Origin of the sequence: Priestia sp. Y58 (assembly GCF_029522095.1) — a bacterium.
In the GTDB taxonomy this organism is placed as follows: domain Bacteria; phylum Bacillota; class Bacilli; order Bacillales; family Bacillaceae_H; genus Priestia; species Priestia megaterium_E.
In genome coordinates, this window is the sequence record NZ_JAKWFL010000005.1 from 57,672 (window position 1) to 173,014 (window position 115,343).

A 115,343-nucleotide genomic window follows, 5' to 3' on the forward strand; every position below is an offset into this window, starting at 1 on the left:
TGGAATTGTGTGGGGCATCGCTCTTGCAGGAATTGTATTCAAAGCTTTTTTTGTGAAGAAATTCCTTTTTATTTCCACCATTCTTTACGTATTTATGGGATGGATGATTGTGTTTGCTTGGGATTCGTTAACTCAAAACATTGCCCATCAAGGAATTGTCCTTCTCGTAGTTGGAGGCGTGTTGTATACAATCGGGGCCGTTTTTTACGTATGGCGAGGATTTCGTTTTCATCATATGATTTGGCATATGTTTGTTCTTGGCGGAACCGTACTCCACTTTTTAGCAATCATTTTATATGTATTGCCTATAACCAATTAAAAAAGGGCCAGAAGGCCCTTTTTTAATTGGTTATAGAATTCCTTACCACAGTTTTGCCATTTGAGTCACAAGCGTATAGACTCCTAGTACAGCCATAATAACGACCACAAAACCGCCAAAAACGGTAAGCCAAGTCGGATGCTTGTAATCGCCTACTATCTTCTTTTTATACGCCGCTATAAGCATTGTTCCAAGTGTAATAGGTAAGATTAACCCATTTAATGCTCCAGCTAAAATAAGCAGAGTGACCGGCTGGCCAATCGTCAAGAAAACCAGGGTTGAAATCGTAATAAATGCAATGATAATCCAGTTTTCATATTTCTCAATCCTTTTGCTGAAGGATTTAATAAAGGAAACCGATGTATATGCTGAACCAATAACTGAAGTGATAGCCGCTGCTGCCATGACGACACCGAATAATTTATAGCCAATATCCCCTGCGGCTAACTGAAAAACAGAGGCTGGTGGATTATCAGGATTCAGTTTTAACCTTTGACTCAACACACCTAATGTCGCTAAAAATAGAAAAATTCGAATGATGGAAGCAATCGTAATACCGGATACTGCTCCCCTTGTTACTTCAGGAATCGCAGCTTTTCCTTTAATTCCTGCATCTAATAAACGATGACCTCCTGCAAATGTAATATATCCTCCTACCGTTCCTCCTACAAGAGTCACAATTGCCATTACGTCAATGTGATCCGGCCAAAATGTTTTAGATACCGCTTCTCCTACTGGGGGAGCGGACGAAATAGCCACATACACCATTAAAATAATTAATATTCCGCCCATTAATTGAGCAAATCGATCCATTAATTTTCCGGCTTCTTTGACTAAAAAGATTGCGATAGAAATGATGGCTGTAATGACTGCACCCGCTTTAGGAGAAATACCAAATAGCGCATTAAAGCCAAGACCCGCTCCTCCTACGTTTCCAATATTAAATGCTAAGCCTCCAATTACAATTAAAATAGCAATAAATAAGCCGAGACCTGGCAAAACACTGTTAGCGATATCCTGTGCTCTTTTTTCTGAAACGGCAATAATACGCCATACGTTTAGCTGAACGCCAATGTCTAATAAAATCGACAGTAAAATGACAAAACCGAAACTTGCGGCGAGAGCTTGTGTAAAGACCGTTGTTTGAGTTAAAAAACCTGGACCCACTGCTGAAGTAGCCATTAAAAATGCTGCGCCGAGCAGCACGCTCCAGTTGCGTTCTTTTTTCATGATGTCACCTCATTGTGGTTGAATAATGATTTGTTCTTCTTTTAGCTTGTCACAAATAGCTTTGGCAAATTCAACAGCATGTGCACCGTCTCCATGAATACAAACGGTATCTGCTTGAATGGAAATCTCTTCGTTTTGCACAGTGAATACTTTCTTTTCTTTGACCATTTTAATTACTTGAGCAATAGCCGCTTCTTCATCTTGAATCACGGCGTTTTCAACGTTTCTCGGCGTCAGCATGCCGTTCTGTTGATAGGTTCGATCTGCAAATACTTCCTGAGACGTACGCAAGCCCATTTCGTTTCCAGCTTTAATCAATTCACTTCCAGCCAAACCATATAGAATAGCTTCCTGACTAACATTATAAACAGCTTCAGCAATAGCTTTAGCTATGTCTCGATCCCCTGCAGCCATATTATATAAAGCGCCATGAGGTTTCACATGATGAAGGGTCCCTCCTTCTGCACGTATAAAAGCTGAAAGAGCCCCCATTTGATACACCATTAAATCATAAGCTTCTCGAGGCGTAATTTTCATATATCTACGTCCAAATCCAGCTAAATCTTGCAATCCGGGGTGCGCGCCAATCGCCACATTTTCACTCAAAGCCAGCTTTACTGTTTCTCTCATAACCGAAGGATCTCCGGCATGAAAGCCACAAGCAATGTTTGCTGACGTTACATAGCGTAAAATTTCTTTATCATTTCCTAATTTATAGTTCCCAAAGCTCTCCCCTAAGTCACAGTTCAAATCAACGGTAGCCATCTTCTTCTCTCCTTATATTTTCATTCGAAGTGCTCTTTTAATATGATTTATTTTCTTTTCCTGCTCCATATATAAATGCTGCGCTTCATCCAGTGAAATTACTTGAAAAGAAACCTTTTTCCCTGGAGAAATTTGCGCCAGCGCTGAAAAATCTGCAGTTGCTACCTGTCCGATTCTAGGATATCCCCCTGTTGTTTGATGATCTGCTAATAAAACAATAGGGTGTCCTTCTTTTGGTACTTGAATTGTACCGAACGTCACAGCGCTAGAAAGCAGCTCTTTTTCTTGACCAAGGACTAGTTTCTTCCCTTTTAGCCTATAGCCCATTCGGTCAGATTGCGGCGTAACGTCAAATTCTTGATTAAAGAAATGTTGTTGACTTTCTTTCGTAAACCAATCAAATTCCGCACCTTTCATCGTGCGGATAATAGGCGTTTCGTATGAAGGAAGAAGTTTAGGATGAATCGTCCAAAAAGCCTGCTGAAAAGAGCGGTCCGTTTGCTTTTTCACCAGTTTCTTTATAATTGCTTCCCCTATTTCTGTAGGAGGATGGCTTAATACTTCGTCTCCTGACTGTAATGCTTTACCGTGCAGCCCGCCTATCCGAGCGCGAAGTGAAGTAGATGTACTTCCCATAACTGCAGGAACATTAAAAGCACCGGAAACCGATAAATAAGAACGGCACCCTAAAGTCGGAACACCAAACTGCAGCACGCTCCCTTTTTTCACATATAAAGGCCGCCACATCTTTACGGCTTCATCATTAACAGTTGGCGATAAATCCCCTCCTGTCAGGGCAATCAAAGCATCTTGCTGAAATTCAATTTTGGGTCCCATTAACGTAATTTCAATAACCGGCTGGTTTTCTTGATTTCCTACTAATAAGTTGGCAATCCTTAAAGCAACTTTGTCCATTGCCCCGCTGACAATCATGCCGTCCTTTTGATATCCATGTCTGCCGATATCTTGAATCGTTGTTAATAAACCAGGACGTATCACTTTAATACTCATCTTCATCCACCTCCTTTTGTGCTTCATATTCCGTTTCAGAAATGGAAACAAATCGGATACGATCACCTGCTTGAAGTAAGCTTGGCGAGTCTTTTTCTGGGTTAAATAGTGTAAGAGGAGTACGCCCGATTAACTGCCATCCTCCAGGTGTTTCAATTGGGTACACGCCGGTTTGCATTCCTGCGATGCCAACTGACCCTTTTGGGATGCTGTTTCTCGGTGATTCTTTTCTTGGAGTCGCAATTTCTTCGCTCATCCCTCCCAAGTAAGGAAAACCAGGAGCAAAGCCTATCATATACACCAAATATTCTCCATTTGTATGAATAGAGATAACTTCATCAGGCGTTAATGAATGAAAAGCGGCTACTCTCTCTAAGTCCGGGCCGTACTTTCCTCCGTAACACACCGGAATTTCAATTTGTCTAGCGACCGCTTCAGGTTTTTCTTCCTGGCGGAAAAGCAGTTCTTCAATATATGTAGATATTGCTGTGTAAGGATTTCTTCTTCCTTTTTCACTCATTATCCAAGGATCATAATAGATTGTAACTGTTGCAAAAGCCGGCACATATTCAATCATTCCCTTACATAATGATTGCTCTAGCACCTCAGTAAATTGCTGAATACGTTTATGTATACCGAAATTAATTTCGTCTCCAAATGAAACGACAATGCCGCTGTCACCAAGAGGATAAAGTCGATAATCGTGACTCATTCCGTCTCCTCCTTTTTACTTAGTATTGTTTGAGCAGCTCCCTTTAATGCTGTAGTTAGATACATCCATTAGAATTACTAATGGAATTGTTGTTTTTAAATAACATTTTCTTATACATCTAATAAAAAAAGAACAATAAATCCCTATCCTGTATGGATAACATTATACAAATATAAAATAATCTTATGTTCTACTAAAACAAACTCCAAAGAAAAATTCAACTTTTTTAAAATTTTATCGTCAAAATGATCACGTTTTTCCATTTTTCCCATAAAAAAACTGCTTTGTTTTTTATACCAAAGCAGTTTTTTGTGAACATGTACAAAAAGGAAAAACTCATGGGCAGTGAACCATTATATACCTCTGCGAGCAAAATCCACAAAACGAAACTTATCAAGACGATGACGTGATTCCGTATATTGAAAAAGGCTTGCATCTTCTAAATACACATAGTTTCTTACTACCACAATATGTTCATAGTCTTTTAAATCTAAGTAACACTTATCTTCGTCCGTCAGCTCGTCAACGGAAATTTCTTTTTTGGCAAAGCTTATTTTCAGCCCAAGATCTTTTTCTAAGTATTCATAAATAGAGCCTTTGCATATGTCTTTTGTGAGGTGAGGAACATACTTTTTATGAAAAAAATCTTTATCTAAAATAATTTTTTCTCCATCGATTTCACGCGCTCGAACTACTTTCCATATGAGATCTTTTTTCGTCGCCCCAAGCTGTGTGCACAGATCTTGATCGGCCTTAATTAATTCAAACTCTTTTACAATAGTAGTCGATGTATGTCCTAGCTTTTCCGCTACTTCTTTGAAGCTAACAAGTCCTGATACTGGAAAATCAAAGCGTGATACGTCCAATACAAATGAGCCTTTTCCTTTCATTTTTTGAATGTACCCATTTTGTGAAAGTAAATTTAACGCTTTCCGTATCGTTTCACGAGACGTTTGATACTGTTCAACAAGCTCATTTTCAGAAGGAAGTTTTGTATTAGGACGCCAGTCACCACGTTTAATTTTATCGACTAGCTGTTCGTAAATGCTGATAAATTTATTTTCTTTCAATTGCCATCACCTATTTTACTTTCTATATATACCCAATTGTATAAAAAGAACGATAGATTGTCACCCATCGTTCTTTTTACTTTTTTCTCTATTTTTTTAAATGATACACGATCGATTCATACGGCCGAAGTAAGACTCGCTTGAATTCCTTTGATGAATCTTCGTAGTTAGACAGCAATATTTCACTATGATATGCTTCAAAATTCAGATTTTCTGGCAGTTCAAAAGTCGTTTCGCTGCCGTAGAAATTGTTTATAACCAACAGCTTTTCATCTGCTCCATTTCGGATATAAGCAAAAATCTGCTCGTCTTCTTCAAGAATCAATTCATAGTTTCCATAGGTGATAATCTCGTACTGCTTTCGCAGTGCAATAAGCTTTTGATAAAAATAAAAAATTGAATCTTCATCATCTAACGCTTTTTCTACATTAATTTCACGGTAGTTATCGGCCGGATTAATCCATGGCTTTCCTTTTGTAAAACCTGCATTTGGCTCATCGCTCCATTGCACCGGTGTACGGGAATTATCTCTTGATTTATGTTTTAAAATCTCCAAAATTTCAGTTTCGTTCGTTCCTTGTGCACGTTTTATCTCATACACATTTAATGACTCCACATCTCTATATTCATCAATAGAAGAAAACTTCGGGTTTGTCATACCTATTTCTTCCCCTTGATAAATATAAGGTGTTCCCTGCATCAGATGAATCGTTGCAGCGAGCATTTTGGCAGATTTATTATGATAGAGTTCATCGTTTCCATAGCGGGAAACAACGCGAGGCTGATCATGGTTGCACCAAAATAGTGCATTCCATCCCCCTCCTTTATTCATCTCCGTTTGCCAAGTTGATAGAATCTCTTTTAATTTAATAAAATCAAAATCTGCTAACGCCCACTTTTCTCCGTTTGGGTAATCGACTTTCAAATGATGAAAATTAAACGTCATGCTAAGCTCGCCCCGGTCCGGATGAGAATATTGAATACAGTGGTCAACAGTTGTCGACGACATTTCCCCAACGGTCATGCTGTCGTATTTTGAAAAAACTTCTTGATTCATTTCTCGCATATATTCGTGAACGCGAGGACCGTCGGTATAAAATTTCCGTCCATCTCCTGGCGCGATAGAACCATCATCATCTAAAAAGCGCTGATCTTTTGAAATTAAGTTAATCACGTCCAGACGAAATCCATCTACTCCTTTTTCAAACCAAAACGTCATCATATCATACACGCTGCGGCGCACACGCTCATTTTCCCAGTTCAAATCCGCTTGCGTAACATCAAACAAATGCAGATACGATTGTTCTGTGAGTTTATCATGCTCCCACGCGGATCCTCCGAATTTTGAAACCCAGTTCGTCGGAGCACTTCCATCTTCTTTTTGATCTTTCCAAATATAAAAATCTCTGTACGGGTTATCTTTCGATTTTTTAGCTTCTTGAAACCATTCATGTTCAGTTGACGTATGATTAACGACAATATCCATGATGATTTTAAGATCCCGCTTATGCGCTTCTGCTACTAAACGATCGAAGTCCTCCATTGTTCCGTATTCTTCTTGAATAACAAAATAATCACTTATATCATATCCATTATCCCGCTGCGGCGATTTATAAATTGGCGTTAGCCACACAACGTCTACCCCGAGCTTTTTCAAATAATCTAGCTTTTCAATAATGCCAGCTATATCACCCACGCCGTTGCCAGTCGTATCGTAAAAGCTTTTAGGATAAATTTGATAGACAACCGATTTTTTCCACCAAGGTTCTTGCATTTTTAACACCACCATTTAATTCTTTGGATTATGTTGAAACGATTCTGTAGCCGCGACAGTTGATGTAACGGTTGATTTTTTCTGAAGCTTTCCGAGCGTTAACGTTAAAAGAAACGGCACAACGATTACGATTACCATTCCAATAATAAAAGGCGGCCAGCTCTGTGGAACAATTGATAACGGAGCTGGTATACCCCCAATTCCCACCGACGCTGCTTTCACTCCGGCTACAGATATGACAACACCCGCAATAGCTGAACCAATCACTGCAGAAATAAAAGCAAATCTAAAACGCAAATTCACACCAAACATTGCAGGTTCCGTAATGCCAAGCCACGCTGAAACCCCTGACGTTAAAGATAATCCTTTTAATTTCTCATCATCTTTTGAAAGAACCATTATCGCGAAAGCCGCAGAGCCCTGTGCAATATTCGATAATGCTACCATTGGCCATAAGAACGTACTCCCTACGCTTCCAATCAGCTGTAAATCTACGGCCAAAAATGTATGGTGCATGCCTGTAATAACAAGAGGAGCGTATAAGCCTCCGTATACGAGCCCTCCAATAAATGGAGCCGTTTTAAACAGCCATACAACTGCACCTGTAATAACATTTCCTACTGCAAATGTAATCGGACCAATCACAATAAAAGCAAGAAACCCTGTTACTAAAAGAGCTACAGGCGCTACAATTAAAAGCTGAAAACCATCCGGTATTCGTTTTCTTAAGAATAATTCGATTTTTGCTAGTACAAACGAAGCAGCTAACACAGGTAAAACCTGTCCTTGATAGCCGACTTTCTCAACATGCAGGCCAAATAAATTCCACGTATCGATACTTCCTTTTTTTAATGCTTCTCCATAAGACCAAGCATTTAGCAAATCAGGGTGGACAAGCATGAGCCCAAGGACAATTCCAAATAAAGGGCTTCCTCCAAAACGCGTAACAGCTGACCACCCAATAAGAGCTGGCAAAAAGGCAAAAGCCGTATTGGCAATTAAATTAATCATGCTTGCGAAGTCTTTCCACTGTGTATGAACATCTACAATTGATTTATCATCGTAAAAAATTCCGGCTCCTGTTAGTACATTATTGATTCCCATCAATAAACCCGCGGTTACGATGGCCGGTAAAATGGGAATAAAAATGTCAGCTAATGTTTTTATTGCGCGCTGCAGCGGATTTAAGTTTTTAGCCGCTTCGTTTTTCACTTCCTCTTTTGACAGTTCACCTATCCCTGTAAGCGCCACCATTTCTTTATATACTTTATCAACTGTGCCTTGACCAATAACAACTTGAAACTGGCCGTTTGTAGAAAAAGATCCTTTTACCAATTCGTGCTCATCTAGCATACGTTGATTGACTTTACCTTCATCTTTTAAAACAAGTCGAAGACGCGTTACACAATGCGTTGCAGCAGAGATATTTTCTTTTCCGCCAACGGCTTCTACAATACGCTCCACAGATTCTCGATTCATGTCTTTTCCCCCTTGTTTCCGTTTTCATTTTATTCCTGTATTTCCTATCCCCCATATAAATCTCACCACAAACCTGTATATACAAGTTTTATGTTTTTATTCTAACCTGTATATACAGGTTCGTCAACAAAAATAAAATTACTTCTTTTTCATTTCATGATATAGTCAAAAAGCAAAGTGTATGGAAGGAGACATTACAATGCTGCAAGTAAGATTAATGGGAACACAAGAAGAAATTAATGAAGCAATCAAACAGTTTGAACAGAACTACCATATAGAACATCAGTCAAAAGAATATACGCGAAGCGCTAATCCAAAGTACGACCGCAAAAAAGATACTCGGGTGTATCTTTCCATGCATTTAAAGGATAAATAAAAAGCACAAGAGCATAGCATGCTCTTGTGCTTTTTATTTTACATCGAAACGATTTGATGGGAATGATAGTTCTCAGGATCCGTAACTTTTTTTGTTAACTGAATTATTTTTCGTAATTCATCAATTGGAACTTGCCCAGGAGCTGAGCTGCTTTTCCCTACAGCGAAAGTAACAGAAGATCCGTACATCCACCCGACAATCCGGCTAATAGCTCCTAGTCCTCCCATCGACATGGTAATGAGAGGAATGGTGAGCTCTTTTTCAGCCTCTCTTGTAGCTTCCAATAAAGTTAAAACATCTTGATTGTTCTGAGGCATGACAGCTGCTTTTGCTGCATCTGCTCCGTAAAATTCAGCTAAAAATAAGCTTTTAAAAATTTCCGCTTTAGGAGGCGTAAAAGAAAAACTATGATAAGAAAGCACAAGTTTCTTATTATTTTCCTTGGAAACTTCACGTAAATAGCGGATATGATCCGGCTGATTTGATACTTCAAAATCAATAATTGCTACATATGGATGCTTACATACCTCTGCAAGTATGGCTACTACTTCCTTTTCTGATAAGGAAATAGGCTGCCCCCCTTCTTTTTGAGAACGTACAGTAAGCAAAATAGGCGTGCGCTCACTATTTTCATATATATCTTTAGCTGCAGAAAGGACGCTGTTTATATCTTGAATTTCTTCGTAAAAATCTAAGCGCCATTCAATTATATCCGGTTTTTTTAATAAAATTTCCGCTAGCTCTGTTAAAAGCTCTTTGCGATCTTTGCCTACTAAAGGGGTACAAATAGCTGGAGAATGAGCTCCTTCTCCTCGTTCTAACATAGGAACAGCTCCTTTTTATCAAAGTTAAATGTTTCCGTTTTCAATTCAGCATTTGTTCGATACTTGTTAAACAGATACATGGTGTACTTTCTTATCCGGTGAGTAAATATCCATGATGTTCCAATGTCCTGATGTTGGTACAGGATTGTTTAACATCGCTACATCAATTACAACTGGTTTATTAGAAGCAACAGCTCTTTGAAGCGCCGGTTTAAACTCTTCAGCTGATTGAATTTTTATGCCTTCTACTCCATAAGCTTTAGCGATACTTGCAAAGTCAGGAGAATATACCTCTCCATCTTTTTCAAATACCGTGCCTAGAGTGGTTCCAAAGTGTGCTTTTTGCAGTCCCGCGATCGTACCAAACGCAAAGTTGTTCATAATGATCCAAACCACAGGAATATTCTCTTCGGCTGCCGTAGCAAGCACAGCTGGATTCTGGCCGAACCCCCCGTCTCCTACTAGAGAAACAACTATTTTATCAGGCTGAGCTACCTTTGCGCCTAAAGCTGCCGGCGCTCCAAAGCCCATTGTGGCAAAGCCTCCTGGAGTTAATATACTTCCAGCTTCATAGATTGGAAACTGCTGTCCTACCCCATTCTTATTCCAGCCTACATCAGTAGTAATATAGGCATCTTTTGGCAGGACTTCACGAACTTCATTTAAAATTCGCTGCGGCTGCATTGGGAATGAATTATCGTGAATATACTCTTCATTGCTAGCTTTAAACTCTTCACGATAAGAAGCAATCTCTTTGATTAATGCTTCATTTTTTACTCCTTCCGGAATAAGCTGTTTAGCTACGCGATTTAAGACTTTAAGAGCTTGTTTTAAATCAGCTACTGCACCAATTTCGGCAGGATAATTACGCCCTATCTCGCTAGGATCAATATCAATATGAATCAATTTTGTTTTTGAAAAATCAAACGTATATTCCGGCTCCCAGGAGCTAGAATCTGCTTCTGCAAATCTTGTTCCTAATGCTAAAATATAATCGGCAGTCCGACACTTTTCATTAATAAACTTCGTGCCCCAAAAACCAGTCATTCCTAGAGTCAAGTCATGATCATCTGGAAGTGCTCCTTTGCCCATCAAGGAGTGGGCTACCGGAATGTTCAAGTGATCCACAAGCTCTTTTAATTCATTTGCTGCATCTGCTAATAGGATACCTCCGCCTACATATAACACTGGATTTTTGGCATTAATTAATTTTTGTACGATACTCTTTGCCGTTTCATCATCGATAGAAGGTTTTTGCAAAGATTTCGTTTGGCGATGCAATCGATCAAATAAAGAAACATCGATCTTTTTTGAAAAGATATCCATAGGTACAGATACTAATACGGGGCCAGGATTTCCACTTTCCGCTAGTAAAAATGCTTTCTCTAATATTTCTGGAAATAAATCTGGACGGTCAACTCTCCATGCACGCTTAACGAATGGACGATAAATTTCATATTGCGAAGCATCAGCATGTAAATTTACCTCTTGATGCGGATGCTTTCCATAATAATGAGTAGGAACATCACCAGCGATGACAACCATTGGAATTGAATCTAACGCTGCATTAGCTACACCTGTAGCAGCATTTGTTAAGCCAGGACCTAAGTGACTTAATACTACTGCTGCTTTTTTCGTCACACGCGCATAGCCATCAGCTGCATGCGCTGCAATTTGTTCGTGTCGAACGTTGATAAATTTAATTTTGCTTTCTTCTAAGGCTGTTAGTACCGCTATGTTTGTATGACCACACAAACCAAAAATATGCTCGATGCCTCGTTCCTCAAGATAATTTACTAATTGATGTGATATTAATTTTTCCATTGTATATCCTCCTTTAAATTCACTATATATTTTTTCAGGTAATAAACTCAGCTACGATAGCTGCAGGACAATCATTTTTGTCTCTGTCATATCTTCAATCGCAAATCGAGGTCCTTCTCTACCAACGCCGCTGTCTTTTATTCCACCGTACGGCCAATGGTCGAGTCGAAAATTAGAGGTTCCATTAATCACAACTCCTCCTACTTCTAGAGATTCAGCAACACGGTAAGCTAAATCCATTTGATTTGTAAACAGCCCTGCTTGCAAACCGAATGATGAATCATTTGTTTCCCGAATAGCTTCTTCAATATTTTGATAAGGAATGATGCTGACCACAGGTCCAAACACTTCTTGACACACTACTTTGCTTTGTTTAGGAGGATTTAATAGAACAGTAGGTTCTATAGAAGCCCCTGTCTTTTTGCCGCCGCATATCAGTTTTGCACCTAGATCGACTGCTTCTTCAATCCAAGCCAAAACTCGGTTTGCTGCTTTTTCATCTACTAAACATCCAACATCCGTCTGCGGCAGCAGAGGATCACCAACTTTTAAAGACGTTACCTCATTCTTCAGAAGCTCTGTAAATTCAGAAACAACTGAGTCATGTACATAAATACGCTGAACTGAAATACAGCTTTGACCGGAGTTGCTAAACCCTGTTCTCCCACACATTTCAGCAGCTTTTTTAATATCAGCATCTTCATGAACAATTGTTGAAGCATTTCCTCCTAACTCTAGAAGGACTTTTTTCATTCCAGCCAGTTCACATATATTTCTGCTTGCCACTGTTCCACCAGTAAAAGAAATTATATTTACACGGTCATCTTTTACGATTTGCTGCCCTGTTTCTACTCCCCCTAAAACCATGTTAATAGCGCATTCAGGCATTCCAGCTTCTAATAATAGAGCTATAAACTCTGAAGCAACTAAAGTTGTTTGCGGAGCTGGTTTTAAAATAACACTGTTGCCAGCAGCAAAAGCTGGTCCAATTTTGTGGCATACTAAATTCAAAGGTGCATTAAAAGGAGTAATAGCGGCAACAACTCCGACAGGCACACGGAATGTGGAAGCTATCGCTTTTCCTCCTCGTTCGGAAGCATCTCCGGGGATCGTTTCACCGATAAGTCTTTTTGCTTCTTCCGCAGATTGCTCTAATGTTTCTACAGATCGAGATACTTCGTCCAACGTATTCTTCAGCGGTTTTCCTAACTCATTTGAGATGAGAGAAGCAAATTTTTCTTTTTGCTTTTCCAAAAGCCGTGCTGCTTCTTTTAAAATTTTGGCCCTTTCATAAGAAGACAGACTCGCAATTGTTTTTTTTGCTTCATAGGCGGCTGATAGCGCTCTTTCCACATCTTCTGGCGTTGCTATAATTTGCTCACCAATTACTTCCTGCGAATACGGACTTTGAATACTTACTGCTGATCGATTACCTTCAAGCCATTCTTTATTTACATAAGGCCTTGCTCGTCTAAAGCTCATTGAGATCTCTCCTTTTAACAATTGACCTGACTGCCTCTTTAGATCGATCTAATTTTATATTTAGATCGATCTAAAATTTGACACAGTGTTCTATAAATTCTATTGATTTAAAGTAATAACTCGTTTTGTAAACGTTATCATAATCCTACAACAGAAATTTTAATCTAGCAATAGAAAATTAAAGAATTTTCTAAAAATATTTATTGATTATGATTATAGTCTCTTAAGCAGCGTCACATTCACTTCCCTTTTTTTCTAACATACACTGTAGAAATATCAAAGATAGCAGTATTATCAATATAATAAAGGTTTATGATCATGATCGAGCTGAACTATTGCTTTTTTGTTTTACTCACAGCTGATCCCATCTGTTGACTAACAGAAATTTTATAAATGTAAGCTGATACTTGTTTCTTAGGACATAATATCCTTTCACGGTTTTTACAAACAGTAACATTTGTATTATAATTCTAATAACTCAAATACAAAATAATAAGTTTTTTATTGTTAAAAACAGAAAGAGGCTTTGAAAAATGACTTACAGCGAGATGTCTCTTAGAGAAAAAAGCATTGTATTTATTGGCTTTATGGGCGTAGGTAAAACAACAATCGGCGAACTAGTCGCTAAGAAATTATACAGAGATTTTGTCGATATAGACCAAGAAATCGAAAAAATGTTTCAAATGCCTACCTCACAAATCTTTAAAGAGTTTGGTGAAGAGTTTTTCCGAAATAAAGAAAAAGAAGTAATTAGCCAGTTATCTCAGCAGCGTTTAAAAATTATATCCGTTGGCGGAGGCGCATTTCTTCAAGAAGAAATTCAAAAAATATGCTTATCAAATTGTATTGTATTCTTTTTAGACCTTTCATGGGATTCATGGAAAGAGCGCATCAGCCTCATTATTGACAGTCGCCCTGTTTTACAAGGGAGAAGTCTAGAGGATATTGAAGAATTATTTTATACGCGACAAGCAATTTATTCCAACCACCACTCCAAAGTAGAAACTGACAATTTGGATATTGAAGAAGTAGCAAATTATATCGTTGATTCCTTGAAAATGGCTTGGGATATTTACGAACCGTCTAAATAATTCACAAGGAAAAGAAGCAGTTCATTAACTGCTTCTTTTTTTTGATGACGATTCTCGAACAACTAACTGAGGTGTTAAAATAATGCGATGATGATGTTCTTTTTTATCAACAATTTGGTTATGAAGACACCGTGCAGCATCTTTTCCTATTTGTCTTGCAAAAGAAGAGACGGTTGTTAGAGTAGGGTGACATACGGATGATTCCATGACATTATCAAATCCCACTACCGCTATATCTTCTCCGGGAACAATCCCTTTCTCTTTTAAGCCTTGCATAACACCAAATGCAACTAAGTCGCTAAAACAAAAAACTGCTGTTGGAGGCTCAGAAATGTTCAGTACTTGATGTGCAGCTTCTACACCGCCGCTTCTTGTCGGACCGCTCGGAATAACAAGCTCTTCATCAATAGAAATTCCTGCGTTCTTTAGTGCCGAGCGGTAACCTTCCATTCTTTCTTTCCACGTTGTAGAACCGGTTGTTCCTCCTAAAAAGGCAATTCTTTTGTGTCCCTGTTCAAGTAAGTGTTGAACCGCTTTTTGAACGCCTAAGCTATAATCTACCCCTACATAATCTGACTCCACCTCAGGCAATTCCCTTACTGCTAGTACTGAAGGAACATCTAAATGCTGAATTTTTCTTATCGTATCTTCCGATGTCCCCGCAACAGGACATAAAATAATGCCTCCTACCCGGTGCTCCAGCATTGTAGAAAGCAGCTGATCCTGTCGATTATCCGAATCAAACGTCGTACCTAAAAACACCGTATATCCGTCTTTCTCGAGCTCCTCGTGTACTCCAATTAACAATTCTGTAAAAAACGTATTAGATATATCCGTAATAATAACTCCGATTGTTGATGAAGTTTGAGATCTTAAATTTGCCGCAATTCGATCATACACGTATCCTAACTCTTTCATCGAAGCTAGAACTTTTTCCCTTGTTTTTTCAGAAACACTTGGACTATTTCGCACAATAAGCGAAGCAGTAGCTCGAGATACTCCCGCGTGTTCTGCCACTTGTTGTAAGGTTACACGTTTGCGTTTACTTTGTTTCAATTTATTCCACCAACCCTTTATAACGCACCTTTTATAATTATTTTACAATTATCTAAAATAAAAGAAAAGCTTCATTCTTTCACGATGTTCTCTGACAAGGACTCAGTAACAAAAAAAGACGCAGCTTGAGGCTACGTCTTTTCTTCCTAATGGGAACTCATATAAAAATTGATAAAAAAGGCAATGGTGATTACATACATCATCCAATGAATTTCGCGATGGCGTCCTGTAAACAGTTTAATCGCTGTGTATGAAATGAAGCCGAATGCTAACCCTTCTGCAATGCTGTAGGTTAACGGCATCATGACAATTGTTAAGAAAGCGGGAACAACTTCAGTGAAATCGTCGAAGTTAACGTTTCGAATGTCACTTAGCATAAGCGAACCAATAATAATGAGTGCTGGAGCAGTAGCAACGCTTGGGATAAATTGAATAAGCGGTGCAAAAAACAAGGTAAATATAAATAAGATGGCAACCGTTAATGCCTTTAAGCCGGTACGCCCTCCTTCTGCAATACCTGTTGCATTTTCAATATACGTATTTAACGCAGTGCTTCCAAAAATAGCACTCGCCATTGTACCAATTGAATCTGCTGCAAGCGCGCGATTTAAACCTGGAATTTTACCGTTTTTATCTACTAAGTTTGCTTTTTTAGATAGTCCAATCAATGTCGCTAGCGTATCAAATAATTCTACGATGGTGAAAGAAAATACAACTGAAAAAATGCCGTAGGCAACTGCACCCTTTAAATCCATTTGAAAGAATGTTTCTCCAACGCTTGGCGGCGTAGCTGAAAAGACGTCTTTCAGAGAATGAGGAACTGCTTGTACTCCTACAATCATTGCTAATATTGTCGTAGCAAAAATACTTATAATAAGAGCGCCTTTTACATTTTTAGCCATCAGTACAGCTGCTAATATCAGCCCAAAAATAGCAAGTAACGGGCCTTTATCCATGACATTTCCAAGCCCTACAAAAGTAGACTCGTTTGCCACAACTAATCCAGCGTTTTTCAAACCGATAAACGCAACAAAAAGACCAATTCCAACTGCTATTGAAGACTTTAGTACGTTCGGAATGGCATCAATAATCTTTCCGCGTATTCCTGTTACCGTTAAAACAAAAAACAACACGCCGGATATAAAAACTGCTCCAAGTGCCGTTTGCCATGACAAGCCTTGCCCTAATACGACTGAATACGTAAAAAACGCATTTAAACCCATCCCTGGACCGGTTACAATCGGGAAATTTGCCCATAGGGCCATCAGTAACGTACTAAATACAATGGCGTAAATGGTAGCTGCAAGAGCCGCTTCTCGGGGGATACCCGCGTCAGACATAATAATGGGGTTGACAATTACCATATAACTGACCGTCATAAAAGTTGTAAGTCCTGCTAGTATTTCTTGTTTTGGTGTTGTGTTGCGCTCTGATAGTTTAAACAAGCGCTCTAATATTCCGTTACGCTCCAACACGCGCGCCTCCCTACTTCTAAAAAAAATAAAAAATCCTACCTATTCAAATGTCCTAAAAAGGACACGACTTAGGAGGATTTTACGTTGCAAAGTAAAATCTTTTGTCCTATTATAGTCTTAATTTGTAGATATGCAAAGGCAGAAAACGCTATCATTATAAAAATTTTTATCTTCCGTTAGTTTGGAATTTTGAAAATTTATTTCTCTTATCTTTTTAGTCTGTTGCAAGAGTACTCTTTTTACTCATTTATACAAAAAAGAGATTGAGACATAACTAAATAAATCCATTCTAAAGACAAATAAATGGAATAACCGCAGGAGTCTACGTCTTGTCCTCCAATCAACAGCTAGAAGCAACTAAACAGATGAAGCCTACGTTCACCTTGACAACAAAAAACTCGAATTATTAATCAATAATTCGAGTTTTACTTCAACTAAAATACTTTTATCCCAGCCTCTTCTTTGTTTTACATCTTATGATTATGAAATTAAAAGCGGGATTCTTTTTAAAAGACGATCAATCGAATGATTTGCTTCTTTCAATACAATTCCCTGGTCAATTGTTTTCAGTACGCGATTTTCCATCACAATTTCTCCATCAACCATCGTTAGTTCTACATCTCCTCGCGTTGCTGAATACACAACTCTGGAAATAGGGTCTACGCCGTAAGACGGAAAGGTATGAAGCTGATTTAAATTTAAAATAGCAAGATCTGCTTTTTTTCCCACCTCTAAACTTCCAATTTCTTTTTCGAGCCCAACTGCTTTCGCTCCGCCGATTGTAGCCATTTCTAGCACGTGCTTTGCATTCATGGCCGTTGGTCCGTACGAGGGTTTATGAATCGTAGCGGCCAGCCTCATTTCATTGAACATATCCAAATTATTATTACAAGGAGCACCGTCAGCGCCAAGACTTAAAAATACACCTTGCTCTAATAAACCGGGCACATCTGCGATTCCCGATGCAAGTTTTAAGTTTGAGCCTGGGCAATGACTAACTTTTACTCCTTGATTCTTAATAATTTGCTTTTCTTGATCATTTAGCCACACACAGTGCGCTAAAATAAGGCGCTCATTGGCTAATCCTAAATGATCTAAGTACATGATATTTCTCATACCCGTTTCAGCTTCTACAATGCGAATTTCTTCTTGATTCTCAGAAGCATGAGTATGTACATGGACATTATATGCAGCTGATAAATGGCTCACTTCACGCAGCAAATCTTCCGTACACGACAGCACAAATCTTGGGGAGAATGCGTATCGAATACGACCGTTATTTGAATTATGCCATTTTTCAAGCAGCTCTACACTTTCTCTGATCGAGTCAGCTGTTGTCTCCTGCAGAGCTTTTGGCAGATCATCGCCTTTTTTATCCATCATTACTTTTCCTGCAAGAGCTCGAATCCCGCTTTGAGATATAGCTTGAAAAGCAGAGTCCGTATGATGAACAGTTTCCATATCTACAATTGTTGTAGTCCCGCTTTGAATGAGTTCGCCGATCCCTAACAGTGCTGAATAATAGATAGATTCTTCATCATGCGAAGCTTCAAGCGGCCATATTTTCTTTTTAAGCCAGTCTAGCAGCTCTAAATCATCTGCTTGCCCTCTAAAAAGCGTTTGACATAAATGAATATGAGTATGTATAAAGCCGGGCACAATCGTTTTATTTGCTGCGTCAATGACTTTATCTACCTTTTCCGGATGCAGGTTTTTCCCGATGGCTGCAATGCGATTTCCCACAATATAAAGGTCACCGTAAATAATATCATTCTTCTCATTCATCGTAATAATCTCTGCATTTTTAATTAATGTGTGCGTCATACCTTCTTTCCCCTCTTTCGTAACATCTATCTATTTCTAGCTCAAGCCGAACACTAAATCTTCAAGCAATCTTTCTTACACTGGTCTTAAATATATATGGTGCATGCTCTGAGTTGAATAAGTGTAGATAACCTCATACGCGATAGAGAGTTTGGGTAAAAAAAATTCCTAGCTGATTATACAGCTAGGAGGTTGGATTTATGATAAAATCCCAAGTCCCTTTTTCAAGAGGTTATACGAAATCGCAGGAGAATAATGTGATCTTGTATTTATAATATGGTGTTTTCAGTCTATATACCAGCTTTTTGTCAGAAGTTCTAACATTGTTTTTTTATTCTTTTTCATTATGTAACTTTTCTTAACACCCTTATTTTTCATGTTATGCAATTTATTTTCGTTTCTTCTATGTAATATTGCCTAAAAATAAAGAATCTATCTTCTGTTTCTATACAAAACAAAAAAGTTATTTTATGATTTGTATGATTAAAAAACTACAAATCTATACTTTAGAGGTGATTCGTTTGGAAAAAACAAATGTGGGCTGTCGGTTTACACTTTCCGTGATGAGTGATAATTTCATCGATATTATTTTAAGCGCCCTAAACGACGTGGACATGTCTAACGTTCAGCGAAAAACGGACCGTGTTAGCACGTTTATTGAAGGAACTGCCAAAGACGTATTTGAAGTTGTGGAAGCCGTTTATAAAAGTGCTGGAAAATCAGAAAAGCATATTGTTCTGAATGCCACGTTTTCAACAGGGCGCCACGAAGAATATTTTGAAGAAAGAAAAATAAAATCAAAAGAAAACATGTCTTCAAACCAACAGCTTTGTGCTTCGTTCCCTGTATCCACTCAATTTTCTTTGTATCCATTAGATACGCCGCATTATGTAGACATCATCAAAAGCGGAATTGGCGCAGTTAAACAACAGGGAGTATTTGCCGAAACCGTGCCTTTTGCAACAGCTTTAGAAGGAGATGTGGACAAAGTGTTCGCTTCTCTATACGAATGTTTTATGAAATCTGTACAGCAAGCTCGTGTCGTGATGACAGTTAATATGTCAGCACACAGCCCTTCTTCAAAACGATAAATTACTTCTTATCTATTTATAAAGATAGAATACTGGAAAGGATTTATATAAATATGGCTACAAAAAGAACATTTTTTTCTTTTTTCCTGATAAGCGCGTTTTTATGTCTATTGGTCGTGCCAAACTCTGTTATGGCTAGTGAAAAACCTGCACATTTAACGGTTGCTTCTTACACGCAGTTCTTGAAAGCGCAAAGTGATAAAAGCTCACTGTATGAATTTTCAAAACTGTCGCGTCAGCAAAAACAAAAAGTTGTACAATTACTAAAGGATCCATCTCTGTTAAAAATGGATATTGAAGAGACCAGCGGCACGGTCGAAGCTGCAAGTACAGCAGCATACGGAGCAAGAACGGCTTCACCTTTATTCAAAACAGCAGCTTATACAGCTTCTTATAAAGCGGCTGGATTTACAACAACAAAACTAACGGTGTATGTAGACTATTACACGAAAAACTCATCGGTGACTTCAGTCAAAAGTGTACGAGGCGTCGTCACGAAAAATGTAAATCCCCTTGTGTCTATTTCAAAAAAGAGTTCAAAATCTTGGGTGCAAAGTAATCGAGCCTACGGGCGAATTGACTGGCAGTGGAAAATTGCAGCTAAAAATGCCGGAATTAAAAGACAAACTGCTTACGGTACGGCTTCCGGCGCTTCAGGCGGATCAACAGCTATAGTTAATTGATAAAGAGGAATAAATAATGAAAAAAATGATGTGGTGGATTGTTGGTATTACAATTGGAGTACTTTTACTAGGAATTCTTGTAGGTTATTTATCATTTTACAGCATATAAAAACAGCAGGTAATTTCACCTGCTGTTTTTTATCTAAATGTCATCTTCTTGTCATAAAATTAAAACCTCCACTTACAGTGTCTAAGTGCCTGTAAGAAGAGGTTGGGATCACAATTGTTAGTAAGCCTGGTCTCTTCTTATCTTTCAAGCACTGCTTGTGGGAGTTAGCACGGTTCTATAAAGTCCGTTGCCGAGGTTTCAAAGGGCCTATCCCTCCACCTCTCTTGATAAGAAGTTTGTCGAATTTTGTTGATAATTGTTGATAAGATAAATATTATGTTACATGCTGCACAAACAGATGTCAACTACTTTTCAGAAAATTGTTTTCCCTCTAAAACTATGATATCGTTACCATTACTATGACAACTAGGTTACAAATATATAAATTTTTATATTTTTTTATCACGCTTTTACAGCTGACTTTTTCTCAAAAGAAGTAATAGCCTCATCTAGCATACGAATGCCGGCATCTATCTGTTCTTTTGTTACAGTAAGCGGAGGTACCATGCGAATAACTTCACTTGCATTTCCGCAAAAATAAAATAACACGCCTTTTTCTAAAGCTAAGTCCAGAATCTCAAATAAGGCGTCTCCATCGCCTTCTCCCGTATCCGGATTAACAATTTCAATTCCAATCATAAGTCCTAAACCGCGGATATCCCCAATAACTGAATGTTTGTCCTTTAAAAGATGCAGCTTTTCTAACGCATAAGCGCCCATTTTTCTTGTGTTATCCAGCAGTTGTTCTTCTTTCATCACTTCAAGAGTTGCAAGGGCTGCTGAACATCCAATAGGATTTCCTCCAAATGTTGTACTATGTGTGCCAAGGGGCCACTGCTTCATTAATTCTTGAGAAGCTACCGTTGCACTAAGCGGAATTCCAGAAGCAATTCCTTTTGCTATAGCCATAATATCTGGTACGACATCAAACGTTTGTCCAGCAAACCATTCGCCAGTACGGCCAAACCCTGTTTGCACTTCATCGAAAATAAGTAATATTCCGTGACGATCACAAACCTCTCTCAACTTCTTCATCCAACTTTTCGGAGGAATAATATAACCGCCTTCTCCTAATACTGGTTCCAAAATAACGGCCGCCACTTCTTCAGGGGTTACTTGGTGCTTAAAGAGTATTTCAAAATCTTTTTCAAGCTTTTCAGTAAAGTACACATCGCTGTCTAGCTCCGCAGGACACTCTTTTAGATTGGCATATGGAATTTGATACGTCAGTCCCGAAGGCTGCTGAAATTGTCTATATTTGCTTTTCGATGTTGTAACACTTAAAGCTCCCATCGAGCGGCCATGAAAACACCCTAAAAAAGAAATAACGTACGGACGCTTTGTAACATGCCTCGCTAATTTCAAGGCTCCTTCAATTGCTTCGGTGCCACTATTTCCAAAGAAAAAGCAGTCTAAATTGCCAGGCGTTACTTTTCCTAACTCATCGGCTAATTTTAATATCGATTCGTACATAATCACACCTGAAGGACCATGCAATAATTGATCTGCTCCGTCTTTAATTGCTTTTACTACTTTCGGATGTCTGTGTCCTACATTTGTCGTAGCGATTCCAGAAGTAAAATCGAGATATTCTTTACCATCCACTCCATAATAATAACATCCTTCTTCTTTCACAACGGGCAGATTCGGATGGTCTTTAGCCATCGTCGGTGCTAGCAATTCAGGCATTCTTTCAAATAAGTGACTCCAATCTTTTGACATACTGCATCCTCCTTGAAATTATCCAAATCAATTAATCTTATTCCGAAATATAGTTGCTTATTAAACAATATTAGGAAATCCAGTTATACTAAACGCTTTAATAGAATAGTAATAAAACTTATTTTACTATGCATTTTTATTAAAATCAATTGTATAAATATTTATATATGAAATTACTATATTGTCTTTTCATCTCTCCTACTTTTTGTTTAGTTATCATAAAACAGAGTTTGAGACATGACTAAATCAATGCACTTTAAAGATAAGCAATATGGATCACTTTTTACACCGCCGTTGATTTCCATGCAAGACTTCGCTTTCCGCGGGCCGTCGCCGTTGAGCCTCTGTTCCTGCAGGAGTCTTCATCTTGCCCTCTAACCAACATCTAGAAGCACTTACATATGTGAAACCTACGTTCACGTTCACCTTAACCTTAACCATAAAAAAAACCGAACGAGTTTGATTCTTGATTAAGAATCAAACTCGTTCGGATCTTCGTTCAGCTAAAATGCTACTGCCACAGCCTCTTTAAGTATATTTATTCAAGATGCTTGGCATCGTTGATCGTTTCAAGAAGCCATTTTCCACTTTCATAAGCAAAAGTTGTAATTGATGTATTTTGTAAAATAGTAGTCCCTGTTCCTTGTTCTCCGCTTGTTACATGATGAATGAATGTATTAATTGCCGCCCCGTGACTAACAACTGCTACTTTCTTTCCGATAGACTTCTTCATAATTTCCGTTAACCGCCGAACCATCCGTTCTTGAGCGGCTTCGAGTGTTTCGATATTATATAAAGGCTCTTCTCCCCAATTTGTCGCATAGTTTGGCACAAGCTCATGCAGAACTTCTACATTCTTTGATTCTAGTTCTCCAAAAGAGCGCTCGCGCAGCTGCTCACAAACTTCAATTTTTTCTACTTTAGCAGCTGCTGCAATTTCCCTAGCCGTCTCCTGCGCACGAAGCAGATCGCTTGTATAGATTACATCAATATGGATATCTCGAAAACGTTCCGCTACGCGTTTAGCTTGTTGCTTTCCCGCTTCGTTGAGCGGAATATCAGCATGCCCTTGAATAAGTTTGTTTTTATTCCAATCTGTTTGGCCGTGTCTAATTAAGTAAAGCATCGTAATCCTCCTTTAATCCCGTTTTAGAAATTGATAGACAGCTTTATCAACCTCTGAGCTTTCATGTAAATCTGAATGTGCTTCATGAAACGTTTGGAGATGAATGTGTTCGGTAAACTCTTGCAGTCCGTAAGCACTTTCTACTGTTACCACTCCATCTGTCTTATCTCCCACGTCTCCTGCTCCTGAAAAAACGTCGATTTCTTTTGAGAAATCTTGACGACTTTCGTACAGCTTGTTTAACGCTATAGAGTGGAAAGCTAAATCACGAGCACCCATAGATTCAATATGATTGCGTGCATGAGGGTACATCTCCATTAATTCCTGATAATCTAATCCTTGAATTGGCGATCCTAACGTAACTAACTTTTGAATATATTGAGGGTTAGACAAACTAACAGCTGCTGCTGTTACTCCTCCCATACTATGTCCAACTAAATCAACAGAAGATGCTTTATATGTATCACGTACATCTTGCATAATAGCTTCAATCCATTTTTGCTGCTGTGCAATACTGGCATCTGGCTTTTTAAAGACGATATGAATAAGCGGAAGTTTTCCCTCTTTTGCTTTCATAATATGCTTCCACTGAATAGCTCCATCTTTTTGAACAACGCAGTAACCTACTTTAGTTCCCCATCCGTTTTGTTCAAATCGTTTAATCATTTTCCCTAAGCTTTTTTGACTGCCTAAATAGCCATGAATAAATAAAACCGGCACATTTTTCGATTGGGCACCTCGTTTTATTTGCGGGGCAAAAATATAAAAACAAAGCGAAATAAATAGTATGATACTGATCAATAAAATTAACAGCCGCAAATTCTCACCCTCCGATCGTCTCGTCCATTACACTCATTAATAAAAAAATTTGGAGTAAATTTTATTCTGATACGTCCTGTAAGCTGCAGAACTTGTCATCTTTTTCTTGCCAACGAGCTGCTCAAAGCGCAAACGCTTTTCCGTAAGCATCTCCGTTAGCCTTTGTTCTTCATTAGCATCCGTGCATATAGAAATCAATTCTTCTATTGTAGTCATATCTCGTTTCAGCTCTTGTTCATCACTTATCATATTTGCATTTTTTAATATCCTATACGCTTGGCGCAGTTCTTCAGGTATATGTGACAAATCTTCTAACTTTAATGGTTTTCCTTCCCCAGGCAGCTTATCAAAGTCACCGTCTTTTATTGCTTGTCTAATTCTTTCTTCAGCAATTATATACGCAATATCCAAGGAAAGACCTCCTTTAAGCAAATATAAAATTCAATCTTACCTTCTATATAAAAGATGTATAACAAACACAGCTTTTATAACCGTATTTTTTATTATACTATGATTATAAAAATTGAACTACCTTCACTTCTAAGATAGACTATCCTCCCTTTGTGAAATGATCTCCAGAGCTTCACTCCTTTCACTATCAAACTTTCTTGAGCAGTTTCTTAACTAGCTGAAATTCAATAAACGATTCTGCATCAGGTTTTGTTATCTTATCTTACTATATTTATACAAAAAAGCCTCCTTACGCATGTAAGGAGGTGGAAAAAGGTAATTCTAAGGTCATCATGTTATGCCTACTTACTATAAAACCATAAATTGATAGCGTTTTCAACGTTTTTTTGTTACTTTACTAATTTTCTTTTCGTTTAATGAGGCTCCGTAAATATAGCGAAGCCTCACCAATTCTCTACTCTTCCTTATCTGATGGAATCATAATTTCTCCTTCATGCTCTTGCCTTTTCAAAAGCAGCTGGAGAATCGTTTTGGATAATTTACTAGGCTGATAAGGTTTAATCAGAAACTCACACACTCCAAGCTCTAACCCTTTGCTTCTTTCGTCTAAAGCAGATGAGATTAAGATAGGAATTTTTTCTGTCTCTGTATTTTCTTTGAGGTGTCTTAAAACATCCCACCCGTCTAACTTATTTTCTCCTAACATAATATCTAGAACAACCACTTCAGGCTTTTGCTGATGAATAGAGTTTAATGCGTCTTCTCCGTTGTTAAAATACCGAACGTGAAAACCGCTCTCTTTTAATTCTACCTGTAAAAGTGTCGCTAAGCTTTTATCATCTTCTACAATCACTACGCTTTTGCGGTTATCATCCGTATTTATCATCATTTCTTCATCGTACTGAACTTCATGAAGAAGCGGCAGAACGACTGTGAATGTGGTTCCTTTTTTCCATTCTGATTGTACAGTAACGTCTCCACCATGGGCCTTTACAATTTCTTTTACAATCGCTAACCCAAGACCCGTTCCGCCAATTTTGCGCATATCAGAATTATCTACTCTGTAGAATTTGGTAAACAATTGACCTAGCGCTTCACTTGGTATACCAATTCCTTCATCTTGAATATCAATATAAACAGCATGTTCCTTTTGATACAACTTAACAGTGACGTTCCCTCCATCAGGCGAATATTTAACTGCATTGCTAATTACATTATTAAACAATTGCAGCAGCTTATCTTTATCTCCCATTACTGTAAAATGCTCTTGATCAGAAATCATATCAAATTCATGCTTATTTGTTTGTATTTTCTGGACTTCAATCACCTGCTTAATAAGCGGCAGAATGTCTTGATACTTTTTATCGTAGGTTTGTTTCCCCGCTTCCATTCTTTGGACGTCCAGAAAATCGTTGATTAAAGACGTTAACCGCTGTGCTTCCTGATAAATAGTAGTTAAATACTTCTTCTGTCGTTCTTCTTTTAATGTTTTGTTTAGCATAAGCTCAGTGAACCCTAATACGCTTGCTAAAGGTGTGCGCAGCTCGTGACTGACGGTGCTTACAAATTCTGACTTCATCTGATCAACTTCAAACTCTTTCGTAATATCACGATGAACGAACAATACGCCAAACATCTGACGGTTTCGATATACGTATTCACTGTAAACTTTTATAACTTTTCGCTTACCTTCCGTGTGCAGGTAATAAACAAAAGACTTTTCTACTTGATCTCCCTTACAAATGCCTTCAACGTATTGCCTTAGCTGCTGTATATTTTCTACTTTTTCAGAAATAGCATCTAACCATTGATTACGAGAGAGCTGAAGAAGCCCACTTTGATGCTCATATTGAAACAATTCGCTAATTTTCGTATTTACTTGTAGAATCGTACCGCTTGTATCTACAAGCTGCATTCCTTCTTGAATCGAATTTAAAATATCTTGAGATAACAATCGGTCATGCTCAGACTCTTCGTAAATATAAATTTTTTCAAGAGCAATCGTAATTTGTTTGGCCAGTATTTCAAACGTCTGTAATTCATGTTCTGTGTATTCATCCGCGTAGCGGCTGTAAAACATATAGGCTAGCATATCTCCCTGTGAAGATATCACCGGGACGATAATGTCATACAAATAAAACGTTTGCTGATGATATAGGCGCTCATGTTCTATACACTCTCTTTTTACTACCATACATTTTTTCGTCTGTTGCACATGATTAACATAATTATTATGAAGATTTGCCACCATCTGTTGAACACTTGATGAAGATAGACCAAATGAAGCATATGTCTTTTCATCGGTTAGCATAATAAAGCCGTGATCAGCTTTCATCACCCGGCTCATGTTTGTGACAGCGCTCGTAAGAACTTCTTGCTTGTGAAGAGAATTTGTTAGTCCATGCACAAATAAATTGCGCAATTCTAACTCTCCTTCTCGTTCCTTTGTTAATTCTAATGCGTGCTGAAGTTCATCTTGCTGACTGTGCAATTCATCTTGCTGTGCAATCAGCTCCTCATTTTGAGCCGTTAACTCCTGTTCATTATTTTGCAAAGTCGATACCATTTTATAAAAAGCTTGAGATAGCATACCGATTTCATCTCTTCTATGTTCATCAAATGTCATAGGCATTTCTTTTCCGGCAGCAATTTCGCTTGCCGTATATGCTAGCTGACTCAGCGGCTTTACAAACTTATTTAGCAATACCCGTGTAAGCAATAATAAAATGACCACTGTAAACGCTAAAAATAAAATAAAGAACGTTTGACTTTTCTGCATGTCACTCGACGTGTCATCGTACTGTGTATTTAAGTCTTTAGTTAATTCATTTTGGTAGTCATCAAGTTCTTTTTGCATTTGTTCTATTGATTTAGAAGCAGCCTTCCGCTCAGGACTAGAGCGGACCCCTTCAATACCTTTTTTGTCGTAAATATCTTTAAAATAAGGAAGCGTTTGATTAAAATACGTGTTTAGCATCACCGTCGCTTCATTTACAAACGTACGTTCACGTCTATCTGCGGCTAGACCTGAAAGTCGATCAAGATTTTCTTCAATAATTTTTTGCTGACTTGCAGCCTCGTTATACATATCCTCTGAATCAAACGCAATAAACCCACGAGCCTGCAAAAAAGCCTTGTTCATTGATTTATCAATTGTAGATAGCAGCTGTGCCTTTTCCCGTACTTGTGCCCTGTACCGGGCATAATCAGCTGTAATTTCTTTTTGCCGTACAACAAGTACAGTTGAACCCGCCGCAAAAGCAAGTAAAAGGATACTTGCTAAGAGAATGAACTGAGTTGAAATACTTTTTCGTTTTAATTTATTGTTCATGTAGAATTTCCTCAACACGTTCGGCCAGTAAAAGCGGACTAAACGGCTTAGACATAAAATACGTAGCCCCCGCTTCTAACACTCTACTTTGATCAGCAGCTTGATTCTTAGCTGAAAGCATCAATACTTTTGTATGGCGCTTATCTTTCATTTCTTTCAGCTGCTGAATGACTTCAAGCCCGGTGAACACGGGCATCATATAATCCAAAATAATTAAGTCAAAATCACTTTCCTTAATGAATTTCAAAGCTTCTTCGCCATTTTCTGCTTCCGTCACATCATGTCCTTCATCTTCAAGCGTATCTACCACTAACATACGAAGCACTTCTTCATCTTCCGCTAATAAAATTTTTGCCATTGTTATTCCTCCGCTTGTAGTCGTCCATACGTTTTTTGCAATATGAAGTAGGACGGCTTTATTCGTTCGTGAAAAGTTGGATACTCCCAATTTTTCCACTTGTATAAGTAAAAATCTTTTAATAAAAGTTCGCCTTTTTTCTGAGTCGGAAACGTATCTTCTACGTCATTGCTCTTCTTATTAACAGCTACGACTCCCACTTGAATTCCTTTTATTTTCTCGCTGGATTCTAATCCTTTTTTGGACCAAATATCTCCCATTATTTCTTTTTGACTCGGGTCTTTTACATTTAAAAGCGCCCAAGGAATGCGAAGTTCAGCAATTCCATTTGATTCATTCACTTTAAAATCTGCTAGCGAATCAAATGAAGAAGAGTTAGGATCACTATTTCCTTCTTGGAGCTTCCCAGTTTCATAGGCGTCAAAAGGAATGGTTCTCTTGTTTTTCCCCTCTCCAATCGCTAACTCTTTGTTAAGGGCGAGCCTGATTGGATTAAACATGCCGTTGTCTTTCGTATCGGTTCCTTTTACGGCCGGAATCATTTTAAGCTGATGAGCATATGAAAAATAATACGTATCGTAATAGCTGTCTATCCATAAATGACTGTCTTCTTTCCCGTTTAATTCTGCTACAAAATCAATTCCTTTTGTTTTTAAGGAAGGAATTTGAGGAATCTTTGACTGTCCCTGATTGTTAATGGTATTAAACAAGAAATAAAGCTTTTGATCTTCCAGTTCTTTTGCACTCACGTGTAGATATAGATAACCTTCATCACTTGTAATGTTCAATGCTTTTAACTTCTTAGACGGCTTATATACCGACTTGCTGTTCAGCTTTTTCCAATCATCTGATTTACCGTCTACTTTCACTTTCAGCTTCGTTCCTGGATCAAAACTCAGCAGTCCAAAATGCTGCTCTCCCGTTTGCAAATTCGTCCAAAATGGCCTGCGATTCGGATTGTCGTACTCCATCGTATTCCACGTTCGCTTAAACCATTCATCTTGCCATGTAAAGACCATACCGCCAGCCATTTTTTCTTCGACAATGTCTTCATATAAGCGTGACAGAATCTTTCCTTGTTCTTGTTCCGTGTGAAAGCCTTGATCCCATCCGTATACGTTTCTATGGGTGAGTCCTCGCGAAGCCGGAATGCCAAATTCAGCAACAAGAACGGGCATATGATGAGCTTCTTTCATATTTTGCAAATAACCTGCATAGTTATTTTTCTCTCCTCGATGATCTCGATAAGCGAGATAACGAGGTTCATAGTTTAAAAAGTCAGGATAGTACGGATAAATATGATAAGAGGCAAATAAGCCAGGCTCAAATTTTTTAGTTGTGTGAATTAAATTAGGATTAACAGACACTTTATCTTCGTCTTCAGAAGGCTCATATGGATGAGTGAGCAAATCCGTCGTCACCCAGTTCGTAAAGCTCATGGGCCGCTGCCAATCATATTTATCCTGCTCATAGGAAATCGTTTTTTCCATAAGCTGAGCAAGCCAAATTTCAAAGGGATTGCCTTTTTCGGTATAGATGTACTGCCCTTTAAAATCTTTCATTCCTTTATGTTTTTCATTTGTCGAAAGAGCTACCGTGGGATCCCATTCAACTCCTATAATCCACCCCAACACATAAGGAGACACGTCTGCTGTATACGTTCCGCTTGCATGTCCTGTCCGTTTTGGCAGTGTTGCCTTTCCGTGAATAACGTTTACAATCCTTTTCATTTCGGCTTCAAATTCTTTTGTATTTTCCTTTGCAAAAGCATCTTGTGAATCATAGAAAACTTCTTCATTCACCCATACTCCATGAAAAAGATAAATGGGTTTCTTAGCTTTTTGGTTATACTCAGCAAGCGCTTCATAAAAGGCGGGAGGATGAATGGTGTATACGCGGATTGAGTTGGCATTCATCTTTCCAATTTCTTCAAACCAGCGCAAATATTCTTCTTTCGAAATAGCAGTCTCACCAGGGAAATGGCCTGGCTTACTAATGCCCATATTCACTCCTTTAATCAGCAAATCTTGCCACTTGCCGTTTTGATAAATTTGCAAATAATCTTTTCCTACTTTCCCTGCTACTTTAAGGTCAGCATCTTCATAGATTTCCATATTTTTATTAAAAGTAACAGAAGCAGGCTGTGATTCATTTTGCTGTTGATCTATGATCTTATTCATAAGAGGCAGGTAAACAGTCCAGTAAAAAGAAGACTCATCTTCTTTTCCGATTTTCTCTGTCCATTTCTTCCACACCGGGTAAAAAGAGGTTTGATAAATGGAAGGTACTTCTCCTTGATCTGCAAAATCTCCTGCAAAGTAATAGGTATCATATCGCTCTTTATTATGATGAACGACTGCTGGTATGGACAAAGGAATACCATTTTCCTTTAGCTTGTTTTTCCCTTCAGAATCTAAGTGAAAGACAAACTGAGCCTGCACATCACTTTTTTGCTGCGGTGTAATGACGTCAAACCAATATTGATAAGCAGATTCATCCTGTAAATTCAATGTTTTGTTTCCTTGTTTTGTGTATTGAAACCATACTGGATTTTCTTTTAATTCTTTTTCCGTTATAATAACGAGCTTATTGGATTCATTAACGAATAATAAGCCTTTTCCTGTAAGGCTCCACTCTTTGTTGTACTGCTTTTTGTAAGCACTTTTCACCCAAGCAGGAACTTCTTCACTGCCGAATTCCTCAAAATAGCGTCCAATCCAGCCGGACCACGTAACATTGTACAATTCATACAGTTCTTTGCGAACGTCTAAAGAAGTAGGGCTCCCAAATGTATTAAACTCTCCAATCAGCGTTTTTGTACGTCCATTCAACGCTTTCTTAACGTAGCTCACGTCTTCAGAAGTCATGCCGCCATACACCAATTGAGAGCGATCTCCTCTTTTAGCTTTTACGCCTAAATCTTCTTTGTATACGCCATACGTGTCCGTGATATAAATCATATCTGCAGACTTTGTTTTTGGCAGAGATTTAATGCTGTATGTTTTATCTCCATTCGGGTAAAACCCTGCATAATCTTTTGAGATTTTATAAGGCTTCCCTTCTTTTTGTACTTTCGCTTGATTCAGCATCCACATTAAACCTTGATGCTCTCGAAACGTTTGATCCGGCACTGTTTTATCAATGACAAGCATATCCAAATCAGTTGGTTTCTTTAGCTGCCAAAGAAGAAATGGAGAAGCCGTTACTGCCATAACCAAAATAATGCCTCCAATTAATAACCATTTTTTCATTGTGAAACTCCTTTTCGCTGCATGTCTCCCCAGCCTTTTTTATTGCGAATAACATCCAACAATCCATGACAGCGCCATATAACAGTTAGAGGTCGATACCAAAAGGATTCAGTCAGGGAAAAGACAAACAGTTTAGCAATATCGGATACTCTTGGATATTTGCGAAGGCTCCACTCTTCTAGCAAAACGGCCGCCATCGAATAAAGAGAACCATATACAACCATCAAGAGAAAAAGCAAATAAGCAAATTCTACATAAATCCCGCCTACAACTAGAGAAATAATAATAAACAAATAGCCTAACATTTCCATGACCGGCCCGATTAGTTCAATAAACACAAAATAAGGCATAGAAATCATTCCGATACTTCCGTATCTTGGATTAAACAGCATCTCTTTATGCTTCCAAAGACTATCAAATAAACCACGGTGCCAGCGGTTCCGCTGTCTTCGCAAATATTTGATTTCATCGGGTGCCTCTGTCCAGCATACGGGATCTGGAATATAAACAATTTGATTGTTGGTTTTTTTCTGTTTAATCAGTCGGTGCAGGCGAACAACGAGCTCCATGTCTTCGCCGACTGTATGAGAATAACCCCCAGCTTCAATCACCCAGCGTTTAGAAAATACGCCAAATGCTCCTGACACAATAAGTAATAAATTATGGCGACTGAGACCAATGCGCCCCATAAGAAAGGCACGTAAATATTCAATAATCTGCATCACAACAAGCGGCTGCGTATCAAGTCCAATCGATACGACCGCACCGTTTTCGATTTTACATCCGTTTGCAATTCGAATACTTCCCCCTGAAGCAATTACTTCTCCGTCTGAATCAATAATTGGCTTCATAACTTTTAAAAAAGCATCTCTTTCTAACACTGAATCGCCATCGATCGAACAAAAATAAGGATAGTTGGATAAATTAATTCCTGCATTTAACGCATCTGACTTTCCCCCATTTTGTTTATCGACTACATATAAATAATCGTATAATTTAGAACGATATACAGCTTTTACTTCTTTCGTCTCTACTTGCTTTCTCACAACTCGATTCATTTTCACAAGAGAAAACTCTTCGATAAGCTTTTCTAACGTATCATCTGAAGATCCATCATTTACCACGATTACTTCATATTCCGGATATTCAATTCCTAGCAGCGAACGTACGCTTCCAATAATCCCGACAGATTCGTTATAAGCGGGAACTAATATAGATAACGGCGTTGTATAGCTAACCGCAAGCAAATCTTCATAAGGTTCTTCATCATTTAATTGATATTGCTTTCGCAGTTGAAAAGCAGAGATGATAAACATCATAAAATAAAAACAAAGCACAAAAATCATATAAGCAAATACAGCCCATCCGCAAATAGACAATAAAAGATGCCAAACACTATTCCACAACCGTAACTCCTCCTTTTTCAAGCCATTCTGCTGCCATATCTTTCGAAAACTTGTCATCAGTCGTTTTGTATACATGAACTAAATATTCTTTACCCGTTGGGATTTTCATCATTGACTGAGCAGCATTCGAACGCACAAGAAAATGAGAATCTTTTAGCGACTGCTCGAGAAGTGACAATCCCTTCTCATCTCTCGTTTTGCCTATTAGTTTTGTAGCCATCATTCTTTCTTGCCACATATCTGATTGAAGATGTTTCGTGAGCTCCTCTATTCTTAATGGAAAAGATAAAGCATTAAGTGATTTCAACGAACGAATTCGCAGTTCTTCTGATGAACTTTTCATGTGCATTTTTAAGAAATCTATATACTCTAACTTATGATTGATACCTATCATATCGATAAGAGGCAGCTGAATTTCTTCTTGCAGGTCTTCAAATTTATTAATAAATTGCTGAAACTGTTCACTGTTCATAGTTCCAAACAAAGAGCGGTACATAAATTCAGACAGCGGTCTAGAAGCGTTCGTCATGTACACAACAAACTCAGGGCGATTCAGCTTAACTAAAATTTTTAAAATTTGATTTTTTTCAGCCGCTGTACTATTTTTTTTCTCATACATTTCTACTAATTGGTCTGTTAGCGTAGTTAGACCAAAGTCTTCAATAGCATAAAGGGCATTCATTCTGACACTCCACCTAGAATGATGCAGCTCTTTTTTATATTTGGGTGTAAAAACCTTCTCCGCATAGAGCGTGATGTTATTTAGAATTTCATCGCCTTGCACAGCTGCAGAAAAACCGCTCAATAGTTCCTCTACACCCGCCAGCTCTATTTTATTTTTAGGCTCTACCCGATGCTCTTCATCTTTTCTGTATAAATAAATAAAAAGAGATTCTTTCATACTATCTTTATAGGATTCTACTTTTGCTCGAAAAGCGTTTAAACGCGCTTTTTGAATAAGTAAATAACTCAGAAAACAGACTAAAAGCAATAGCAATCCGCCAAATAAGACATATACCACTTGAATGGACATCGCCATTTATTTCACCTTCTTCATTAAATGACGCACGCGCGCTTCAAGCTCCATTAACTTAAATGGCTTTGTCATGTAATCGTCTGCCCCGAGCTCTAATGCTCTTTGAATATCTTGTTCGCTGTTTCTTGATGTAAGCATAATAACCGTGTACTGATCGTGACGTTTATGCTGTCTTAATTTTTGTAGCACTTCCAAGCCATCCATCTTAGGCATCATTCCATCTAAAATAACAAAGTACTGATCGCTAGAGTGAATCCATTGGGACTCAAAAAATTCGATGCCGTCTTTAAACACTTCTATTTTCACTTCATAGCGATCTCCTACATCAATCTTGCTTAAAAGCTCTTTTAGCATCGTTCGAATGATAGAATCATCATCAATAATAGCCATACGAAGCGTTCGCTTTTTAACCAGCTTGCTTTGAGAAGAAGCTACAATTTTTTGACGTCCTGACTCCTTCGCTGTATATAATGCTTCATCAGCTTGATGAAGAGCTTTTTCTAACGTCCACTCATTATTATGAACTTCTACAACTCCGCCGGAAAAGCTGCAATAAAACGAATTGCTTTGATGTGTGAACATTTTTTTCACAAAGGAATCCAACAGTCTATTTAATACTGTTTCTGCCTCTTTTATATTGGTTTTTGGCAGTAAAAGAATAAATTCTTCGCCTCCATATCTAAAAATGTGATCTGTTGGACGAATTTCATGCTTCATATACTCTACAAATTCTTGCAGCACGCGGTCTCCCATAAGATGTCCATATTGATCATTTATTTTCTTAAAGAAATCTAAATCTAAAATCGCCAAACAAAAAGGATCTTTTAAGCGGTCGAAGCTCGACAGCTGCTGACTGTAGATTTCTTTTAAATACGTTCGGTTATAGGCTCCTGTTAATTCATCAAACATTAAATAGGAGTTAAACATCTGCTTTCGTTCAATATGGTGACCAATTCGAAGCAGACTTTCTTCCATATTAAGAGGTTTAACAAAAAAATCATCGGCTCCTAATTTAAAAGCCTTCAAACGCGTCTCTCTTTGATTATCAACGCTCATCATGACAATCGGGACGAACAGTTGCTTTGTTTTATCACGCAAAAATGAAAGAATGTCAAATCCCGTACCGTCTTTCATATGTACATCTACAACAAAACAATCCGGCTTTAATTCGTAAAAAGCCGTAATGGCTTTTTCTTTAGAGGCAGTTGCTAATACGTACCAGCCTTGTTTTTCAAACTGTTCTTTTAAATACATCAGCATTGAAAGATCATCATCCACAAGTAAAACATTAGCTGTTTGTTCACTAATTTCTATCGGTTTATTTATATCTTCTACCGATTGAATTTCATCTTGATAACAAATTTTAATAATATCTAATAAAAATGCATTTAACTCCGCGTAATTCCAGGTTTTTTTCTGATTTTTTTCAACAGCTTCCATTAACTCGCGGGAGCGGTCTCCTAAATAATGCAGTCCAATGGTTGCAGACGTTCCAGAAATTGAATGCAAAAAGCGGTACACCTCTTCATGAGGTATTTCTTCATTTTGATCAGTCCACTCTTGCAGCTGTTTGCGGACATTAGCTAATAATGCAATTTGATATTTATCCATCTTATACACCCTTTGTTCGATATAGTTAACACTTACCCCATATTACTCCATCCATTTTTCTATAATATTTTGTAAGTAAATGAAATATTTTCTTACTTTTATTTTAAGTATGTTTTTTCCAAATGAAAAGTAATTACTCTTTAACCATACTTTTCCTCCAATGATTTTACTTTAAAATGATTCTTTTTTCACTCATTATTTTTCCTTCCCAATAAGCAAAACGTCCTGTTACCTTCTTTATAAATAGACCTTCAAACTTATTGACAAAATTAATGAGTCTTTGTTACCCTTATACACGTTGTGAAAAATTTAAAAGTGAATGTTAAGGAAAGCAGCCGTTTTGATGAACGATCAATCAAATCAGGTTCTTTCCTTTTTATATTTTTACTAAGGTAGATACTTTATAAAGTTTCGCTTTATACACCGTGTTCTCTTTGTCATAGGCGCGTTTAGACCGAAAACAGACGGAAAGGAGTATAAAATGTTTACTCAGCTTACAGAAAAAAAACAAAATGCAGACGAACTAAAAGAAACACTTGATGATTTAGAGTTTCAGCTGTTTCGCATGCAGGATAATTTAAAAGAAATTGCTAAAAAGTATGAAGTTATTGGTGTCGATCAGCCTGAAGATAATCAGTTAGTTATTGTATCGGCACAAAATGACGGAAACGCATGTAAAATTATGCTAAACGAATGCACAAAAGCTTATAGAGGGTCTTGGGATTTTGCTATCGACGGCGTATATGAAGATAATCACACGATTTTTATCGGTGACATTAAAGGGCCTGCTAATAAAGGATATGGCTCTGTATGTATGAATTATTTAAAAGAAGTAGCGGTTGATCAAAATGTTCATGTCATTAAAGGCGATATCGCTGAGCGTGACTGGGATCATCTCGAAAGATTAATTCATTTTTATGAAAAACATAACTTTGAGGTAAATATTGATTATATGAATAAGTGCGGAGAGATTGAATGGACTCCAGCTTATCAATAAAGAAACGAACAGACGCTGTCTGTTCGTTTTTTATTTGATATATGCTAAGCTTTTTTTTATGCTGCTAAGAGGATTTTCTTTGCACTGATCTTGTTCAACAATCCACCATTTTACTCCTGCTCTATGTCCTTCTTGCATTACAGCCTTTACATCTACTCCTCCGGTACCAAGAGGAGCAAAAAATTGCTCGCCGTCTGTTGTCATATCTTTTAAATGGATAAAAGGCGTACGATTTCGATAGTGCTTCATCCACTCCACTGGATCTTCGCCTGCTTTAGTGAGCCAATAAATATCCAGCTCGACGTTTACCTCAGTTTCTTCTAAGATAGTGTGGAGAGCTGACTTTCCAGTTGACAATTTCTTCAGCTCAAAATCATGATGATGATAGCTAAATGACATGCCTTCTTTTTTACAATACGTATCAATATCATTTAAAGAATCAATAAGTTCGTAATACCCTTTTTCCGTTTGACGTTCAGGCATTAAATAAGGACAAACAATATGTGAATTTCCAACTTGCTGTTCAAAGTGAAGCACTTGCGCTAAATTAGATTCTAATTGTTCAAGCGGCACATGACTAGAAGCTGGATTTAGCTGTAAATCCGTTAACCAAGCTTTTACTTCTTGCGCTGTATGTCCTTCGTACCCTGCAAATTCTACCCCTTGATATCCTAAAGCAGCTACTTTTTGAAGCGTTCCTTTAAAATCTTTTTTCGTTTCTTCACGCAGCGTATAAAGCTGAACTCCTACAGGTATTTCTCCCATCTTCTCTCCCCCTGTTCATTAAGAAAGTGATTGAAATATAGCTAAATCAATCCAATCCAAAGACGAACAAGGTGAATAATTGAACTAGTATGAATTACTTGTTACACAGCTGTTGATTTCCGTTCAAGACTTCGCTTTCCGCGGGCGGCCGGTGAGCCTCCTCGTCGCTTCCGCGCCTGCGGGGTCTCACCTGTTCCGCTTTTCCCGCAGGAGTCTTCGTCCTGCCCTCCAATCAACAGCTAGAAGCAATTAACTACAATTAAACCTACGTTCATCCTAAGAATGAAAAATCCGAACGAATTTGATTCTCGATCAACAATTAAATTCGTTCGGACCCTCCTTTAAATAATATACTTTTATCTCAGCCTCTGCTGATTTTTATTTTACTGCACTTCCAAGCATTCCTGAAATAAAATGACGCTGAAGTGCCAGGAAGAATACAATGATTGGAATGGTTGCAATCGTTACTCCCATCATTACTTGACCGTAATCAATAATCGATAAGCCAATTAAGCTTGAAAGAGCAACTGGCAATGTAGCCATTTCGTTAGATGTAGTCGCAACTAGAGGCCACATAAAGTTATTCCACTGTGTCATAAATAAGAAAATAGCTGCTGCAGCCATAGCAGGCTTCATAGAAGGAAGCACAATAGTTAAAAAGATTCTCATCTCTCCAGCTCCGTCTAAACGAGCTGCTTCAATAAGTTCCGTTGGAAAAGCTAAAAAGTTCTGACGTAATAAAAAGATAGCAAACGGAAAGCACAGCTGCGGAACAATAAGAGCAAAATACGTATCAAGCAAATTAAAATTCGACATCAGCTGAAAAAGCGGAATGAGCGTTGCTTGATATGGAATCATCATAGACAATAAAAGCGTAGTGAAAATTGCGTTTCGGCCTTTGAATTCAAATTTAGATAGCGCATATGCAGCTGTGGAGCAGACCATTAAAGCTACAATCACATACACGACTGAAACAAATACTGAGTTAAAAAAGACGCGCCCTAAATCAATTGAAGCATTTAAATTTTGTAGATTTGTCATAAATTGATCGCCAGGCTTCAGCGTTGGAGGGTTTGTAAACATTTTTCCTGATTCATTCGTAGCGCCGATAATCATCCAGTAAAAAGGAAAAATAGAAATAATCGTGAACAGCCCAAGCATGCTGTATAATCCTATTTTGCGCATGATGTTACTTTTCTTTTTAACCTTAGGCACGGTAGCTACTGCGGTTGCTTCTACTCTCTCTAATACACTCATGATTTATCACCCGTAAATTTAAATTGGAAGAACGTTAAAATACCGACTAATAATACAACAACGTACGCAATGGCTGAAGCATATCCAAAATCAAAATATTTAAAGCCATTTTGATAAATATATAAGCCTAGCGTCATCGTGGAATCAGCAGGGCCGCCTTTTGTTAAGTTAAAAGGTTCGTCAAACAATTGAAGCGTGCCAATTGTTGATAAAATAGTAGCAAATAAGATAACGGGTTTTAATTGTGGAACCGTTACGTGGAAAAACTTTTGAATTCGGTTTGCCCCGTCTAAGTCAGCTGCTTCGTAAACTTCATGAGATAAACTTTGAAGAGCTGCTAGAAAAATAACCATGTTATAACCTGTCCATCTCCAAGTCATCGCAACGATGATTGAGACTTTAGCCCAGAATGGATCTCCCAGCCACTGAATGGCATCGATGCCAAAAAAACCTAAAATAGTATTCATTATTCCTTCATCTTGAAGAATGATTGAAAACAAAATAGAATAGGCAACTAGTGACGTTACTGCCGGCAAGAAAAATGAAACTCGGAAAAAACCTTTTAGTCTTAAAAGCTGACTGTTTAACGCGTTAGCTAGTACAAGTGCTAATAAAATCATTACGGGCACTTGAACGATTAAAATAATGCCGGTATTTCCAAGCGCTTTCCAGAAAATATCATCTCCAAGCAATCGTGTATAGTTTGATAGCCCGGTAAATACATACTTTCCGCCTTCCATGCTCTGAAAGCTTAGAATAAAAGATGAAAAAATAGGGTAGATGGTAAACAGCGCAAACAGCAAAAGTGCTGGAGCAATAAATAAGTAAGGCAATGATTTATTTGTCTTCATGATGACCTCCTAGTACCGCAAGAAGAAGAGATAGAAGGCAATTTTCTAAAAATCACCTTCTATGCTTCTTGATTATTTTTGAATTCGGTTTTCTAAGCGTTTTTGAGCTGCTTCAAGCGAGTCTTTAACGCCCTTACCATTTGTTACTTCTGACACAGCTTTGACTGCTTCACTGTTTGCAACTGAGTAATTGCCCGTAAAGTTAACTGGCTTAATATCTTTCATTTCATCTGCAAATGTTTTCCAAATCGTTTGATTGTTAAAGTACTCATCTTGTGCAGTGAATAATTTTGAAGAATATACGGTATTTAATGATGGGAATAATCCGCCCTTCATCGCTTCTTCTTGAACTTTATCCGTTGTTGAGAAATACTCCATAAATTTGTACGCTTCATCTGCTTTTTGACTAGTTGCTGAAATCACATAGTTGCTTCCGCCTAAGTTAGAAGCACGGTTGCCTCCTTCTTCAAACGACGGTAATAAAAACACTCCCCATTTTCCTTTTAAATCTGGAGCTTGTTGCGTAATAGAACCGGATAGCCAAGCACCAGATGGTGAACTTGCTACTTTACCTTCTGCTAAAGCACTGATTGAAGCATCCCATCCCACTGTATTTTTAACAATGCCTGCTTCTTTTAACTTCTTATTTAATTCCATTGCTTTTTTCGCTTCTTTAGAAGTTAAATTTAATTTTCCTTTGTCATTAAAATAGAACGTACCTTGCTGCGTAAGCGCCATTCGGAATAAGCCATCGTCATTATTAAAATCTAATCCTAATAAATCAACGCCAACTTTTTCTTTAATTTTTTTACCAGCCGCAATGTAATCATCCCATGTTTTGATGCTATTTGGATCTACGCCTGCTTTTTCAAAGTAATCTGTGCGATAGAAAACCCCTGTTGGACCTGCATCAAACGGGAAGCCGTACATGTCTCCATCCTTTGATAAAAGAGCTCTCTTAAACTCTGGAAACTTATCTTCTTGTTTATCGAACCCTTTTTTAGATAGGTTTAAAAATGCTTTTGGAAATGCATCCAAGTATCCTTGGAAACGATCGTCTTCTACTAATACGATGTCAGGAAGACCTTTTCCGCCAGCTTGCAATCCTGTTGTTAATTTTGAATAAACGTCTTCACGTCCCATATCCACTACTTTTAATTTAAATCCTGGATTCTCTTTTTGGTATTCTGCTGCTGCTTTCTTTAATACCGGTACGTTAATATTCCAAGCCCATGCAACAACTTCTTTTCCACCGCTACCACTTGTTTCATTAGCGGACTTTCCTCCGCATCCTGCAAGTACTAGGGTTAAAATGAGTGCAAAACTGATTAAACTAAACCAACGTTTCAATGAATACCCCTCCTATAATCTCGTCTCCTAGCGTGGCAAGTTTTTTTGTAAACGCTCATGACTCTTTCTCGAGAGAATTATTGAAAAATAATTCTGTATATTGAAAGCGTATACAATTTACTTAATCTAAATTATATGAATGAATACCCTTTTCCTCAATGGTAAATATAAAAGGCAAAAACCTTACATTTTTGCCTTTTTCTAAATTGATTTTGTTATTATGGTTTCTATTAACTTTTTCGTTCATGAAAAAAAGCGAATGTACTGTCGTTGTTGAAACAGAACACAATCGCTTATTTAAAAAAATCCAATGTATACTATTTTTTTGCTACATAAGTAACACTTTCTTGCTTATTTGGGACGTTCTAAGGAAAATAATTGCCCCAATTTACTATAGTTAGAACCCGCAAGTCGGCTGACCGGCTTCACACGTTCTGCAGAAACGCGATCGTTTTCTATCACTTTTTCACTAATATGAAACATCACAACTTCACCGATAAACAAATCCGAGCTGTATGCCTCATCCGTTCCTAATGGAACAATTTGGTGAAGCTTACATTCCATCCGAATGCTGGCTTCTTGAATTCCGGGAACCTGCACTTTTTTGCTCGGTGCTAGTGTTAACCCTGTTTCTTCGACTTCACTCACGGAAGAAGGATAAGAAGATGCCGCTTGATTCACTTGTTCCACTAAGTTTTCGTCTACAAGATGAACTACAAATTCTTTAGATGCACTAATATTTTTGGCCGTATCTTTCGTCATTTGACCTTCACTTCTCGAAACCGAAACGGCAATCAGCGGAGGCTCTGCCGCAACTACATTAAAGAAACTAAACGGTGCGGCATTCACTACACCGTCATCATTTTGACTTGTAACAAACGCAATCGGCCGGGGAATGACCACCCCTGTTAACAAATGATAATTGTCTTTTGCACTTTGTATCGCTGGATCGACTATCTTCATTTTACCCACTCCTTTTCTTCCATTTACTTTATTGTATGGTAACGAAAAGAGTATAGATTAGCTAGCAACTTGCTCACCAAACATGCAAAAAAGAGATTGAGACATACCTCCATCCACCTAATCCGAAGACGAACAACTGGGAGTAATGAGCTGGTATAGATCACTTGTGACACCACTGTTGATTTCCATGCAAGGCTTCGCTTTCCACGGGTGGCCGATAAGCCTCCTCGTCGCTTACGCGCCTGCGGGGTCTCATCACTTCTGCTTTTCCCGCAGGAGTCTTCGCCTTGCCCTTCAATCAACAGCTAGAAGCAACTAACTAGATGAAACTACGTTCACTACAACAATAAAAAAATCCGAACGATTCATCGTTCGGATTTTCCTGCAACTAAAATATTTTCAGCCTATTTCTTTAATTTAGCACCGTTACTTTCACTGTACGACGTCCGAATGCTTTTGCAGCTGACTCAGAAGGTACTAATACGTCAATTCGATATCCTTTAATCGCACCGCCCGTATCACCTGCTGTTGCCACTCCGTATCCTTCTACATATACTTTTGAACCTAATGGAATAACGGATGGATCTACCGCAATAATTTTATGAGTGCCTGAACTTACATTTTGTCCAGTGGCTGTTACGCCGCTACATCCTGCACAATTAGCTGTATAAGCTGTTGCTTCTACATACATTTCTTTTCCAGAATGCTTTTGTGTGCTTTCTTCTTTTTTCGTTTCTTTTGCCTCTGAAGAAACGGCTGCTTTCTTCTCTGTAGCCGCAGCTGTTTTTACTTCTTGTTTTGGCTCTGTTTTTACTTCTTTTTTAACCGTTGCTAGTTCAGCTTGACGCTTTGTTTCTGCATCAGCCTCAGCCTTTTCAGCTGCCTGCTGTTTTGCCACTTGCTCAGCTTGCTTTTGAGCTGCTTCTTTTTCTTTTGCAATCTTATCTTGAATGCCTGTTAATTCAGACTGAAGGCTTGCTTTTTCTGAAGAAGCTGCATCAATTTCATTTACGACCGTGCTGTACTTTTCTTGCATAGTTGTTAACGTTGCTGTTTGTTTGGCAACGTTTTTATCTAATTCAGCTTGTTTAGCCGCTAAGCTACCTTTTGCTGCTTCTAATACTTTTTCTTGCTTATCAATTTCTTTTTTATCTTTTTCAATTTGATCTAAATCATTTTGATGCTGCTTTAAAATATCATTATCTGCTGACAATAAAGTTGTGACAGCACCCATACGTGCAACAAAATCTCCAAAGTTATCAGCATTCATTAATGTATCAATAACAACGCTTGTTTTATCGTCTTGCTGCAAAGCAACTAATCGATTTTCAATAATATCTTTACGACTTAACACTTTTTCCTGAAGCAAAACAATTTCTTTTTTCTTTTTCTCAATCATTTTGTTCGCTTCTGAAATCTGCTTTTCAGTCGATGCTAACTCTTTTTTATTGCTAGAGATTACTGTATGTAATGAATTTAATTGTGATTGAATGTTTTGAACATCTGAATTGATAGACTGTTTCTCTTTCTCTTTTTGTTGAACAGCCTTTTCTGTTTCTTTAATTTTATTTTCAGTACTCTGGAGCGCTTCTTCATTCGATTGGGCGTGAGTCTCTGTGATGCCGGTCATGAAGAAAATTCCTGTGACTGCTGCAAGAGTCATACGCTTAAAAATTTTCATAAAGTAATAGTCCCCTTTCCTCATAGACATAGTTATACCATAAAAAGCTATCTGTTTATGTTACAATACAGTTAAAAGTTTCCCATAATCTGTATAACCAAGAATCTCTTTCTGGGAATTCATCACCAAAATCCCTTGATAGAGAGGTTTACTGTTTATTAAAAAAGATATATTTTTGTCATAAACAGGGCAAAATTGCTCTTTAAAAATAGAAATAAACGCTTATTATTACAGGTATATTACAAATTTTTCACAGAAAATTATGTGTTTTACCGTCTTTTTTCGGTGTTTTTTACTTTTTATTACATAAATTCCACCTACATAATTACTACACTATTTATAAAGTTGTGACTTTTTCACTTCTTTTTTACACTTTATATACATAAAAAGACGCCCATAAATCAAATGAGCGTCTTTTTTCTAAACACATATAAAACCATTATTTGTCAGAGGTTACTAGTTTTAAAGGCACTGGAATTTGCTTATCTACCTTTTTGCCTTGAAGAACATTTTTAGCAGACTTTACGGCAAGTTTACCAATTAAAACAGGCTGCTGGGCTACAGTTGCTCCTAGCTTCCCTTCTTTTACCGCTTTAATTGCATCGTCGTTTCCATCAAACCCTACTACTAGCACATCTTTTCCTGAGCTGTTAATCGCTTGAATAGCTCCTAATGCCATTTCATCATTATGAGCAAATACGGCTTTGATACCAGGATTTCCTTGAAGAACATTCTCCATAACGTTTAAGCCTTTTGTACGGTCAAAATCAGCCGACTGTTTAGCCGTAATATCTAGCTTTTGATCTGCAACGTTGTGGAACCCTTTTCCTCTTTCACGAGTTGCTGAAGCTCCCGGCACGCCTTCAAGTTCTGCTACTTGAGCTTTCTCCCCTACTTTTTTTACAATGTAATCAGCAGCCATTTGACCACCTTTTACATTATCTGAAGCTACCAGTGTTTCTACTTTTCCTTTTTCTGCTGAACGATCTAGCGTAATAACTGGAATGCCTACATTATTAGCCGATTGTACAGCTGTTGAAATAGCAGCTGAATCCGTTGGGTTAATAAGCAGAATGTTAACACCTTGCTGCATTAAATCTTCTACATCGTTAATTTGTTTTGCTGAATCATTTTGAGCATCTACTACAACTACTTCCATGCCCAGTTTTTTTGCTTCTTTTTGTACCCCTTCTTTTAGCGAAACAAAGAACGGATTGTTTAATGTAGAAACGGATAAACCAATTTTAATATCTTTTAAATTTTTACTTTCAGATGGTTTCGCCCACTCAGGAGGCTGAAGTGAACAAGCCCCTAACAGTAATAATGAAAATGATAATAGCACGAGCCAAATTTTCTTCATGTTTTTCCCTCCTAAGCTGACTTTTTGCGATCAATTAATACCGCGATTAAAATAACAATTCCTTTTACGACCATTTGGTAAAACGACGAAACGCCGAGTAAGTTCAAACCGTTGTTTAACGTTCCGATAATCAGCGCACCAATTAATGTTCCAACAATGCGTCCACGTCCTCCAGAAAGGCTTGTTCCACCTAGCACTACTGCAGCGATAGCATCTAACTCGTAAGACGTACCTGCCGTTGGCTGAGCAGAGTTCAAACGAGAAGTCAAAATCGCTCCTGATAGCGCTGCCAATAATCCTGCTAGTGAGTAGATCATAACCTTAACTTTTGGTACTTTAATTCCTGAAATAAATGCTGCTTTTTCATTTCCTCCGATTGCATATGTTCTGCGGCCAAACGGCGTTTTATGCAAAATCACCCATAGGACAGCAAACGCTAGTACCATCGTAATTGCCGGAACAGGAATACCTAGAAAATAGCCGCGGCCAAATAACTGGAAGTAATAGTTTTCACCTAAGCCCGTAATCGGATTTCCATCTGTATAAACAAGCGTTAACCCTCTAAAAATTGTCATCGTCGCTAGCGTTGCAATAAACGGCGCCATTTTTCCTTTTGTAATAAGCAAGCCGTTAATCATACCCATTACAGCTCCTAACACACATCCTATTAAAATAGCTAAAATAGGATCTACACCTGACACAATCATACCTGCCATTAACGCACTTGATAAAGCAAGTATAGAGCCAACCGATAAATCAATTCCGCCCGTTAAAATGACAAATGTCATACCGAATGCAATCAAGGCATTAATGGCTACTTGACGCAGCAAGTTTAAAATATTTAAAGGTTCTAAAAAGCTTGGATTTAAAATTGATACAATGACAATAAGAATAAATAGACCTAGTAACGGACCTAGCTTTTGCATCACGTTATCAACGCGATTTTCTTTTATCGCTGTGTTTGCTTTCATTTTACTGACCTCCTGTTGCAAATGTCATAATTTTTTCTTGAGTTGCTTCTTCACTTGTCAGTTCACCTGTTATTTTTCCTTCATGCACAACCAAAATGCGATCGCTCATGCCGAGTACTTCCGGAAGCTCTGAAGACACCATGATAATAGCCACGCCTCTGTCTGTCAGTTCATTCATAAGCTGATAAATTTCACGCTTTGCCCCGACGTCAACTCCTCGCGTTGGTTCATCTAAAATCAGCACTTTTGGTCCAATGCCAATCCATTTGGCAATAACTACTTTTTGCTGATTGCCTCCCGATAAGTTACCAGCACTCGTCTCAGACGACTCGGTTTTGATCGTTAAACGTTTAATAAGCAAATCTACAAATTGCTGCTCGCTTTTTTGTTCAATAAAACCTTTTGGCGAAAAGCTAAATAGACTTGGAAGCGCAATATTTTCTCGAATAGAAAAATTCAGGACGAGCCCTTCTGTTTTACGATCTTCTGTAATGAACCCGAGACCTAATTTAATGGCTTGGTCGGGCTTTGTGATACTGACCCGTTTGCCATTTAAGATAATTTCGCCTTTTTCTAATGGATCAAGCCCGAAGATAGCGCGCATAATTTCAGTTCTGCCAGCTCCCATTAGCCCCGCAACACCGACAATTTCTCCTGATCGCACCGAAAAATGAACGTCATGAAATACACCTTTTCTCTCCAAGCCCTTTGCTTCAAATACAACGTCTCCCTTAGGAGATGTCCTAGCAGGAAATCGATCCGTTAGCTCTCTTCCTACCATTTTTCGAACAACGTCATCGAAGCTGGTTTCTGGAATCGGCTTTTTGTCTACCGTCTGTCCGTCACGCATGACCGTAATGGAATCACAAATAGCGAAAATCTCTTCCATACGATGTGAAATATAGACAATCGATACACCTTGTTTTCGCAGCGCATTAATTACGTCAAATAACTTTTGAATTTCTCTTTCAGTAAGCGCTGCGGTTGGCTCGTCCATGATAATAACTTTTGCATTCGTCATCAGCGCTTTGGCTATTTCAATCATTTGCTGCTGTCCGACAGAACAAAGTCCCGCTTCTTGATCAAGAGGAATGGTCACAGCTAATTTTTCAAACTGCTTCTTTGCTAACGCTTTCATTTCTTTTGTTTTTAAAAAACCTAAAGGCGTTTTTAATTCTTTGCCGATAAATAAGTTCTCAAGCACCGTCATTTCAGGCCAAACGTTCAGCTCTTGATGAATAAATGTAATTCCGTTTTGTTCTGCTTCTTTTGGATTTTGAAAATACGTCTCTTTGCCATCAATCAGAATCTGTCCTTCATCTTTTTTATGAAGGCCGGTTAAAATATTCATCAGCGTAGATTTCCCCGCTCCATTTTCACCCATTAGTGCGTGAACTTCACCTTCATGTAATTCAAAATCCACGCCTCTTAGTACACGGTTGGCTCCAAAGGCTTTATGAATCCCTCTCATTGCAATATGCATGCTGTTCACCTCTTTTAAAAAATAACTCCCGCTTGTAAAATGCAGTTTGCATAAGGAGTTGCTTCTCCTGTACGAATCACAACTTTCGCTTTGCTTGTCAGCATTTTTAATTGTTCATGCGATACTTCTTCTACTAAGATGTTTTGCTCTTCCATCAACTCGTAAGCTTTTTGATTTCTTTCTTTCATTTCAGAAGCAATCACTATTTTTTCTGTAGCCATATCTTCTAACACAGCTACTACTACCTCTTCAAAGCTAGGCACTCCTAGCTTTAAAGATAAATCAATTTTAGGCACGTCACTCGGAACAGGTAACCCTGCATCTGCAATGACAATAGTGTCTGTATGACCTAGATCTGTTAGTATTTTCGTAATATGACTGTTAATCATTCCGTGACGTTTCATTTACAGACTCTCCTCCACTTCTTTTCGAGTCGGCATACCGCCTTGTGCACCAAATTTAGTGACAGATAGCGAAGCTGCACGATTAGCAAACTGAATTCCTTTTTCAAAACCCATTCCTTCGGCAAGTGCCACGGCAAGCGCTGCGTTAAATGTATCTCCTGCTCCTGTTGTATCAATCGTTTCTACTTGATAAGAAGGAACCAATACTTCTTTCTCGCCGTTAAAATAGCGTACACCTTGTTTTCCTTCTGTAATAAACAATTTATTTGGATACTGTTTTAATACTTCTTCTTTTTCTTTTCCTTCAAATAAAAGCTCTGCTTCATGTTCATTTGGAGTGATGTAAGAAACTTGTTCAATCACTTCTGCTTTTAATGGTCTTGCAGGCGCTGGATTTAGCAAAAGCGGTACTTTAAGTTCCTGACAAAGCTGAGCAACATATTCAACCGTTTCTTCTGGAATCTCTTGCTGAATAAGTACGATATCCGCTTCTTTAATTTTTTCTTTTGCTTTTTCTACGTAGTCTGGAGTAATATAATCGTTTGCTCCTTTGACAACTACAATGCTGTTGTCTCCTTCAGCCAGTATAATGTGAGCTGTTCCGCTTTCTGAACCTGTAACCGGTTTCATATTTTCCACAGATACACCGTTTGATTTGAAATTCTCCAGGATTGCTTTTCCATAATGATCTTCGCCCACACACCCAATCATGCTCACATCAGCTCCAAGACGGGCTGCTGCAACAGCTTGGTTCGCTCCTTTTCCTCCCGGAACGGTTTTAAATGATTGTCCTAACACTGTTTCTCCAGCTCCAGGACGGATATTTGATGTTACTACTAAATCCATTGATGAACTTCCAATCACAGTTACTTTAGCCATGTTCCTCAACCTTTCGTGTCGTATTTCGTTCAATAAACGTAACGGGTAGTTGTACTTGCTTTTGAATTAAAGGTTCTTTCTTAATGCATTTCATTAACAGACATGCTGCTTGCTTGCCCATTTCATAAGCAGGCTGACGAATTGTAGACAGCGCTGGAAACGAAAAGCGGCTTTGCGGAATATCATCAAAACCAATTACTTGTAGATCATCAGGCACGCTTTTTTCTAATCTAAATGCCTCGTGTAAAACGGCTGTGGCTACAATGTCATTACTTGCAATAATCCCGTCCGTTTCCGGGTACTTTTGAAAGATTTCCTTTGCCCATTTCTGCGCATCGTCAAACGCTAGAGAATTTGTATTTAATACGTAAAAGTCTGCATCAGACTGACTCAAAACAGACAGAGAGCCTTGAAAACGTTCCTGAGCAGGCTTTACATTTACTGGACCTTTGATAAGTGTAATTCTTTTACTTCCTCTTTTGATTATTTCTTCTGCAGCAAGTTTTCCACCTTCAAAACCATCAGCATAAACGGATGGATACTGATCAGAACTTCTATCTAAAAACACGACGGGAAATGTAAGACCTTCATATAGTTTCTGAGCTAGACTTGTTGTTGCCGTGATCATCCCTACTACATGGTTTTGCGTAAACGTTTGGAGATAGGTTAATTCTTTCTCTAACTGCTCATCACTATTGCCAAGAATTAAACGAAATCCATGGCTATGTACTTCATCTTCTATTCCTCGTGCAAGCTGAGGGAAAAAAGGGTTTGTAATGTCTGGAAGCAAGAGACCAATCAAACGCGATTCACGTGTATAAAGCGAACGGGCTACCTCGTTAGGGCTGTAGTTTAATTTTTGAATTGTATTCATTACTCGCACACGCGTGTCTTCTTTTACATATCCTGTACTGTTTAAAACGCGCGAAACGGTCGCAACGGACACGCCTGCTTCTTTTGCTACATCGCGAATTGTTACCACTTTATTTCCCTCCCCTCATATATGTAACCGTTTACACAAATGATAACATGGAAAAGTGAAGATGACAATCTTTTTATCAAAAAAAAATCACTTCATTAAGAAGTGATTTTTCTTTCATTAGATATTAGCGTCTAGTTTCTTAAATAATTTCAAAAATTGCTCTTGATCTTTCGGTTCATAGCAAGAAAAGAAATGAGCAATCATCTTTTGCACAATTTCATTTGCTTCTTCAATCACTTGTTCACCTTTAGCTGTTAACTCAATGTTTACTTTACGGCGATCCTCTTTAGAGTGATAGCGTGAAACTAACTCTAAGTCTATTAAACGATTAATAACAGGAGTAATTGCACTAGGCTTTACGCGCATCTCTTCTGCCAGCTTGGTTACTCCAATGTGATTGCACTTACCGATAATTAATAAGATATGATATTGAAAAGGTGTAATCCCTTGTGAAAGTAACCTTTCTTTTATCTCTGTCATTACCTTTTTGTTAAGGGATATCGAAATTCTCTGGACCTCTTCAATAAATGTGAGCTGTTCCATGTTTTGACGTCCCCTTTCTTATAATCAGGGAGTCGATGGTTAACATGTCAGCCCCCTGCTGCACTCCAAGCGAAACCGAACCTGGGGAGAGCGGCTGGTTTCGCAGAATGCTTATAACCTATTTTCTATCTATTTTATTCCGTACTATTATAATAGAAGAAACTCATTCACTATCGTTTTTCTTAAACGATCTTAAAGCCTTACGAAAAGCGTCATCATTCATAACGTCACGTTCTTCTTTTGTAAAAACGGTGTCGTCTTTTTCGCCTTCTCTAAACTTTTGCAGCACTTGACGATACATATCATCGTTCATGACATCTTTTTCTTTCTTATGTCTAGATGTTCTCGTTTCCGTCTTAGCCTGCGGCTCTTTTGGCTCTTCTTTTGGTGTTTCTTTTGGTGCTGCAGGTTTTTTTTCTGCCACTTTTTTCTCTTCTACTTTTGGCTCTTTAGAAGCATTTGAAGCAGCCGCTTCTTTTTTAGGTGGAACTGTGCGCTGGCGCTTAGAAGATGATGCTTTAGCATTCATTGTAATAATTAGTACAACCAGAATCACAGCTACAACGATCAGTAAAATACCTAACATACTGTCACCTACTGTCCTTGTGTCATTCGTTTAGTCACTTGAACAACACGTTCTCCTAACGCTTTACCTAGCGCTTGGTCGTTCTCTGTTAATAATTCGTCACCTTCGATTGGACAAGTAATTCCCACACCGTAATAAGTACCGTACAGCGCATTTTCTGGAATGTTACCTGGTAAGCCAGCGATAACCATTCCTTGATGAAGCATTGGTGTAATTAAATTTAAAAGCGTTGCTTCTAAGCCACCGTGCGTTGTAGCTGTTGTACAGAACACCGCACCTACTTTATCAATTAATTTACCTTCTGCCCATAAATAACCTAATTTATCAATCCACGTTTTTAACCCTGAACTGATTGTTCCAAAATGCCCTGGGCAGCCCCAAATAATAGCATCCATTTCAGGCAGTTCACGTACATCTGCTTCTTCTACATGCTTTACATATACAGTTGCTTCTCCAGACAGCTCAGCGCCAGAAGCAATCGCTTTGGCTAATGCCTCTGTATGTCCGCCTTCACTATCATATACGATACAAATTTTCATCCTTTATCCCTCCGTTGCTTATGAGTTCATATCTTTTGGTGCCGGTAACATACGAATATCGTCTGTTGTTTCTTTTTCTATTTCTTCCACTTCCACTACTGGATCTTTACGAACATCACGTAGGAAGAAACTTAAAATCAATCCAATAATGGCAATGATAACTGTCCAGTAAAATGCATCGTTAATCCCTTGTACAGTTGCTTGCGCTTGAACTTTTCCAGCTAAAGTTGTTAAAGCTTGTTTTTGCGCCTCTGTTTGAGAAAGATGAAGCGTTTGAGCAATCTTTTGCACAAATACCTGGAAGTTATTCATAAAGAATGGATCAGATGTATTCATTGAACTGCTCATTTCATTTACATGATATGTTGTGCGATTTGTAAAGATTGTAGTCATTAAACTGATACCGATTGAACCACTAACCTGACGAAGCGTGTTCGACATAGATGTACCATGGCTGCTTAATTTTGCCGGCAGCTGATTTAATCCAGCTGTCATAATTGGCATCATTAATAATGACATACCGAATGCACGGATCATATAAATAATAACAATATGACTAAACGGTGTTTCTAACGTTAATTTTGTAAATTCAAATGTTGTTACAACCGTAATCAACATCCCGACAATTCCTAGTGGACGCGGTCCTAATTTATCAAACAGCGTACCAGAAATCGGTGACATGACTAACATAACAAGTGCACCAGGCAAGATTAATAAGCCTGAGTCAAACGCTGAATAGCCACGGATGTTTTGCAAATAAATCGGTAATAAGAACATACCAGCATACATGCTGATGGTAATGGCAATACTGATGATATTAGATAATGAGAAAATATTGTATTTAAATACTCTCACATCAAGTAATGGACTTTTAAGTCGAAGCTGCTGTACGACAAAGATAATTAATAAGACAATACCACCAATCATCGTTGATAATACAACTGAGTCCGTCCATCCATCATTTCCAGCTTCACTGAAGCCGTATAAAAGCAAGGCCATACCTGCCAGAGATGTAAACACAGAAATTAGATCTACTTTTACATTTTGAGGCGGTTTAATATCTTTTAATTTAAAAGCTGCAATAATAAGTACAAGCGCGCCTAATGGCACCATTCCCGTAAATAAAATATGCCAGTCATAGTTTTGAATAACCCATCCTGAAAGCGTCGGTCCAATTGCAGGAGCGAACATCATGGCTAAACCAAAGATACCCATTCCTTTTCCGCGCATATGAGGAGGGAAAATAAATACGATAATGGTCATAACTAGAGGTGCTAGTACGCCACCGCCGACTGCTTGAACAAGACGACCAATTAGCATAATTGAGAAAGTCGGCGCGATTCCGCAGACAAGCGCTCCAATTGTAAAGCAGGCCATCGCAAATAAGAATAAGCGACGAACGCCAAAACGTTCAATTAAATACGCTGATAATGGAATAAGTGCACCATTTACAAGCATATACCCTGTAAGCAACCACTGTGCCGTATTAGCCGTAACGCCAAATTCTGTAATCAGATGCGGGATCGCAACGTTCAGCAGCGTTTGGTTTAAAATTGCCAAGAACAATCCAAGCATAAGTACGACTAGAAGCGGAATATGTTTTTTAACTGAGTGTTCCTCTGTTTGTATCGTGTTTGCTGACATCAGTTCCTTCCTCCTTTCTTCTCTTCTTAATCATTGTACGCTCTTAGTTTTTAGAGATTTTAACTTCTGCGTTCATACCTGGTAGTACGTTTTCAGAGTAGTTAGAAATAGAGATTTTAACAGGAACTGTTTGTGATACTTTAGTATAGTTTCCGTCTGAATTAGAACTTGGCATTAATGAGAAAATTGAGTTTGTTGCATAACCGATTTCTTCTACTTTTCCATCGATTGTTGTTTTAGTATCTCCGTCAACTGTTACATCAACGTCATCGCCAGCTTCAATATCTTTTAATTTGTCTTCTTTAATGTTTGCAATGATGAATAAGTTATTCATATCTACTTCGCTAGCAATTTGTTGACCAGCTTGAACCATTTGATTTTCTTTTACCTGTGTTTTGATGATTTTTCCGTCTTCTGGTACTGTAACTGTTTTTTCTCCATCTTCTGATTGGATTTTAGCTACCTCATCGTCTTTTGAAACATCTTTACCTTCTTCAACGTTCCAGCTTGCTACTTTACCTGCCGCTGGCGCTACTACTGTATAAAGGTCGCCGGACACTTTTGCATTGTCTGTGGATACATAATTAGATTTTTGAATATAATAGTATCCCCCACCAATAATTAAAGCTAATACTACAATAATTCCGATAAAGTTCATTAAAATTAAACGCCCTCTTGACATTTATTTTACCTCCTTAATATTTCATTCAGTTAAGTATTACGCTAGATAACTTTATCACAAAGATATTTAGTTGTAAATAACTTTGATTTTAATTTATTTTTAAAACTAAACATTTATGTTTCATAAAGTTTTCCCGACTGAATACTTTACTACATCTTTAACTGAAATACAACTTAAAAGTTTTGGTTTCTTTACAAGTACTTTACTTTACTTTAAAGTTAGATATATAAGCATAGGGTTATACACAAAAACAGCTCCTTTTTTTGGAACAAACTCCCTATATACATAAACCACAATAGGTAACTAGCAGCAATTGTTTAACACCTATAATGATAAAGAAAAGGTGATTATAATGGATCAGCAGTTAATAGATAAACTAGAAAAACTTGACCAAGTTAAAACCTCATTATTTGAACTCAAGCGAAAGCTCTTGGAAGATAAAATCAGTGAGCAGCCCTATAATTTGACCATTACAAAATTTTTAATTCTAAAATTCATTGGAGTCAGCTCTAAACGTATGGTAGCCGAAATTTCTTCAAATCTAAAGCTAACTTCCGGGGCTACTACCATTTTATTAAATCAATTAGAAGATGATGCGCTCATTAAGCGCGTACGTGACCAAAAAGACCGCCGAATTGTATGGATATCCTTAACAGAGGCTGGCGAAACATTAGTGAACTATGTAATTGAGCAGCGAAATTTATTTTGGCAAGACATGCTTTTTGCTCTAACTCCTGAAGAACAGGATGAGTACCTCCGCATGCTTGAAAAAATGGAAAAACGTATTAGACAAACTGTGGATCGTTAATGATAAAAAGAGGCTGAGACATAACGAGATGAATCCAATCTAAAGACGAACAAATGGGAGACATGAGCTGAACCGCTTGTGACCCCGCAGTTGATTTCCGTGCAAGACTTTGCTTTCCGCGGGCGGCCGCTGAGCCTCCTCGTCCCTTACGCTCCTGTGGGGTCTCACCTGTTCCGCTTTTCCCGCAGGAGTCTTCGTCTTGCCCTCCCATCAACTGCTAGCAGGACCTAAACAGGTGAAGCCTACGTTTACCCTAACGAAAAAACGAACCACGAATCAAAAATTTTGATCAATGGTTCGTTTTTCACTTCGTCTAAAATACTTTTGTCCCAGCCTCTTTTTATGATGTGCTACTATTGACGAGTTTAGGAAGCTTTTTGTTTGCTGCCTTTAAAATTCAGGATTATTTTTCAAAAATCCATTCCAAGCCTGTGCTGTAGCTTTCTCAATTTCTTCTTTGGAAGCATGAAGCCTCTTAGCGCTATCTCCATAGCCAATTTCGATTTTACCTTTTTTCAATTCTTCAAATATCGAATCAGCAAAGTCATTAAGCGGTGCTCCAAATGTATGAAGTCCCGGTCCTCCTAAATCCGTGTTCACGGCTGGAGGAAGAATTTCTATCACTTCGGTATTTGTTTTTTCTACTTGATGTCTTAGACTAATCGTAAACGACCTTAACGCCGCTTTTGTTGCGCTGTAGATTGGCACCCATGCTCCAGGTGTTAAAGACAGCCCGGAAGTTACGTTAATAACCGCAGCACGTTCTTGTTGAACGAAATGAGGAATCAATAACGACGTTAAATGAATAGGAGCACTTACATTACTCATTAGTTCTTTTTCGTAATACTGCCACTCTTCGTGCATGTGTAAAAGATTTACGCGCTGCTGAATGCCTGCATTATTCACAATAACATTTAATTTCGGGAATCTTTCAGTCGCCCATTTTACTAGCTCTACTCTGCTTTCTTCTATTGATACATCGCACACTTTTGTATGTAATGAAGGGAATTTTTCTTTTGCTTCTTGCAGCTTTGACTCCCTTCTTCCACAAATAATAACTTCATTTCCTTCATTTAAAAACCGTTCTGCAAGCGCCAACCCAATTCCTGATGCTCCGCCCGTAATTAAAATAGTGTTTTCTGACATCTTCATTACTTTTCCTCCTCGTTCAACCATCGCATTTACTCTTTAATAAACAAAGCGCTACTGCATGAATGACAATAGCGCTTTGTTTATTATTTATCTTACAAGACGTTTTAGTCTTGCTTTAAAATTAAAAGTCAAAATTATCTGGATCTGGACCTACGCGATGGTTTTGATTTAATGCGTTAATTTTTTCAACTTCTTCTGCATTTAATTCAAAATCAAATACGTCTGCATTTTGGATAATACGATGTTCTTTTGTTGACTTAGGAATAGTTACTACTTCGTTTTGTAAGTCCCAGCGTAAGATAACTTGAGCAGTTGATTTTCCGTGCTTTTCAGCAATTTGAGTTAATACTTCGTTATCAAGCAGCTCACCTTGTGCAAGCGGTGACCATGCTTCCACTTGGATTTCTTGTTTTTTACAGTATTCACGCACTTCTGTTTGTGTTAAAAGTGGATGAAATTCGATTTGGTTTACCATCGGCTTAACTTCTGCATCTGCAATTAAGTCTTCTAAATGATGAACTTGGAAATTCGATACGCCGATTGCACGAATTTTCCCATCTTTATAAAGCTTTTCAAGTGCTTTCCACGTATCTTTATACTTGCCTTCAACTGGCCAGTGAATTAAGTATAAATCTAAATATTCAAGACCTAGCTTGTTTAAGCTTGTTTCAAATGCTTGGATAGTTGTGTCATATCCTTGATCTGCATTCCACACTTTTGATGTAACAAATAGTTCTTCGCGAGAAACACCTGATTCTTTGATCGCTTGTCCCACGCCTTCTTCATTTTCATAAATTTTAGCCGTATCAATGCTTTTATATCCAGCTTTGATTGCATATTTAACTGAATCTACAACTTCTTGACCATCTTCTACTTTATAAACACCTAAACCTAACCAAGGCATTTTAACGCCGTTTGCTAAGGTCGTCGTTGACTGTAAGTTTTCCATGTTGCTGTTCATCCCCTTTTTTTACTATTGAATTATTCGTAAAGAGTAATTGCTTGTGAAATTTGTTCTGCGCACTGTTTAACAAGTGCAGCATGTTCTTCGTCTTTCTCTTGTGAAATACGAAAGGATGGACCTGATAAAGCAATAGCCGCCATTATTTTTCCTTTTCTGAAAATAGGGGCTGCAATACAGCGAACGCCGGGCTCCCGTTCTTCATCATCGACAGCATATCCTCTTTCCTTACTTAAAGCCAAATCAGCTTCAAGCTCATCCAGCTCGGTGATCGTTCGATCTGTATAAGCTTCAAGCGAAAGTTCATGAAGAATAGATTTTTGTACGCTGTCCTCTTGATAAGCAAGAATACACTTTCCAATAGCATTTGCATGAAGCGGCTTTTTATTTCCTACTTCGGAATGCGTACGAGTGCTATATTGCCCGTTGACCACCTGAGTTGTAACCATTTGTTTATGATGGAGAATTCCCGCGTAAATGGTCTCTTTGGTCTCTTCACTCAGCTTCTGCATAGCAGGAACAGAGAGCCAATTCATTTCATAGTTCGTATGCATCGTATTTTGCACGAGTGCCAGCACCAGTTGTGGTGAAACCGTATAGCGGTTAGACGGGTTTCTTACAATAAATCCATTTTGCTCAAGCGTGCTCACAAGACGATACATCGTACTCTTATTAAAACCGAGCGCTTCCATCATTTCTGGAATAGTCATATTCGGACGGTTTAAAAGCAAAGAGAAGATATCTAATCCTTTTTTTAAAGTTCCAACCTCGGACATGCCCTTCTTCCTCCTTTTATCCGAACAACAATTTTATTATAAAACAAAGCTCTTTATCGTATCAAATAAGGAAACTCCACTAAGTTATTTTCCCTATATGAGAGAATACATGACATAATTGTTCTTCTTAATCTATTCCACTGTTTTTTCTATTTAAACATAAAAAAAGCCTTAACAATAGAATTTTTTTACAATTTTTGAAATTAGTTTTTCTTTTCACTCGTTAACTTCTTCAAATCGCTTCAGCTGCTCCAGCTGATTTTCCTTTTTCATAATTTCTTTCTGACGCTCGCCTAGTAAATCGAAATGAGGATAGCCGGATCGATTATCAATATACTTAGCGGGAATACCATACTTTTTTCCCCACTTAATCAGCTTATTTAGGTCACTGCAACCTACTTTTGTTACGGTAGTTGCATGTGGAAAACGCTCATCAAGCCAATAATGAGTTAAAAATGCGATCTCTCCTCGCTTAACAGCTGCTTTCCATGCGTTTAGTTCCGGGCGTTTAATTCCAAATGCCATTTTTTCACCTTTTCTCTTTTATATAAGTAGTCACGTTATTTGTTTATTATAAAGAAAAAATATCATTCATATAGAAATCTTTCATAATATCTTGTCTATTTATAACCATCTCTAAATAATAGCTTATTTTCTCAACCTGTTTCCTCTCTAAGCATTATTGTGTGCCTATGATTTTATCATCATCTTCTCTTATTTTTCAAAAGATCAAACAAACAAATAACGTTTAAATAATAAAGAAAAGCCTTATATATAAAAGAAACTAAGGATTAATTTCAACATTTCTTTTGTGAACGATTTTTCCTTTGTATTGAATGTTGTTCTTTTTTATTATGGCAGTATGCATTTATTGTGAACCTTCAGTATATTAAAAAACTTACACAGTTACCATTCTCACAAAAAGACAGAATTTACTTTTTATTACGAAAATAATATAATTCAAGTGATATGAAGCTTTTCGCTTCATCTATTTATTATCAAAGGGGGAATTCCGCTTGGCGATGAATGAAAATTCTTTAAAGAAGGTAAACAATGCTTCTTCCTCTCCTGATTACACAGAAATTGTACAGTCTGCTTCATTTCAAAAGCTTTTGAAACAAAAACGCAATTTTATTTTACCGCTCTCTCTGTTTTTTCTTGCTTTTTATTTTACCTTACCTATCTTAACGGCTTACACAACCATCCTAAACAAACCAGCTTTTGCTTCTATGACCTGGGCGTGGGTATTTGCTTTTGCACAGTTCGTGATGACTTGGACCCTATGCATTCTATACACAAAAAGAGCCTCGAAATTTGATGAACTTGTTGACACGATTAAAAAAGAAGCTGCAAATTAAATAGGGGGTTAAATGAATGAACGTACTAGCTTTTTCACTTTTTTTAGCCATTGTAGGTCTTACGCTAATCATTACGTATGCGGCATCCAAGCGGACAAAAACGACCAGTGACTTTTATACAGCAGATGGAAGTTTAACCGGCTGGCAAAACGGTATGGCGATTGCCGGAGATTATATGTCTGCCGCATCATTTTTAGGTATAGCTGGAATGGTAGCGCTTTCTGGATTTGACGGTTTTTTTTACAGCATCGGCTTTTTAGTTGCCTACCTCGTTGTGTTATATATTGTAGCTGAACCACTTCGCAACTTAGGAAAGTACACGATGGCAGATATGATAGCAGCTCGTTTTAACGAAAAGAAAGTGCGGGGAGTTGCTGCGTTAAACACGATCACCATTTCGATTTTTTATATGATTGCGCAGCTTGTTGGAGCAGGAGCATTAATTCATTTATTACTTGGTCTAGATTACGTGTACTCTGTCTTGATTGTCGGCGTCTTGATGACGGTTTACGTTGTATTTGGAGGAATGACAGCGACTAGCTGGGTGCAGATTGTCAAAGCCTTGCTTCTGATGATTGGTACGTTCATTATTTCCATTATCGTATTTTCAAAATTTGACTTTAGCTTAGCTAAAATGTTTTCCGAGATGAAAACTGCAACTCCTCTTGGTGACGGCTTTTTAAATCCAGGAAATAAATTCAAAAATCCGCTGGACATGATTTCGTTGAATTTAGCTCTTGTTCTTGGTACAGCAGGCCTTCCTCATATCCTTATTCGTTTCTTTACAGTAAAAGATGCCATCACCGCACGAAAGTCTGTTATTTATGCAACGTGGATCATTGGCGTTTTTTACATTATGACAATCTTTTTAGGATTCGGTGCTGCTGCTTTTGTAGGATACGATGATATTATCAAAGCAAATGCAGCAGGAAATATGGCTGCCCCCCTGCTCGCTCAAGTTCTTGGCGGAGACTTTCTTTTTGCGTTCGTTTCAGCTGTAGCTTTTGCTACGATTTTAGCTGTTGTAGCTGGGCTGGTGCTCTCAGCAGCTTCAGCATTCGCACACGACTTCTATAGTCATATTCTCCGTAAAGGAGCTGCAACTGAAAAAGAACAGGTAGTAGCTGCACGATGGGCTTCTATTGGGGTATCCATTCTATCTATTATTCTTGCATTATTTGCTCAAAACATGAACGTAGCATTTTTAGTTGCACTTGCCTTTGCCGTAGCAGCGAGCGCTAACTTGCCAATTATTCTTCTTACTATTTTTTGGAAACGCTTCAATACAGCAGGAGCAGTCACTGGCATGCTGGTTGGACTATTCAGCTCACTTTTTTTAGTTGCCATTAGTCCAAACGTGTGGGCACCTGAGCCTGGAGCTGCTATCTTTGTAGGTGAACCGCTCATCACATTAACAAACCCTGGTATTATCTCTATTCCTCTAGGCTTCTTAGCTGCTTTTATAGGAACACTTCTTTCGTCTAAAAAAGCAGACGAAAAGAAATTTGATGAGATTTTAGTAAAAGCAAATACAGGTATGGGAATCGAAGAGCCTGTCAAACATTAATGCCAAAAAGCCTTGAAGCAGTTTGCTTCAAGGCTTTTTACTAGAATAAATCTTCTTGTAAGCCAATAGCGGCAATTTGTTCATTTCTAAACTTTACAGCTAACATATGCTCTTCTTCCCACGTACATTCAAAAAACAAACCAAGTTCTCTTGTATCATGAGGTGCTTCAGGAACAAAGATTTGAATACACTCAACTAAAAAACCGATGTCTTTTCGCTTTTTTACATTCGGAACTAATAAGTCTACCACGTCTTTTTCAACTTGAGTTCTGTATTCATCTCGCACCTGTTGATAATAATCAAAAAGAGCTTTTTCCGTCCTCTTTAACAATAATTCACTTTGAAGCCAAAATGCTTGAAAAGCCTCTTCTTGCCGTTTTTGAAATGGCTTCTCTTTATCTCCATCAATTGTCAGCAACACGTGTTGTTTTTGTCCAAAGAAAGTGACCTGTTTTTCTCCAACCCAGGCCGAGTCATATAACAAAGATCCAAAAAGTGGATGGTGTACTCGTAATGTTTGATTCATTGCATACCTGACCCTCTCAAAAAGTGGATTTCTGCTTGCATTGGCGTATAATAAATGGTGCTTGAAACAAACTTCTAAACTTATTCTATGTTACCATATTTTTTACAGAAAGGAGTGCCACAATGTGTGAATACAATTAAATCTTTGTACCCTTACTTAAAACCTTACAAATGGCTCGCGCTGCTTGCCCCGCTATTGATGGTAATTGAAGTGTTAGCTGACCTTCTTCAGCCTACTATTATGCAGCATATCATTGATTATGGCATTGCAAACAATAATCAAACATATGTTATCACCCGAAGTATCCTTATGCTCATGTTAGCAATCATTGGCTTAGCTGCTGGTATCGTCTGCGCCATTCTTAGTACAAAAGCGGCAGTAAACTTTTCGACCGATATTCGGAAAGCGCTGTTTGAAAAGATTGAAAACCTCTCAAACAGCAACAGAGACAAACTAGGAACCGGTCACTTAATTACGGTCATGACAAATGATGTAACGAGTGTTCAAAACGCATTGAATATGACGTTAAAAGTCTTAGTGAGAGGTCCTTTACTCTTTGCAGGAAGTATTGTGATCGTGTTATTAACCGCTCGTTCTTTGTTTCCTATTATCGTCGTGGTCGTCCCTATTTTATTTTTATGCATTTGGTTTGTGATCACAAAAGCTGGAAAACTTTTTAAAAAAGTTCAGCAAAGCGTTGATCGTGTAAACACAAAAGTCCAAGAGAATTTATCGGGGATGCGTGTAGTAAAAGCGTATGTAAGAGAATCATATGAAATCGATCAATTTAAAGAAGCAAACAGCTCCTTGACGCGAGCTAATATGAGTGCTGTTCAGCTTATTTCGCTTTTAATGCCCGTTATTTTATTTGTCGTAAATATCGGAATGGTAGCTACTCTATGGCTGGGAGGGCTTCAAGTCGAAGCAGGAAAAATTGAAGCAGGTGTGATTTTAGCTTTTATTAATTACTTAACGATTATTTTAAACGGACTTATGTCAAGCAGCATGGTGCTGATGCAAATTACACGCGCATTCCCTTCAGCTGAACGAATCGATTCTGTATTAAAAACAAAAATAGACATCCCTCCAGCAAACTCTGCTGCTCAAATCAACAGACTTAAAGGTGATCTATCGTTTCAAAACGTTACATACAGCTATAGTAAAAATGGCGAAAACGTATTAAAAGATATTTCATTTACTGCTAAACACGGGGAAACCATTGGCATTATCGGCTCTACTGGAAGCGGGAAGTCGACGCTTGCAAAACTTATTTCCCGCTTATATGATCCCGATAACGGCGAAATCTTCGTGGATGGAAAAAATCTTACGGACTATGACGTAAAAGTGCTTCGCTCATCCATTGGGTTTATTCCTCAAAAAGCTACGCTGTTTACCGGCACGATTGATATGAATATTCGCATGGGAAAAGATCATGCTTCTTCCTCAGAAATTGAAGATGCTGCAGCTTTTGCATGCGCAACGGAGTTTATTGAAAAACTCCCAGAAAGATATGAGTATCCTTTAACGCGAGGGGCGACCAATTTATCAGGAGGGCAAAAGCAGCGTCTTTCAATCGCGCGTGCATTTGTTAGAAAGCCCGCTATCCTGGTTATCGATGATGCAACTTCAGCATTAGACGCTGTCTCAGAAGCGCAGGTACTAACACATTTAAAAGAAGAGTTTGCTGATGCGACCGTTATCATTATTGCTTCTAAAATTTCGTCTCTTCTCCACGCTGATCATATTGTCGTCATGGATGAAGGTAAAATTGCTGAACAAGGGACTCATGCAGAATTGCTTCGTTATCGCTCTCTTTATTACGACATTTATCTTGCACAAGGCGGAAAAGAGGTGTTGCCTAGTGAATAATCAAGGTAAAAATCAAATGAGCTCTATTCGCGGCCCTAGAGGAATGATGAAAGGTCCTGTAGTGAAGCCAAAGAATGCGAAAAAAACACTGCACAGAATCTGGTCATATATGGGGAAACGAAAACCTCCGCTTGCGGCTGCGATCATCTTAGTTATTGTGACTTCCCTGCTTAATTTATTAGGCCCTTATTTAATTGGGGTTATTATTGATGAGCATATTATTCCCAAAGATATCAGCGGAACGATACGAATGTCACTTATTCTTGCAGGAATTTATATTACGACATCTTTATTAACATGGCTGCAAACCTATTTAATGGTGAACGTTTCGTTTACGACCATCGGAATGCTCCGCCAAGATTTATTTGCAAAGCTTCAAACTCTCTCTCTTCGCTTTTTTGATAAGCGAGCTCACGGAGAGTTAATGAGCAGGGTTACTAATGATATTGATAATCTAAACAACGCTCTGAGTCAAAGCGTCATTCAGGCTCTGTCCTCTATTTTATCTCTAGTCGGTATTACCATTGCGATGTTCTCGCTCAACTGGATTCTTGCCATTATCACGCTGATTGTTATTCCATTGATGGTTATAATCGTTCGACAAATATTAAAACGAAGCAGTGAAAATTTTGTCAAACGCCAAAAAGACTTAGGTGAGCTAAACGGCTTTGTAGAAGAAGCAATCTCTGGAGGAGAAGTTGTTACGCTTTTTAGTAAGGAAAAAGATTTTTTAACTGTTTTTAATGAACGAAATGAACAGCTGAGAAGTTCAGCAACAAAAGCGGAAACATTTTCAGGCTTTTTAGGTCCTGTGACAAACTTCATCAACAACTTAGGCTTAGCACTAGTGATCGGAGCGGGAGCATTTATGGCTGTTCAAGGCAGCGTTACCGTTGGGATGATCGCTTCATTTGTTAACTACTCACGTCAGTTCTCTCGCCCAATCAGTCAAATGGCAAACTTAGTAAACACCATTCTTTCGGCTATTGCCGGCGCAGAGCGCGTGTTTGCGATTATGGATGAGCAGCCGGACGTCACAAACAAGCCAAACGCTCTTTCTATTACAAAATTTGCAGGAGACGTTGCTTTTGAGAACGTATCATTTGGCTATAACGATGAAAAAATGATTTTGAAAAATGTTACACTGACCGCAAAAAAAGGTGAAATGGTTGCTTTGGTTGGTCCGACGGGCTCTGGTAAAACAACAATCATAAACTTGCTCACACGATTTTATGACATTGCAAACGGAGACATTAAAATTGACGGCCGCTCCATCAGTGACTATAAAATACATGATTTAAGAAACCGAATCGGCATTGTTCTTCAAGATACCTATTTATTTTCCGGTACGATTGCGGACAACATTCGATTTGGGCGATTAGATGCCAACGATGAAGAAGTGAAAAGCGCGGCAAAAATGGCAAATGCTCATTCGTTTATCAAGCATCTGCCGCAGCAATACGATACCGTCATTTCAGCCGGTGGAGGAAATTTAAGTGAAGGCCAAAAGCAGCTTTTATCGATTGCTCGAGCGATGCTTTCTGACTGCGATATTTTAATTTTAGACGAAGCTACTTCCAATATTGATACAAAAACAGAAATTGATATTCAACGAGGAATGAGCAATCTATTAAAAGGAAAAACAAGCTTTGTAATTGCTCATCGACTCAAAACGATTGAAAACGCAGATCAAATTCTTGTCTTAAAAGACGGACAAATTATTGAAGAAGGAAATCACCTTGAGCTGTTAGAGAAACAAGGTTTCTACCACAAACTCTATACGCAGCAGTTTACGATTTAAAAAGGCAAGCACATTTATTGTGTTTGCCTTTTTCGTTCTATCATTTATCTATTACAGCTACAATTTTCCCTTTTACTCGACGAGTCGCCAGTTCATCTAATGCCGCCGGCACTTCATCTAGTGAAATAACTTTTTCCACAAGAGCATTCAGCTTATTTTCTTGTAAAAGCGAAAGCATACTATTGCCCATCTCAGCAAGTTTTCGCTGTTCTTTTACGTTATTAGACTGATGTACACTTCCTAATGCAACTTGATGAAACGATAGTGGATGCGCAAACGAAATTGCATCGTTTACATTAGGAGGTCCTGCGATAAATGCAATTTGACCATTAAAAGCAAGAGCCTTCACCGATTCGTCTGCATTGTCACGTCCAACGGTATCTAGAACTAAATCTACACCGAGTCCATCGGTAAGCTCCAGCACTTTTTTCACAAAATCTTCTTTACGGTAGTCGATTGCATAGTCAGCACCTAAACTTTTCACAAACTCATGATTGGCAGAAGATGCAGTTGTAAGCACTGTAAGCCCTGCATTTTTGGCAAGCTGAATAGCAAAGCCTCCAACCCCTCCAGCACCTGCGTGAATTAAAATCGTTTGTCCTTTTGAAGCGTTCATTTTGTGAAACAATGCTTGATATGCTGTATATCCCGCACATGGAATAGCCGCAGCGTCTTCAAATGAAACCCCTTTTGGAATAAGAGAAACTGTATGAGCTGTTGTCACTCCGTATTGTGCAAACCCGCCTTTTTTCGATAAATCGCTATGATATACAACGCGGTCTCCCACTTTAACAGTTGTCACTTCTTCTCCCACTTCCTCGACAACGCCAGCTGAATCAAGTCCTAATACGTGAGGATATGTCCAACTAGGATTACCGCCATTTCCTGTTTTATAATCTACAGGGTTTAGGGCAGTAGCTTTAATTTTAACTAAAATTTCACCTTTAGCTGGATGCGGCTTTTGGATATTTCCGACTTTCATCTCACTTACTTTCCCTTTGCCTTCTAGCAGTAAAGCTTTCATCAAGATCTCCCCTTTTACATTTCTTCCTTCAATTAAAAGTTCTTTTTCAGTATAATAAATACATGTTGTTTACAAAAGAAGGCACTTTCATGTAACCAGGTACCTTCCCGGTAACCTAGGTCTATGGATATTAAATTATTATATCCATATTTCATATCTGTTTATGAATGGAGGATTAGCGGTGAAAGCACCCCACTATAATGTACCTGTTGAAGCAACGCTTGAAGTAATCGGCGGGAAATGGAAAGTCGTTATTTTATGCCTATTAAAAGAAGGCGAAAAACGTTTTAGCGAACTTCAGCGAGCTATGCCTGCTATTACCAAAAAAATGCTGTCTCAACAGCTAAAAGAATTAGAAAAAGACGGTGTAGTTAATAGAAAAGTATACAATGAAGTTCCTCCTAAAGTAGAGTACTCACTCAGTGAAGAAGGCGAAACCTTACGAGAAATTTTAAATATGATGTGCGCATGGGGAGATAGAAGAATGGGAAACACTCCAAATTGCAGCTAAGTTCTCCTAGCAGCTTTGTTAAAACAACCGAATAGCTGCTGGGAAGACCTATTCGGTTGTTTTATCTATTTCCCTACTCTTTCTTCTGGGTCGCCCTTGTGTAAGAACATCTGACAACACTATAGAATTCTTTCGCATTTTCATATATGATGATGTCGAACGATGCAGCCAGAATTGTCGAAATAAAACTCAAGAATGATAGGTGATTCAATGATGCAATTAGGTTTAGATTTATCTCAAAAACAACTATTAAAATTGGCCATGACACCTGAATTACGTCAGTCTATCAACATTTTAAATTATTCTACGGCCGATTTAGTTCATTATCTTCATGAGCAAGTCAATGAAAATCCTGTAATTAAACTGTCTGCTGGCGATCCTCAGCAAAAAAATTCATTTAACACTCGAGAGCAGCGTTCATATTCAAAAGGTCACATCGATGACGAGTATAATCCGTTTAATTATATATCCGATCAAACTGTGACATTAGAGAGCCATTTATTAGAGCAGCTTTCTATGTTAAATCATTTACACTCACAGCAAAAACACATCGTTCAATTTCTAATTGGAAACTTAAATAAAAACGGCTTTTTAGCAATTGAGCCAAAATTGGCAGCCGAACTGCTGAACGTTTCAATTGACGAAGTCAACGATATGATTCACGTTTTACAAAGCTTTGATCCAATCGGAGTGGGCGCTCAAAACTTTGTCGATTCACTGCTTATTCAAATTAAGTCCAAAAAATCAAAGCCTCCTCTTTTATACGATGTGGTGAAACACGATATTGAAGATATTGCTAACAAAAAATATCGGAACATTTCAAAAAAATACTCTATTTCGATGCGCGAAGTACAAGAAATTGTTGACTGCTTGCGGACATTGAATCCTCGTCCAGCAGGAGATTTCTACGTTCCGCTTACGAAGTACATTTCGCCTGATGTAACGGTACAAAAAATAGACGGCCGCTATCATGTTATTCTTCATAGCGAGCTGCTTCCGCCCATCGAAATTAACAGCACCTACCAAAAGCTGGTTCATCGCTCTGCATGCGTAACAACCGATCGATACGTACAGGAAAAAATGCACGAAGCTACTTGGCTAATTAATAGTATCGAGCAGCGTAATGCGACGATTTACAACGTGTCTAAAGCCATTGTGGAACATCAGCAAGGATTTTTCGAAGTAGGTATCTCGGGGCTAAAGCCGCTTACCTTAAAAGATATTGCTCAAAAATTAAACTGTCACGAATCAACGGTAAGCCGTGCAACCAACGGAAAGTATATTCAAACGCCGCGCGGACTGTTTGAATTAAAATACTTTTTCACTAATTCTTTAGAGAGAACCGATGGCGAACAAAGCAATTCTACTGCCTTTATAAAAGAGAAAATTAAAACATTAATTGCCGAAGAAAATAAATTAAAGCCTCTTTCAGATCAAAAGCTCATGTCTCTTCTTTCCAGCGAAGGAATTCAAATTTCAAGAAGAACAGTAGCTAAATACCGTGAAGAAGCAGGGATTGAAAGTTCTTCTAAGCGGCGACGATTTTAATATTACTTATCCTAAACTACAGCTTTATCACTACTAAAAAGAACCCGTTGATTTTACTCAACGGGTTCTTTTTAGCGGTTTCCAATAAATAAAAGCCATATGATATTGATACGTATATTCATATATACCATTTACTTTTTTTACATGCTGTAAAATAATCTTCTCAGTTTCTAATTTGTCAACATCTTTCGAAAGCAGCTTTGTGGAGTTCTTCTTGATGAGATCTTCGTACGTCTCATACGTTACCGTTTTGGTTATAGGAACCAGCTTACAATCTGCATAAATGCCCAGTTCATATAAAATATTTAGTAAGTCAATATATTCCTTACGGCGCCATTTAATCTCGTACCCAAGTTTTCTATGTAACTCTATGTAATGAGGCTTTTCTGGACCCGTTGACATGCCGATAACCGCCAAACGATTAGCCGAATCATTCATATTTAAGAGACCATCGACAATATTATGCATACGGTAAAAGCAGTTTATTCCTACTACCACGTCATAGTTATCTGTTAGACGCTCATACTCCCATTTACCTTCTATGAACTTTAGGTTAGAGCGGGCATCTGATTGCGTTTGTAAGTAGCGAATAATGCTTGGCGAACAATCCATACACGTAAGTTCTTTTACATGATCCGCAATCGAAAACGTATAATTTCCCCAGCCAGGGCCAATTTCCATAACAGAGTCGTTTGGATTCAAAAAAGCAAGAAGTTCTTGTTGAAGCTGTTTTACTACAGAATCATTTTCTGAATTAAAAGACATTTTTTCTACATACCGCTGCCAAAATTCATCTTCAGCTCGGTCATTTATCATCCGTTCCGATATTGAGCCATCCCACTCTTTTAACCCTTCCTGCCACTTTCTTACCTGATCACTTTCATATACCGAAAATTTTGTAAGCTGCATGCATTCACATTCCCCTCTTTTATACGTAAGCCTATACTAACATAAAGAAAAAGAGAGTTCCTTTTTAAACTGGAACTCTCTTTTTATATTAATTAAATTATGCTGCTGCCTCTTCCTCTGTGTGATGCTTCTCTTTTCTGGCATTGATATAAAACATTGTCAATGAAAGAGTGATGAAGATTGCTGCAAAGATTCCAAGTACGCCAGCCTGATGCCATACATAGCCGAAATCATCACCAATTGAAATGATTTCACGGAAACCGCGAATTGCATAGGTCATAGGCAAGTATGGATTGATTGCCTGGAAGAATTCCGGCACAAGTGCTTTAGGGAATGTACCTGCACTGCCGCCAATTTGAAGCAGCAGAATAATAAACGCTAAATACTGCCCTACTTTTCCTAACCCTGTTGTTAAGAACAAGATCAGTGTAAAGAACGTTACACCTGTAATCATGGTGAAGATATAGAAGTGCCAAATGCTTGTTACGTTTAAATGCAAGCCCCATAGAAGAGCTGTAACAGCAATCGCCGCCTGCAGCATACCTACAATAGTGATGACACTAAACTTACTTAAGAACCACGAAATACCTGATGTCGGTCGAATTGATGGCTCTTTCATTGGGTACACCGCTGAAAACATTAATGTTCCCGCAAACAAGCCAATACATAAGATGTATGGAGCTAATCCGACACCGTACTTATCTACGTTGTTTTGTTTATCTGATTTTAAATCCGTTGGATTTGAAAACATACTGTATGTTTTATCGTCCGCTTTAACATCTTTTGCATCTTTTGCACCGTCCGCTAAAGATGAATGAAGCTCGCTTGTTCCATCTGATAATTTAGATGAACCATCATATAATTTTGACGAACCATTCGTTAACTCTTTAGATCCGTTTGCTAGTTTAGTTGCCCCGTTTTCTAGCTGCGTTAAACCATTTGCTAGCGCTGCGCTTCCTTGTTCAGACTTCTTAAGTCCATCCACAATTTGCTGTTGCCCGTCAGCAAGCTTTCCAGCCCCTGTATGAGCATCAGCAATACCGCTGTTGAACTCGGCAAATTTACTGTTGAACTGCTTTTCTCCGTCTGCTAGTTTAACAGCACCGTTGTATAATTGAGTTTGACCATTATATAACTGAGTTTGTGCGTTGTATAACTGAGTTTGGCCATTATACAGCTGACTTTGTCCATCAGCAATTTTATTAATAGCGCTTTGAATATCTTCTCCGCCTTTAGACAGCTTTTGCAGCGCCGCAGATAACTCTTGCACTTTATCTACTTTTGCTTTTAGCTGCTCTGCTTTTTGCTGCTGTTCATCCATAAACTGCTGAGACGTCAGCTTTTTAATTCCTGCAATCAGCGTTTGTTTTTGCTCATCGGGAATGGACTCGTTGCTGTTAATGCTGTCAATGAGGGCTTGCTGCTGCTGTTCAAACTCTGCTTTTTTTGAATCGACCTGCTGTTTAATCTGCGTAATTTCCTGTTCCGCTTGATTAATTTGCTGCGTAACGCTGCTCACTTCAGCGTCCACTTGGTTTAAGCCGCTCGTGAACTGCGGTAGTTTCCCTTGAAGTGTTTTTGTTCCTTCATTAAGTTGCTTTGTAGCATCCTGGAGTTTTTTGGTCCCACCTTGCAGTTTTTCAGTTCCATCTTGTAGCTTTCCTAATCCAGTGCTAAGCTTTCCTGCACCTGTTTCAAGTTCTTTAGAAGCCGCGTACAGCTGACCGCTTCCATTCTCTAGCTTCCCTAAACCGCTGTTTAGGCTGCCTAAGTTTTCATTGATTTTATCCGCACCGTTTAGTAGCTTAGCTGTACCAGCATTTAAATCTGTTGCTCCTTTACGTGCATCCGTTAATCCACTTGCTAATTTAGCTGTACCGTCTTCAAACGTAACTGTGCTGTCTGCTAGTTTCTTCATGTTATCTCGCAGCGTTTTCGATCCGTTTTCTAGATCACCTGCACCGTCACTTGCTTTTTGAAGACCGTCCGCTACTTGCTTAAAGCTGTCAAATACCGTTTCAGCATACTGCTTTGTGACTGCTTCTTTAATCTGATCATTGATTTTAGCCACTGCATTTGAGCTAATTTGAGCGCCTGAATAGTTCTTTCCGGCATTTGTATGATAGATAAATTTCATCTTTTTAGGATTCTCATCCATTAATGTTGTTGCATTTTTAGAGAAATTCTTTGGAATTTCTAAAACTAAATAGTAGTCCTCATTCTTTAAGCCTTCTAACGCTTTTTCTTTGTTCGTGAATTTCCAGTCAAATTTATCGTTTTTCTTTAAATCATCAACAAAATCACGACCGACATTCAATTTCTTTCCATCTAACGTAGCACCTTTATCTTCATTTACCACTGCAACTGGAATTTGATCTGTTTTTCCATATGGATCCCAGTAAGCAGATAAAAAGATGACATTATAAAGTAATGGAACAAATAACAATCCGCAAATCACAACAATAGTCATTGGTTTGGAAAAGATTTTTTTCCATTCTCCTTTAATCATATTCATGTTTTTTAGCCTCCAATAATCCTTACTTCCGCCTGACTGTTTGACCGAAAAACATTTTCGGTCATTAAGTTCTGATTAATGTTACCATATTCACAAGAACAAGGTCAATCGTTATTCTGTAATTAAAAGCTGATTTTAACAGAAAGTTTAAAATCAGCTTTTTTTAAGATAACGTTCATGCTATAGGCTTAAATCATTAGCTTCATCCGCATCGTTTTTAACAAATGCCCTTCAAATTCATCGTCAAATTCATCCACGAGCTGGAAACCTTTTGATTGATAAAAAGCACGGCCTATTCCGTTTTCCCTTTCTACGTTAATGTAAACGATTTTTAATTCCTTCGAGCGCTTCATTCCTTTTTCTAACAATTGCGAACCGATTCCTTTTCCTTGATAAGCAGGCAGTATATAGATAGATCCTAGTTCTATTTCCCCTCTGTTTTGCAGTCGGAAAAAGTTAGCGTATCCTACGATTTTCTCATCAATAGTTGCTACATAAATGAAAGAATTGTGCAAGCGCCACAGCAGCCTTTTATTGGAGTATGCTTCTGAAAGAAACCGATTCTGAACGCTCCTAGGAATAATTCCTTCATATGTATCGTACCAGCTCATCTTTGCGACGTATTGAACAGACGTAATATCTTCTTTTCTCATTTTGCGAATGATTACCTCCACTCACATCCCTCCTGACAATTTGCTGCTAAAATCGTACATAATTTCACCTGAAAAATATAGTTATAAATATATATTTTTAATTGTAACGCTCTAGAAGCATTGATTGATTTTAGAACCTTATGTATAATCGAGATAGATACAAATTGAAAATGATTATCATTAACAGGAGTGCTGAATGATGAATTTAACTACCGTGAGTATTGGCGACAAAGTAAAAGTTAAAAACATTGAATTTTTAGATAGATCATTAGAACGCCGCCTTCTTTCTTTTGGAGTAAAAAAAGGCTGTGAACTATGCATGAAGCAAAAAACCATCTTAGGAGGACCTTGTATTATTGAATGTCAAGGTCAAATGATTAGCATCCGAAAACGCGATGCGGCTAAAATTGAGGTTGAGACAGCATGAGTACAATTGCACTTTTAGGAAATCCAAACACAGGAAAAACTTCTTTATTCAATATATTAACAGATTCCTATGAATACGTAGGAAACTGGAGCGGTGTAACCGTTGAAAAGAAAGTTGGGTCTATTAAAAAGCAAAACAGCCAGCTGGTTGATTTGCCGGGTGTGTATGATTTTACTCCTCTTTCTTCAGATGAAGCAGTGGTAACTAACTTTTTGTTAACCGGAGAATTTAACAGTATGCTGAATATTGTAGACGCTTCTCAGTTTGAAAGAAGCATGCATCTCACTATTCAAGCATTGGAATATGGAAAGCCATTAGTAATCGGCTTAAATATGATTGATGTAGCGGAAAAACGCGGATTGACTTTTAATTTGGAGAAGCTTAGCAAATCATTACATATTCCGGTTTCAGCGATTATTGCCCGCAATGGAAAAGGAATTAATGAGCTTCTCACCACTTTGAAGCAAGATTTAAAAGCCCCTTCATTTCAATTAAATTATGGGGAAACCGCTGAACAAGCAATTCATATGATTCAAACAAAAGCGGACGTCAGCAGATGGATTGCCATTCAATTCTTAGCGGAAAATAGCGTAATCGAATCAACATTAAAAGAAAAAACGAGTTACCCAGAGCTGCTTGAGCTTCGAAAAGCCGCTGCAAAAAAATTAACCAAGCCGCTTAGCGAGCATTTCTTCGACGTGCGTACAGCATTTATTGAGCGCATTTCCAGCGAGTGTATCGTAAAAGGCAGCGAAACACCGCTAACCTTCACAGATCGAATCGATCGAATTGTGACGCATAAGTGGCTTGGTCTCCCTATTTTTCTTGGCTTAATGTATTTGATTTTTAATATTACGTTTACGTGGATTGGCGTTCCGCTTTCTGATAAACTGGACGGCTTCTTTGGTGGAACGCTTAGTGAAGGCGCTGATTCTCTTTTAAATGCAGCTGGTGCCGCTCCATTTATTCACGATTTAATTGTGGATGGCATTATTGCAGGAGTAGGCGGCGTACTAGTATTTGTACCACAAATTTTTGTCCTGTTCTTTTTCATTTCACTGCTTGAAGATTCAGGATACATGGCTCGAATTGCTGTAGTAATGGATCGTATCATGGAATTTTTCGGTTTGAACGGAAAAGCATTTATTCCGATGATTATTAGCTTTGGATGTAACGTACCGGGGATAATGGCCGCGCGTACAATTGAACAGCGAAAAGAGCGCCTTATGACCATTTTAGTCAATCCATTTATGAGCTGCTCAGCACGTCTTCCTGTATACGCTTTGTTTGTAGGTGCGTTTTTTGTGCAAAACGGAGCAGCTGTGGTGTTTTCTATGTACTTGCTTGGCATTATTTTAGCACTTGTTGTAACGAAAATTTTATCAGTAACGCTTCTTAAAGACGAACAATCAACTTTTATTGTTGAACTTCCTCCTTACCGCGTACCTCAAGCCAAGACTCTTTGGAGAAGCACGTGGGAAAAAGGCCGAAATTTCGTCCGAAAAGCAGGTACGGTTATTTTAGCTGGCTCTGTATTTATCTGGCTATCATCTTACGCTGGTCCTGGCGGTTTTGGAGTAGATATGGAAAATAGCTTTATGGCTATTATTGGAGGTGCTATCGCTCCTCTATTTATCCCTTTAGGTTTTGCGACATGGCAAGCTGTAGCATCACTGATTACAGGCTTCCTAGCAAAAGAAGTGGTTGTTTCAACTATGAGCATCATTTATAAAGTACAAGAAGGACAGCTTGGCGACACAATGAAGACATTCTTTACACCGCTAACAGCCTATACGTTTATGGTGTTTGTTCTTCTTTATGTTCCGTGTCTAGCAACCGTCGCTGTTATTCGACGAGAAACCGGCTCATTAAAATGGACAGCATTTGCTGTGGCCTATCCTTTAGTTGTCGCTTATCTCGTAGCTTTGCTTGTACACACGGTTGGAAAAATACTTGGGTTTTCTTAAAAGGAGTGACTAACATTGATTATTAATATTTTAATTGGGGTTTTAATATTTGGGTATGCCCTTTATCATATGACAAAATTCTTCCGCAAGAGCACTCAGGGAAAATGCGCAAGCTGCGGACAGCAATCTTCTTGTACAACGGATGATTGCGGTATTGATTGGGATAAAACAATTCAAGAAGCTCAAAATCAATCATCTTAATACATTAAAAAAGCATCCTGATAGCGGGATGCTTTTTTAATGTTACGCAACTAGTTTTAAAATGAGATGAGAAAGAACTTCTTTTTCCTCTTCACTGCTGACTTTCCATAACTCATGAAGGACTTTTTCTTCTCGGTTTCGAGGTTCCTCATTTTTGGCTAAATAGCTAGCCACTTTTTTTGTAGCGGCCGTTAATTGTTCCTCACTTAACCCGAGCTTTTTCCCGACATAAACTTTTTGACTTAAATAATCAGTAAACGTATCAAAATTCTGCAAAATTGCTTCTTTCTTCTCCGTCCCTAAATTATCTGCCGTTTCTTCAATTTTATTCATGTCTTTTATGGTGCCTTCATTCATTTGACTCACAGTAAACATCTCCTTTTTAGTGAATAGATTGGTATGTTCTTTCACGCTCAGCTTCTGGTTTTTCGTCTGGGGTCATTTTGTCCTTACTAATTTCAGAAGTTGCATCTTTCACTTTTTCACCAATTTGCTGTAAATCACTTTTAGCATCTTCTACCGTCGATTTTGCATCATGCGTAACGCTTTTCACATCCTCTGCTTGCTTAAAGAAATCTTCATTTACACGCTCGTACAAATGTTTGGCATCATTAATTGCATCTTTTAAAAGATTCGATGCATTTTTCATTTGTTGCACCATTTTTTCCTTTGTTTCTTGAGGGTTCTCTTTTACTTGATTAATCATGTTTGCAGAGGAGTCCTTTAATGTAACGGCTCTTCTTTTAACAGATGAGCGAGTTTTATTATCAAGCAATGTTATACATCCACCCACAACTGCTCCGACAACAACACCTTTTACTAGCTTGCTGCTGCAGCTTTTTCCAGTGTTAACAGCAGCAGTGCTATTAGCTATCTGTGGATTGTTATTAATTCCTACATCGTTGTTAATGCCTGCGCTGTTGCTTAAAGCAGGGTTTTGTAATTCAGATTGGTTTCTTTCCATTTTTACTGCCTCCTTTAGCATCGTTATTGAGTGATTTCCCATCTTTTTTTATATTTAAACAATTGAATTCCTTAAAAATAAAAAACATGACTAAAGGCCACCTTTTACACCTCACTAGTCAAGAATAACTATATAGTAAGAAAAGCTAAGTTTTTTAATGGAAAGATACAAGCCGGATTTTTGTAAAAGGATTGTCAGCACCGGTATAATAAGAAGTACTGTAAAAGAAATTTTATACTATTGGTCATAGGGGTGAAACAATTGAGCCAGCTTAATAAGGAATTTAACTGTGAAAAAGAATTAACGCTTGCTATTATCGGCGGAAAATGGAAGATGCTGATACTATGGCACTTAGGACGTGAAGGAACAAAACGGTTCGGGGAACTAAAATCGCTTATTCCTGATATTACGCCGCGCATGCTGGTTAACCAGCTGCGGGAACTGGAAGAAGATCTAATTGTTAGCCGTAAAGTTTATCCTGTCGTACCACCTAAAGTCGAATACTCGCTTACAAAAGAAGGAGAAAGTTTAATGCCTATTTTGACAGCCATGTACGATTGGGGTAAAAATTACCGTGATACAGTGCTGATCAATCAAGAACAAAAGGCAGAAACGTTAATTAAATGATGGAAACTAATCCTTCTATTCCATAGTTTTTATTTTTTATGCGGATGATATTAATCAATATCATCCGCATTTTTAATGAAAATTAAGCGGTTACAAGACTGATATGTCCATTAGTATACTTCTGTATACTATCATTCCCCACACTATTTGTGGGAAAAGTGCGTACTTTTAAGAACCTCAAACTGCGGGTACAATAACTACACCAGCTGCTTTTTATGTAAAAAAGCACAAAAGGTATCTATAGATTTCTGTAAGGAGTGGAGTAGAATGGAATTACAATTAGCGTTAGATCTTGTTAATATTTCTCAAGCAAAAGAGGTAGTAAAAGAAGTTGAAGAACATATTGATATCGTGGAAATCGGTACACCTGTTGTAATCAATGAAGGGCTTCGCGCCGTTAAAGAAATTAAAGAAGCATTTCCTAATTTAAAAGTATTAGCTGACCTAAAAATCATGGATGCAGCTGGTTATGAAGTACAGCAAGCTTCTCAAGCTGGAGCAGACATCATTACCATCTTAGGTGTAGCTGAAGATATGTCAATTAAAGGTGCAGTTGAAGAAGCGAAAAAACAAGGTAAAAAAATTCTAGTCGATATGATTGGTGTAAAAGATATTAAAGGACGCGCAAAAGAGCTAGACGAATTTGGCGTTGACTATATCTGTGTACACACAGGATACGACCTTCAAGCAGTTGGCCAAAACTCTTTTGAAGATTTAGTAACAATCAAAAGCGTTGTGAAAAATGCAAAAACAGCTGTTGCTGGCGGCATTAAATTAGAGTCTTTACCTGAAGTAGTAAAAGCACAGCCTGATCTTGTTATCGTTGGCGGAGGAATCACGAGCCAAGACGATAAAAAATCAGTTGCTTCTCAAATGAAAGAGCTTATTACAAATTAAGGAGCTTTCTATGCAGACGAGCGAACATTTAAAAACGGTTATGAATGAGCTTTTACAAACAACAGCTCTAATCGCTGACGATGAAGCTGAACAGCTTGTAAATGGCATCATCTCATCTAAAAAAGTGTTTGTCACCGGAGCAGGCCGTTCAGGTCTTATGGGCAAGTCATTTGCTATGCGTATGATGCATATGGGCATTGATGCGTATGTCATTGGAGAAACCGTGACGTCAACTTTCACGAAGGACGATTTATTAATCATCGGATCAGGTTCTGGCGAGACGAAGAGCTTGATTCCTATCGCTCAAAAAGCAAAAGAACTTGGAGGAAAAGTTGGAGTAGTTACAATTTCTCCCGATTCCAAGCTTGGCAAGCTGGCTGATTTTATCGTGAAGCTGCCCGGTGCTCCGAAGGATCAAGAACAAAGCAGTTATCAAACAGTGCAGCCTATGGCGTCACTGTTTGAACAAACGCTTCTTCTCTTTTACGATGCGCTGATTCTTCGCTTCATGGAGAAGAAAGAACTTGATACCCATACAATGTACGGAAAGCATGCAAATTTAGAATAAAAAAAAGGTCTTGCTCTAGGCAAGACCTTTTTTGTTTTGAAACTTTCTATCTCACCAAATATTTATTTATCGCATAACTAAATGTACTTTATCGTTAACTTTTTCCAAAAACCCTATTCCAATTTTGTTGCATCTCCATAAAAAGGCTGCCCTGCGACTTTAATGGATTCTGTTGGGCATCCTTCATACGCTTCCATCATCTCATCTTGCTGATGTTCAGGAACCTCTTTTGTTCCTTCGTTGTTATCTAGCACTGCATAAGCAAGACCTTCTGAATCGTAATCATAAAGATCTGGTGCACTCCCTCCACATGCTCCGCAAGCAATACATGTTTCCTTATCTACTATCGTAAAAGCCATAAAAAAACCTCCTTTACCTTTTCACTTTCTCGTTCAGAAAGTTACGTTCAGTATAAGAAGGTTTTTTTAAATTTGTTTTAAATTATTTACTTGGATTCTACAATATTCTCAAACATTTCAGCTACATTTGCCTTTTTCTTAATTAATCCTGACTCTTTTAACCAGTCCACATTTGACTGCCATGATTCTTTCGTTTGACTGCCAAATCCTTGTTCAGACTTCATTTTAGGAAGTAAAATATTTAAACTTTTTGTTTCCACGTCTTTTTCAAGAGGGAAGTTTGATTTATCTTGGTTATCTAATAGAATTTGAAGTGATTCTTTTGGATGTTTCTCTGTGTACTCATACCCTTTTGTCGCGGCACGCCAAAACGCTTTAATCGTATCAGAATCTTTTGCCCACGTTTGATCCCCAGTAACTGCCACTAGCTCATAGTACGATGGTACGCCGTAATCCGAAGGATCAATGTCAACTGTTTTGTATCCTTTTTTGTGAAGCAATGGTACTTCGTGATTAATATATGCCCCTATTACGGCATCTACTTTTTTACTAATCAGCGATGAATTTAACTCAAATCCTACGTCTACTAATTTTACCTTATTCGGATCTCCTCCATCGCTTTTTACCATTTTCTTTAGAATAGATTCACTTAATGGTGTTCCGCTGTAGCCTACTACTTTTCCTTCTAAATCTTTAGGACGCTTAATACCGCTATCTTTCAATGCCACAACTCGGTTTAGCGGAGATCTTACGATCGCTCCCACCGACTTTACCGGCACATCTTCATTTGCTCGTGCCATTGCTACATCAGGCTGATAATAAAGGCCGAGCGTAACTTTCCCCGCAGCTGCTAAATTAAGCGAGTCCGTTGGATTAGCAGGAAACTGTACTTTTACGTTCAGCCCTTCTTTTTTAAAATATCCTTTTTCTTGTGCAGCGTAAATGAAGCTGTGCACTGCATTTGGGTACCAATCAAGCATAATTGTAACGTCTTTTAATTTTTTACTTTCACCAGCTTTATTTTCCTTGTTCTGACCGCAAGCAGCGAGCATCAAAACAAGCAGCAGGCTTAACCCAATCGCAAACCATTTTTTCATTCTGTTTTCCTCCACTTTAATGAACGTTTTTCGAAACCTACTACAATAATAAAGAATAAAATACCAAGCGCAGATAAAATCACAATTGGTGCAAATACACCAGCTGCATCAAACTGTGTCATCATGCGACGACTGAAATATCCTAAGCCTGCTTGCGCACCTAACCATTCCCCAATGGCAGCACCTATTATACTAAAGGTAACCGCTACTTTGAGCCCTGAATAAAAATGAGGCAGTGCAGAAGGAATGTTCAACTTAAAGAAAATATCTTTTTTTGTTGCTCCCATCGTTAGCATGAGTTCTTTTAACTCTTTGTTTGTGGAACGAAGCCCATCAAACGTGCTAACCGTAATAGGAAAAAAAGTAATTAATACGGTCACAATCACTTTGCTCCAAATGGAGTAGCCAAACCACAGAACAAATACAGGAGCTATGGCAATGGTCGGAATCATTTGAGATGCAATAATAAGCGGATAAAAAGCACGCTCAATAAGCGGACTCCAATTCATCCATACAGCCAGCATAACTCCCAGCACCACGGATATAATCAGCCCAATTACAACAATAGATAGCGTAGCTGGCAAATGTTTAAACAATAAATCCATTCGCAAATCCCAAAGCTTTGTTAAAATACCAGTGGGCGTTGGTAAAATAAACGGATAGTTTACAATGCGTGCTCCAATTTCCCAAGCAGCCAGCAAAATGACGACTAAAATCACTGAAGCCCCGTATTTTTTCATGTGTTCACCTTCGATCTTAGCTGTTCAATTAAATAATCCTTCACATCAAGCACTCGCTGTTGATTCAGATCTTTTTGCGTTCGAGGTCTGCTAAGCGGCACTTGAATTTCTTCAAGATAACTTACCGGCTTGTCTGAAAAGATAAAAATGCGATCTGATAAAAAAAGCGCTTCATTGACGTCATGAGTGATAAATAAGATGCTATGCTTACGCTTTTGCCATTGGTCAAGCAGCCATTCCTGCATCGATAAACGCGTGATTGCATCAAGTGCACTAAAAGGCTCATCTAAAAGCAGCACGTTAGAACCGCTTAATACCGTCCGCAGAAAAGAAACGCGCTGCTTCATCCCTCCGGATAAATCACTTGGAAAACGGTTTTCATACCCTTTTAGGCCAAACTCTTCAAGCAGCTGAGACACTTGCTGATGAGCACTTGCTTTTGACACATTGTGAAGCTCAAGCGGCAGCGCTGCATTGTCTAGAATCGTACGCCACGGAAGCAGCAAATCTTGCTGCGGCATGTAGCCTACTTTTCCTAGTCGCTTTTCATAAGACTTTCCGTTAATCACGATATCGCCTTCACTCTGCTGTTCAAGACCCGTAATGAGACGAAACAACGTACTTTTTCCAGATCCGCTCGCTCCAACGATACTGACAAACTCGCCTTCTTTCACGTCTAAGTTTAATGATTTTAAAATCGCTTGATCACCATTTTTGTACGTAAAACTGACGTTTTGAAAAGATAACACAGAGTTATTCATGAATTGGCCACATCGCTTCGTTATAAGCCATATCCCAGAACATATACTCAAAACGCGTCGTATTTAAGAAAATTTCTTCGAGCTTTTCTAACTCCGCTTCTGATTTGTCTTCAGTAAGTGAGTCAAATAAGTTTATACACCACGTCGCAAGTTCTCCAAATTCTTCTGAGCTGTACATTTCAATCCACTCGCGGTAAAACTCATTGTTAGCTCCAGGCTTTTCACTGAGTTCTTTTCCTATTTCCCAGTAGCTCCACATACAAGGCAAAAGAGCCGCCACTAATTCAGCTAATGTTCCGCTTTGACCAACGTGTAGCATATAATGTGTGTATGCAAGCGTTGTAGGAGATGGCTGCGCTTTTTCTAATTCTTTTTCGCTGATTTCAAATTTCTTGGCATACTCACGGTGAAGGCTCATTTCTTCATTTAACGTAGAATCTAAAAGGCCTGCAAATTTCCCCATCGTTTGAAGATCGGTAGCTTTCATGGCTCCAATTGCAAATAACTTGGCATAATCAATTAGGTAAAGGTAATCTTGAATCATGTAAAAGCGAAACTTTTCCTTTTCAAGCGTTCCGTCTCCCATTCCCTGTACGAAGGGATGATTATGATTTTGACGCCAAATAGGCTGCAGCTTTTCGTATAATCGTTCACTAAATTTCATGATGTTCACTCCTTATGCGTATGCAGCCACGTATAAATGAACTGCACCATCACTTTTGTATATTGAACAAGCTGATTAATATCTAATTGTTCGTTCACAGCATGTGCATTTGCTAAATTTCCCGGACCGTAAATAGCCGCCGGAATTCCCGCATCAGCTAGCCATCCCCCGTCTGTTACGCTAGTTGACACATCAATTGGAGGCTTTTTCCCTTCCATTTGTTCATGAGTATTTGCAAGCAGCTGCACTCCTCCATGATTTTCATCAATTTCTAATGACGGAAAGATTTCTCCTCTGTCTTCGATCATTGATGTGCCTCCCCATTCAAAGGTTGGCAGATTATCTTTTAACCATGGATCCGCTTTTGCAATAGCTAAAATGTATTCTTCCACTTCTTTTGATACTTGGTCGTACGATTCATTGGGATAATAGTGAACGGTGATCCACAGCCTGCATTCATCTGCAATAAAAGCAGCATGTCTTCCGCCTTCGATTACTGCTGGATTAATCGTATTTGTCCCTGGCAAAAATCCTGGATAGCTCTTTGTAACAGCCCAGTGACGCTCCAATTCTTGCAGCCCTCCAATCACTTTTGCCATCTTTTCAATAGCGCTTGCGGCTAAAAGCCCTCCTCCAGCATGAATCATACTTCGGCGTGTACCGTCATGATAGGTTTTACTACTTTTTATCGTAATCCATCCCGTGATCACTCCGCCTTGACCTTGAATATGCAAATCACTTGTATCCGCTACAAGCGCAAAGTCAGCTGTATACCCTTTCTGACAGCATTGCAGCGTACCTGCCTCTCCTACTTCTTCTCCTACAACGGATTCAAAAATCAAGTCTCCCGGCAGCTTGATTCCTGCTTCCGTTAAAAGCTGAACTGCAAACAACGCTCCTGCCAAGCCGCCTTTCATATCAGCAACTCCGCGTCCGATGATTTTATTGTCTTTCACGACAGCTTCAAACGGATCTGTTTCCCATTTTTCATTTTCTTGTACCTCAGCAACATCCATATGACCGTTAATAATCAGGCTTTGATAGTCAGCTGATTTTTGTCCTTTTAACGTACCCACTACGATGGGGTCGTTAGAATATAAGTCCCACATATCAATGGAGAAACCGCAGTTTTTAAGAAAATTCGCTACGTGCAGCTGCGCTTCATGAGAATTTCGTGCAGGAGGCGCTGGCGTTTTATACGAAACAAGCGTTGTTAATAACTGGATTAACTCTCCTTTGCGCTCCTCTACCTGTTTGACAAGCAAATCAATTGTTTCTTCCATGTATGACACCTTCCTTTACGCATAAAAAAACACTTCTTTCGCAGGAAAGAAGTGTTTTTGTTTATGTACACAAAATTATTATAACGAGTTCGTAAGGAAATCCCATACAAAACATGCATTACAATACCTCTTTCCTACGCTAGTATTACCTAGTTCAGGTTATAAGGGTTAAGACTTCTCGTCTCTCTCAGCTTCGAAAGCACCCCTAGTGGTGTTGTATCTCTATGAAATTAATCTATTATCATATGTTTACCTGTAATAGTTTTATCATAGTAAAGCGTTTTATTCAATAGAAAGGTTCATGATAGGGTAATGAAAATAGTTTCCTTTTTAGTAAAATAAAAAGCACACACCTTTTTCAAGCAGTGTGTGCTCTTTGTTTTTATAAACTTACTAGTTAGCTATCAGCTTCTTTAAAAATACACGATTTTTCCATTTAGACAGGAATAAGCTCAAGTTTTTGACCCGATCTCACTAACGAAAGCAGTTCATGATCTTCTTCTATCACATGCCCAATCACGTTAACATTAGCATTTGCAGGCAAATTCTTTTTAGCTATTTGAACCTCTCCTCTGTAACGTCCGTAGCCATCATTGTCCATTGTAATTGCTCCGATTCCGCGCTCGACTGTATGATATGGCGGCACTGGTTCTACAGATCGTGTATCCACCAAACGCAGAACGTCTCTTGATATATCCGGACGCACGCTGTACGTTCCCTGTATATGAGGTGAACGAATGCGTAGCGGAATAATGCGGTTTTCTTGATATTGAACTAAACGTTTTAATAAACTTGAACTGGCGTATGGATCTCCAATATAAACCTCCGTTACTCCGCATCCGTATAAATCTACTGCAGAGGTAAAAGGACATTTATTACGGTCTTTTTCTCTAGTAGGAAGACCTTGATAAATAGGACCTCTTTTTTCGCCTTCTCCAGGAATATAAGCACACACTGGAATACGAAGTTCATTGAATAAATCTGTCTGCTGTTGAAAAAACGTTTCTTCAAGCCCTGTTTCAGGCCGCGGATAAAAATTATGCCAAGCAAGCAGCTGATGATGATGAAGGCCTGCAGATAACAGCGCTTCTATTTCTTGTTTTGACAATGTACTTGCATTAAGGGCAATATAAAACTCATCCGCAAGTAAAATCGTTTCTTCTACGCTAAAGCCATCGTCTAGTCTAATACCTGATACGCCAAGTGAAGATAGAGTCATAAGGCTTTCGATACCCAAATGAAACGGTGTATGCTTGGATACATCTGCATACACGCTTATTCCACAATCTCTAGACACATGAAGCAATTCTTTTGCCCGTTCAGCCAAATCTCCTTTTTCCTCTGGAATGTGAAGTGAAGTGAATGCGCGTGTAACGCCGCATTCACTCGCTTCTACTAACCTTTGTTTGGCATCTCTATCGTTCAAATAAAACGAAATGCCAATCATTCAAACTCCCTCGCCATTTCATCGTTAAATCCAAAGAAATAGGTACAAATAAAGCCTGCTGCGTAAGCAATAACTAATCCAAGTAAATAAAGAAGAATTTGATGCGCATGAACTAAAAACGTAAGCGGCAAACCTGATACTCCCACTGCTACAGTTGCAATATGGAAGTGCGCCTGAAACGCTCCGCCGATTCCAGCTCCAAGACAAGCGGTTAAGAATGGCCGCCCTAAAGGAAGTGTGACTCCAAAAATAAGCGGCTCTCCGATTCCGAGCAGTCCTGAAGGAAGTGCGCCTCCAATTGCTCGCTTTAAACGTTTTTTCTTTGTTTTGATATAAATAGCAAAAGCTGCACCGACCTGACCGGCTCCGCCCATTGCTAGTATAGGAAGAAGCGGATCATCTCCAATTGAATTGATAAGCTCTAAATGAACAGGAGTAAGGCCTTGATGCAGTCCCGTAATGACGAGCGGCAAGAACGTTGCCCCTAAAACAAAGCCTGCTACAACTCCTCCCACCTCTAAAACTCCTAAAAGACCTTTTGTGATTCCGTCTGAAATCAAGCCGCCGATTGGCATGAATACCACATACGTAATAATTCCTGTAATTAACACCGTAACGGTTGGTGTAATAATAATATCCAGTGACTGAGGGACAAATTTACGTACTCGTTTTTCTAACATGGCCATAAAGATTGCTGCAAGCAACACGCCTATTAAACCACCCCGCCCCGGCAGAAGTGCTTCCCCAAAAGGTTTAATATCAGCTACGGCAGGATTAATGACTAAAATACCGGCTAAGCCTCCTAGAGCTGGCGAACCTCCAAACTCTTTTGCGGCATTAATACCTACTAAAATACCAAGATAAGCAAATAAACCGCTTCCGATAACGGTTAAAAGAATAGCAATCTGTGAATCCGCCGGAAGCCACTTCGCTTGCACAGCTGCTTTTGTCACTCCAGTAATAAGTCCAGATGCTACAAGAGCAGGTATCAACGGAATAAAAATACTTGCAATTCGGCGAAGCAAGAGCTTAAACGGAGTTGCATTTTTTTCTTTTAGCTCCGATTTTCGCTGTGCTGCACGATTTTCTAAGTTAATACCGCCGGATTCATCAATTAACTTTCCAAACTCCTCTGTTACTTTGTTCACTTTGCCGGGACCAATAATGATTTGCAGCGTCTCTTCTTCCACTAACCCGAGCACGCCTTCAAGTTTTCGTATATCTGCTTTTTTAACGATTGAATCATCTTTTACAGTCACGCGCAGCCGCGTCATACAATGCGTATACGCTTCAATATTGGATGCTCCCCCAAGCATCTCCAAAACAGCCTTTGCTAATTGATGATTATCTAAAGACATGTTAATCCCCCTTTGTATTTTCCTCTTAGATGGATACGCCACTGAGGAAACAGACCACAAAATCCCCTTTTTGCAATCGCTTTCTTTTTTTATTTTTTATCTTTCAAAAACTGAATGGCATCTCTTGTTTTGTCAATATACTCAATCGTCTGGTCGTACTGCTGCGCTGCAATACTTAAAAATAAAACATCAATCACATAAAGCTGGGCTAAACGAGACGATGTAGCTGCGCTTCGAAACGGCGCTTCTTGAGAATAAGACGTATACAAACAAATATCTGCTAAAGACGAAACGGTAGACTGTCCGTACTTAGTTAAGCTAATCGTCTTTACTCCGCGATTTTTAGCTAAAGATAAGACATTGCTTACTTCAGGGGTCTCCCCTGAAAAAGAGATGCCCACAACTACATCGTCTTTACTTGCATTTGCGATGAGTGTAGCTGCTAGATGGCTATCTGCAAAAGCCGTCGCATTTTTATTAATTCGAAGAAATTTTTGTTGCGCATCCATAGCAATAATATGTGAAGCACCGATTCCAAAAAAATGAATGTTTTTGGCTTCAATCAATGTCAAAACAGCCCGCTCTGCTTCTTTATAATTCACAAGCTCGGCCGTATCACTTAAACTTTGAATGCTGTTGCTTACTGTTTTTTTGACAATAGTTTGAATCGTTTCGTTTGTTTCAATATCGCGGTATCCTTGTTCTGTATCTTTAGCTAAATCACCGGCTACTCTTACCTTTAATTCTTGAAAGCCGCTAACCCCGATAGATTTACACAAACGAATAACAGCGGCACTGCTCGCATTCGCTAGTCTTCCTAGTTCCCCAGCCGTACTGTTTACCACAGTATGCGGGTTGTTTAAAATATATTCAGCAATTTTCCTCTCCGAATCCGGAAGCTTAGCCACCGTGTTTTTAATCATTGTTAATCCGCCTGTTGACATCGTTTTTCTCCTTTATACGTAATGTTCAATCGCTTTTCTCACATAACCCCCCGCATTATTCAGTAACGTCTTTGCGGTATCGTAATTTTCATTTGTTTTGATCATAACCACTGCTGTTTTTACCTCATTATTTGCTTCTTCAAGCGTTTGACTTGCTTGCTCATAAGAAACACCTGTAATTTTACAAATAATACCTATCGCTCGCTCTTTAAGCTTTTCATTACTCACATGAACATCTATCATTAAGTTTTCATACGCTTTTCCTACTTTGATCATAGCCGCGGTAGAAATCATGTTGAGAATCATTTTATGAGCGCTTGCTGCTTTTAACCTTGTGGAACCTGTTAGCACTTCTGGACCTACTACCACCTCAATACTATGGCCCGCTTCTTTTCCAATAAGAGAATTACCATTGCAAGACAGCGCCACTGCTTTAGCTTTTACAGATTTTGCATATCTTAATGCACCAATCACATAAGGAGTGCGTCCGCTTGTTCCCGCACCGACATAAATAAGCCGGCCTTCCTTTTGAAATAATTCACTTACAAACTCAACTGCTACCTCTACGTTTGGAAGTACTTCTTGCACAGCCAGCGCCACTTTTTGATCTTCTTTATTCATTACGTGCAAAATTTCTTTTGTACTAGCCGTATCTATCTTCATGGTCTGCTCATTTTGGGACTCTGTGTTAATAATGTAAGCTGTTCATTCATTTTTTTAGCTACTTTTTCATCATGTAGTGAAGTTATGGTTATTATAATTCCTTTAAAATATAATTTCAATAATTTATTTTATTTTTAAAATTATATTTTAAACAAACATAGAAAAAGACTTCAGGCATATAGCTGAAATCTTTTTCTATGTCTATTTATGATTGTTGAGCAAATGTTAACAGATACTCATCTTGCATTAAAACTTCGTAATCTTTTTCACCATTTCTTATAACGTGTACAGGGACTGTTTTTGCCGGAAGTAATTCAACTGGCTCACGATAGCGTTTTGCTACTCCGTTAATAAGTTCGTTTACTAACTGCTCGTTACTCAGCTCACCCGCCTGATATTTTTCTGCAAGTGGTGTCATGACTTCCGCTAATACACTTGCATCGTTAAATCCTTGAATTTCGACTTGTACAACGTACGCATCATCTTCAGCACTATACGCTGCATCTTTAATGTTATATTTTGTAGATGAAAGAGCTTTTAGAAAAGCGCTGCTTACTTCGTTTAACTGCTCATCGGTTATATTTGAGCTCAATGATGATAAAGCACCTTTAAAATTCGTTTCAAAAAACTCTACAAACGAACTCTTTTGGAACTCCCCTTTTTCTTTTACCTGCTTCTTATCTTGCTGATTCGGATGTTTAGCAACAAATTGATCTGTATTTTGATAAACAGTTGCTTGAATTAAAGCATCCACGTATTGTCCCGCTTCCTTGGCATAGGCAGCTTGCTTTTCTTTACTTGGCGTTTCGGTGCTGCTATCTTTAGAAGCAGCAGCGGATTTTGCTTCCACTTTTGGTTTTGTTACATTGTCTAATTGATTATATGTATACGTATACGTTTGCTTAGACTTTGAATTTTCTGTTTTTCCGTCTACTTTAACTGAATACGACTGTTTTTTCTCTACTTTCTTTACTTGCTTCGTTTCTTTATCAATTGTCACAACAAGTGAAAAATCTTTTCCTTTAATTTGATCAAGATCCACAGCAGTATCGCTGCCTTGATTTGTTATTTTATAATAAGCTTTAGCATCATCTGCTACAATTTTTTGCTTTTTGTCTTTGTCTCCGTTGAATGTTAATACATACTCTTTGTCTTTCTCGGTAACGTCAAATTCATTTGGAAGATTTTTATCATATTTTTGATAGTAGCGTATTGGATTTTGTTGAAGCTCCATAGCATTATTAATTAAAGCCGTAACGTACTTTTTTTCTTCTCCCTGTACTTTTGTGCTTTCTTCTCCAGCCACAGCTAACGTTTCATCTCCGTCATGATACATCTTTAGTTCTTCGCCGTTCATTCTTGTGTTAATGTAACCTGCTTTGCTTTTAAAATCAAACTCTTGTACTCCGTTGACTTTGTAATCAGAGGATCCTTCTTCTTTCCCAGTGACTTTCACTTGGACATTTTTCACCTTTTCTTGTGCTTCTTTCACGTCACCCGTTAATTCCTCTGAAGACGGCATCCCACATGCCGAAAGCAATAGAGCGAATGATAGTGCTAAGCCTGTATTCATTATTTTTTTCATGTAAGAAACTCCTTTTTAAATATTTTCCAAAATTAAGAATCTATGTACTTAGTAAATACACATTTTTACCATTTATGAAACTCAACTTTACTAATTTACCATATTTACATTTAAATGGTAAATTACAAAAGAAGGAAAATGAACAGCAAAAAAAGTCACGAACCCGTGACTTTTCTAACCATATTCATAACTCACATTTTGTTAACGCTTTCAATTTAATCTCGAATAATTCCATTACTTGTCCCTATCAGTACTTCTTTACCTTGTTGATTTCGATACACTGATTTGATTTTCACTTTTTGAAAACCATCTGCTTTTTCTACTTCAGTTAATACGCATTCACAGGTAATCGTATCTCCTGCAAAAACTGGACGAAGAAATTCACTCACCATTTCTCTTGCAATGTAGTTTAAGTCTCCCCCTATTTTTGTCCCAATACTAGCAGTCATAAGTCCATGCACCATTAGCCGCCCTTTTTCGTCACGTTCTATATGATGTTTGCCCCGGTCTCCAGTCATCTCCGCAAACTGCATGATTTCTTCCTCTTGAAACGTTCTTTGCCACGTAAATGTATCTCCTGCTTTACATTCCATCTTATCCCTCCCCTTAAGATCATGACTTTACTTTTTAACTATATCACAAAAATGAACGTTCATTCATTTCCGCATCAAAAAAATAGCAGAATCAATATATCCTGCTATTTTTGACAAGTAGGACAGTAATAAAGTCTTCTAGAAGCAGCTTGGACTTTTAGAATAGACGTGCCGTCAATTCGGCAAGCTTCTCCTTCACGGTTAAAAACCCAGTGGCGGTATTCAGAGCGCTTTTGGCCTTTCTTTTTTAACGTTTCAGCAAGCTCTACGTCATTTGTAATGCCACCTGTTTCATAGGACTGTTTTACAAGAGAAATGGTTGCTTCAGCTGCCTTTTTAAGCTGTTCTTCCGTGCAGTCTACTGGACGAGCTGCAGGATTAATTCCCGCTACAAATAGAATTTCACTGCGCAAATAATTTCCAATCCCCGCTATAAAGCTTTGGTCTAGCAGTAGCGATGCCCACTTTCTACGATAAAAAGGTTTAGAATAAAAACGATCTAAAAGCTCACCTTCCGTTACTTCTTCACTTAAGATATCAGGACCAACCCTTGATACAAAAGGATGAGCTGGAACTTCTTCATCACGCAATACTTCAATATCAGAAGCGCTATAAAGCAGCGCTGATTTTTTTTCATTATGAATTGCAAGGCGCAGCTGTCTGTTTGTAGATGGATAATTGTAAGATGAACGAACATACCATTTTCCATAAAGCTGATTATGTGAGTAAATGGTATAGCCGTTGTCAAAACGAATAAGCATAGCCTTTCCTTTTGTATCTACTCTCTCAATACGAGCTCCTGTCAATACTTCTTCATAATGTTGCAAAGATGGAAAAGCAAACCATACCTCGCGAACGGGAAGACCGATAATCGCTTTTTCCACTTCGTCGGCTGCTCGTCTAATTTCTGGACCTTCTGGCATATAATGAAACTCCTTTCTTGCCTAACTTTCTTCATTTATTATTTCGGTTTTATTTCTGCTTTGCAAGAAAGAAGCGGTTGAGCTCTTCTTTTCCTAAAAGAACCTTTAAATTATGCATGAAGGTTACTCTTATAATAAAATGTTGATACCTTTTTTTACTTTCTATAGTGTTTATCTTACTTCCTTTGACTTATACTAGTTAATAACCTTTTAGAAACTTGTTAATTATCTATATATGAGGAGTTTATTATGAACAATCAATCATTTTCTCCACTGTCAGCCGCCGAGATGGCTGTTATTTGGAAGCAATATATGAACGATAAAGCAATTTCTTGTATGCTTAAACATTTTCTGTATCATGTAGACGATTTGGATATTCAAAAAGCGATTCAAGGTACACTGCACATCACAACCAAAAACAGTGATGCGCTCACTGCTATCTTTTTAAAAGAAAATATGCCAATTCCGCTTGGCTTCGGAGACGAAGACGTTGATGCTGAAGCACCAAAGTTGTTCTCGGACTCCTTTTATTTGCTTTATTTGAAGCATATTTCAAATGTCCTTCTGCTGTCAGCAACTACGGGCGTCGATGTTGCCGCAAGAAATGATGTACGGTCTTTTTTTCGCAGCTTGCTGCTAAAAGCGGAAAAGCTCAATCAAACGATTACAGATTTGCTGTTAGAAAAACAAATCTTTATAGAGCTTCCTCCTATTCCGATTGCAGATGCGTCTGATATGAACGACAAAGAACTCTTTCTAGGGAGCTATTTTGATGAAAAGCGCCCGTTAACCGTCATTGAAATTTCTCATATCGTATCAAGTATACAGACGAATTTGATTGCAAAAGATTTAATTTTAGGATTTGCTCAAATAGCTCCTTCTCAGGACATTCAGGCTTTTTTATTAAAGGGTAGAGAACTTGTGCAGCAGCATATTGAATCCCTGTCACAACCGCTGATGGTAGAAAACATACCGGTCACAATGAAGTGGGATTACGGAGTAGAAAAGTCTTCCGTTCCTCCATTTTCAGAAAAACTCATGATGTTTCACCTAGCCGCGATGATTACTGAAAATGTACGTGGATACGGGCTGGCGATGTCAACGAGCCCGCGTTTAGATCTCGCGTTAAATTATACAAACTTCACAACTGAAATTTTGGAATATGCCAAAGAAGTATCAAGAATAAGTATTGAACAAGGATGGCTAGAAGAGCCTCCGCATATTCCATTCCCAAAAATTCATTTGGAATAAAAATAAGCTCGCGCTAAAGCGCGAGCTTATTTTTTAGATTCTCTCCACAATAAATAAAGAAAATACGGAGCGCCGATAATGCCAATGATTAATCCGGCCGGAATTTCAATCGGAGGAGCAATTCCTCGCCCAATTAAATCTGCTGCTAGTACAAACAAAGCGCCAAGTAAAGCGGCTGTAGGAATTAGTTGTTTATGTCTCGGTCCCACTAACCGTTTGGCCACATGAGGAATAATAAGCCCTACAAAGCCAATAGTGCCAACAACCGACACAACAGCAGCCGTCATTGCCACTGCGCTTGCTAGTAATACTAGACGAATTAACTCTACTCTAGCCCCTAGTCCTCGAGCCACTTCATCACCTAAATGAATTAAATCTAACCGAGCAGCTAACAGCCAAATCAGCGGTACTAGTATAACGACCCACGGAAGTAAACCAATCAATTGATCCCATGTTCTTCCCCATAAGCTGCCGCTCAGCCAAATGAGTGCCGCATTGACGTTTGGATTTGCTTTTGAAATTAACAAGTGAATACCCGATGAACAAAAAGCGCTGACTGCTACACCTATTAATGCAAATCGAATAGGTTCTACTCCTTTTTTATAAGCAAGCAAATAGACGATTACAAAGACAATAGAGCCTCCTGCAAACGCAGCGACTGATAAAACAGACGGGCTTGCTAAAGGCAGTAAAATAGTGACTGCAACAGCAGCTAACCCTGATCCGCTTGAAAGACCTAATGTATCTGGACTGGCGAGCGGATTTCTCATAATAGACTGTACGACGACTCCGGACACAGCTAGGCCGATTCCCGTTAAAATAGCCAGCAAAATACGAGGCAGGCGAAATTCTACCAAAATAGACGTCAAGTCAGGATCGCCAATGCCAATAAAAGACGTAATAATATCTAATGGCGGTATGTTAATGTCTCCTAAGCTAAGGCTTATCACGCTTAGCGCTATAATTAAGACAGAAAGAATGATAAACAGGCCGACAGACTTGAATCGAGATGGCTGCTTTTTTGTTTTATTGACAGTCTGCATATATACTCATGCCTTCCTTTCTGTTTTTTTGCTTCTCGCCAAGTAAATAAAGTACGGTGTTCCAAGCAATGCTGTTACTGCACCTACAGGGGTCTCATACGGATATGTAATAAATCGCGACAATACGTCTGCTAATAGCAATAAAGATGCACCAAGCAGCGCGCTCATTGGCAAAACAACTCGGTAATCTACACCTATTAAATAACGAACCATATGCGGAACAACAAGCCCTACAAAGCCAATGGGACCCGCAATTGCCACAGAAACACCTGCTAATACAATCACAACAACTGCAGTGAACGCTCTAATGGCAAAGACTCGCTGCCCGAGTCCTCTAGCTACATCATCTCCTAAAGATAACAAAGAAGACGCTCTTCCCAGACCAAACGCAATAAGCAGACCCACAATGCTAAAAGGAAGCAACACGTGAACATGTCCCCAATCCCGCCCAATAACTGAGCCGGTGAGCCAAAACATAACGCCTTCTGTTTTGCTTTCATTAAAAATTAACAGCGTTTGCGTAAGAGACATAAGCATACCTTGTATAGCGACACCCGTTAAAGCAAGCTTTACATCGCTGTCTCCTCCTTTAATCAACGAACTCATGACGTAGACAATAACAGCAGCAAAGGCGCCTCCTAAAAATGCTCCAAATACCCCACCAATCATGCTTACACTCGGAACTAAAACCGTTAAAAATACCATTGCCGCTGATGCCCCAGCATTAATACCAAAAATACCAGGAGAAGCTAATGGGTTTCTAGTTAATGCTTGCATCAACGCTCCGGCGACAGCCAAATTAGCGCCAACAAATGCCGTTACCAATAAGCGAGGCAGACGGACAGTTTGAATAATAGATTGTTCTTTTGATCCGTCAAAATTTAGTATAGCTTGCTTAATCGTTCCAAAAGAAATATGTATAGAACCGATGGAAATAGATAAAAACATAGAAATCAGTAAAAGAATAATAACCGCAAGGAAAATAGCTATTATACGAAGTGGAGATTTGTTTCTTTTGGATAAACCGTGAACAGCTTTCATAATAGACTGCGCCTCCTTTCATTTGAAAGTTCAATAAAAAGAAAAAAACAACCCCGCTGGATTGTTCTTTTCTTCGTTATTATTTGCCTTCAAATAATAACTTTTCTGCTTCATCTGCAATACCATTTGCACCTTGTACACTTCGGCGAAGAGACCATTTAAATACATCAACTTCATACACTTGATTGTTTTTAACCGCTTTTAGCTCTTTCCATAATGGCTGTTTTGCTAAAGGCGTATGACCTTTTTCATTTCGCATAACAATGAGTTTGTCCGGATCTGCTTTTACCAGCTGTTCCATTGTCATTTTTACACTGTACTCTTTTGTAGGATCTGTTAATGCATTTTTGAAGCCTAATTGCTCAAGAACACCCGTTGTAAAGAAATTTGAAGTTCTAGCATTAATATTACCATTTGCATCAGCGATAACAAGTACATTGCCCGGATTTTTTGGTGCTTTTGCTTTTAAATCCTTCATTTTTTGCTTATGCTCTTCTACCACTTTTTCAACTTTTGCTTTCTTGCCAACCGCTTCTCCTACTTTTAACTCCGTATTTAGTAAATCATCGTAATTAGCATTTAAGTTTTTTAACTCAATCGTTGGCGCGATTTTTGATAATTCTTTATATACATTTTTATGACGTTCTGAATCAGCGATAATCAAATCTGGCTTCAACAGTTTAATCGATTCCAAGCTTGGCTGTGCTCGCGTGCCAACTGATTTGTATCCTTTAATTTCTTTTAGTACATCTTTATCAATAAGCTGTTCTGCTTTATCATCATCAGCTACTCCTACAGGTTTAATCCCAGCATCTAACAATGCATCAATAAAACCTAACTCTAATACGACTACTCGCTTTGGATTTTCTTTTACTTTTGTCTCTCCAAGCTCATGTTTAACCACTCTTGTTTTTTCATTTTTTTCATCGGCTGAATTTTCCTTGTTCGTGCTGCTGCAGCCGATAAGCATTCCGATTGCCAGCATTGTAATAAAAGCCAGCAGTCCTATTTTTTTCTTATTCAAATGTCATTCCTCCTGCTTGTATCTTTATGTAGATAATTGACTCTTGAAACTGATAATCGTTATCATTATATCAGTTTTATCTATTTAAACAAGCTGATTCGTTATTTTTTAATTAAAAAAGTTATACCTATTCTAGTAAAAAAGAAATAGCTACATAATGAAATCCACCCAATCAACAGCTAGAAGCAACTCAATATAAGAAACCTACGTTCACTCTAACCATGAAAAAATCCGAACGATTCATCGTTCGGATCTTCCTTCAATTAAAATACTTTTGTCCCAGCCTCTTTTTAGCAGACTTTCTATGAATATGGGGTAATCGGCGGCAGTTCACTGCTAAGATACCATTTACCTATGTCACGCAGCTTGTAAGCAACAGGATCGTGTAAGCTAATTGTTCGTGCGTTACGCCAGTAGCGATCAAATTTATACTGATCAGACGTAGCTCTAGCCCCCATCCCATCAAATATAGTGGAAGTAATATGTAAGGCCGTTTTGGCAGTAAATGTTTTAGCCATCGCAATGGCGACTCCGCACTCGCCCCGCTGCTGTTTCGTTAACGCGTCTTCTTTTTTCCATGCATGATTAAATTCTGCAACAGCTTTTTCGATAAGTGCTGAACAAGCATGAAGATTTAAACTCATTTCACCGTATTGCTGAATAATATAAGGATCTTGCTCTGCTGCTTCAACATCTGAACTTAGCCACGGTTTTGTATGAGCCTTCACGTAAGCTTTTGATTCTTCCAAAGCGCCTTGAGCAATACCGTACAATAAGTGAGTGAGCATAAGCTGAGCCAAATGCGTTCGTACCGTAGGAAAAACCTTTTGCTCTTCAGCTGCTTTATGCAATATTTCTTCTTCATACACGATAACACCTTCAAACTTTACGCTTCCGCTATCCGTTTGGCGCTGTCCAAATCCGTCCCAATTATCTTCAGTAACAATTCCGGCTCTATGAGTAGGAAGTACACATAGCAATACCTCACCGTTTTCTTCTTGAGCCGATACTAACAAACGATCGGAATCCGTTGCCCCAGAACAAAAACTCTTGCTTCCGCTGAGCATTAATCGTCCATTTTCTCGAACTGCTTTCAGCCCCGAATCTCTAGGATTAAAGGCATTGCCCCAAAAAAGCTGCTGAGCTGCCGTTTCTTTGTAAAAAGTTTTGTACTGCTGAGTACTTCCAAACAGAAACGTCGAACAAATCGTCAAATAATGATAACCCAACAAGTGTGCAAGTGAACTATCTGCTTTCGCAATGATATTCACGATTTTAAAAACAATCGGCCAGTCGGCTCCATAACCTCCGTATTCCTTAGGAATTGGGAGGGCTAAAAGACCGCTTTTTCTAAGCAGATTACGCTCATGTAGAGGCGTTCCGCCTTCTCTATCTCTTTTTACAGCAGTTTTGGAAAACTCTTTAGCCAACCGGTTAGCCAATTCAAGGATCTTTTCTTGAGACGCTGCAATCGTTTGGGTATTGTTCACTGTTTCCCTCCTTTCTCACCTTTTAGCCGGTGTTTTATCATTCACTTTCACTTCACCAAATGGACTGATAAATGTGCGCTCGTTCTCATCGTGCTTACGCTTAACTGGAAGCCTTGGAAACAAAAGCTCTGCTGTTCGATATGCTTCTTCTAAATGAGGATACCCGGATAAAATAAATGTTTCGATACCTAACTCTGCATATTCTTTGATTCGTTGTGCCACTGTATCAGCATCTCCTACTAAAGCAGTCCCTGCTCCTCCTCGAACTAACCCTACACCAGCCCATAGATTAGGGCTTACCTCTAAGTTTGAACGGTCGCCTTGATGCAAGGCGCTCATACGTTTTTGACCTTCTGAATCCATTCGAGAAAATACTTTTTGGGCTGATTTAACGGCTTCTTCATCAACATGTTGAATCAGTTCATCTGCCGCTTTCCAGGCTTGTTCTTCAGTTTCACGAACAATGACATGAAGCCTGATGCCAAATCGAATTTCTCTTCCTGTCTGCCTGGCTTTTTCTTTCATTCGTTCAATTTTTTCTTTTACTTGTGCAGGAGGCTCTCCCCAAGTCAAATAGACGTCTATATGCCTTGAGGCAACGTCCATCGCTACAGGAGAAGAGCCTCCAAAATAAAGGGGAGGATACGGTTTTTGGATCGGCGGATAAAGTACGTCTCCACCTTTAACACTCAAGTAGTCTCCGTCGAAGTGAACATCCGATTCATTTAATACCCTTCTCCATATGGTTAAAAATTCATCTGTCAGCTCATAGCGATCGTGATGGTTTAAAAACACTCCGTCTCCTTCTAACTCAACGGGATCTCCTCCTGCTACAACATTAATAAGAAGCCTTCCTTTAGAAAATCGGTCAAATGTTGCAGCCATTCTTGCGGCTTGTGTAGGCGACATTAAACCCGGGCGTACTGCTACTAAAAACTTCAGATTGTCAGTGACGGGCACTAAAGTAGATGCAGCAATCCACGCGTCTTCACATGACTTTCCCGTCGGAAGCAAGACCCCGCTATAGCCTAGCTCATCCGCAGCTTGTGCAACTTGTTTGCAATAAGAATAGCTTGCAGCCCTGGCTCCTTCATGGCTTCCTAAATAACGTCCATCCCCATACGTTGGAATAAACCAAAACAACTCCACTTGTATTCGCCCCTTTTTAAAGCTACATAAAAAAACTCCGTTATTACAAATAAACTGCAATAAGGAGCCTCAGTTGTCTGATAGCTTCATTTTTTACTATTTTTAAATCAAGCATACGGATTAGGTGTAGGGTACTGCTGATTCAACACCCAGTCCCCAACCGTTCGAAGCTTGTATTCAGCTGGATTATGAAGAGTATGAGTTCTTACATTACGCCAGAATCGGTCGTATCCGTATTCAGCATGAACCGAACGCGCTCCCATAACTTCAAATATCTTACTTGTGATATCCAGTGCGGCATTACCAGCAAAAACATTGGCAGCCGCTACGTGAACTGCTAGATTTCCACGTTCTTCTTCCGTTAGTTTTTTGCCTTTTCCCCACGCTTCATCCAATATGAGAGCTGCTTCATCTGCAAGTGCACTGGCTGCTTTCGCTTGAATCCAGAGTTCACCGTATTTTCGCAGTATACCTGGATCATCCGAAGCTTTTTTTACTCCTGATGTTAACCAAGGCCTTGTTTTAGAAGCCGTGTAGTTTTGTGCTTCTTCAATTGCTCCAAAAGCGCTTCCTATAAAGACATTCGTTAAAATAATTTGCGACAGCGAGGCTCCAATAGTTGAAAAAGGAGTAGGATTTTCAACAAAATCTTGAACCACTTCATGTTCTTCTATTCGTACATTTTTAAAATCTACATTTCCACTTCCCGTCTGTCTTTGTCCCATCGCATTCCAATCATCTTTGACGGTAATGCCTGTTCTGTCAGTAGGCACGACTCCGTTTAAATATTGCCCCGTTTCCCTGTCATTAAACGATAGCCACAAGTACTGAGAATCAGGTGAACCAGAACCGAAAGCTTTCGTTCCATTTAATAGATAACCTTGTGATTGCTTATCGCCTTTTAGACTTTCTACTAAAGGATTAGAGGCATTTCCCCAAAAAGCTTGCTGCTGAACAGATAAAGGATAAAAATAGGCCTGCTGTTCTTCTGTACCTTTGATTCGGATATCTGAGACAAACAAGGAGTGATAGCCATATAAGTGACCTAATGCTGCATCGCCTTTCGCCAACTCTCGAACAATAGCCAAAGCCGTTGACCATTTCCCGCCTTCTCCGCCATATTTTTGAGGAATTAATAAATTTAACAGCCCGCTTTGGCGAATAGCATCTTTTTGCTGTTTCGGTGTTCCCCCTTCTTTATCTCTTTGTGCTGCATCCTTTGCAAAAGAAACGGACAGCTTTTTTGCTTGATCAAGATAAATTTCTTCCTTTACAGTGGTCACAGTCATGTTAAACTCTCCTTTTGGCTCGTCTTTCGATATCGAGCGCCATAGTGTTCATCAGGCAAGAATTGTGATTTTTCAAATAGCTTTTCTCTATAAGTTCCTTCACTGTAATCCGTTTTGAATAAATCTCTTTCCTGCAAAACAGGAATCACTAAATCAATAAAATCAGCAAACGTCCCCGGTGTGGTTACATAAGCCATATTAAACCCATCCATGCCCGTATCGTTTATCCATTCTTCCATAAAATCAGCTACTTGTTCTGGACTCCCCACAGTAACTGGGCCCATCCCTCCGATACTGACAAATTTCACTACTTCTTCTACCGTCCACTTTCTATCCGGATCACTTATTGTAAATTTCTCTAAAGCGGAACGGACTGAATTTGTCGCAATAAATTCAATGAGTTGTTCTGGTTCGTAGGCAGAAACATCGATTCCCGTCCAGCCGCTAAACAGCGTAGCTGCCCCTTCAAAATTCACATAGCTTTCAAAACGAGCAAGCTTCTCTTCAGCCTCTTTTTCTGTTCGTCCAACAATTGGGGTAAATAAATTAAAAATTAATACGCTATCTGGGTCTCTGCCCTCTGCAGCAATTTGAGTGCGCATTTTTTTCACATAATCTGAGGCTACTTTTTTAGTAGGAAAACTTGTAAAGATACATTCAGCGTGTTTGGCAGCAAATTCTCTTCCTGGTGCAGAAGCTCCTGCTTGGAATAAAACTGGAGTTCGCTGCGGTGAAGGTTCTGACAAATGTACGCCTGGAACACTAAACCACTTCCCTTTATGATTAATAGGATGAACCCGGTCTGGAAGTGTAAAGATCCCTTTTTCTTTATCTTTTACAACAGCTCCTTCCTCCCAACTTCCTTCCCATAACTTATAGCAGACTTCTAAAAATTCATCGGCAATATCATAGCGGGTTTCATGCGTAAAGTGTTCTTCTAATCCTAGATTGATTGATCCACTTTCAAGGTATGAAGTCACAATATTCCATGCAATACGGCCATTTGTTAAATGATCCAATGTCGAAAATTTACGCGCAAACGCATAAGGCTTCTCATAAGTAGTAGATACCGTTACCCCAAACCCTAAATGGTTTGTAGCATACGCCATAGCGGAAATAAGCGCAGTTGGTTCATTCACGGGAAGCTGAGCAGCTTGTTTAAGAGCTCCTTCGTTACTTTGCCTATAAACGTCATAAATGCCTAATACATCGGCTAAAAACAAACCGTCAAACTTTCCTTTTTCCAATAGCTTAGCTAACTCTACCCAGTAATCTAACGTTTTATATTCGGACGCCTGATCACTTGGGTACGTCCACAAACCAGGTGTCTGATGTACAACACAATTCATATCAAACGCATTTAAATAAATATGTTTCCCCATAGCAACCTCCAAAACTAATTAAATACATAAATTAACTAAGAATTAAATCTGTTTGGAAGTAATCTTAAAACATATTCTTCCAGAGTGTCAATGAAACTTCTTGCCTTATAACGAAACATAAATGAAGCTATTACTAATACTGAATTAGGATTTCTTTAAAGGTTATTGACTTATTATTCTAATAACTAAAAAGCATTACGACGGTGTCTATAACCCTGTAGATAATCCTTTTGATTTGACTGAAGAAGCAGTAAAACAATAAAAAAAAGCGGTACATTTTCTTTTGGAAAATGTGCCGCTTTTAGCTTTAGTCTTCAATACAAAGATACTGAATCACTTCTTTTAAACTTTTCTCTTTCATCGATTCGATATGTAAGTGATATCTTTCGAATGACAGGTGTTTAGTTAACGGATTTGGTACAATTACACAGCGCAAGCCTGCTGCCATGGCAGCTTTTGCTCCATTAGAAGAATCTTCAAATGCTAAAGCTTCAGAGGGTTCTACTCCTAGCTTTTCAATTGCATTTTGGTAAAGAGCCGGATCTGGCTTCACTTTTTCTACATCATCGCGCGTTTGAATGACTTCAAAATAGTGCAGCAAATCTAGCTCTTTTAAAAATGCCGTTACCCAGTCGCGATACGAGCTGCTTGCTAAACCAATTTTTAATCCAAGTTCTTTTGCTTCTGCCAAGTACTCTGCTACACCTTCTCGGGCTACTAATGATTTCATTTTTTCTTGATGACGTCTTAACGATTCTTGAGCCAGTTCCTCTTTCGTGAACTCATTGTTAAACTGCTGAAGCAAGTAATCGTAAAGTGCCGTAGCATCCGTTCCCACATAAGAAGCAAACGTTGCAATTGGTAGATCTACTCCTTTGTCTTCTAACATTTCGCGGTACACTTCGTACCACACTGATTCTGTATCAATAATTAACCCATCAAAATCAAATACAACTGCTTTAATCATAATTTACCTACCTTTTTCTATCTTATCGTTCTTACATAGTAACACGTTCAAAATACGTAATCCATAAATGTGGCTTCTTTAATAAGATAGGCTTAAACAGGTAGTTTCTATCCTTACTTTTCTCCGACTTTCATCAAAGGTGACATTTCTTCTGTTTCCTTAAACTCAATGGAAGACAGCTGTCTTCTAAAACCTTTCGTTGCATACACTAAATAAACTAAACCGGCAATCGCCCAGCCAATACCAAGTAAAAATGAATTGCGCTCCAAGTTAAGCCATAAAACGCCAATCGCCGCTGCTCCTAATAGTGGCATAATAATGTATGACCAAAAACCCTTAGCCGACCGGTGCTGCTTTTGATGAACAGCATAGTGCGCAATAACCGAAATATTAACAAAAGAAAACGCAATGAGTGCTCCAAAATTAATAAATGACGTAGCCGTTGCCAGACTAAAGAAAATGGCAGTTGCTGATACCACTCCGACTAATACAATATTTCGCGAAGGTGTACGCAGCTTAGGATGAACATAACCAAAAAATGACTGAGGTAAAATTCGGTCGCGTCCCATTACGTATAATAAACGCGAAACGCTTGCATGCGATGACATGCCTGATGATAATGTTCCTGCAATTCCTCCAGCTAAAAAGACAATTTGAAACAGCGTACCGCTCACATACATAGCAATTTCAGGAGCCGCAGCGTCTGGATGCTTGAATCCTTCTAACGTCGGAAAAACCGCTTGAATAAAATAAGATGTCACGGTAAACATGACTCCTCCGATTAACGCAACTAAAAAAATAGCTCGCGGAATCGTTTTTTTAGGATTGGGCGTTTCTTCTGATAACATAGCCACTGCATCAAACCCTAAATAGGAAAAACACATAAGTGTAGCTCCTGCTATTAGCCCTGATGACGTCATGTTCTGATTAAAGAAGGGCTTCATAGAAAAAAGTGTTCCTTCCCCCATTCCGCCTAGCAAGGCTTTGATTGAAACAGCAACAAACAATACTAAAATCGTCATTTGAAATACAACAAGAAACGTATTGAAATTGGCAGTGAAATTAACGCTTCGTAAATTTAGCAGCGTAACGATAATAACGAAGCTGACAACCCAAATCCACGATGGTACAGAAGGGAAAATAGATGATAAATAAATTTGAAAAATAAGTGCGTTAACCATCGGTAAAAAGAGATAATCCATTAGTGCAGACCAGCCAACTAAGAACCCTAAATGTGGATTGATTGTCTTTTGCGTATATGTATAAGCTGATCCTGCATTTGGAAACACTTGAATCATCTTTTTGTAGCTTACTGCCGTGAGAAGCATCCCGACAAGGGCTATGATATAAGACGTGGGAACGTGTCCATTCGTCATATCAGACGCAATCCCAAACGTATCAAACACTACCATCGGAGTCATATATCCGATCCCCATTAATACAATCTGCCATAATTTCAACGACCTTTTTAATGTTACTGTTTCATGTTTCATTTATCTTCCCCCTTCACTTTATTAAGAACATTCTGACAATTTAATCCATAAATGCATATGATTTAATTTCTTTATATAAAAATGAATGACTTTCATTCATTTTTATATAAAGGGTTGTTACGTTTACTATAGCAAATATATGATTTATTTCTTTAAGTTGGTAAGGGTTGCTAACAAACTATCTTTTTCTTTTATCATATTATGAAAGCGCTTTATTTTAAATAGCTATATGTTCCTAATCTCCTGCTATATCAACGCAGAAATACCCTCTGAATAAGAGGGATTTCTGCTTACAAGCCGTTATTCAATCATCGTATCCAATGACTCTCTTTTCGTTTTCACTGCAACTAAACTAGCAAAATCATGAATAATTGTAGCTGCAAGCAAAGAGGTTATCTGAGTTGGATCATAAGAAGGTAACACTTCTACTAAGTCAAATCCAACATAGTTAAATCCCGTTAGAGAACGGATCATTTGCAGCGTTTCTCTGCTGCTGAATCCGCCTACTTCAAGCGTTCCCGTGCCTGGTGCACAAGAAGGATCAACAAAATCAATATCAAATGTTAAAAAGCACGGCGTATCTCCAATCGCTGTCTTCATTTGCTCCAAAATCATTGAAAATCCCTGACGTTCAAGCTCTCCTGCCGTTACTACATGGTAACCGAGGTCTTTGCTTTCTTGAACATCTCCCGGATGATTTAATGTCCCGCGAATACCAATTTGAAAAACTTTCTTCGGGTCTACTAGCCCTTCTTCATATGCGCGTATAAAAGGAGATCCGTGCCAATATTTTTCATCGTAATACGTATCCCACGTATCTGTATGAGAATCAAAATGAATCATAGCCACTGGGCCATATCTTTTAGCAGCAGCACGAAGGCTTGCTAAAGTAACGGAATGATCTCCTCCAATTCCAATTGGAACGATTCCTCTATCCATAAGAGCTCCTACCGCTTCTTCCATCAATTCATAGCTTCTGTGAATATTATGCGGAATAACCGGCACATCACCAATATCAATGGCATTTGTATCATCAAATGGGTATACGTCGTGTACCGGGTGATAAGGAAACAGCGTCATGGAAGCTTGCCGAATGGCTTGAGGTGCAAAACGCGCACCTACTCTGAAAGATGCCGCCGTATCAAACGGCATTCCTACTAGCCCTACTTTTGCATTTCCTCTTTCCGCTGGAAGCCTCATAAATGAGCCCGTTGTACAAAATTCTGGTTTGACATCTGGGGACAATGGATATTTCATGATTTACTCCTCCGTTTCGATAATTTCAGTTAGTCGCTAGGCATTTGTACTACTAAAATCATCGAAAGCAATACGGGAATAAGAAACGTTTGACGATTCATATTCATTGCTCCTTGTTACATTTATTGGTTGCTTAGCTCATTTAATACTTTTTCAAATGTAGAAATGACTTGATCTACTTCTTCCGCTGAAATAGTCAACGGTGGCTCAATACGAATTGTTTTAGAGTTTACAAGCGTCCCGGCTACTAGAATTCCTTCATCAAACATACCTTTAGAAAGCGCGTAGCCAATTTCATCTTGGTGAAATTCAATTCCAATCATTAAACCTTGCCCTCTGATTTCAAGTACTTTATCTCCATGTTTTTCAGCAGCTTTCTTTAAACCAGCAAGGAAGTATTCCCCTAGCTCTTTCGCGCGGTTTGGCAGCTGTTCTTCAATCAACACGTTAATAGTTGCAATAGCCGCTGCGCAGGCAAGCGGGTTGCCTCCAAACGTTGTTGTGTGCATAAACGGATTATCAAAGAAGCTTGAAAACACTTTTTCTTTTGCTACAACCGCGCCAGCAGGCATAACTCCTCCTCCAAACGCTTTAGCAAGACATAAAATATCGGGTACAACATCATATAGTTCTGATGCAAACATTTCACCGGTACGTCCCATACCTGTTTGAACTTCATCAAAAATTAAGATAGCGTCGTACTCATCACATAGTGCACGCACTTCTTTTAAATAATTTTCAGGAGGAAGAATAATGCCGCCTTCTCCTTGAATTGGTTCTAATAAAACAGCTGCCACATCTTCCCCTACAAGCGCGCACGTTTCAAATGTTTTGCGCATCATGTCAATATCACCAAACGGTACGTGACGGAAACCTGGAATTAACGGCAGAAATGGTTTACGGAACATGCCTTTTGCCGTACCTGATAAAGAACCTAGACTTTTCCCATGAAAAGAACGTGTTGTGGAAATAAACGTTGTTCGATCACTATACATTTTCGCTAATTTTAAAGCGGCTTCTACACTTTCTGTTCCGCTGTTTGTGAAAAAGGAATACTTCAAATCCCCCGGTGTAATATCTGCTAAAATTTTCGCAAGCATCGCACGAAGTGGATCTAATAAGTCTTGGCTATGGAGCGCTTGACGCTGAAGCTGATCTTGAACAGCTTTGACTACTTTAGGATGACGGTGCCCTACATTATAAATTCCAAATCCGCCCAGACAATCAATGTATTTTTTACCGTTTACATCCGTAAAACAAGAGCCTTCATCTGACCATTCAACAGCTGCAAACTGCGTATCCACCGTTACTGTTTTGCGATATTCCAAAAAGCCCGGGTTGACATGCTCACGAAATCCGTCTACTGTTTCTTTCGTAATCCACTGTGCTTCTTCAGCTGACACTTCGCTTTTTTCAATAAGCCCCAATACTTTGTTGATATATTCGTTTACTTCACCATATGCTTTGTTTACCTCTTGATTTTTCGTCACTGTATTCATTTTAATATCGCTCCTTCTCTACTTTTAATTTTTAAACCAGCCGATTGGCTCTACTTGTAAATTAATATTAATTTGTTTTACTTCTTGAAATTCTTCCAATCCAAACGTGCCCAGTCCTCGACCAATTCCGCTCTGCTTATATCCGCCCCAAGGCGCTTCGTTAAATGTAAAATGATACGTGTTCACCCAAGTGATGCCCGCACGAAGCTTTTTAATCACTCGAAGAGCTTTTGCACCGTCGGTTGTAAACACACTGCCTGCTAAACCGTATTCCGTATCATTTGCAAGCTTAATAGCTTCTTTTTCGTCTTTAAACGTTTGAATAACGACAACAGGCCCAAAGATTTCATCTTGCACAATTTTCATATGTGACGTAACGTTACTAAAAACCGTAGGTTCTACAAAGAATCCTTTTTCCAATCCACTGCTGGTGATTCGATTGCCTCCGCATATAAGGCGAGCGCCTTCTTGCTTTCCAATTTCGATGTACTTTAATACTTTTTTCATATGTTCTTCACTTACAAGAGGGCCCATTTCAATCTCTTGATCCATTCCATTTCCTACTTTAATTTTTTGAGCACGCTCTGCAAAACGTTCGATAAATCTCTCAGCAATGCTTTCTTCTACTAAAATACGAGAACCTGCAGCGCAAATTTGGCCGCTACCTGCAAAAATTCCAAATAAGGCATAATCTACAGCTGTTTCAAAATCAGCGTCAGCAAATATAATGTTCGGTGACTTTCCTCCAAGTTCTAAAGAGACTTTCGTTACATTCTCTGCTGCTTGACGCATAATGTGTTTTCCTGTTACCGTTCCGCCTGTAAAGGAAATCTTATCAACACGCTTATCTTGAATAAGCGTATTTCCCACAGTATCTCCGGCTCCCATAACAAGGTTTGCTACTCCTTTTGGCAATCCTACGCTTTCTAAAATCTCAAAAAGTTTTGTAGGAGTAACTGGTGTCACTTCAGAAGGTTTAAATACAATCGTATTTCCTGCAGCTAAAGCAGGTGCAATTTTCCACACGCTCATCAACAGCGGATAATTCCAAGGTACAATCAGCCCGCACACCCCGATTGGTTCTTTTATAACCATTGCTTGCATAGGTGCAGGAACACTGTACGTTTGACCGTCTGGTTTTGTAATCAACCCAGCGTAATACCTAAAACAAGCAGCTGCATCTTCCACATCAGCCTCAGCTTCACGATAGGGCTTTCCGTTATCCATTGTTTCTAGCGCTGCTAATTCCTCTTTCGCTTCCTCAAGCTTATCGGCAATTTTGAATAAGATGGCTGCTCTTTCAGATGCAGAAGTCTCAGACCAAATTCCGCTGTCAAAGGCTTCCCGTGCTGCTTCAATTGCTGCTTTCATATCTTCTGCGCTGCCTTCTGCAGCATATCCAATTACTTCACCTGTCGCTGGGTTAACAGTAGAGCGCTGCTTCTCTGCTTTTCTCCACTCTCCGTTTATGTACATATTTAAAGTTAACGTTTTAACGGCTGTACGATCCATAAGATACCTCCTTATTAAATAACGACTGATTGTCAGTCATTTTAAAAGAAAAAAACTTATATTTCTGATAACTCATTATATATTTTGAATGAATGTCAGTCATTTTGATAGGTGTAATATCAGCAGCGCTAATATTACACGGATGGCACAAGAGAACGCTTCAAGAATTGAAAAAGTTCTTCCTTCGATTGTTCAAGTGTGACATCTTGCTCTCGCCCGATATAAAAAAGTTCAGCAGCGTTTTCAATTAAATTGATCATCGTTTTAGCTGTCCATTTAACGTTAAGCTGTTTGATGACTTCTTCTTTTTTCACAGCCTCATTTAATACCTCTTCAAACCAGTTGTAATAAGGTAAATAAATAGCTTCCCATGTTTCTAATGAATAGTCAAAAGCGAGCCCCGAATAGCATAAAACAAGAACATCTCTATATTCATCTGTTGTTTTATACGTTTCGTCAATCATTACCTCTAATGTACTTAAAAAATTTGTTGCTGTTTTAGCTCTTTCTTTAATTTTTTCAAGCGACAAAGAAAGTAAGTTTTCTGCAATAGCAGGAACAAGGGCATTTTTGGATCTGAAATAAAGATAAAAAGTTCCTTGAGCTACGCCTGCACGCTTTACAATGTCTGAAATTGACGTTTTATCAAGCCCCTTTTCAGATATAACTTCAATCGCTGCCTGTAAGATTTTATCGTATTTTTCACTTGTGCTTGTAACCAACTCTTTCCCTCCACCTATAAAATGAATGACTTTCATTCATTTTACTATAAGCAACGTGAATTATGCAAGATAAAATTTTCTGAATCTTTAAATTTAATTAAAAAATCGGTCGCATGCCGGCTTCAAAAATATTTTTTTATTTTATCATTTTACCCTCGCTCTTTTTATATGTCTCACTGTTATTTTTCTTCCTTTTACAATTCAAGGTAAAAGCTGATGCAAAGCTCTTTAATCAACTATTTTTCCTGAAAAATAACTTTATTAAAAAGATACTTTTTCGTATATATTTATACGGCTTAATTGCCTGATTACTCTTGACTTGAAGTTGACGGAGTAAAAAAAAGAGTGATAACATGTAAGACTGATTCTACAGTCACTTATTTTATCCATTTATTTCCCATAATTTCTCTTAACTACGATGTACATTTTTAGCTAAAAATAACTTTACAACGCCGAAAAATCACCCACTCTATTTCACATTTTATATTTTCTATGTTTATCACCTAAAAAAACCGGGTATACACTTCGTTGTGTTTAGCATCCGTTCTACATATCAGTCATATTGATTTAAAACTTTATAAAGGAGTTACATTGCATGAAGAAACTATTGTTAATCAGCATGATTTGTTTTCTTCTAGTTATTACTTCAGCTTGCGGCAACGGTAATGGCGCATTTAAAGATAAAAAAACCATTACCATCGGCATGAATAACTATACTGAAAACATTGCCTACACGTACGTATGGAAACAGATTTTAGAAGATCAAGGTTATAAAGTTAGAACTGTTTTCTTAGAGAAAGCCGGTGTTTGGGTAGGAACAGCTAATGACGACATTGACATTTCATTTGCACCATGGCTTCCTACAACAGATGCGCCTTTTTACAAAAAGTATAAAAATCAAGTGAACATCGAAGACCCTTGGCTTAAAAACGCACGCTTAGGATTTGCAGTTCCCGCCTACATGAAAGATGTGAACACAACGGAAGACCTTGCTAAGGTTGCTTCTGATGTCGATAACAAAGTAATTGGAATTGACCCAGGCTCCAGCATTAATGGATTAGCCGAACAGGCGTTAAAGGATTATAACCTTAAAAGCTATACGCTTGTAAAATCGTCTGAGGCAGCTATGCTCAGTGAACTGCGCAAAGCCTATGATGCCAAAAAACCAATTGTTGTTACTATGTGGAATCCTCACTGGGCTTTTGCAGACTTTGATATCAAATATTTAAAAGATCCTAAAAATTCGTTTGGAGACCCTGACAACATTTACACAATGACAAGCAAAGAATTTAAAAAGACAAATCCTCAAGTCATAAAATGGATGAATAATGCACAGATGAATGATAAATTAATCAGTCCTCTTCTATCACAAGTTGAAAAATCTTCGAATCCTGAAGAAGCAGCGCAAGAATGGGTAAAAAAGCATAAAAAGCTAGTCGACAGTTGGACAAAAGATTAATGGACGTAAAAGAAAACAACAATTGAGGTGGACATATGGAACACGTAAAATTAAAAGTACAAAATATAACCAAAGTGTTTGGTAAGAATCCGTCAAAAGCGATTGATTTACTTCAAAAAGGAAAAACAAAAAAAGAAATTCTAGAAGAAACGGGAATGACAATCGGGGTTAATCAAGCAAACTTCGAAATCAAATCCGGTGAAATCTTCGTTATTATGGGCCTGTCTGGAAGCGGTAAATCCACTTTAGTTCGTATGTTTAATCGCCTTGTTGAACCAACATCTGGATCTCTTATTTTAGACGGTGACGATGTAGTAAAAATGAACAAAGATGAACTCCGCGACATGCGCCGAAAAAAAATGAGCATGGTTTTTCAAAACTTTGCCCTATTCCCTCACCGTACGGTTCTTGATAACACAGAATACGGACTAGAAGTTCAAGGTACACCAAAAGCCGAACGTGAAAAAAAAGCAAAAGAAGCGCTTGAATTAGTAGGTTTGAAAGGGTACGAAAATCAATACCCTGGTGAACTGAGCGGGGGTATGCAGCAGCGCGTCGGACTGGCCCGAGCACTTGCCAATGACCCTGACATTTTACTAATGGATGAAGCATTCAGTGCACTAGATCCGCTTATTCGTAAAGACATGCAAGATTTCTTACTGGAGCTTCAAGAAAAAATGGAACGTACAATCATTTTTATTACCCATGATCTTGATGAAGCTCTTCGAATCGGAGATCGCATCGTTTTAATGAAAGACGGCAGTGTTGTTCAGGTAGGAACACCTGAAGAAATTATGACAAACCCTGCCAATGATTATGTCGAGCGCTTTGTAGAAGACGTTAATGTAGCTAAAGTATATACAGCTGAAAGCGTGATGAACCGTGCCGAATCTATTACCGTAGACCGAGGTCCGCGCGTGGCTCTTAAAATTATGCAAGAAGCTGGTTATTCAAGCATCTACGTCGTAGACAAGAAAAAAACTCTTCTAGGAGTTGTAACGGCAGATGATATTAGCCGTGCCATTAAACAAGATAAACTGACAGCAGATGTATTAGATACGGATATTCCAACTGTTACAACAGATACGCTACTAGAAAACTTGTACGACAAAATGGTTATCAGCCGCTTTCCACTACCGGTTGTAGATGAAAATCATCGTCTGCGCGGCATCATTAAAAAAGAACGAGTGATTGAAGCACTCGCCGGTACTGATAGTAATGAGGTGAACGTAAATGAATAGTATTCCTAAAATTCCTGTTGGCAATTGGATTGACCATTTTGTCACGTTTTTAAATGATAATATCAAAGGGTTTTTTGATGTTATTTCAGCTATTGTCGATGGTATTGTAAGTTTTATTGTACTAGTGCTAACTTTTCCACCCGCATTAATTTTAATCTTAATTGTCGGAATCATTGCTTGGTTTTCAAGTAAAAAATGGTCATTTACTATTTTATCGATGATTGGCCTGTTATTTATTCTTAATCTTGGCTACTGGCAAGAAACCATGGACACACTAGCCCTCGTTTTAACAAGCGTACTGATTTCGATTATAGTAGGAATTCCGCTTGGCATTTGGGCATCTCAAAGCGAAAAGACAGCTCGAATTATTACGCCAATCTTAGACTTTATGCAAACGATGCCCGCATTTGTTTATTTGATTCCAGCACTTTTCTTCTTTGGAATTGGTGTGGTACCAGGTGTTATCTCATCTGTGATCTTTGCAATGCCTCCGACGATTCGCTTAACGAACCTAGGTATTCGTGAAGTACCCGCTGACTTAGTAGAAGCAGCAAATGCCTACGGTTCAACAACAAAACAAAAATTATTTAAAGTACAGCTTCCATTAGCTACAAAAACCATCATGGCCGGAATTAACCAAAGCATCATGCTATCTCTTTCAATGGTTGTTATTGCCTCTCTTGTAGGTGCTCCGGGACTTGGTGCCGAAGTATACCGTGCAGTTTCTCGACTTGAAGTCGGCACGGGCTTTGAAGCTGGAATTTCAATCGTTATTTTAGCGATTATTTTAGACCGTATTACGCAATATTTTGGAAATCGTTCAAACCAACGAACATAAGTAAAAAAAGAAGCCAACTCCGGTGAGTTGGCTTCTTTTTATTTATTTTTGTAACACGCTACAAAGATTGCTTCTCCTTGAAACGATTCAATTCCCTGTTGATTCGTTTTGATGTCGAAAAACTGTTTAAATCCGCTTGGTATATTCAGCATATATTGAGTAAGCTCACGCTTTGTCTCTTCCGGAACATTCATCATCCCACACCAGTCATCAAATAAAAAGCGCTTTGGAAAAGTTGTCAGCACTTCTGTACGGAATCCTTGCATTTCAAGCATAGAAAGCCACTCTGTTTTTTTATAAGCACGATAATGGCTTGGATCTCTTGTCTTTTCAACTCGATTATAAAACTCGTCATAAGCATTCACTTCCGGTGCTACATTATCAATGAGCAAGAACTGTCCGCCTGGCTTTAACACTCGGTATACCTCTTTGATGAACTGTTTAATATTAGGAAAATGGTGCGGTGCAATTCTGCACGTTACCGTATCAAACTCGTCATCTTGAAACGGCATATCCTCAGCATCTCCTTGAACAAACGATACATTTTCATGACCATTTTCTTTAATGAAGCCTTCAGCACTTTGCAACATTTGAGGAGTTAAGTCAAAAGCCGTTACTTCTTGAAAGACAGGTGCTAGCTTATTTGCCACGTGTCCTCCTCCTGTTGCTACATCAAGCAGCTTTCCCCCTCTATTTTCTTCAGCAATTTCCGCTAAAACAGCTAAATCTTTGCCTTTTGCATGACCTTTACTTTTGACGTACTTTCCAGCATTCCCCCCGAACTGACTGACCACCATTTCTTTATTACTCATCTATTCTCCCCCATTTCTCTCTTTAAAACTCACCCTTACTTTGCCTAGTGCATTCACATATTTATTATGAAACGTGTGAATGTATTCTTTTTCTTTCTCCCCACTGATGAAACATGCGAAACAGCGGAGGAAGAAGAAGCCAAATGGTTAAAATTCGAAGCACTTGGACCGCTACTACTAACGTCGAATCAGCCTGCAGTACAATGGATGTAGTCGCCATTTCTGCAATGCCTCCAGGAGCAAACGCTAAAATAGACGTGATAAGCCCGATTCCAGTTATTTTGGAGACTACTAATGCACATACGAACATAGCGGCGATTAAGCCGATTGTATTAATAAGCGCGACAACCATAATTTTTTTTACGCCAATAAACATTTCTTTATGAAAGCGAGAACCAATACTTGAAGCAATAAAAATTTGCGATAAAATCATCACAGAATGAGGCCAGTATGCTTGAAGATTATACCCCACGTACGATGAAGCAGCTGTTTGAACAATCGCAACAGTAAGCATTCCTCCTACTAACCAAGGAGCAGGAAATTTTAGTTTTTTTCCTATATAATAGCCTACTACTGCTGTAAAGATTAAAACGCCTGTCCATAACAGTGATCCCCACCCAAAAACACTTGGAGTAACTGACACTGCATGCCGTCCTGTATTACTTCCCCAATAGACCACAAATAAAGGAACAGCAAGCACAACTAAAAACACGCGCATCGTTTGAATAATGCTTACAACTGCCGTATTGGCTCCTACCTCTTCAGCCATACCTGGCATTGCGCTCATTCCACCCGGAGTCGTACCGAAAAAGCTTGTTAATAAGTCTGTGGAACTGAACTTCCATAGCAAATAACCGGATAAAAGAGAAAATACAACGGACAGCAAAAGCATAATCGTAATGGTGGACCAGTGAGATTGAAACGTAGTCAACACAGACAAGTTAATCTTTTGACCTAATTCAATCCCTAAAATGCACTGTCCAGCGTACAGCCAATATTTTGGAATACCTTTTTTGCTTGTTTGAGATAAAAAACGCGGCTTTCGAAAAGCTAGAATAGCAGCTAAAATGAGAGTACCAAGCATCCAGCCAATGGATAAGCCTGTTAACGATAAAAGAAATCCTCCCACGCTTGTTAATAGAATAAAAAATATGGACTGTAAAAAAACAACTCTTGCGTTCATACCTACTTCCTTCCTTCTACAAGGCTTTTCTTTCTTACACCGTACATTCCTCTTCTTAACTATAGTATAATTTTAGAGATAATTAAAATATCGAAATTTTATTATAAACCATTCATTTTTTTTATTCCTGGAGGGATAGTATGGACGATCGAGATTGGCTTATTCTACAAGTGTTGTATCGAGAAAAAAACATTACAAAAGCAGCCAAGGAGCTATTTATATCTCAGCCTGCGCTTACGCATAGACTGCAGCAGATGGAGAAGGAATTTCATGTTCAGATCGTGAACAGAGGGCGCCGCGGAGTTCAATTTACACCGCAGGGAGAATATTTAGTGAAGTGCGCAGAAGAAATGCTGCTTACGGTTCAAAAAATAAAAGAAAATGTGTTAAACATGGATGATCAATTAACCGGTACTTTACGTCTAGGAGTGTCTAACTTTTTTACTGACTACAAACTCCCTGGACTATTACGCTTATTTAAAGAGCGATTTCCTGACGTTGAATTCAAAGTCACGACCGGATGGAGCAGCGACATGGCCCACTTACTTTATAAGCACGATGTTCATATTGCGTTTGTAAAAGGGGATTATAACTGGCAAGATCAGAAAGAGCTGCTTTTTAAAGAAACAATTTGCATTGCGTCTGCACAGCCTGTCGACATAAACAATCTTCCCAATCTACCTCGAATTGATTATCATCAAGATCGTTTTTTAAAAACATCCGTTGATAACTGGTGGGCTGAAAATTACTCTCAGCCTCCCCTTGTCAGCATTGAAGTAGATAAAGCAGAAACATGCAAAAAGATGGTTGTAAACGGACTCGGTTATGCGATTTTGCCGAGTATGCTGCTTGATGACGCAGCAGAGATTTACAGATACACGTTAAAAACAAAAGACCAGCAGCCTTTAACGCGCAGCACATGGATGTTTTATCATGAAGATTCCTTAAAAATTAACATCGTAAAAGCTTTTATTGAGTTCATTCAAAACTTGGATTTAAAAGATGTACACTGATAGAAAGAGGTTGAAACATACCGAAATGAATTCAATCTAAAGACGAACAAATGGGATATATGAGCTGAACCGCTTTTGACACCGCAGTTGATTTCCATGCAAGACTTCCTTTCCGCGGGCGGCCGGTGAGCCTCCTCGTCGCTCACGCTCCTGTGGGGTCTCACCTGTTCCGCTTTTCCCGCAGGAGTCTTCGTCTGCCCTCCAATCAGCTACTAGAAGGAACGAAACAGATGAAACTATGCTCACCAAAACAAAAAAACGAACCAGTAATCAAAAGTCTTGATCAATGGTTCGTTTTTCATTTCGTCTAAAATCCTTTTATCCCAACCTCTTTCTATTGTATTTATTCATCATTTGTTCCGCCCATTAAGTCAGAATACAGCTTGCTTTGCTGTTCAAGAAAGACTTTAGCACCGCTGCTATTTTTATAAAAAGAGGTTAAATCGTTATCTTTAAGCAGCTGTTCCCATTCTTTTGTATGAACCATTTCATACACTGTCTTATTCCAATATGCTACCTGCTCTTTGGTCATATTAGGCGGTCCCATTAGACCTCTCCAATGGCTAAATGTTACGTCAATTCCCGCTTCTTTCCACGTTGGGATCTCTTTTAACTCTTCTAACCTTCTGGGAGAAGAAACGGCGAGTATTCTTACCTGCCCTTGTTCATACTGCTTTTTTACTTCTGATAATGACATAGGTGCTACATCTAGCTGCTGATGAACGAGCGCATCGATCACTTTATGACTGCTGTTGTAAACGAAGAACTCAAGCTTGGAAGAGTCTACGCCTGCTTTTTTATTCAGCTGCATGAACGATAAATGATCGTCGTTTCCTAAGCGAGGTGATATTCCCACTTTCATGCTGGATTCACTTTGATTTAACGTGCGTATGAGCTGTTTTAAATTATATATAGGAGAGTTAGAAGGAACTACGATGACCTCCCATTCAGATGTTAAAATAGCGAGCGGAGTAAAGTCTTTATAGGTTAATTGACTTTGCCCCAGCAAATTATTTGTAATCAGCAAGCTGGAATTTCCGGAAACAATATTCCCTTCTTTTCTCTGTTTAATATATTTCCATCCTTCTTCACCTTGCCCGCCTATTTTATTACTAACAGAAACGGGTACCTTCACAATCTTCTTTTCCGTTAGCACTTGTTGAATGGCTCTTACTGTTGCATCTGCTCCTCCGCCTTTTGCACCGGCTGCCACAATTTCAATTTCCCCCATATCAATACGATCTTTTTTAGAGGGTGAAGAACAGCTAACAAGCCATACACTTATAAACACTATCATGAGCTTTTTAATCATATATATCATCCTTCAAGGCTAATGCTACGCTAAATAGTACTTGCGCTCCGGCCGTCCAATAATCCCATAATCATATTCAACGTGACATTCACCAGTTGATACTAGATACTCTAAATATCGTCTAGCTGTCGTTCTAGATACTCCCATGTGTTGCCCCATCTCTTCGATCGTAATTCCTTTGATGCTTTTTAAAATGTCTTTTGACTTTTGTAATGTGATACCATCAATACCTGAAGGAAGAGATTTATCCGCTTTTGGCTTTGTTCTGACATGTCCAAAGTACGCATCAATAAATGATTGATCAACTTCTTCATGCGTACTAAACAGTTCCTTTTTCTCTTGATACTGTTTAATAGCATTAATGAAGGATTCCATCATAACCGGCTTAATCAAATAATTAACGACGCCGTTTCTCAAACAGATTTCTACAATATTTTTTTCTGTTGCAGCCGTTACCACGATAACGTCAACTTGTGGAAACTGCGCTCTGATTTTTGGCAGTAAATCCGTTCCCATTTCATCTGGCATATAGATGTCTAAAAGAAGTAAATCAACTTCCTTCTCCTTTAGCATTTCAAGCGTCTCTTTTGCATTCAACGCTTTACCTACAACTTCTACACCATCTACTTCTAATAAAAATCGCTCTTGAACTTGAGCAATTCGAAAATCGTCTTCTGCAATTGCGACTCGTAACATTTCGACTCTCCCCTTACTTCTCATGATTCAGTTTTTTGGAAGGTAAACTGAAAAAATGGCTCCTCCTTCTGGCTGATTATACACTTCAATAGATCCTCCAAGTTCATCTACCATTTTCTTTATATTTGCCAGTCCGTATCCTCTGTCTGTACCTTTGGTTGAAAAACCTTTTGTAAAAATTTGATTTAGTACTTCTTCTGATATACCAGGTCCGTTATCCATCACTTCGATAATTAAATCATGACCAATATCGGTAATAAAAAACGACACTTCTTTTTCAGACTGCTGACTCACTGCTTCAAATGCATTATCAATTAAGTTCCCAATAATGATAATGAGATGAGAAATTTCAATATGTTCTGGGAGCGTATCGAGTGTACTCTCCGAATCAACCGAAAAATGAATTTTCTTTTCAGATGCT

At 38.6% G+C, this 115,343-nt stretch carries 109 protein-coding genes, 1 pseudogene and 2 riboswitches (2 of these 112 cut by a window edge); of the genes and pseudogenes, 24 read left to right on the top strand and 86 right to left on the bottom strand.

Going from position 1 to position 115,343, the window contains the following annotated elements:
- Positions 1 to 319 carry the 3' portion of a PAQR family membrane homeostasis protein TrhA gene (gene trhA, locus MMB68_RS16200; RefSeq protein WP_221783913.1) on the top strand. It extends 332 nt beyond the left edge of the window, so the window shows 319 of its 651 coding nt (coding positions 333-651); its start codon lies off the left edge, out of view; its stop codon occupies positions 317 to 319.
- A 42-nt stretch (positions 320 to 361) separates the two neighbouring features.
- Here the strand turns inward: trhA and MMB68_RS16205 are convergent, their stop codons facing one another.
- The 7 genes from MMB68_RS16205 to treP all read right to left on the bottom strand — a co-directional run bounded on the left by MMB68_RS16205 (position 362) and on the right by treP (position 8,360).
- On the bottom strand, positions 362 to 1,549 hold the full coding sequence (locus MMB68_RS16205) for an NRAMP family divalent metal transporter (protein ID WP_277549186.1): 1,188 nt from the start codon (positions 1,547 to 1,549) through the stop codon (positions 362 to 364).
- A gap of 9 nt (positions 1,550 to 1,558) precedes the next feature.
- Complete coding sequence (locus tag MMB68_RS16210) at positions 1,559 to 2,314, bottom strand: LamB/YcsF family protein (protein WP_277448181.1); 756 nt, start codon at positions 2,312 to 2,314, stop codon at positions 1,559 to 1,561.
- A gap of 12 nt (positions 2,315 to 2,326) precedes the next feature.
- A complete protein-coding gene (locus MMB68_RS16215) occupies positions 2,327 to 3,325 on the bottom strand; it encodes a 5-oxoprolinase subunit C family protein (RefSeq protein WP_277448179.1) in 999 nt (332 codons plus the stop codon).
- A complete protein-coding gene (pxpB, locus tag MMB68_RS16220; RefSeq protein WP_277549187.1) occupies positions 3,315 to 4,037 on the bottom strand; it encodes a 5-oxoprolinase subunit PxpB in 723 nt (240 codons plus the stop codon). The genes MMB68_RS16215 and pxpB overlap by 11 nt, the downstream gene beginning before the upstream one ends.
- A gap of 353 nt (positions 4,038 to 4,390) precedes the next feature.
- Positions 4,391 to 5,107 (bottom strand): trehalose operon repressor, encoded by a 717-nt coding sequence (treR, locus tag MMB68_RS16225; protein WP_028412210.1) that lies wholly within the window; start codon positions 5,105 to 5,107, stop codon positions 4,391 to 4,393.
- A gap of 88 nt (positions 5,108 to 5,195) precedes the next feature.
- Positions 5,196 to 6,881: an alpha,alpha-phosphotrehalase gene (treC, locus tag MMB68_RS16230; protein ID WP_277549188.1), complete on the bottom strand. Its 1,686-nt coding sequence runs from the start codon at positions 6,879 to 6,881 to the stop codon at positions 5,196 to 5,198.
- 15 nt (positions 6,882 to 6,896) lie between these two features.
- Positions 6,897 to 8,360, bottom strand: a complete 1,464-nt coding sequence (gene treP, locus MMB68_RS16235) for a PTS system trehalose-specific EIIBC component (RefSeq protein WP_277549189.1) — start codon at positions 8,358 to 8,360, stop codon at positions 6,897 to 6,899.
- A gap of 199 nt (positions 8,361 to 8,559) precedes the next feature.
- Between treP and MMB68_RS16240 the strand changes: the two genes are divergently transcribed.
- Positions 8,560 to 8,736 (top strand): YvzF family protein, encoded by a 177-nt coding sequence (locus tag MMB68_RS16240; protein WP_221783899.1) that lies wholly within the window; start codon positions 8,560 to 8,562, stop codon positions 8,734 to 8,736.
- A gap of 38 nt (positions 8,737 to 8,774) precedes the next feature.
- On the opposite strand, the gene aroD is transcribed toward MMB68_RS16240, so the two are convergent.
- The 3 genes from aroD to MMB68_RS16255 all read right to left on the bottom strand — a co-directional run bounded on the left by aroD (position 8,775) and on the right by MMB68_RS16255 (position 12,866).
- Positions 8,775 to 9,560 carry a type I 3-dehydroquinate dehydratase gene (gene aroD, locus MMB68_RS16245; protein ID WP_277549190.1) on the bottom strand — a complete coding sequence of 262 codons (786 nt, stop codon included), beginning with the start codon at positions 9,558 to 9,560 and terminating at the stop codon, positions 8,775 to 8,777.
- Between the two features lie 66 nt (positions 9,561 to 9,626).
- The gene (locus tag MMB68_RS16250) at positions 9,627 to 11,384 is read right to left on the bottom strand and encodes a thiamine pyrophosphate-binding protein (protein ID WP_264408912.1); all 1,758 of its coding nucleotides are present in this window, start codon (positions 11,382 to 11,384) and stop codon (positions 9,627 to 9,629) included.
- Positions 11,385 to 11,435: 51 nt separating this feature from the next.
- Positions 11,436 to 12,866, bottom strand: coding sequence for an aldehyde dehydrogenase family protein (locus MMB68_RS16255; RefSeq protein ID WP_269870523.1), 1,431 nt, complete (start codon positions 12,864 to 12,866; stop codon positions 11,436 to 11,438).
- 533 nt (positions 12,867 to 13,399) lie between these two features.
- On the opposite strand from MMB68_RS16255, the gene MMB68_RS16260 reads away from it, so the two are divergent.
- The gene (locus MMB68_RS16260) at positions 13,400 to 13,957 is read left to right on the top strand and encodes a shikimate kinase (protein ID WP_013055659.1); all 558 of its coding nucleotides are present in this window, start codon (positions 13,400 to 13,402) and stop codon (positions 13,955 to 13,957) included.
- A gap of 24 nt (positions 13,958 to 13,981) precedes the next feature.
- Here the strand turns inward: MMB68_RS16260 and MMB68_RS16265 are convergent, their stop codons facing one another.
- From MMB68_RS16265 to MMB68_RS16275, 3 genes are all read right to left on the bottom strand, one after another.
- On the bottom strand, positions 13,982 to 15,013 hold the full coding sequence (locus MMB68_RS16265) for a LacI family DNA-binding transcriptional regulator (protein WP_028412203.1): 1,032 nt from the start codon (positions 15,011 to 15,013) through the stop codon (positions 13,982 to 13,984).
- Between the two features lie 146 nt (positions 15,014 to 15,159).
- Positions 15,160 to 16,485, bottom strand: a complete 1,326-nt coding sequence (locus MMB68_RS16270; protein ID WP_016763224.1) for an NCS2 family permease — start codon at positions 16,483 to 16,485, stop codon at positions 15,160 to 15,162.
- Between the two features lie 483 nt (positions 16,486 to 16,968).
- On the bottom strand, positions 16,969 to 18,312 hold the full coding sequence (locus tag MMB68_RS16275; protein WP_269870522.1) for a 5'-deoxyadenosine deaminase: 1,344 nt from the start codon (positions 18,310 to 18,312) through the stop codon (positions 16,969 to 16,971).
- Positions 18,313 to 18,824: 512 nt separating this feature from the next.
- Between MMB68_RS16275 and MMB68_RS16280 the strand changes: the two genes are divergently transcribed.
- Together MMB68_RS16280 and MMB68_RS16285 are read left to right on the top strand one after the other, a co-directional pair.
- Positions 18,825 to 19,403, top strand: coding sequence for a YkoF family thiamine/hydroxymethylpyrimidine-binding protein (locus MMB68_RS16280; protein ID WP_277549231.1), 579 nt, complete (start codon positions 18,825 to 18,827; stop codon positions 19,401 to 19,403).
- A gap of 53 nt (positions 19,404 to 19,456) precedes the next feature.
- Positions 19,457 to 20,086: a hypothetical protein gene (locus MMB68_RS16285; protein ID WP_221783884.1), complete on the top strand. Its 630-nt coding sequence runs from the start codon at positions 19,457 to 19,459 to the stop codon at positions 20,084 to 20,086.
- Between the two features lie 243 nt (positions 20,087 to 20,329).
- A riboswitch (SAM riboswitch) is annotated at positions 20,330 to 20,429 on the bottom strand.
- 168 nt (positions 20,430 to 20,597) lie between these two features.
- Here MMB68_RS16285 and MMB68_RS16290 read toward each other — a convergent pair.
- The 10 genes from MMB68_RS16290 to MMB68_RS16335 form a co-directional block, all read right to left on the bottom strand.
- Positions 20,598 to 21,917, bottom strand: a complete 1,320-nt coding sequence (locus MMB68_RS16290; RefSeq protein WP_277549191.1) for an aspartate aminotransferase family protein — start codon at positions 21,915 to 21,917, stop codon at positions 20,598 to 20,600.
- A gap of 538 nt (positions 21,918 to 22,455) precedes the next feature.
- Positions 22,456 to 23,043 carry a histidine phosphatase family protein gene (locus MMB68_RS16295; RefSeq protein ID WP_269870520.1) on the bottom strand — a complete coding sequence of 196 codons (588 nt, stop codon included), beginning with the start codon at positions 23,041 to 23,043 and terminating at the stop codon, positions 22,456 to 22,458.
- Between the two features lie 12 nt (positions 23,044 to 23,055).
- Positions 23,056 to 23,862: an alpha/beta fold hydrolase gene (locus MMB68_RS16300; RefSeq protein WP_013081956.1), complete on the bottom strand. Its 807-nt coding sequence runs from the start codon at positions 23,860 to 23,862 to the stop codon at positions 23,056 to 23,058.
- A 36-nt stretch (positions 23,863 to 23,898) separates the two neighbouring features.
- Complete coding sequence (locus MMB68_RS16305) at positions 23,899 to 24,273, bottom strand: DnaJ family domain-containing protein (protein WP_221783879.1); 375 nt, start codon at positions 24,271 to 24,273, stop codon at positions 23,899 to 23,901.
- A gap of 454 nt (positions 24,274 to 24,727) precedes the next feature.
- Positions 24,728 to 27,604, bottom strand: coding sequence for an ATP-binding protein (locus MMB68_RS16310; protein ID WP_277549192.1), 2,877 nt, complete (start codon positions 27,602 to 27,604; stop codon positions 24,728 to 24,730).
- Positions 27,594 to 27,962, bottom strand: coding sequence for a response regulator transcription factor (locus MMB68_RS16315; RefSeq protein ID WP_221783876.1), 369 nt, complete (start codon positions 27,960 to 27,962; stop codon positions 27,594 to 27,596). Before MMB68_RS16315 ends, MMB68_RS16310 begins: the two co-directional genes overlap by 11 nt.
- Positions 27,963 to 27,964: 2 nt before the next feature.
- On the bottom strand, positions 27,965 to 31,213 hold the full coding sequence (locus MMB68_RS16320) for a hypothetical protein (RefSeq protein WP_221783874.1): 3,249 nt from the start codon (positions 31,211 to 31,213) through the stop codon (positions 27,965 to 27,967).
- Complete coding sequence (locus MMB68_RS16325) at positions 31,210 to 32,619, bottom strand: glycosyltransferase family 2 protein (protein ID WP_221783872.1); 1,410 nt, start codon at positions 32,617 to 32,619, stop codon at positions 31,210 to 31,212. The genes MMB68_RS16320 and MMB68_RS16325 overlap by 4 nt, the downstream gene beginning before the upstream one ends.
- Positions 32,609 to 33,658 carry a HEAT repeat domain-containing protein gene (locus MMB68_RS16330; RefSeq protein ID WP_221783871.1) on the bottom strand — a complete coding sequence of 350 codons (1,050 nt, stop codon included), beginning with the start codon at positions 33,656 to 33,658 and terminating at the stop codon, positions 32,609 to 32,611. Before MMB68_RS16330 ends, MMB68_RS16325 begins: the two co-directional genes overlap by 11 nt.
- Complete coding sequence (locus tag MMB68_RS16335) at positions 33,659 to 35,266, bottom strand: GGDEF domain-containing response regulator (protein WP_221783869.1); 1,608 nt, start codon at positions 35,264 to 35,266, stop codon at positions 33,659 to 33,661.
- Positions 35,267 to 35,747: 481 nt separating this feature from the next.
- Between MMB68_RS16335 and MMB68_RS16340 the strand changes: the two genes are divergently transcribed.
- Positions 35,748 to 36,263: a GNAT family protein gene (locus MMB68_RS16340; protein ID WP_221783867.1), complete on the top strand. Its 516-nt coding sequence runs from the start codon at positions 35,748 to 35,750 to the stop codon at positions 36,261 to 36,263.
- 30 nt (positions 36,264 to 36,293) lie between these two features.
- Here MMB68_RS16340 and MMB68_RS16345 read toward each other — a convergent pair whose 3' ends face one another.
- From MMB68_RS16345 to MMB68_RS16435, 19 genes are all read right to left on the bottom strand, one after another.
- The gene (locus MMB68_RS16345) at positions 36,294 to 37,028 is read right to left on the bottom strand and encodes a sugar phosphate isomerase/epimerase family protein (RefSeq protein WP_221783865.1); all 735 of its coding nucleotides are present in this window, start codon (positions 37,026 to 37,028) and stop codon (positions 36,294 to 36,296) included.
- A gap of 101 nt (positions 37,029 to 37,129) precedes the next feature.
- Positions 37,130 to 37,264 (bottom strand): hypothetical protein, encoded by a 135-nt coding sequence (locus MMB68_RS16350; RefSeq protein ID WP_260506668.1) that lies wholly within the window; start codon positions 37,262 to 37,264, stop codon positions 37,130 to 37,132.
- Positions 37,265 to 37,406: 142 nt separating this feature from the next.
- A complete protein-coding gene (locus MMB68_RS16355; protein WP_013055640.1) occupies positions 37,407 to 38,213 on the bottom strand; it encodes a carbohydrate ABC transporter permease in 807 nt (268 codons plus the stop codon).
- Between the two features lie 68 nt (positions 38,214 to 38,281).
- Positions 38,282 to 39,136 carry a carbohydrate ABC transporter permease gene (locus MMB68_RS16360; protein ID WP_014461372.1) on the bottom strand — a complete coding sequence of 285 codons (855 nt, stop codon included), beginning with the start codon at positions 39,134 to 39,136 and terminating at the stop codon, positions 38,282 to 38,284.
- Between the two features lie 72 nt (positions 39,137 to 39,208).
- A complete protein-coding gene (locus MMB68_RS16365; RefSeq protein ID WP_221783863.1) occupies positions 39,209 to 40,486 on the bottom strand; it encodes an ABC transporter substrate-binding protein in 1,278 nt (425 codons plus the stop codon).
- A gap of 351 nt (positions 40,487 to 40,837) precedes the next feature.
- A complete protein-coding gene (locus tag MMB68_RS16370; RefSeq protein WP_221783861.1) occupies positions 40,838 to 41,449 on the bottom strand; it encodes a flavin reductase family protein in 612 nt (203 codons plus the stop codon).
- Between the two features lie 23 nt (positions 41,450 to 41,472).
- On the bottom strand, positions 41,473 to 41,751 hold the full coding sequence (locus MMB68_RS16375) for a hypothetical protein (protein WP_221783982.1): 279 nt from the start codon (positions 41,749 to 41,751) through the stop codon (positions 41,473 to 41,475).
- Between the two features lie 110 nt (positions 41,752 to 41,861).
- Positions 41,862 to 43,130 (bottom strand): 3D domain-containing protein, encoded by a 1,269-nt coding sequence (locus tag MMB68_RS16380; RefSeq protein WP_269870518.1) that lies wholly within the window; start codon positions 43,128 to 43,130, stop codon positions 41,862 to 41,864.
- 439 nt (positions 43,131 to 43,569) lie between these two features.
- Positions 43,570 to 44,490, bottom strand: a complete 921-nt coding sequence (gene rbsB, locus MMB68_RS16385; RefSeq protein WP_013055634.1) for a ribose ABC transporter substrate-binding protein RbsB — start codon at positions 44,488 to 44,490, stop codon at positions 43,570 to 43,572.
- A gap of 11 nt (positions 44,491 to 44,501) precedes the next feature.
- Positions 44,502 to 45,461: a ribose ABC transporter permease RbsC gene (gene rbsC, locus MMB68_RS16390; protein ID WP_025749709.1), complete on the bottom strand. Its 960-nt coding sequence runs from the start codon at positions 45,459 to 45,461 to the stop codon at positions 44,502 to 44,504.
- A gap of 1 nt (position 45,462) precedes the next feature.
- Positions 45,463 to 46,944 (bottom strand): sugar ABC transporter ATP-binding protein, encoded by a 1,482-nt coding sequence (locus MMB68_RS16395; protein WP_277448169.1) that lies wholly within the window; start codon positions 46,942 to 46,944, stop codon positions 45,463 to 45,465.
- A 14-nt stretch (positions 46,945 to 46,958) separates the two neighbouring features.
- Positions 46,959 to 47,348 carry a D-ribose pyranase gene (gene rbsD, locus MMB68_RS16400; RefSeq protein ID WP_269870516.1) on the bottom strand — a complete coding sequence of 130 codons (390 nt, stop codon included), beginning with the start codon at positions 47,346 to 47,348 and terminating at the stop codon, positions 46,959 to 46,961.
- Positions 47,349 to 48,227: a ribokinase gene (gene rbsK, locus MMB68_RS16405; protein WP_221813405.1), complete on the bottom strand. Its 879-nt coding sequence runs from the start codon at positions 48,225 to 48,227 to the stop codon at positions 47,349 to 47,351.
- On the bottom strand, positions 48,220 to 49,209 hold the full coding sequence (locus MMB68_RS16410) for a LacI family DNA-binding transcriptional regulator (protein ID WP_116742219.1): 990 nt from the start codon (positions 49,207 to 49,209) through the stop codon (positions 48,220 to 48,222). The genes rbsK and MMB68_RS16410 overlap by 8 nt, the downstream gene beginning before the upstream one ends.
- Before the next feature lie 117 nt (positions 49,210 to 49,326).
- On the bottom strand, positions 49,327 to 49,752 hold the full coding sequence (locus MMB68_RS16415; RefSeq protein WP_025749713.1) for a MarR family winged helix-turn-helix transcriptional regulator: 426 nt from the start codon (positions 49,750 to 49,752) through the stop codon (positions 49,327 to 49,329).
- Between the two features lie 163 nt (positions 49,753 to 49,915).
- The gene (locus MMB68_RS16420; protein ID WP_269870515.1) at positions 49,916 to 50,338 is read right to left on the bottom strand and encodes a hypothetical protein; all 423 of its coding nucleotides are present in this window, start codon (positions 50,336 to 50,338) and stop codon (positions 49,916 to 49,918) included.
- 8 nt (positions 50,339 to 50,346) lie between these two features.
- Complete coding sequence (locus MMB68_RS16425; protein WP_014461382.1) at positions 50,347 to 50,877, bottom strand: NAD(P)H-dependent oxidoreductase; 531 nt, start codon at positions 50,875 to 50,877, stop codon at positions 50,347 to 50,349.
- Between the two features lie 18 nt (positions 50,878 to 50,895).
- On the bottom strand, positions 50,896 to 52,521 hold the full coding sequence (locus MMB68_RS16430; protein WP_269870514.1) for a DHA2 family efflux MFS transporter permease subunit: 1,626 nt from the start codon (positions 52,519 to 52,521) through the stop codon (positions 50,896 to 50,898).
- Between the two features lie 43 nt (positions 52,522 to 52,564).
- Positions 52,565 to 53,203 carry a biotin/lipoyl-containing protein gene (locus tag MMB68_RS16435; protein ID WP_013055624.1) on the bottom strand — a complete coding sequence of 213 codons (639 nt, stop codon included), beginning with the start codon at positions 53,201 to 53,203 and terminating at the stop codon, positions 52,565 to 52,567.
- A gap of 352 nt (positions 53,204 to 53,555) precedes the next feature.
- On the opposite strand from MMB68_RS16435, the gene MMB68_RS16440 reads away from it, so the two are divergent.
- Positions 53,556 to 54,011, top strand: coding sequence for a MarR family winged helix-turn-helix transcriptional regulator (locus tag MMB68_RS16440; RefSeq protein WP_016763199.1), 456 nt, complete (start codon positions 53,556 to 53,558; stop codon positions 54,009 to 54,011).
- Here MMB68_RS16440 and MMB68_RS16445 read toward each other — a convergent pair.
- The 5 genes from MMB68_RS16445 to MMB68_RS16465 all read right to left on the bottom strand — a co-directional run bounded on the left by MMB68_RS16445 (position 53,989) and on the right by MMB68_RS16465 (position 57,425).
- The gene (locus MMB68_RS16445; protein ID WP_277549193.1) at positions 53,989 to 54,225 is read right to left on the bottom strand and encodes a hypothetical protein; all 237 of its coding nucleotides are present in this window, start codon (positions 54,223 to 54,225) and stop codon (positions 53,989 to 53,991) included. The two genes, MMB68_RS16440 and MMB68_RS16445, sit on opposite strands and share 23 nt — an antisense overlap.
- A gap of 176 nt (positions 54,226 to 54,401) precedes the next feature.
- On the bottom strand, positions 54,402 to 55,163 hold the full coding sequence (locus MMB68_RS16450) for an SDR family oxidoreductase (RefSeq protein ID WP_277549194.1): 762 nt from the start codon (positions 55,161 to 55,163) through the stop codon (positions 54,402 to 54,404).
- Between the two features lie 121 nt (positions 55,164 to 55,284).
- Complete coding sequence (locus tag MMB68_RS16455) at positions 55,285 to 56,112, bottom strand: aldo/keto reductase (protein ID WP_098600160.1); 828 nt, start codon at positions 56,110 to 56,112, stop codon at positions 55,285 to 55,287.
- 32 nt (positions 56,113 to 56,144) lie between these two features.
- Positions 56,145 to 56,900, bottom strand: a complete 756-nt coding sequence (locus tag MMB68_RS16460) for an IclR family transcriptional regulator (protein ID WP_013081930.1) — start codon at positions 56,898 to 56,900, stop codon at positions 56,145 to 56,147.
- 216 nt (positions 56,901 to 57,116) lie between these two features.
- Positions 57,117 to 57,425, bottom strand: coding sequence for a hypothetical protein (locus MMB68_RS16465; protein WP_013055618.1), 309 nt, complete (start codon positions 57,423 to 57,425; stop codon positions 57,117 to 57,119).
- Positions 57,426 to 57,922: 497 nt separating this feature from the next.
- Between MMB68_RS16465 and MMB68_RS16470 the strand changes: the two genes are divergently transcribed.
- Positions 57,923 to 58,258 (top strand): DUF485 domain-containing protein, encoded by a 336-nt coding sequence (locus tag MMB68_RS16470; RefSeq protein ID WP_269870628.1) that lies wholly within the window; start codon positions 57,923 to 57,925, stop codon positions 58,256 to 58,258.
- A 16-nt stretch (positions 58,259 to 58,274) separates the two neighbouring features.
- Entirely contained in the window at positions 58,275 to 59,825 is a 1,551-nt protein-coding gene (locus MMB68_RS16475; RefSeq protein ID WP_013081928.1) for a solute symporter family protein, read from the top strand.
- Between the two features lie 40 nt (positions 59,826 to 59,865).
- Here the strand turns inward: MMB68_RS16475 and MMB68_RS16480 are convergent, their stop codons facing one another.
- A complete protein-coding gene (locus tag MMB68_RS16480; protein ID WP_074678979.1) occupies positions 59,866 to 60,351 on the bottom strand; it encodes a DUF6985 domain-containing protein in 486 nt (161 codons plus the stop codon).
- A gap of 126 nt (positions 60,352 to 60,477) precedes the next feature.
- On the opposite strand from MMB68_RS16480, the gene MMB68_RS16485 reads away from it, so the two are divergent.
- Together MMB68_RS16485 and MMB68_RS16490 are read left to right on the top strand one after the other, a co-directional pair.
- The gene (locus MMB68_RS16485) at positions 60,478 to 62,220 is read left to right on the top strand and encodes an ABC transporter ATP-binding protein (protein ID WP_115653144.1); all 1,743 of its coding nucleotides are present in this window, start codon (positions 60,478 to 60,480) and stop codon (positions 62,218 to 62,220) included.
- Positions 62,221 to 62,236: 16 nt separating this feature from the next.
- Entirely contained in the window at positions 62,237 to 64,021 is a 1,785-nt protein-coding gene (locus tag MMB68_RS16490; RefSeq protein WP_042992583.1) for an ABC transporter ATP-binding protein, read from the top strand.
- Between the two features lie 40 nt (positions 64,022 to 64,061).
- On the opposite strand, the gene MMB68_RS16495 is transcribed toward MMB68_RS16490, so the two are convergent.
- A complete protein-coding gene (locus MMB68_RS16495) occupies positions 64,062 to 65,045 on the bottom strand; it encodes a zinc-binding dehydrogenase (RefSeq protein WP_115653143.1) in 984 nt (327 codons plus the stop codon).
- Positions 65,046 to 65,208: 163 nt separating this feature from the next.
- Between MMB68_RS16495 and MMB68_RS16500 the strand changes: the two genes are divergently transcribed.
- On the top strand, positions 65,209 to 65,556 hold the full coding sequence (locus MMB68_RS16500) for a winged helix-turn-helix transcriptional regulator (protein WP_014461394.1): 348 nt from the start codon (positions 65,209 to 65,211) through the stop codon (positions 65,554 to 65,556).
- A 210-nt stretch (positions 65,557 to 65,766) separates the two neighbouring features.
- A complete protein-coding gene (gene rpoN / locus MMB68_RS16505; protein ID WP_260507773.1) occupies positions 65,767 to 67,104 on the top strand; it encodes an RNA polymerase factor sigma-54 in 1,338 nt (445 codons plus the stop codon).
- Between the two features lie 57 nt (positions 67,105 to 67,161).
- On the opposite strand, the gene MMB68_RS16510 is transcribed toward rpoN, so the two are convergent.
- The 3 genes from MMB68_RS16510 to MMB68_RS16520 form a co-directional block, all read right to left on the bottom strand.
- Positions 67,162 to 68,013 carry a class I SAM-dependent methyltransferase gene (locus MMB68_RS16510; protein WP_221812579.1) on the bottom strand — a complete coding sequence of 284 codons (852 nt, stop codon included), beginning with the start codon at positions 68,011 to 68,013 and terminating at the stop codon, positions 67,162 to 67,164.
- A 97-nt stretch (positions 68,014 to 68,110) separates the two neighbouring features.
- Positions 68,111 to 70,528 (bottom strand): YhgE/Pip domain-containing protein, encoded by a 2,418-nt coding sequence (locus MMB68_RS16515; RefSeq protein ID WP_208732707.1) that lies wholly within the window; start codon positions 70,526 to 70,528, stop codon positions 68,111 to 68,113.
- Between the two features lie 188 nt (positions 70,529 to 70,716).
- Positions 70,717 to 71,202, bottom strand: coding sequence for a GNAT family N-acetyltransferase (locus tag MMB68_RS16520; protein ID WP_014461398.1), 486 nt, complete (start codon positions 71,200 to 71,202; stop codon positions 70,717 to 70,719).
- A gap of 175 nt (positions 71,203 to 71,377) precedes the next feature.
- Here MMB68_RS16520 and MMB68_RS16525 point away from each other — a divergent pair, with 175 nt between their 5' ends.
- The 3 genes from MMB68_RS16525 to MMB68_RS16535 are packed head-to-tail and all read left to right on the top strand — an operon-like array spanning position 71,378 to position 73,776.
- The gene (locus MMB68_RS16525; RefSeq protein ID WP_013055605.1) at positions 71,378 to 71,608 is read left to right on the top strand and encodes a FeoA family protein; all 231 of its coding nucleotides are present in this window, start codon (positions 71,378 to 71,380) and stop codon (positions 71,606 to 71,608) included.
- Entirely contained in the window at positions 71,605 to 73,575 is a 1,971-nt protein-coding gene (gene feoB / locus MMB68_RS16530; RefSeq protein ID WP_221812580.1) for a ferrous iron transport protein B, read from the top strand. The genes MMB68_RS16525 and feoB overlap by 4 nt, the downstream gene beginning before the upstream one ends.
- Before the next feature lie 15 nt (positions 73,576 to 73,590).
- Positions 73,591 to 73,776, top strand: a complete 186-nt coding sequence (locus tag MMB68_RS16535; protein WP_014461400.1) for a FeoB-associated Cys-rich membrane protein — start codon at positions 73,591 to 73,593, stop codon at positions 73,774 to 73,776.
- 42 nt (positions 73,777 to 73,818) lie between these two features.
- On the opposite strand, the gene MMB68_RS16540 is transcribed toward MMB68_RS16535, so the two are convergent.
- Together MMB68_RS16540 and MMB68_RS16545 are read right to left on the bottom strand one after the other, a co-directional pair.
- Positions 73,819 to 74,142 (bottom strand): DUF3243 domain-containing protein, encoded by a 324-nt coding sequence (locus MMB68_RS16540; RefSeq protein WP_221812582.1) that lies wholly within the window; start codon positions 74,140 to 74,142, stop codon positions 73,819 to 73,821.
- Positions 74,143 to 74,158: 16 nt separating this feature from the next.
- The gene (locus tag MMB68_RS16545) at positions 74,159 to 74,740 is read right to left on the bottom strand and encodes a hypothetical protein (protein ID WP_221812583.1); all 582 of its coding nucleotides are present in this window, start codon (positions 74,738 to 74,740) and stop codon (positions 74,159 to 74,161) included.
- Positions 74,741 to 75,001: 261 nt separating this feature from the next.
- On the opposite strand from MMB68_RS16545, the gene hxlR reads away from it, so the two are divergent.
- The 3 genes from hxlR (at position 75,002) to hxlB (ending at position 76,832) form a co-directional block, all read left to right on the top strand.
- Positions 75,002 to 75,367, top strand: coding sequence for a transcriptional activator HxlR (hxlR, locus tag MMB68_RS16550; protein ID WP_221812584.1), 366 nt, complete (start codon positions 75,002 to 75,004; stop codon positions 75,365 to 75,367).
- Between the two features lie 267 nt (positions 75,368 to 75,634).
- Positions 75,635 to 76,264: a 3-hexulose-6-phosphate synthase gene (hxlA, locus tag MMB68_RS16555; protein ID WP_013055599.1), complete on the top strand. Its 630-nt coding sequence runs from the start codon at positions 75,635 to 75,637 to the stop codon at positions 76,262 to 76,264.
- Positions 76,265 to 76,274: 10 nt separating this feature from the next.
- Positions 76,275 to 76,832 carry a 6-phospho-3-hexuloisomerase gene (hxlB, locus tag MMB68_RS16560; protein ID WP_182420897.1) on the top strand — a complete coding sequence of 186 codons (558 nt, stop codon included), beginning with the start codon at positions 76,275 to 76,277 and terminating at the stop codon, positions 76,830 to 76,832.
- 113 nt (positions 76,833 to 76,945) lie between these two features.
- Here the strand turns inward: hxlB and MMB68_RS16565 are convergent, their stop codons facing one another.
- The 13 genes from MMB68_RS16565 to nei all read right to left on the bottom strand — a co-directional run bounded on the left by MMB68_RS16565 (position 76,946) and on the right by nei (position 89,249).
- The gene (locus MMB68_RS16565) at positions 76,946 to 77,191 is read right to left on the bottom strand and encodes a ferredoxin (protein ID WP_182420898.1); all 246 of its coding nucleotides are present in this window, start codon (positions 77,189 to 77,191) and stop codon (positions 76,946 to 76,948) included.
- A gap of 86 nt (positions 77,192 to 77,277) precedes the next feature.
- Positions 77,278 to 78,288: an ABC transporter substrate-binding protein gene (locus MMB68_RS16570; protein WP_277549195.1), complete on the bottom strand. Its 1,011-nt coding sequence runs from the start codon at positions 78,286 to 78,288 to the stop codon at positions 77,278 to 77,280.
- Positions 78,285 to 79,028, bottom strand: coding sequence for an ABC transporter permease (locus tag MMB68_RS16575; protein WP_121944473.1), 744 nt, complete (start codon positions 79,026 to 79,028; stop codon positions 78,285 to 78,287). The genes MMB68_RS16570 and MMB68_RS16575 overlap by 4 nt, the downstream gene beginning before the upstream one ends.
- On the bottom strand, positions 79,025 to 79,789 hold the full coding sequence (locus MMB68_RS16580) for an ABC transporter ATP-binding protein (RefSeq protein ID WP_277549196.1): 765 nt from the start codon (positions 79,787 to 79,789) through the stop codon (positions 79,025 to 79,027). Before MMB68_RS16580 ends, MMB68_RS16575 begins: the two co-directional genes overlap by 4 nt.
- Positions 79,782 to 80,453, bottom strand: a complete 672-nt coding sequence (tenA, locus tag MMB68_RS16585) for a thiaminase II (protein ID WP_115653134.1) — start codon at positions 80,451 to 80,453, stop codon at positions 79,782 to 79,784. Before tenA ends, MMB68_RS16580 begins: the two co-directional genes overlap by 8 nt.
- A 5-nt stretch (positions 80,454 to 80,458) precedes the next feature.
- A complete protein-coding gene (locus MMB68_RS16590) occupies positions 80,459 to 81,736 on the bottom strand; it encodes an acetylornithine deacetylase (RefSeq protein ID WP_277549197.1) in 1,278 nt (425 codons plus the stop codon).
- Between the two features lie 114 nt (positions 81,737 to 81,850).
- Positions 81,851 to 81,953: riboswitch (TPP riboswitch) on the bottom strand.
- A 219-nt stretch (positions 81,954 to 82,172) separates the two neighbouring features.
- Positions 82,173 to 83,183 (bottom strand): MupG family TIM beta-alpha barrel fold protein, encoded by a 1,011-nt coding sequence (locus MMB68_RS16595; protein WP_277549198.1) that lies wholly within the window; start codon positions 83,181 to 83,183, stop codon positions 82,173 to 82,175.
- Positions 83,180 to 84,541 carry a PTS transporter subunit EIIC gene (locus MMB68_RS16600; RefSeq protein ID WP_277549199.1) on the bottom strand — a complete coding sequence of 454 codons (1,362 nt, stop codon included), beginning with the start codon at positions 84,539 to 84,541 and terminating at the stop codon, positions 83,180 to 83,182. Before MMB68_RS16600 ends, MMB68_RS16595 begins: the two co-directional genes overlap by 4 nt.
- 89 nt (positions 84,542 to 84,630) lie before the next feature.
- Positions 84,631 to 85,485: a MurR/RpiR family transcriptional regulator gene (locus MMB68_RS16605; RefSeq protein ID WP_042992307.1), complete on the bottom strand. Its 855-nt coding sequence runs from the start codon at positions 85,483 to 85,485 to the stop codon at positions 84,631 to 84,633.
- 12 nt (positions 85,486 to 85,497) lie between these two features.
- Complete coding sequence (locus MMB68_RS16610) at positions 85,498 to 86,148, bottom strand: N-acetylmuramic acid 6-phosphate etherase (protein WP_277549200.1); 651 nt, start codon at positions 86,146 to 86,148, stop codon at positions 85,498 to 85,500.
- A gap of 205 nt (positions 86,149 to 86,353) precedes the next feature.
- Positions 86,354 to 87,733 (bottom strand): DUF6612 family protein, encoded by a 1,380-nt coding sequence (locus MMB68_RS16615; RefSeq protein WP_208732714.1) that lies wholly within the window; start codon positions 87,731 to 87,733, stop codon positions 86,354 to 86,356.
- Between the two features lie 215 nt (positions 87,734 to 87,948).
- Complete coding sequence (locus MMB68_RS16620) at positions 87,949 to 88,326, bottom strand: FAS1-like dehydratase domain-containing protein (protein WP_014461415.1); 378 nt, start codon at positions 88,324 to 88,326, stop codon at positions 87,949 to 87,951.
- Between the two features lie 104 nt (positions 88,327 to 88,430).
- A complete protein-coding gene (nei, locus tag MMB68_RS16625; RefSeq protein WP_277549201.1) occupies positions 88,431 to 89,249 on the bottom strand; it encodes an endonuclease VIII in 819 nt (272 codons plus the stop codon).
- Between the two features lie 249 nt (positions 89,250 to 89,498).
- Between nei and MMB68_RS16630 the strand changes: the two genes are divergently transcribed.
- Complete coding sequence (locus tag MMB68_RS16630; protein WP_014461417.1) at positions 89,499 to 90,500, top strand: DUF3231 family protein; 1,002 nt, start codon at positions 89,499 to 89,501, stop codon at positions 90,498 to 90,500.
- Between the two features lie 26 nt (positions 90,501 to 90,526).
- Here the strand turns inward: MMB68_RS16630 and MMB68_RS16635 are convergent, their stop codons facing one another.
- The 13 genes from MMB68_RS16635 to MMB68_RS16695 all read right to left on the bottom strand — a co-directional run bounded on the left by MMB68_RS16635 (position 90,527) and on the right by MMB68_RS16695 (position 106,368).
- Positions 90,527 to 91,543, bottom strand: a complete 1,017-nt coding sequence (locus MMB68_RS16635; protein WP_115653127.1) for a FecCD family ABC transporter permease — start codon at positions 91,541 to 91,543, stop codon at positions 90,527 to 90,529.
- Between the two features lie 6 nt (positions 91,544 to 91,549).
- Entirely contained in the window at positions 91,550 to 92,584 is a 1,035-nt protein-coding gene (locus tag MMB68_RS16640; RefSeq protein WP_277549202.1) for a FecCD family ABC transporter permease, read from the bottom strand.
- Between the two features lie 79 nt (positions 92,585 to 92,663).
- Positions 92,664 to 93,608: an ABC transporter substrate-binding protein gene (locus tag MMB68_RS16645; RefSeq protein ID WP_028412138.1), complete on the bottom strand. Its 945-nt coding sequence runs from the start codon at positions 93,606 to 93,608 to the stop codon at positions 92,664 to 92,666.
- A 302-nt stretch (positions 93,609 to 93,910) separates the two neighbouring features.
- Complete coding sequence (locus MMB68_RS16650) at positions 93,911 to 95,098, bottom strand: acyl-CoA dehydrogenase family protein (protein ID WP_221780494.1); 1,188 nt, start codon at positions 95,096 to 95,098, stop codon at positions 93,911 to 93,913.
- Positions 95,099 to 95,113: 15 nt separating this feature from the next.
- Positions 95,114 to 96,247: an FMNH2-dependent alkanesulfonate monooxygenase gene (gene ssuD, locus MMB68_RS16655; RefSeq protein ID WP_115653125.1), complete on the bottom strand. Its 1,134-nt coding sequence runs from the start codon at positions 96,245 to 96,247 to the stop codon at positions 95,114 to 95,116.
- 107 nt (positions 96,248 to 96,354) lie between these two features.
- Complete coding sequence (locus tag MMB68_RS16660) at positions 96,355 to 97,536, bottom strand: acyl-CoA dehydrogenase family protein (protein WP_277549203.1); 1,182 nt, start codon at positions 97,534 to 97,536, stop codon at positions 96,355 to 96,357.
- Positions 97,533 to 98,918 (bottom strand): LLM class flavin-dependent oxidoreductase, encoded by a 1,386-nt coding sequence (locus MMB68_RS16665; RefSeq protein WP_042992311.1) that lies wholly within the window; start codon positions 98,916 to 98,918, stop codon positions 97,533 to 97,535. Before MMB68_RS16665 ends, MMB68_RS16660 begins: the two co-directional genes overlap by 4 nt.
- Before the next feature lie 307 nt (positions 98,919 to 99,225).
- On the bottom strand, positions 99,226 to 99,882 hold the full coding sequence (locus MMB68_RS16670; RefSeq protein WP_277549232.1) for an HAD family hydrolase: 657 nt from the start codon (positions 99,880 to 99,882) through the stop codon (positions 99,226 to 99,228).
- Positions 99,883 to 99,998: 116 nt separating this feature from the next.
- The gene (locus tag MMB68_RS16675) at positions 99,999 to 101,378 is read right to left on the bottom strand and encodes an APC family permease (protein ID WP_014461429.1); all 1,380 of its coding nucleotides are present in this window, start codon (positions 101,376 to 101,378) and stop codon (positions 99,999 to 100,001) included.
- Positions 101,379 to 101,678: 300 nt separating this feature from the next.
- Positions 101,679 to 102,635 carry an agmatinase gene (gene speB / locus MMB68_RS16680; RefSeq protein WP_277549204.1) on the bottom strand — a complete coding sequence of 319 codons (957 nt, stop codon included), beginning with the start codon at positions 102,633 to 102,635 and terminating at the stop codon, positions 101,679 to 101,681.
- A gap of 122 nt (positions 102,636 to 102,757) precedes the next feature.
- Positions 102,758 to 104,134, bottom strand: coding sequence for a putrescine aminotransferase (locus MMB68_RS16685; RefSeq protein ID WP_028412134.1), 1,377 nt, complete (start codon positions 104,132 to 104,134; stop codon positions 102,758 to 102,760).
- Between the two features lie 24 nt (positions 104,135 to 104,158).
- Entirely contained in the window at positions 104,159 to 105,646 is a 1,488-nt protein-coding gene (locus MMB68_RS16690; protein ID WP_277549205.1) for an aldehyde dehydrogenase family protein, read from the bottom strand.
- A gap of 134 nt (positions 105,647 to 105,780) precedes the next feature.
- Positions 105,781 to 106,368 (bottom strand): TetR/AcrR family transcriptional regulator, encoded by a 588-nt coding sequence (locus MMB68_RS16695; protein ID WP_013081888.1) that lies wholly within the window; start codon positions 106,366 to 106,368, stop codon positions 105,781 to 105,783.
- A 595-nt stretch (positions 106,369 to 106,963) separates the two neighbouring features.
- On the opposite strand from MMB68_RS16695, the gene MMB68_RS16700 reads away from it, so the two are divergent.
- The 3 genes from MMB68_RS16700 to MMB68_RS16710 are packed head-to-tail and all read left to right on the top strand — an operon-like array spanning position 106,964 to position 109,906.
- Complete coding sequence (locus tag MMB68_RS16700; protein WP_277549206.1) at positions 106,964 to 107,827, top strand: glycine betaine ABC transporter substrate-binding protein; 864 nt, start codon at positions 106,964 to 106,966, stop codon at positions 107,825 to 107,827.
- A gap of 35 nt (positions 107,828 to 107,862) precedes the next feature.
- Positions 107,863 to 109,068, top strand: a complete 1,206-nt coding sequence (locus tag MMB68_RS16705) for a quaternary amine ABC transporter ATP-binding protein (protein WP_028407589.1) — start codon at positions 107,863 to 107,865, stop codon at positions 109,066 to 109,068.
- A complete protein-coding gene (locus MMB68_RS16710) occupies positions 109,061 to 109,906 on the top strand; it encodes an ABC transporter permease (protein ID WP_221812602.1) in 846 nt (281 codons plus the stop codon). The genes MMB68_RS16705 and MMB68_RS16710 overlap by 8 nt, the downstream gene beginning before the upstream one ends.
- Before the next feature lie 38 nt (positions 109,907 to 109,944).
- Here the strand turns inward: MMB68_RS16710 and MMB68_RS16715 are convergent, their stop codons facing one another.
- The gene (locus MMB68_RS16715; RefSeq protein ID WP_115653121.1) at positions 109,945 to 110,718 is read right to left on the bottom strand and encodes a class I SAM-dependent methyltransferase; all 774 of its coding nucleotides are present in this window, start codon (positions 110,716 to 110,718) and stop codon (positions 109,945 to 109,947) included.
- Positions 110,719 to 110,782: 64 nt separating this feature from the next.
- Positions 110,783 to 111,901, bottom strand: a complete 1,119-nt coding sequence (locus MMB68_RS16720) for an AbrB family transcriptional regulator (RefSeq protein ID WP_221812603.1) — start codon at positions 111,899 to 111,901, stop codon at positions 110,783 to 110,785.
- 140 nt (positions 111,902 to 112,041) lie between these two features.
- Here MMB68_RS16720 and MMB68_RS16725 point away from each other — a divergent pair, with 140 nt between their 5' ends.
- Complete coding sequence (locus MMB68_RS16725) at positions 112,042 to 112,914, top strand: LysR family transcriptional regulator (protein ID WP_014461439.1); 873 nt, start codon at positions 112,042 to 112,044, stop codon at positions 112,912 to 112,914.
- Between the two features lie 31 nt (positions 112,915 to 112,945).
- Here the strand turns inward: MMB68_RS16725 and MMB68_RS16730 are convergent.
- From MMB68_RS16730 to MMB68_RS16745, 4 genes and pseudogenes are all read right to left on the bottom strand, one after another.
- Positions 112,946 to 113,154 (bottom strand): annotated as a pseudogene (locus MMB68_RS16730) (hypothetical protein).
- 103 nt (positions 113,155 to 113,257) lie between these two features.
- A complete protein-coding gene (locus tag MMB68_RS16735) occupies positions 113,258 to 114,226 on the bottom strand; it encodes a tripartite tricarboxylate transporter substrate binding protein (protein WP_221785277.1) in 969 nt (322 codons plus the stop codon).
- Between the two features lie 24 nt (positions 114,227 to 114,250).
- Positions 114,251 to 114,922 carry a response regulator gene (locus MMB68_RS16740; protein ID WP_221813036.1) on the bottom strand — a complete coding sequence of 224 codons (672 nt, stop codon included), beginning with the start codon at positions 114,920 to 114,922 and terminating at the stop codon, positions 114,251 to 114,253.
- A 27-nt stretch (positions 114,923 to 114,949) separates the two neighbouring features.
- A protein-coding gene (locus MMB68_RS16745; protein ID WP_221813039.1) for an ATP-binding protein crosses the window boundary here: on the bottom strand, positions 114,950 to 115,343 show its 3' portion. 1,196 nt of this gene lie beyond the right edge of the window; only the last 394 of its 1,590 coding nucleotides appear in the window; its start codon lies off the right edge, out of view; its stop codon occupies positions 114,950 to 114,952.

Coding starts and splice junctions, on each gene's coding strand:
- MMB68_RS16205 (WP_277549186.1), bottom strand. CDS start 1,549: ATGAAAAAAGAACGCAACTGGAGCGTGCTGCTCGGCGCAGCATTTTTA.
- MMB68_RS16210 (WP_277448181.1), bottom strand. CDS start 2,314: ATGGCTACCGTTGATTTGAACTGTGACTTAGGGGAGAGCTTTGGGAAC.
- MMB68_RS16215 (WP_277448179.1), bottom strand. CDS start 3,325: ATGAGTATTAAAGTGATACGTCCTGGTTTATTAACAACGATTCAAGAT.
- pxpB (WP_277549187.1), bottom strand. CDS start 4,037: ATGAGTCACGATTATCGACTTTATCCTCTTGGTGACAGCGGCATTGTC.
- treC (WP_277549188.1), bottom strand. CDS start 6,881: ATGCAAGAACCTTGGTGGAAAAAATCGGTTGTCTATCAAATTTATCCT.
- treP (WP_277549189.1), bottom strand. CDS start 8,360: ATGAATCGAGAATCTGTGGAGCGTATTGTAGAAGCCGTTGGCGGAAAA.
- MMB68_RS16240 (WP_221783899.1), top strand. CDS start 8,560: ATGCTGCAAGTAAGATTAATGGGAACACAAGAAGAAATTAATGAAGCA.
- aroD (WP_277549190.1), bottom strand. CDS start 9,560: ATGTTAGAACGAGGAGAAGGAGCTCATTCTCCAGCTATTTGTACCCCT.
- MMB68_RS16250 (WP_264408912.1), bottom strand. CDS start 11,384: ATGGAAAAATTAATATCACATCAATTAGTAAATTATCTTGAGGAACGA.
- MMB68_RS16255 (WP_269870523.1), bottom strand. CDS start 12,866: ATGAGCTTTAGACGAGCAAGGCCTTATGTAAATAAAGAATGGCTTGAA.
- MMB68_RS16260 (WP_013055659.1), top strand. CDS start 13,400: ATGACTTACAGCGAGATGTCTCTTAGAGAAAAAAGCATTGTATTTATT.
- MMB68_RS16275 (WP_269870522.1), bottom strand. CDS start 18,312: ATGACGCACACATTAATTAAAAATGCAGAGATTATTACGATGAATGAG.
- MMB68_RS16285 (WP_221783884.1), top strand. CDS start 19,457: ATGGCTACAAAAAGAACATTTTTTTCTTTTTTCCTGATAAGCGCGTTT.
- MMB68_RS16290 (WP_277549191.1), bottom strand. CDS start 21,917: ATGTCAAAAGATTGGAGTCACTTATTTGAAAGAATGCCTGAATTGCTA.
- MMB68_RS16295 (WP_269870520.1), bottom strand. CDS start 23,043: ATGCTTTACTTAATTAGACACGGCCAAACAGATTGGAATAAAAACAAA.
- MMB68_RS16310 (WP_277549192.1), bottom strand. CDS start 27,604: ATGAACAATAAATTAAAACGAAAAAGTATTTCAACTCAGTTCATTCTC.
- MMB68_RS16315 (WP_221783876.1), bottom strand. CDS start 27,962: ATGGCAAAAATTTTATTAGCGGAAGATGAAGAAGTGCTTCGTATGTTA.
- MMB68_RS16320 (WP_221783874.1), bottom strand. CDS start 31,213: ATGAAAAAATGGTTATTAATTGGAGGCATTATTTTGGTTATGGCAGTA.
- MMB68_RS16330 (WP_221783871.1), bottom strand. CDS start 33,658: ATGGCGATGTCCATTCAAGTGGTATATGTCTTATTTGGCGGATTGCTA.
- MMB68_RS16335 (WP_221783869.1), bottom strand. CDS start 35,266: ATGGATAAATATCAAATTGCATTATTAGCTAATGTCCGCAAACAGCTG.
- MMB68_RS16340 (WP_221783867.1), top strand. CDS start 35,748: ATGTTTACTCAGCTTACAGAAAAAAAACAAAATGCAGACGAACTAAAA.
- MMB68_RS16345 (WP_221783865.1), bottom strand. CDS start 37,028: ATGGGAGAAATACCTGTAGGAGTTCAGCTTTATACGCTGCGTGAAGAA.
- MMB68_RS16355 (WP_013055640.1), bottom strand. CDS start 38,213: ATGCGCAAAATAGGATTATACAGCATGCTTGGGCTGTTCACGATTATT.
- MMB68_RS16360 (WP_014461372.1), bottom strand. CDS start 39,136: ATGAAGACAAATAAATCATTGCCTTACTTATTTATTGCTCCAGCACTT.
- MMB68_RS16370 (WP_221783861.1), bottom strand. CDS start 41,449: ATGAAGATAGTCGATCCAGCGATACAAAGTGCAAAAGACAATTATCAT.
- MMB68_RS16380 (WP_269870518.1), bottom strand. CDS start 43,130: ATGAAAATTTTTAAGCGTATGACTCTTGCAGCAGTCACAGGAATTTTC.
- rbsB (WP_013055634.1), bottom strand. CDS start 44,490: ATGAAGAAAATTTGGCTCGTGCTATTATCATTTTCATTATTACTGTTA.
- rbsC (WP_025749709.1), bottom strand. CDS start 45,461: ATGAAAGCAAACACAGCGATAAAAGAAAATCGCGTTGATAACGTGATG.
- MMB68_RS16395 (WP_277448169.1), bottom strand. CDS start 46,944: ATGCATATTGCAATGAGAGGGATTCATAAAGCCTTTGGAGCCAACCGT.
- rbsD (WP_269870516.1), bottom strand. CDS start 47,348: ATGAAACGTCACGGAATGATTAACAGTCATATTACGAAAATACTAACA.
- rbsK (WP_221813405.1), bottom strand. CDS start 48,227: ATGGCTAAAGTAACTGTGATTGGAAGTTCATCAATGGATTTAGTAGTA.
- MMB68_RS16415 (WP_025749713.1), bottom strand. CDS start 49,752: ATGGAACAGCTCACATTTATTGAAGAGGTCCAGAGAATTTCGATATCC.
- MMB68_RS16420 (WP_269870515.1), bottom strand. CDS start 50,338: ATGTTAGGTATTTTACTGATCGTTGTAGCTGTGATTCTGGTTGTACTA.
- MMB68_RS16425 (WP_014461382.1), bottom strand. CDS start 50,877: ATGAAAATTTGTATCGTATATGATAGTGAAGGCGGACATACAGAGGCA.
- MMB68_RS16430 (WP_269870514.1), bottom strand. CDS start 52,521: ATGTCAGCAAACACGATACAAACAGAGGAACACTCAGTTAAAAAACAT.
- MMB68_RS16435 (WP_013055624.1), bottom strand. CDS start 53,203: ATGTCAAGAGGGCGTTTAATTTTAATGAACTTTATCGGAATTATTGTA.
- MMB68_RS16440 (WP_016763199.1), top strand. CDS start 53,556: ATGGATCAGCAGTTAATAGATAAACTAGAAAAACTTGACCAAGTTAAA.
- MMB68_RS16450 (WP_277549194.1), bottom strand. CDS start 55,163: ATGAAGATGTCAGAAAACACTATTTTAATTACGGGCGGAGCATCAGGA.
- MMB68_RS16455 (WP_098600160.1), bottom strand. CDS start 56,112: ATGGAAAACTTACAGTCAACGACGACCTTAGCAAACGGCGTTAAAATG.
- MMB68_RS16460 (WP_013081930.1), bottom strand. CDS start 56,900: ATGTCCGAGGTTGGAACTTTAAAAAAAGGATTAGATATCTTCTCTTTG.
- MMB68_RS16465 (WP_013055618.1), bottom strand. CDS start 57,425: ATGGCATTTGGAATTAAACGCCCGGAACTAAACGCATGGAAAGCAGCT.
- MMB68_RS16470 (WP_269870628.1), top strand. CDS start 57,923: ATGAATGAAAATTCTTTAAAGAAGGTAAACAATGCTTCTTCCTCTCCT.
- MMB68_RS16475 (WP_013081928.1), top strand. CDS start 58,275: ATGAACGTACTAGCTTTTTCACTTTTTTTAGCCATTGTAGGTCTTACG.
- MMB68_RS16480 (WP_074678979.1), bottom strand. CDS start 60,351: ATGAATCAAACATTACGAGTACACCATCCACTTTTTGGATCTTTGTTA.
- MMB68_RS16490 (WP_042992583.1), top strand. CDS start 62,237: ATGAGCTCTATTCGCGGCCCTAGAGGAATGATGAAAGGTCCTGTAGTG.
- MMB68_RS16495 (WP_115653143.1), bottom strand. CDS start 65,045: ATGAAAGCTTTACTGCTAGAAGGCAAAGGGAAAGTAAGTGAGATGAAA.
- MMB68_RS16500 (WP_014461394.1), top strand. CDS start 65,209: ATGAATGGAGGATTAGCGGTGAAAGCACCCCACTATAATGTACCTGTT.
- rpoN (WP_260507773.1), top strand. CDS start 65,767: ATGATGCAATTAGGTTTAGATTTATCTCAAAAACAACTATTAAAATTG.
- MMB68_RS16510 (WP_221812579.1), bottom strand. CDS start 68,013: ATGCAGCTTACAAAATTTTCGGTATATGAAAGTGATCAGGTAAGAAAG.
- MMB68_RS16515 (WP_208732707.1), bottom strand. CDS start 70,528: ATGAATATGATTAAAGGAGAATGGAAAAAAATCTTTTCCAAACCAATG.
- MMB68_RS16525 (WP_013055605.1), top strand. CDS start 71,378: ATGATGAATTTAACTACCGTGAGTATTGGCGACAAAGTAAAAGTTAAA.
- feoB (WP_221812580.1), top strand. CDS start 71,605: ATGAGTACAATTGCACTTTTAGGAAATCCAAACACAGGAAAAACTTCT.
- MMB68_RS16545 (WP_221812583.1), bottom strand. CDS start 74,740: ATGGAAAGAAACCAATCTGAATTACAAAACCCTGCTTTAAGCAACAGC.
- hxlA (WP_013055599.1), top strand. CDS start 75,635: ATGGAATTACAATTAGCGTTAGATCTTGTTAATATTTCTCAAGCAAAA.
- hxlB (WP_182420897.1), top strand. CDS start 76,275: ATGCAGACGAGCGAACATTTAAAAACGGTTATGAATGAGCTTTTACAA.
- MMB68_RS16565 (WP_182420898.1), bottom strand. CDS start 77,191: ATGGCTTTTACGATAGTAGATAAGGAAACATGTATTGCTTGCGGAGCA.
- MMB68_RS16570 (WP_277549195.1), bottom strand. CDS start 78,288: ATGAAAAAATGGTTTGCGATTGGGTTAAGCCTGCTGCTTGTTTTGATG.
- MMB68_RS16575 (WP_121944473.1), bottom strand. CDS start 79,028: ATGAAAAAATACGGGGCTTCAGTGATTTTAGTCGTCATTTTGCTGGCT.
- MMB68_RS16580 (WP_277549196.1), bottom strand. CDS start 79,789: ATGAATAACTCTGTGTTATCTTTTCAAAACGTCAGTTTTACGTACAAA.
- tenA (WP_115653134.1), bottom strand. CDS start 80,453: ATGAAATTTAGTGAACGATTATACGAAAAGCTGCAGCCTATTTGGCGT.
- MMB68_RS16590 (WP_277549197.1), bottom strand. CDS start 81,736: ATGGAAGAAACAATTGATTTGCTTGTCAAACAGGTAGAGGAGCGCAAA.
- MMB68_RS16595 (WP_277549198.1), bottom strand. CDS start 83,183: ATGATTGGCATTTCGTTTTATTTGAACGATAGAGATGCCAAACAAAGG.
- MMB68_RS16600 (WP_277549199.1), bottom strand. CDS start 84,541: ATGTCTTTAGATAATCATCAATTAGCAAAGGCTGTTTTGGAGATGCTT.
- MMB68_RS16605 (WP_042992307.1), bottom strand. CDS start 85,485: ATGTCAACAGGCGGATTAACAATGATTAAAAACACGGTGGCTAAGCTT.
- MMB68_RS16610 (WP_277549200.1), bottom strand. CDS start 86,148: ATGAAGATAGATACGGCTAGTACAAAAGAAATTTTGCACGTAATGAAT.
- MMB68_RS16615 (WP_208732714.1), bottom strand. CDS start 87,733: ATGAAAAAAATAATGAATACAGGCTTAGCACTATCATTCGCTCTATTG.
- MMB68_RS16620 (WP_014461415.1), bottom strand. CDS start 88,326: ATGGAATGTAAAGCAGGAGATACATTTACGTGGCAAAGAACGTTTCAA.
- nei (WP_277549201.1), bottom strand. CDS start 89,249: ATGCCAGAAGGTCCAGAAATTAGACGAGCAGCCGACGAAGTGGAAAAA.
- MMB68_RS16630 (WP_014461417.1), top strand. CDS start 89,499: ATGAACAATCAATCATTTTCTCCACTGTCAGCCGCCGAGATGGCTGTT.
- MMB68_RS16635 (WP_115653127.1), bottom strand. CDS start 91,543: ATGCAGACTGTCAATAAAACAAAAAAGCAGCCATCTCGATTCAAGTCT.
- MMB68_RS16640 (WP_277549202.1), bottom strand. CDS start 92,584: ATGAAAGCTGTTCACGGTTTATCCAAAAGAAACAAATCTCCACTTCGT.
- MMB68_RS16660 (WP_277549203.1), bottom strand. CDS start 97,536: ATGACTGTGACCACTGTAAAGGAAGAAATTTATCTTGATCAAGCAAAA.
- MMB68_RS16665 (WP_042992311.1), bottom strand. CDS start 98,918: ATGGGGAAACATATTTATTTAAATGCGTTTGATATGAATTGTGTTGTA.
- MMB68_RS16675 (WP_014461429.1), bottom strand. CDS start 101,378: ATGAAACATGAAACAGTAACATTAAAAAGGTCGTTGAAATTATGGCAG.
- speB (WP_277549204.1), bottom strand. CDS start 102,635: ATGAAATATCCATTGTCCCCAGATGTCAAACCAGAATTTTGTACAACG.
- MMB68_RS16685 (WP_028412134.1), bottom strand. CDS start 104,134: ATGAATACAGTGACGAAAAATCAAGAGGTAAACAAAGCATATGGTGAA.
- MMB68_RS16690 (WP_277549205.1), bottom strand. CDS start 105,646: ATGGATCGTACAGCCGTTAAAACGTTAACTTTAAATATGTACATAAAC.
- MMB68_RS16700 (WP_277549206.1), top strand. CDS start 106,964: ATGAAGAAACTATTGTTAATCAGCATGATTTGTTTTCTTCTAGTTATT.
- MMB68_RS16705 (WP_028407589.1), top strand. CDS start 107,863: ATGGAACACGTAAAATTAAAAGTACAAAATATAACCAAAGTGTTTGGT.
- MMB68_RS16710 (WP_221812602.1), top strand. CDS start 109,061: ATGAATAGTATTCCTAAAATTCCTGTTGGCAATTGGATTGACCATTTT.
- MMB68_RS16715 (WP_115653121.1), bottom strand. CDS start 110,718: ATGAGTAATAAAGAAATGGTGGTCAGTCAGTTCGGGGGGAATGCTGGA.
- MMB68_RS16720 (WP_221812603.1), bottom strand. CDS start 111,901: ATGAACGCAAGAGTTGTTTTTTTACAGTCCATATTTTTTATTCTATTA.
- MMB68_RS16725 (WP_014461439.1), top strand. CDS start 112,042: ATGGACGATCGAGATTGGCTTATTCTACAAGTGTTGTATCGAGAAAAA.
- MMB68_RS16735 (WP_221785277.1), bottom strand. CDS start 114,226: ATGATTAAAAAGCTCATGATAGTGTTTATAAGTGTATGGCTTGTTAGC.
- MMB68_RS16740 (WP_221813036.1), bottom strand. CDS start 114,922: ATGTTACGAGTCGCAATTGCAGAAGACGATTTTCGAATTGCTCAAGTT.